This is a genomic window from Peribacillus sp. FSL M8-0224, from assembly GCF_038003055.1.
GTDB lineage: Bacteria > Bacillota > Bacilli > Bacillales > DSM-1321 > Peribacillus > Peribacillus frigoritolerans.
The window spans coordinates 1384120-1499462 of the sequence record NZ_JBBOOJ010000001.1 but is presented as its reverse complement, the minus strand read 5'-3'; the positions used below and the strand labels follow the sequence as shown (position 1 = coordinate 1499462).

General features: G+C 39.0%; 102 protein-coding genes and 8 pseudogenes (2 of these 110 only partly in view). 27 read left to right on the top strand and 83 right to left on the bottom strand.

Annotated elements, in window-relative coordinates; translation table 11 throughout:
* The 4 genes from menB to MKX49_RS07300 all read right to left on the bottom strand — a co-directional run.
* Positions 1-804, bottom strand: partial view of a 1,4-dihydroxy-2-naphthoyl-CoA synthase gene (menB, locus tag MKX49_RS07315; RefSeq protein ID WP_340875858.1) — the 5' portion only. It extends 15 nt beyond the left edge of the window; the window shows 804 of its 819 coding nt (coding positions 1-804); its start codon is at positions 802-804; its stop codon lies off the left edge, out of view.
* 89 nt (positions 805-893) lie between these two features.
* A complete protein-coding gene (locus MKX49_RS07310) occupies positions 894-1163 on the bottom strand; it encodes a DUF2798 domain-containing protein (RefSeq protein WP_340875856.1) in 270 nt (89 codons plus the stop codon).
* A gap of 43 nt (positions 1164-1206) precedes the next feature.
* A complete protein-coding gene (locus MKX49_RS07305; protein WP_340875855.1) occupies positions 1207-1533 on the bottom strand; it encodes an antibiotic biosynthesis monooxygenase in 327 nt (108 codons plus the stop codon).
* Between the two features lie 134 nt (positions 1534-1667).
* Positions 1668-2108, bottom strand: a complete 441-nt coding sequence (locus MKX49_RS07300; RefSeq protein WP_340875854.1) for a MarR family winged helix-turn-helix transcriptional regulator — start codon at positions 2106-2108, stop codon at positions 1668-1670.
* Between the two features lie 184 nt (positions 2109-2292).
* Between MKX49_RS07300 and MKX49_RS07295 the strand changes: the two genes are divergently transcribed.
* From MKX49_RS07295 to MKX49_RS07285, 3 genes are read left to right on the top strand one after another with little or no spacing between them, the layout of a single operon-like run.
* On the top strand, positions 2293-3744 hold the full coding sequence (locus tag MKX49_RS07295; protein ID WP_340875853.1) for a Mu transposase C-terminal domain-containing protein: 1452 nt from the start codon (positions 2293-2295) through the stop codon (positions 3742-3744).
* A complete protein-coding gene (locus MKX49_RS07290) occupies positions 3737-3883 on the top strand; it encodes a hypothetical protein (protein ID WP_340875851.1) in 147 nt (48 codons plus the stop codon). Before MKX49_RS07295 ends, MKX49_RS07290 begins: the two co-directional genes overlap by 8 nt.
* Positions 3884-3904: 21 nt before the next feature.
* Positions 3905-4546 carry an AAA family ATPase gene (locus tag MKX49_RS07285; RefSeq protein WP_340878491.1) on the top strand — a complete coding sequence of 214 codons (642 nt, stop codon included), beginning with the start codon at positions 3905-3907 and terminating at the stop codon, positions 4544-4546.
* 226 nt (positions 4547-4772) lie between these two features.
* Here MKX49_RS07285 and MKX49_RS07280 read toward each other — a convergent pair whose 3' ends face one another.
* On the bottom strand, positions 4773-5642 hold the full coding sequence (locus MKX49_RS07280; protein WP_340875850.1) for a phosphotransferase family protein: 870 nt from the start codon (positions 5640-5642) through the stop codon (positions 4773-4775).
* Between the two features lie 377 nt (positions 5643-6019).
* Between MKX49_RS07280 and MKX49_RS07275 the strand changes: the two are divergent.
* A pseudogene (locus MKX49_RS07275) lies at positions 6020-6403 on the top strand (AAA family ATPase); the annotation flags it as partial.
* Positions 6404-6702: 299 nt separating this feature from the next.
* The gene (locus MKX49_RS07270; protein WP_255294711.1) at positions 6703-6900 is read left to right on the top strand and encodes a recombinase family protein; all 198 of its coding nucleotides are present in this window, start codon (positions 6703-6705) and stop codon (positions 6898-6900) included.
* A 160-nt stretch (positions 6901-7060) separates the two neighbouring features.
* On the opposite strand, the gene MKX49_RS07265 is transcribed toward MKX49_RS07270, so the two are convergent.
* From MKX49_RS07265 to MKX49_RS07240, 6 genes and pseudogenes are all read right to left on the bottom strand, one after another.
* Entirely contained in the window at positions 7061-7258 is a 198-nt protein-coding gene (locus MKX49_RS07265; protein WP_048687036.1) for an IDEAL domain-containing protein, read from the bottom strand.
* Positions 7259-7397: 139 nt separating this feature from the next.
* Positions 7398-7643 (bottom strand): hypothetical protein, encoded by a 246-nt coding sequence (locus MKX49_RS07260; RefSeq protein WP_323599289.1) that lies wholly within the window; start codon positions 7641-7643, stop codon positions 7398-7400.
* Between the two features lie 493 nt (positions 7644-8136).
* Entirely contained in the window at positions 8137-8295 is a 159-nt protein-coding gene (locus tag MKX49_RS07255; RefSeq protein WP_065421195.1) for a DUF1540 domain-containing protein, read from the bottom strand.
* A 368-nt stretch (positions 8296-8663) separates the two neighbouring features.
* The gene (locus MKX49_RS07250; protein ID WP_340875849.1) at positions 8664-9866 is read right to left on the bottom strand and encodes an IS110 family transposase; all 1203 of its coding nucleotides are present in this window, start codon (positions 9864-9866) and stop codon (positions 8664-8666) included.
* Between the two features lie 505 nt (positions 9867-10371).
* Positions 10372-10668 (bottom strand): hypothetical protein, encoded by a 297-nt coding sequence (locus MKX49_RS07245; protein ID WP_340878490.1) that lies wholly within the window; start codon positions 10666-10668, stop codon positions 10372-10374.
* Between the two features lie 183 nt (positions 10669-10851).
* Positions 10852-11435: pseudogene (locus tag MKX49_RS07240) on the bottom strand (molybdopterin-dependent oxidoreductase); the annotation flags it as partial.
* A 1252-nt stretch (positions 11436-12687) separates the two neighbouring features.
* Between MKX49_RS07240 and MKX49_RS07230 the strand changes: the two are divergent.
* Entirely contained in the window at positions 12688-13140 is a 453-nt protein-coding gene (locus MKX49_RS07230; RefSeq protein ID WP_340875848.1) for a hypothetical protein, read from the top strand.
* A gap of 307 nt (positions 13141-13447) precedes the next feature.
* On the opposite strand, the gene MKX49_RS07225 is transcribed toward MKX49_RS07230, so the two are convergent.
* The 3 genes from MKX49_RS07225 to MKX49_RS07215 all read right to left on the bottom strand — a co-directional run bounded on the left by MKX49_RS07225 (position 13448) and on the right by MKX49_RS07215 (position 16796).
* On the bottom strand, positions 13448-13762 hold the full coding sequence (locus MKX49_RS07225) for an MTH1187 family thiamine-binding protein (RefSeq protein ID WP_340875847.1): 315 nt from the start codon (positions 13760-13762) through the stop codon (positions 13448-13450).
* A gap of 235 nt (positions 13763-13997) precedes the next feature.
* Complete coding sequence (locus MKX49_RS07220) at positions 13998-15167, bottom strand: MFS transporter (RefSeq protein ID WP_340875846.1); 1170 nt, start codon at positions 15165-15167, stop codon at positions 13998-14000.
* 252 nt (positions 15168-15419) lie between these two features.
* Positions 15420-16796 (bottom strand): aminotransferase-like domain-containing protein, encoded by a 1377-nt coding sequence (locus MKX49_RS07215; RefSeq protein ID WP_340875845.1) that lies wholly within the window; start codon positions 16794-16796, stop codon positions 15420-15422.
* A gap of 159 nt (positions 16797-16955) precedes the next feature.
* Between MKX49_RS07215 and MKX49_RS07210 the strand changes: the two genes are divergently transcribed.
* Positions 16956-17858 carry a DMT family transporter gene (locus MKX49_RS07210; protein ID WP_340875844.1) on the top strand — a complete coding sequence of 301 codons (903 nt, stop codon included), beginning with the start codon at positions 16956-16958 and terminating at the stop codon, positions 17856-17858.
* A gap of 455 nt (positions 17859-18313) precedes the next feature.
* Here the strand turns inward: MKX49_RS07210 and MKX49_RS07205 are convergent, their stop codons facing one another.
* The gene (locus MKX49_RS07205) at positions 18314-18526 is read right to left on the bottom strand and encodes a hypothetical protein (protein ID WP_098865036.1); all 213 of its coding nucleotides are present in this window, start codon (positions 18524-18526) and stop codon (positions 18314-18316) included.
* Positions 18527-18811: 285 nt separating this feature from the next.
* Positions 18812-19438 (bottom strand): GyrI-like domain-containing protein, encoded by a 627-nt coding sequence (locus MKX49_RS07200; protein WP_340875843.1) that lies wholly within the window; start codon positions 19436-19438, stop codon positions 18812-18814.
* Positions 19439-19919: 481 nt separating this feature from the next.
* Here MKX49_RS07200 and MKX49_RS07195 point away from each other — a divergent pair, with 481 nt between their 5' ends.
* Positions 19920-21011, top strand: a complete 1092-nt coding sequence (locus tag MKX49_RS07195) for a GerAB/ArcD/ProY family transporter (protein ID WP_323599301.1) — start codon at positions 19920-19922, stop codon at positions 21009-21011.
* A 254-nt stretch (positions 21012-21265) separates the two neighbouring features.
* On the opposite strand, the pseudogene MKX49_RS07190 reads toward MKX49_RS07195, so the two are convergent.
* Positions 21266-21531 (bottom strand): annotated as a pseudogene (locus MKX49_RS07190) (serine hydrolase domain-containing protein); the annotation flags it as partial.
* A 468-nt stretch (positions 21532-21999) separates the two neighbouring features.
* Between MKX49_RS07190 and MKX49_RS07185 the strand changes: the two are divergent.
* Positions 22000-22716: a vanadium-dependent haloperoxidase gene (locus MKX49_RS07185; protein ID WP_340875841.1), complete on the top strand. Its 717-nt coding sequence runs from the start codon at positions 22000-22002 to the stop codon at positions 22714-22716.
* A gap of 502 nt (positions 22717-23218) precedes the next feature.
* Here the strand turns inward: MKX49_RS07185 and MKX49_RS07180 are convergent.
* On the bottom strand, positions 23219-23620 hold the full coding sequence (locus MKX49_RS07180) for a hypothetical protein (RefSeq protein WP_340875840.1): 402 nt from the start codon (positions 23618-23620) through the stop codon (positions 23219-23221).
* Between the two features lie 371 nt (positions 23621-23991).
* Here MKX49_RS07180 and MKX49_RS07175 point away from each other — a divergent pair, with 371 nt between their 5' ends.
* Complete coding sequence (locus MKX49_RS07175) at positions 23992-24462, top strand: hypothetical protein (RefSeq protein WP_340875839.1); 471 nt, start codon at positions 23992-23994, stop codon at positions 24460-24462.
* 823 nt (positions 24463-25285) lie between these two features.
* The gene (locus tag MKX49_RS07170; protein WP_340875838.1) at positions 25286-25588 is read left to right on the top strand and encodes a hypothetical protein; all 303 of its coding nucleotides are present in this window, start codon (positions 25286-25288) and stop codon (positions 25586-25588) included.
* 379 nt (positions 25589-25967) lie between these two features.
* Here MKX49_RS07170 and MKX49_RS07165 read toward each other — a convergent pair.
* The 10 genes and pseudogenes from MKX49_RS07165 to hflX form a co-directional block, all read right to left on the bottom strand.
* Positions 25968-26111, bottom strand: a pseudogene (locus MKX49_RS07165) (iron chaperone); the annotation flags it as partial.
* A 537-nt stretch (positions 26112-26648) separates the two neighbouring features.
* Complete coding sequence (locus MKX49_RS07160; RefSeq protein ID WP_340875837.1) at positions 26649-28706, bottom strand: transglycosylase SLT domain-containing protein; 2058 nt, start codon at positions 28704-28706, stop codon at positions 26649-26651.
* A 381-nt stretch (positions 28707-29087) separates the two neighbouring features.
* A pseudogene (gene tnpC / locus MKX49_RS07155) lies at positions 29088-30677 on the bottom strand (IS66 family transposase).
* A gap of 41 nt (positions 30678-30718) precedes the next feature.
* Positions 30719-31057 carry an IS66 family insertion sequence element accessory protein TnpB gene (tnpB, locus tag MKX49_RS07150; protein ID WP_340875836.1) on the bottom strand — a complete coding sequence of 113 codons (339 nt, stop codon included), beginning with the start codon at positions 31055-31057 and terminating at the stop codon, positions 30719-30721.
* 15 nt (positions 31058-31072) lie between these two features.
* Complete coding sequence (gene tnpA, locus MKX49_RS07145; protein WP_057276191.1) at positions 31073-31393, bottom strand: IS66 family insertion sequence element accessory protein TnpA; 321 nt, start codon at positions 31391-31393, stop codon at positions 31073-31075.
* A gap of 608 nt (positions 31394-32001) precedes the next feature.
* The gene (locus tag MKX49_RS07140) at positions 32002-32583 is read right to left on the bottom strand and encodes a hypothetical protein (RefSeq protein WP_340875835.1); all 582 of its coding nucleotides are present in this window, start codon (positions 32581-32583) and stop codon (positions 32002-32004) included.
* A gap of 942 nt (positions 32584-33525) precedes the next feature.
* The gene (gene glnA / locus MKX49_RS07135) at positions 33526-34860 is read right to left on the bottom strand and encodes a type I glutamate--ammonia ligase (protein ID WP_034313424.1); all 1335 of its coding nucleotides are present in this window, start codon (positions 34858-34860) and stop codon (positions 33526-33528) included.
* Between the two features lie 36 nt (positions 34861-34896).
* Positions 34897-35301: a MerR family transcriptional regulator gene (locus MKX49_RS07130; protein WP_048680941.1), complete on the bottom strand. Its 405-nt coding sequence runs from the start codon at positions 35299-35301 to the stop codon at positions 34897-34899.
* A 197-nt stretch (positions 35302-35498) separates the two neighbouring features.
* Positions 35499-36767, bottom strand: coding sequence for a methionine gamma-lyase family protein (locus MKX49_RS07125; RefSeq protein WP_340875833.1), 1269 nt, complete (start codon positions 36765-36767; stop codon positions 35499-35501).
* A 12-nt stretch (positions 36768-36779) separates the two neighbouring features.
* Positions 36780-38033 (bottom strand): GTPase HflX, encoded by a 1254-nt coding sequence (gene hflX, locus MKX49_RS07120; RefSeq protein ID WP_048680932.1) that lies wholly within the window; start codon positions 38031-38033, stop codon positions 36780-36782.
* Positions 38034-38201: 168 nt separating this feature from the next.
* On the opposite strand from hflX, the gene MKX49_RS07115 reads away from it, so the two are divergent.
* The gene (locus MKX49_RS07115) at positions 38202-38810 is read left to right on the top strand and encodes a trimeric intracellular cation channel family protein (RefSeq protein ID WP_340875832.1); all 609 of its coding nucleotides are present in this window, start codon (positions 38202-38204) and stop codon (positions 38808-38810) included.
* A gap of 37 nt (positions 38811-38847) precedes the next feature.
* Here MKX49_RS07115 and spoVK read toward each other — a convergent pair whose 3' ends face one another.
* From spoVK to MKX49_RS07070, 9 genes are all read right to left on the bottom strand, one after another.
* Positions 38848-39804 carry a stage V sporulation protein K gene (gene spoVK, locus MKX49_RS07110; RefSeq protein WP_034313433.1) on the bottom strand — a complete coding sequence of 319 codons (957 nt, stop codon included), beginning with the start codon at positions 39802-39804 and terminating at the stop codon, positions 38848-38850.
* Between the two features lie 383 nt (positions 39805-40187).
* On the bottom strand, positions 40188-40421 hold the full coding sequence (gene hfq, locus MKX49_RS07105; protein ID WP_034313436.1) for an RNA chaperone Hfq: 234 nt from the start codon (positions 40419-40421) through the stop codon (positions 40188-40190).
* A 3-nt stretch (positions 40422-40424) separates the two neighbouring features.
* Complete coding sequence (gene miaA, locus MKX49_RS07100) at positions 40425-41345, bottom strand: tRNA (adenosine(37)-N6)-dimethylallyltransferase MiaA (RefSeq protein WP_048680990.1); 921 nt, start codon at positions 41343-41345, stop codon at positions 40425-40427.
* Between the two features lie 259 nt (positions 41346-41604).
* A complete protein-coding gene (locus tag MKX49_RS07095; RefSeq protein ID WP_340875829.1) occupies positions 41605-42927 on the bottom strand; it encodes a sensor histidine kinase in 1323 nt (440 codons plus the stop codon).
* Between the two features lie 547 nt (positions 42928-43474).
* Positions 43475-45412, bottom strand: a complete 1938-nt coding sequence (locus MKX49_RS07090; RefSeq protein WP_340875828.1) for an FtsX-like permease family protein — start codon at positions 45410-45412, stop codon at positions 43475-43477.
* Positions 45390-46166 carry an ABC transporter ATP-binding protein gene (locus MKX49_RS07085; RefSeq protein ID WP_340875826.1) on the bottom strand — a complete coding sequence of 259 codons (777 nt, stop codon included), beginning with the start codon at positions 46164-46166 and terminating at the stop codon, positions 45390-45392. Before MKX49_RS07085 ends, MKX49_RS07090 begins: the two co-directional genes overlap by 23 nt.
* Positions 46167-46264: 98 nt before the next feature.
* Positions 46265-47326, bottom strand: coding sequence for a sensor histidine kinase (locus MKX49_RS07080; RefSeq protein ID WP_340875825.1), 1062 nt, complete (start codon positions 47324-47326; stop codon positions 46265-46267).
* A complete protein-coding gene (locus MKX49_RS07075) occupies positions 47323-48030 on the bottom strand; it encodes a response regulator transcription factor (protein ID WP_251542513.1) in 708 nt (235 codons plus the stop codon). Before MKX49_RS07075 ends, MKX49_RS07080 begins: the two co-directional genes overlap by 4 nt.
* A gap of 72 nt (positions 48031-48102) precedes the next feature.
* Entirely contained in the window at positions 48103-48558 is a 456-nt protein-coding gene (locus MKX49_RS07070; RefSeq protein ID WP_241637916.1) for an SMI1/KNR4 family protein, read from the bottom strand.
* 1000 nt (positions 48559-49558) lie between these two features.
* Between MKX49_RS07070 and MKX49_RS07065 the strand changes: the two genes are divergently transcribed.
* A complete protein-coding gene (locus MKX49_RS07065; RefSeq protein ID WP_340875823.1) occupies positions 49559-49996 on the top strand; it encodes a DUF1641 domain-containing protein in 438 nt (145 codons plus the stop codon).
* Positions 49997-50035: 39 nt separating this feature from the next.
* Positions 50036-51217 (top strand): NAD(P)/FAD-dependent oxidoreductase, encoded by a 1182-nt coding sequence (locus MKX49_RS07060; RefSeq protein ID WP_072272746.1) that lies wholly within the window; start codon positions 50036-50038, stop codon positions 51215-51217.
* A 63-nt stretch (positions 51218-51280) separates the two neighbouring features.
* Here the strand turns inward: MKX49_RS07060 and chbG are convergent, their stop codons facing one another.
* Genes chbG through MKX49_RS07035 form a run of 5 tightly spaced genes read right to left on the bottom strand, consistent with a single transcriptional unit; the run spans position 51281 to position 55448 of the window.
* A complete protein-coding gene (gene chbG, locus MKX49_RS07055; RefSeq protein WP_063596220.1) occupies positions 51281-52012 on the bottom strand; it encodes a chitin disaccharide deacetylase in 732 nt (243 codons plus the stop codon).
* On the bottom strand, positions 52009-53352 hold the full coding sequence (locus MKX49_RS07050) for a 6-phospho-beta-glucosidase (RefSeq protein WP_048684678.1): 1344 nt from the start codon (positions 53350-53352) through the stop codon (positions 52009-52011). Before MKX49_RS07050 ends, chbG begins: the two co-directional genes overlap by 4 nt.
* Positions 53349-53696, bottom strand: coding sequence for a PTS lactose/cellobiose transporter subunit IIA (locus tag MKX49_RS07045; RefSeq protein ID WP_095678825.1), 348 nt, complete (start codon positions 53694-53696; stop codon positions 53349-53351). The genes MKX49_RS07050 and MKX49_RS07045 overlap by 4 nt, the downstream gene beginning before the upstream one ends.
* Before the next feature lie 17 nt (positions 53697-53713).
* Positions 53714-55063 carry a PTS sugar transporter subunit IIC gene (locus tag MKX49_RS07040; RefSeq protein ID WP_034313464.1) on the bottom strand — a complete coding sequence of 450 codons (1350 nt, stop codon included), beginning with the start codon at positions 55061-55063 and terminating at the stop codon, positions 53714-53716.
* Between the two features lie 4 nt (positions 55064-55067).
* Positions 55068-55448 (bottom strand): PTS sugar transporter subunit IIB, encoded by a 381-nt coding sequence (locus MKX49_RS07035; protein ID WP_311292774.1) that lies wholly within the window; start codon positions 55446-55448, stop codon positions 55068-55070.
* A gap of 209 nt (positions 55449-55657) precedes the next feature.
* On the opposite strand from MKX49_RS07035, the gene MKX49_RS07030 reads away from it, so the two are divergent.
* Entirely contained in the window at positions 55658-56374 is a 717-nt protein-coding gene (locus MKX49_RS07030) for a GntR family transcriptional regulator (protein WP_340878489.1), read from the top strand.
* Positions 56375-56658: 284 nt separating this feature from the next.
* Here the strand turns inward: MKX49_RS07030 and MKX49_RS07025 are convergent.
* Positions 56659-58015: pseudogene (locus tag MKX49_RS07025) on the bottom strand (IS1182 family transposase).
* 512 nt (positions 58016-58527) lie between these two features.
* Here MKX49_RS07025 and asnB point away from each other — a divergent pair.
* The 3 genes from asnB to MKX49_RS07010 all read left to right on the top strand — a co-directional run bounded on the left by asnB (position 58528) and on the right by MKX49_RS07010 (position 62135).
* Positions 58528-60411 carry an asparagine synthase (glutamine-hydrolyzing) gene (gene asnB, locus MKX49_RS07020; protein WP_340875820.1) on the top strand — a complete coding sequence of 628 codons (1884 nt, stop codon included), beginning with the start codon at positions 58528-58530 and terminating at the stop codon, positions 60409-60411.
* A gap of 380 nt (positions 60412-60791) precedes the next feature.
* Positions 60792-60929, top strand: coding sequence for a hypothetical protein (locus tag MKX49_RS07015; protein WP_340875819.1), 138 nt, complete (start codon positions 60792-60794; stop codon positions 60927-60929).
* A 354-nt stretch (positions 60930-61283) separates the two neighbouring features.
* A complete protein-coding gene (locus MKX49_RS07010) occupies positions 61284-62135 on the top strand; it encodes a TVP38/TMEM64 family protein (protein WP_340875817.1) in 852 nt (283 codons plus the stop codon).
* A 614-nt stretch (positions 62136-62749) separates the two neighbouring features.
* On the opposite strand, the gene MKX49_RS07005 is transcribed toward MKX49_RS07010, so the two are convergent.
* Complete coding sequence (locus MKX49_RS07005) at positions 62750-63484, bottom strand: alpha/beta fold hydrolase (protein WP_340875816.1); 735 nt, start codon at positions 63482-63484, stop codon at positions 62750-62752.
* Positions 63485-63973: 489 nt separating this feature from the next.
* Between MKX49_RS07005 and MKX49_RS07000 the strand changes: the two genes are divergently transcribed.
* A complete protein-coding gene (locus tag MKX49_RS07000; protein ID WP_340875815.1) occupies positions 63974-64630 on the top strand; it encodes a hypothetical protein in 657 nt (218 codons plus the stop codon).
* Between the two features lie 201 nt (positions 64631-64831).
* Here the strand turns inward: MKX49_RS07000 and MKX49_RS06995 are convergent, their stop codons facing one another.
* The 4 genes from MKX49_RS06995 to MKX49_RS06980 form a co-directional block, all read right to left on the bottom strand.
* Complete coding sequence (locus MKX49_RS06995) at positions 64832-65440, bottom strand: methyltransferase domain-containing protein (protein WP_340875814.1); 609 nt, start codon at positions 65438-65440, stop codon at positions 64832-64834.
* 110 nt (positions 65441-65550) lie between these two features.
* Positions 65551-66360 carry an SDR family NAD(P)-dependent oxidoreductase gene (locus MKX49_RS06990; RefSeq protein WP_340875813.1) on the bottom strand — a complete coding sequence of 270 codons (810 nt, stop codon included), beginning with the start codon at positions 66358-66360 and terminating at the stop codon, positions 65551-65553.
* Positions 66361-66553: 193 nt separating this feature from the next.
* Complete coding sequence (locus MKX49_RS06985) at positions 66554-66919, bottom strand: PqqD family protein (protein WP_340875812.1); 366 nt, start codon at positions 66917-66919, stop codon at positions 66554-66556.
* Positions 66909-68801: an OPT family oligopeptide transporter gene (locus MKX49_RS06980; RefSeq protein ID WP_340875811.1), complete on the bottom strand. Its 1893-nt coding sequence runs from the start codon at positions 68799-68801 to the stop codon at positions 66909-66911. Before MKX49_RS06980 ends, MKX49_RS06985 begins: the two co-directional genes overlap by 11 nt.
* Before the next feature lie 332 nt (positions 68802-69133).
* On the opposite strand from MKX49_RS06980, the gene MKX49_RS06975 reads away from it, so the two are divergent.
* From MKX49_RS06975 to MKX49_RS06970, 3 genes and pseudogenes are all read left to right on the top strand, one after another.
* Positions 69134-69787, top strand: a complete 654-nt coding sequence (locus MKX49_RS06975; protein WP_340875810.1) for a cupin domain-containing protein — start codon at positions 69134-69136, stop codon at positions 69785-69787.
* A 706-nt stretch (positions 69788-70493) separates the two neighbouring features.
* Positions 70494-70850, top strand: a pseudogene (locus MKX49_RS28370) (SMI1/KNR4 family protein); the annotation flags it as partial.
* 3 nt (positions 70851-70853) lie between these two features.
* Complete coding sequence (locus MKX49_RS06970) at positions 70854-71240, top strand: hypothetical protein (RefSeq protein ID WP_340875809.1); 387 nt, start codon at positions 70854-70856, stop codon at positions 71238-71240.
* Between the two features lie 190 nt (positions 71241-71430).
* Here the strand turns inward: MKX49_RS06970 and MKX49_RS06965 are convergent, their stop codons facing one another.
* The 3 genes from MKX49_RS06965 to MKX49_RS06955 are packed head-to-tail and all read right to left on the bottom strand — an operon-like array spanning position 71431 to position 74154.
* The gene (locus MKX49_RS06965) at positions 71431-72507 is read right to left on the bottom strand and encodes an NAD(P)H-dependent flavin oxidoreductase (RefSeq protein ID WP_340875808.1); all 1077 of its coding nucleotides are present in this window, start codon (positions 72505-72507) and stop codon (positions 71431-71433) included.
* A 36-nt stretch (positions 72508-72543) separates the two neighbouring features.
* The gene (locus tag MKX49_RS06960; RefSeq protein WP_340875806.1) at positions 72544-73746 is read right to left on the bottom strand and encodes a YbfB/YjiJ family MFS transporter; all 1203 of its coding nucleotides are present in this window, start codon (positions 73744-73746) and stop codon (positions 72544-72546) included.
* Between the two features lie 18 nt (positions 73747-73764).
* A complete protein-coding gene (locus MKX49_RS06955; protein ID WP_289349472.1) occupies positions 73765-74154 on the bottom strand; it encodes a tautomerase family protein in 390 nt (129 codons plus the stop codon).
* 164 nt (positions 74155-74318) lie between these two features.
* Between MKX49_RS06955 and MKX49_RS06950 the strand changes: the two genes are divergently transcribed.
* The 3 genes and pseudogenes from MKX49_RS06950 to MKX49_RS06940 all read left to right on the top strand — a co-directional run.
* The gene (locus tag MKX49_RS06950; RefSeq protein WP_340875804.1) at positions 74319-75203 is read left to right on the top strand and encodes a LysR family transcriptional regulator; all 885 of its coding nucleotides are present in this window, start codon (positions 74319-74321) and stop codon (positions 75201-75203) included.
* A 68-nt stretch (positions 75204-75271) separates the two neighbouring features.
* Entirely contained in the window at positions 75272-75439 is a 168-nt protein-coding gene (locus tag MKX49_RS06945; RefSeq protein WP_340875803.1) for a hypothetical protein, read from the top strand.
* A 411-nt stretch (positions 75440-75850) separates the two neighbouring features.
* Positions 75851-75952: pseudogene (locus tag MKX49_RS06940) on the top strand (tyrosine-type recombinase/integrase); the annotation flags it as partial.
* A 129-nt stretch (positions 75953-76081) separates the two neighbouring features.
* On the opposite strand, the gene mutL reads toward MKX49_RS06940, so the two are convergent.
* The 6 genes from mutL to tdh form a co-directional block, all read right to left on the bottom strand.
* Positions 76082-78022, bottom strand: coding sequence for a DNA mismatch repair endonuclease MutL (mutL, locus tag MKX49_RS06935; protein ID WP_340875802.1), 1941 nt, complete (start codon positions 78020-78022; stop codon positions 76082-76084).
* Positions 78023-78044: 22 nt separating this feature from the next.
* Positions 78045-80669 carry a DNA mismatch repair protein MutS gene (gene mutS / locus MKX49_RS06930; protein WP_340875801.1) on the bottom strand — a complete coding sequence of 875 codons (2625 nt, stop codon included), beginning with the start codon at positions 80667-80669 and terminating at the stop codon, positions 78045-78047.
* 206 nt (positions 80670-80875) lie between these two features.
* On the bottom strand, positions 80876-81415 hold the full coding sequence (locus MKX49_RS06925) for an outer spore coat protein CotE (protein ID WP_057278378.1): 540 nt from the start codon (positions 81413-81415) through the stop codon (positions 80876-80878).
* Positions 81416-81628: 213 nt separating this feature from the next.
* Complete coding sequence (locus tag MKX49_RS06920) at positions 81629-82057, bottom strand: RicAFT regulatory complex protein RicA family protein (protein ID WP_034313499.1); 429 nt, start codon at positions 82055-82057, stop codon at positions 81629-81631.
* Between the two features lies 1 nt (position 82058).
* The gene (gene miaB, locus MKX49_RS06915) at positions 82059-83603 is read right to left on the bottom strand and encodes a tRNA (N6-isopentenyl adenosine(37)-C2)-methylthiotransferase MiaB (RefSeq protein ID WP_048684706.1); all 1545 of its coding nucleotides are present in this window, start codon (positions 83601-83603) and stop codon (positions 82059-82061) included.
* 342 nt (positions 83604-83945) lie between these two features.
* Complete coding sequence (gene tdh / locus MKX49_RS06910) at positions 83946-84986, bottom strand: L-threonine 3-dehydrogenase (RefSeq protein WP_340878488.1); 1041 nt, start codon at positions 84984-84986, stop codon at positions 83946-83948.
* A gap of 234 nt (positions 84987-85220) precedes the next feature.
* On the opposite strand from tdh, the gene MKX49_RS06905 reads away from it, so the two are divergent.
* The gene (locus MKX49_RS06905; protein ID WP_340875800.1) at positions 85221-85526 is read left to right on the top strand and encodes a hypothetical protein; all 306 of its coding nucleotides are present in this window, start codon (positions 85221-85223) and stop codon (positions 85524-85526) included.
* A gap of 91 nt (positions 85527-85617) precedes the next feature.
* Here the strand turns inward: MKX49_RS06905 and MKX49_RS06900 are convergent, their stop codons facing one another.
* The 20 genes from MKX49_RS06900 to MKX49_RS06805 form a co-directional block, all read right to left on the bottom strand.
* On the bottom strand, positions 85618-86484 hold the full coding sequence (locus MKX49_RS06900) for a 2-oxoacid:ferredoxin oxidoreductase subunit beta (protein WP_096338178.1): 867 nt from the start codon (positions 86482-86484) through the stop codon (positions 85618-85620).
* A complete protein-coding gene (locus tag MKX49_RS06895; RefSeq protein ID WP_034313511.1) occupies positions 86471-88228 on the bottom strand; it encodes a 2-oxoacid:acceptor oxidoreductase subunit alpha in 1758 nt (585 codons plus the stop codon). The genes MKX49_RS06900 and MKX49_RS06895 overlap by 14 nt, the downstream gene beginning before the upstream one ends.
* A gap of 215 nt (positions 88229-88443) precedes the next feature.
* On the bottom strand, positions 88444-89376 hold the full coding sequence (locus tag MKX49_RS06890) for a dipeptidase (RefSeq protein ID WP_082196677.1): 933 nt from the start codon (positions 89374-89376) through the stop codon (positions 88444-88446).
* 133 nt (positions 89377-89509) lie between these two features.
* Positions 89510-89770: a stage V sporulation protein SpoVS gene (gene spoVS / locus MKX49_RS06885; RefSeq protein WP_029281188.1), complete on the bottom strand. Its 261-nt coding sequence runs from the start codon at positions 89768-89770 to the stop codon at positions 89510-89512.
* Between the two features lie 173 nt (positions 89771-89943).
* Positions 89944-90741: a TIGR00282 family metallophosphoesterase gene (locus MKX49_RS06880; protein WP_340875798.1), complete on the bottom strand. Its 798-nt coding sequence runs from the start codon at positions 90739-90741 to the stop codon at positions 89944-89946.
* 152 nt (positions 90742-90893) lie between these two features.
* The gene (rny, locus tag MKX49_RS06875) at positions 90894-92453 is read right to left on the bottom strand and encodes a ribonuclease Y (RefSeq protein ID WP_034313519.1); all 1560 of its coding nucleotides are present in this window, start codon (positions 92451-92453) and stop codon (positions 90894-90896) included.
* Positions 92454-92806: 353 nt separating this feature from the next.
* The gene (recA, locus tag MKX49_RS06870; protein WP_034313522.1) at positions 92807-93853 is read right to left on the bottom strand and encodes a recombinase RecA; all 1047 of its coding nucleotides are present in this window, start codon (positions 93851-93853) and stop codon (positions 92807-92809) included.
* A 348-nt stretch (positions 93854-94201) separates the two neighbouring features.
* The gene (locus MKX49_RS06865) at positions 94202-95434 is read right to left on the bottom strand and encodes a competence/damage-inducible protein A (RefSeq protein ID WP_340875797.1); all 1233 of its coding nucleotides are present in this window, start codon (positions 95432-95434) and stop codon (positions 94202-94204) included.
* Between the two features lie 22 nt (positions 95435-95456).
* Positions 95457-96041 carry a CDP-diacylglycerol--glycerol-3-phosphate 3-phosphatidyltransferase gene (pgsA, locus tag MKX49_RS06860; RefSeq protein ID WP_034313524.1) on the bottom strand — a complete coding sequence of 195 codons (585 nt, stop codon included), beginning with the start codon at positions 96039-96041 and terminating at the stop codon, positions 95457-95459.
* 165 nt (positions 96042-96206) lie between these two features.
* Complete coding sequence (locus MKX49_RS06855) at positions 96207-97115, bottom strand: helix-turn-helix domain-containing protein (protein ID WP_311292726.1); 909 nt, start codon at positions 97113-97115, stop codon at positions 96207-96209.
* Positions 97116-97123: 8 nt separating this feature from the next.
* Positions 97124-97915 (bottom strand): DUF3388 domain-containing protein, encoded by a 792-nt coding sequence (locus MKX49_RS06850; RefSeq protein WP_034313530.1) that lies wholly within the window; start codon positions 97913-97915, stop codon positions 97124-97126.
* A 242-nt stretch (positions 97916-98157) separates the two neighbouring features.
* Complete coding sequence (locus MKX49_RS06845) at positions 98158-98415, bottom strand: DUF3243 domain-containing protein (RefSeq protein ID WP_034313532.1); 258 nt, start codon at positions 98413-98415, stop codon at positions 98158-98160.
* An 81-nt stretch (positions 98416-98496) separates the two neighbouring features.
* Positions 98497-99222, bottom strand: a complete 726-nt coding sequence (gene ymfI / locus MKX49_RS06840) for an elongation factor P 5-aminopentanone reductase (RefSeq protein ID WP_048684725.1) — start codon at positions 99220-99222, stop codon at positions 98497-98499.
* Between the two features lie 19 nt (positions 99223-99241).
* Complete coding sequence (gene yfmH, locus MKX49_RS06835) at positions 99242-100528, bottom strand: EF-P 5-aminopentanol modification-associated protein YfmH (protein ID WP_340875793.1); 1287 nt, start codon at positions 100526-100528, stop codon at positions 99242-99244.
* A complete protein-coding gene (yfmF, locus tag MKX49_RS06830; RefSeq protein WP_340875792.1) occupies positions 100528-101808 on the bottom strand; it encodes an EF-P 5-aminopentanol modification-associated protein YfmF in 1281 nt (426 codons plus the stop codon). Before yfmF ends, yfmH begins: the two co-directional genes overlap by 1 nt.
* A gap of 210 nt (positions 101809-102018) precedes the next feature.
* Entirely contained in the window at positions 102019-102978 is a 960-nt protein-coding gene (locus MKX49_RS06825; RefSeq protein ID WP_094246576.1) for an ABC transporter permease, read from the bottom strand.
* Positions 102979-104022, bottom strand: coding sequence for an ABC transporter permease (locus MKX49_RS06820; RefSeq protein ID WP_048684732.1), 1044 nt, complete (start codon positions 104020-104022; stop codon positions 102979-102981). It abuts the gene before it with no gap.
* A complete protein-coding gene (locus MKX49_RS06815; protein ID WP_252269253.1) occupies positions 104015-105550 on the bottom strand; it encodes an ABC transporter ATP-binding protein in 1536 nt (511 codons plus the stop codon). The genes MKX49_RS06820 and MKX49_RS06815 overlap by 8 nt, the downstream gene beginning before the upstream one ends.
* Before the next feature lie 204 nt (positions 105551-105754).
* Positions 105755-106843, bottom strand: coding sequence for a BMP family lipoprotein (locus MKX49_RS06810; RefSeq protein WP_063596243.1), 1089 nt, complete (start codon positions 106841-106843; stop codon positions 105755-105757).
* 161 nt (positions 106844-107004) lie between these two features.
* On the bottom strand, positions 107005-107730 hold the full coding sequence (locus MKX49_RS06805) for a GntR family transcriptional regulator (protein WP_048684736.1): 726 nt from the start codon (positions 107728-107730) through the stop codon (positions 107005-107007).
* Positions 107731-108033: 303 nt separating this feature from the next.
* Between MKX49_RS06805 and MKX49_RS06800 the strand changes: the two genes are divergently transcribed.
* Positions 108034-108333 carry a DUF6509 family protein gene (locus MKX49_RS06800; protein WP_048684738.1) on the top strand — a complete coding sequence of 100 codons (300 nt, stop codon included), beginning with the start codon at positions 108034-108036 and terminating at the stop codon, positions 108331-108333.
* Positions 108334-108365: 32 nt separating this feature from the next.
* Here MKX49_RS06800 and MKX49_RS06795 read toward each other — a convergent pair whose 3' ends face one another.
* From MKX49_RS06795 to dapG, 6 genes are all read right to left on the bottom strand, one after another.
* Positions 108366-110693 (bottom strand): DNA translocase FtsK, encoded by a 2328-nt coding sequence (locus MKX49_RS06795; protein ID WP_340875787.1) that lies wholly within the window; start codon positions 110691-110693, stop codon positions 108366-108368.
* A 238-nt stretch (positions 110694-110931) separates the two neighbouring features.
* Positions 110932-111159: a YlzJ-like family protein gene (locus MKX49_RS06790; protein ID WP_340875786.1), complete on the bottom strand. Its 228-nt coding sequence runs from the start codon at positions 111157-111159 to the stop codon at positions 110932-110934.
* The gene (locus tag MKX49_RS06785; protein WP_034313566.1) at positions 111156-111902 is read right to left on the bottom strand and encodes a ClpP family protease; all 747 of its coding nucleotides are present in this window, start codon (positions 111900-111902) and stop codon (positions 111156-111158) included. The genes MKX49_RS06790 and MKX49_RS06785 overlap by 4 nt, the downstream gene beginning before the upstream one ends.
* Positions 111903-112024: 122 nt before the next feature.
* Positions 112025-113695, bottom strand: a complete 1671-nt coding sequence (locus MKX49_RS06780; RefSeq protein ID WP_034313569.1) for a ribonuclease J — start codon at positions 113693-113695, stop codon at positions 112025-112027.
* Positions 113696-113976: 281 nt separating this feature from the next.
* Positions 113977-114846: a 4-hydroxy-tetrahydrodipicolinate synthase gene (gene dapA / locus MKX49_RS06775; RefSeq protein ID WP_048684746.1), complete on the bottom strand. Its 870-nt coding sequence runs from the start codon at positions 114844-114846 to the stop codon at positions 113977-113979.
* Positions 114847-114893: 47 nt separating this feature from the next.
* A protein-coding gene (dapG, locus tag MKX49_RS06770; RefSeq protein ID WP_063596245.1) for an aspartate kinase crosses the window boundary here: on the bottom strand, positions 114894-115343 show its final stretch. The gene runs 777 nt beyond the window's last position; the window shows 450 of its 1227 coding nt (coding positions 778-1227); its start codon lies beyond the right edge, outside the window; its stop codon occupies positions 114894-114896.

Sequence of the window (115343 nt, the reverse complement as noted above, 5' to 3'; positions counted from 1 at the left end):
AAACTGTTTAAAGTCTGGGGTGCGTTTTTCTTTGAATGCATCCCGTCCCTCTTTAGCTTCATCAGTTGTATAAAAGAGAAGTGTAGAATCACCAGCGAGTTGCTGTAAACCAGCAAGCCCATCTGTATCAGCGTTAAAAGCTGCTTTTAAGAACCGAAGAGCAGTAGGACTTTTTTCTAATAGTTCCTCACACCATTTAATCGTTTCAGCTTCTAACTGTTCTAATGGAACGACTGTATTAACAAGTCCCATACTTAAAGCATCTTGTGCATTGTATTGACGGCATAGGTACCATATTTCTCGTGCCTTTTTATGCCCCACGATTCTAGCTAAATAATTTGCACCGTATCCTCCATCGAAACTACCTACTTTAGGACCGGTCTGACCAAAAAAGGCATTATCTGCTGCAATCGTCAAATCGCAAATCACCTGAAGTACGTGACCACCACCAATTGCATACCCAGAAACCATCGCAATAACCGGTTTAGGAATAAATCGTATCAAACGCTGTAAATCCAATACATTTAAACGAGGGATTTGATCATCTCCTATATAGCCACCATGCCCTCGTATTTTTTGATCACCACCTGAGCAAAATGCCTTATCACCCTCTCCTGTTAAGATAATAACACCAATATTTGCATCATCACGTGCAATAGAAAATGCATCAATTAATTCCATTACAGTTTTTGGTGTAAAGGCATTATGTACATGTGGACGATTAATGGAAATTTTTGCAATCCCTTTATAAGTTTGATAAATAACATCTTGATATTTTCGTTCAGACACCCAATTGACAGACATATTTAGCCCTCCTAATATCTTTGTGATAAAAAACACATATCACCTTAAAAACTAGCTGCTAATTAGCAGCTAAAAACAAAAACATTAATTTATAAAATAGCTTTATCACTATTGGAAGCTTCCGTCTTTTCATCCACAAAATTCACTTTCATAACAATCTTTTGTATAAACCTTGGGAAAAAGTATGCTCCAAAGTAAGCAATAATAAATGCCATCCCCCAATTTTTTAACCATGCCTGTAGAAAAATATTATTGTAACCAACGTTTATTGAAACCAAAATAAATGAAATAAGCATACTTATACTAAAAGCCATTAAGAAAGCAAAAATAGCTTGTTTATATTTTATATTAATTTTCATAACTTCCCCCTTTAATTTTAAAGTCTATACTCTCAAAACTTTTTTAAAGTTCAGTAACCTCTACTGCCTCGTATTGAAAAATGGTCTTTTTCAAAATTGGGTTTTCACTGATTCCTTGTTTCTTTTGTTTGTTCATTTCCTTATGCTCGTCAACATGTTCTTCTCTTGATAACCATGTAATAAATTCTTTTTTAGTTGTCCACTTTGTTACAATTACATATTCTACACGGTCATTACTTTCCTTCTTCCAGCATTCTAATGCTAACAATCCTTGAACATCTTTCGTTTGGTCTATAGTGTTTTTTATCTTTACTATGATTTTGTCCTCATTGAACTTGTCACCTTCGAAGTGTGCTTGGTTGATAAACATAAATTTTATCCCTCCTATATATTACTTAACAAGTATCTTATTTACTAAGATATTATTTATAAGTAAAACTAACATAGGATTATGTTATTAGTCAATGAGAATTTTTATCAATTATAAAGTATTGCGGTGTGTATTTATTTTATTTTCTTATTAAGCTTACGAAATACACTTAACATTTGATCGATTTCTGTTTCTTCCAAATCATGAAGAAGTTTAACAAATGCCGTTGCTCGGTTTTCGATAATTTGATCCACAATCTCCTTCCCATCAGTCGTTAACGATAGCTGAACCACTCTTCTGTCTTCTTCTAATCTAAGACGATTAATTAAATTATGTCTCAGTAATGTGTCAGTAAGAACCGTTCCTCCACCTGAAGTAATTCCTAAGTATTTGGTAATATCTGATGCTGTACATGTCTTTACTCTATAAAGATATGTGAGAATCAGTATGTGTCCATCACTAAGATTGTACTTTGTCTTCGGGAAAAAATTATGTTGAGTTTTAGTTTTACTAAATATATTTTCAAACAAATCTTGAAATTCCTTTAGCTTAATATATCGTTGATCCAACTCCACATTCTCCTCCATTTATTCTAATTTGAACAGATCTAGCCAATTCATTGTAGCATAAGATTATATACTTTTTAACTCATTGGCTATCTGTTACTTTCAGTTCATAAATAAGGTTCCATAAAACAGACATTTATACTGTTAAAAATAACTTTATCAGAAAAATTGTAACTCGGAAGGGTTGATGTTTATGCAGAATGAACTTCCTCCATTAACAGCTTATTCTGAAGAACAACGACAAACAGCGATGACGAAGTATCACGTCATTGCGCCGTACCTTCGCTCTGAGAAAACATTGGCTGTCATTACAGTAGACACCGGAATCGCAAAAAGAACGCTACAATACTTGATTCGGGACTATGAACAATTTGGGTTAAAAGGGTTAATTCGAAAAACAAGAAGTGATGCTGGCAAAATACATTTAGATCCGGAGATTGTCGTGGCGATTGAACAACTTATTTTGAAGTACAGAAGAAATTCGCTGACGTCTATTCATCGAATGATCTGTGCGCAATGTCAGAAACAAGGCTGGCAACTGCCGAGTTATTATCAAGTGTATAAGGTATCGCAGTCTCTTTCGCAAAGCTTGAAGACGTTAGCGCATGGTGGCCAAAAAGCATATGAAAAAAATCAGTATGATTTAATCCATCGAAGAGAAGCGAGCTACCCTAATGAAATTTGGCAAGCAGACCATACATTACTCGATATCCTTGTGCTGAATGAAAAGGGACAACCCGAACGACCTTGGTTGACGATTATTTTAGATGATTACAGCCGAGCAATCGCTGGCTATTATTTAACCTTCCAAGCGCCTTCTGCCATCCAAACAGCACTCGCTTTGCATCAAGCCATTTGGCATAAACGAAATCTAGATTGGACGATTTGCGGAACCCCTGAACAGTTTTATACCGATCATGGCAGTGATTTTACATCGAATCATTTAGAGCAAGTGGCCATTGATTTAAAAATAAATCTCGTATTTTCAGCTGTAGGTGTTCCAAGAGGACGAGGGAAAATCGAACGCTTCTTTTCAAGCATCAACCAATTATTTTTACAAGACTTACCCGGTTATGTAGGAAACCGTCCCAATGATCCTCTTTTAACATTAAAAAAGCTTGATGAAAAATTAGCCCATTTTATTATGTACCATTATCATCATCGCATTCATGGAACAACGAAAAAAGCGCCGATTCGTGCTTGGAATGATGCAGGGTTTTTACCGAATATGCCGGAGAGTTTAGAAAGCCTTGATTTGTTACTGCTTCATGTTGCCAAACCGAGAAAAGTACATTCGGACGGTATTCATTTCCAAGGACTACGATATATTGATACCACTCTTGCAGCGTACGTTGGGGAAACCGTCGTGATTCGTTACGACCCACGAGACCTTGCTGAAATACGTGTTTTTTACGAAAATCGCTATTTATGTACCGCCATTTCTCCTGAAATCGCCGGTTATACAGTGGATTTAAAAGAGATTGTGTCTGCTAGAAATAAACGAAAACGCGCGTTAAAAAACCAAATCATGTCAGAGAAAACAGTCTTTGAAGACATTGTTCAGTCCAAACAAAGCCAATTAGAAGAAGATTCAGAGAAACCTGAGCCAACCAAGTCAAAGTTGAAGAGGTATTTCAATGAATAACACACAAACATTTATTGAAACGAAGGAATATAAGCGATTTGCAGAGTTTTGCGATGCCTGTATCCAGTATCAATATATGGGCATTTGTTATGGTCTACCAGGTGTTGGGAAAACGTTGTCGGCTAGACAGTATGCCTAGTGGGATTATCTCGAGAAGCAAATCAACTATGAAAAAGCTGAATTGATGGGCGCTCATGCTGACGAAAAAATCTTAGATTATCATACGCTTTTTTATACTGCCCCACCTGTTAGTGCAACGAAATTGACCAGTGCCATTCATGTGATGGGGATGCGATTCAATATGGTGAAAGACGTCTATCGGGTGCGTATTGGTGAGAAGGAAATGAACACTTCTAACGCTTTTGAAGGGATTCACTTAATTATAGTGGATGAAATTGATCGTTTGAAACTGCAACACATGGAGCAACTTCGTGATATCTATGATAAACATGACTTAGCCATGATATTCATCGGGATGCCAGGGATTGAAAAACGGTTAGCACGTTACCCCCATCTATACTCCCGCATTGGTTTTGCACACGAATTTCAGAAGCTCAGTAAAGATGAGATGCACCATATTTTAGAATATAAATGGGATGAATTAGGTATCTCCATTAAACGAGAGGACTTTACCGATTACGAGGCGCTCACAAGCATCATGAAAGTCACAAACGGTAATTTTAGACTCATTCATCGGCTATTTACTCAAATTGAACGTATTCTCGAAATCAATCACCTTACATCCATTACTACCGAGGTAGTAGAAGCTGTACGAAATAGCTTAGTAATTGGACGTAAATAATGAAGAAACCCAGCTGATCTTCTAATTTGAAGGTAGCTGGGTTTTAAAATTGGATGTGCAAATTATCGGGCAAAGTGACAAGAATTTTATTGCTATTTTGATTTATCTCAAAAACCATCGTTTTTGAGTTAGATGGTATAAGAAAATGGCAGCCTTCAGATTTAATGAAAGTTGCCATTTTATTTTGAGAGACGAATCTTCAAGGAAGCCTCCAATTATATAACTTTTATAATACCTTTTTTAAAATCTCTAGGTTTTCTTTGATGAATTCTTGATGCTTTTCTGCCCCTCGTATCTCACTCCAACCAACAGAACAAAATGCATCATAAAAAGTATAGAACGGCAGGATTTTTTGCAGATTAATCATAGGACGAATCGAATTATAGCCTTGTATGTATGGTTCTTTTGTATTTAGATGTTTACACCAAATATCACGATTAATTTTTGTGAAATCATTTTCTGTTGAGCCTAAACGTGCACTTTCGAAATCAATAATTCCTTTCACGTTATTATCCTTTACTAAAATATTTCCGGGTCTAAAATCCATATGTATTAAAAAAGGACCATCTGGAGCTGGTAAAGAATAAAAATGTTTTTCGAAATAGTGGATACTCTTATCAAATAAACCTTTTGATAAAATCGCCTTTGCATACTCTGAAAAGTACTCAAATTTTTGTTGAATGAATGCTCTCCATTCTTCTGGCTGATATCTTTCAATAGTTTTACTTTTTTTAAAGAACGTTGCAGGTATGGAATGCAGCTTTGCGTGACTTACGCCTATCTCATAGGCTAATGCTTTATCGATTATCTTTGTAGATATTTCTCCATCTATTGCCTCTAATAACAATGCTCCAGGTATCACATCATTTCCTTCCCAAAAATCTAGTACTCTGGGCGTATTTAACTTATCTTGGAGTATTAGAAGAAATTCGTATTCTCGCATTAACTTAGTCTTTGAATAGGGGATTTTAACAAACACTTGTTGTTGATTGTTTAAAATTAATTTATAGACAGTTGAGCTATACGACTCTGGAACACTGTTAATTGATAAAACATTCAGTCGAAACTGCTGAATAACTTGTTGTAAAATTTCCACCAGATTTTATCCCTCCCTAATTGTCGTTCCTTCATTTTTTGCCCAAGTCTTAAATATTCGATAACGGAATCTCCTTACACTAATTTTATCTTAAACAGCGAAAGCCGACACTAAATAAGTGCTTTAGTATCGGCTCATATTCTTAAACAATTTTATTGTCAGTATACCTAGGCTATTTTCGAGTGGAGATATCTTTTTTATCAGACTTAAAATGTAAAATAGCGCTTAAAACAGGTGCAAAATAACGCCTAAAGTGACAACACATACCCATCAAGCTAACACCAATGAGTACTTAAAGTAGAGCCATTTTTACAAAACAATCGTTCATACCACTAAAGAAAGATCTGCCAAATAAGCCTTCGGTAGGTCATTTTGCTTTTGAAGGGATTCACTTAATTATAGTGGATGAAATCGATCGACTGATACTGCAACACTTAGAGCAACTTCGTGACATCTATGATCAACATGACTTAGCTATGATATTCATCGGGATGCCAGGGATTGAAAAAAATATCCCCAGCATTACTCCCGCATTGGTTTTGCTCATGAATTTCAGAAACTCATTAAAGACGAGATGCACCATATTTTAGAATATAAATGGGGTGAATTAGGTATCTCCATTAAACGAGAGGGCTTTTCCGATTACGAGGCGCTCACAACCATCATGAAAGTCATAAACGGTAACTTTACCGTCTATTTCTCAAATTGAACATATCCTCGAAATCAATCACCTTACATCCATTACCACCGAAGTAGTATAGGCTGCACGGAATAGCTTAGTGATTGGACATAATTAATGAAGAACCCCAGCTAAACTTCATATGAAGGTAGCTGGGGTTAAAAGTTGGATGTGCAAATTATCACTTAAAACACGCGCACAAAAGTTTACATATTCCTCTTTTTGTTCTTGTTTATGTCTAAAAGATAGTCTGTAATTAAAAGTATAGAAGATATAACTTTAGGCAAAAAAAGGGTATGAGCAAATGAAAGTTGGATATGCAAGGGTATCGACAGTTGGACAGTCGCTTGAAAGCCAAATTGAACAATTAATAGAATATATATGGAAAAAGAAAGTGGAAAGAAAACAGATCGCCAGGATTTAGACAATGCAAGAAAAGCATTAAGAAAAGGTGATAAATTAGTCGTTACTAAAATTGACCGCTTGGCCCGTTCTGTTAGGGACCTTCATAATATTGCTATTGAATTGGAAGCTGAAGGAGAAGGCAATAAAAAACGTCCTTTTCAAATCGAACAGTGATGTGTTCAAAAAAGGACGAGTTTTGGAACAAATAATAACTTATTTATAATATCGTGCTTAATCGATAAAAATCATAAACGCCAATCCATAGATATGGGTTGGCGTTTTGGCGTACTTCTTAAAGTTACAAATATGATTAGTTCATTTTATAAACAACATATTAAGAAATGTTTTTCAATTCCTCTGTTAATCGTAGGAATTCTTCTTTGTTTTGATCCTGTAATGACTGGTCAATCTCTTTTCGGATTTGCTCTTTTCGGAAATTAAGAAGGGCTTTGTTTAACACCATTTCAGCAAATTCAGAATCCTTAACGTTTATTTCAGGTTGTGGTGGTGTATTAGCCAAATTCTTTTCCATAGGAAACCAACTCCTTGACCTTTTTTCTATTATACCACCAATTTTCGGAATATTCAAATATTTATCAAAGTAGTTCCAATAATATATCTATTAGACAGATTGTTTTCTTCCATTTTTCTATTTTTGTTTATGTAAAAGCTTATTTTTCATAAACAATGGGGACTAATTCCATCCCCACCTTTTGGGCTGCAATATAGCGTCTGTAACCGTCCCTAAGGATCTTTGTATCCCTATTTATCATAATGGGTTCATCTAAGCAGCCTGTCCGTTTAGCATGATTTAAAACTTGTTGTGTTTTTTCGACACTCGGATTGGAATTTAAAAACTCTTCCGTTACAACAATCTGATTTAGTAAAATAAACTCTTCTGTTTCATCTGGTTTCATTTTTATTTTCACCCCTATCTGAAGTCTAATTATATTCTTTATTCACCTATTATAAGACCGATTTAATCAGCTATTCTCACTTTTTTCATCCTAAGGCCACCATTTGGCAACCCTCTTATGGCGCTAACGCATCCTATAGTGTAATTCATTTGTTCACATGTTAGTTCAAATAGAGGATAAATTAAAAAAGAGCAGATAATTTTTAGGTATCTGCCCTTCCTTTTTAACAGTTGGAATGACTATTGATTGCCTAGACTAAAACATTATCATTACGACCAAACGTTCAACATTATATCCCGCTAATACTTATCCATCAAATATATATAAATACTTGCTTTAATAAAATTATTTTGTTCATTAAATTAATAAAGTTTTTAAATTGATTTTCAAGGTATATCCCTCTTTCATAGTCGAGCTAAATAAAGGGGACTGATCCTATTTCTCGAAATAAAAAACCGGGCGGCATCAGCCGTCCGGCCCATTCTGTATTCCATTATTGTTTGCGATGTTCAAAGGTTTTACATGCCGTTTCCTCAACATTGTCAGCGTCATTGTTATCAAGGCCCACGACATAAATGGAGTCGGCAACACATTGATTCCCCTCGGCCCAGTACGTACAATTCTCTACGTTACACAAAACTTCGAGTTTCATAAAATGTCTCCTCCTCTTTATCGTTTAGTAACATATCCCCGTTTTTGTATATGGATAAACTCACATAAGCTTTTTCCTTCTTCTATGGAACTACCCAAATGTCTGTAAAACCAAGCTCACACTCGCCTTCTTTGCTGACCATAAGAGAGCAGATAGATTGGAATTCACCATGCCTTCAGCTGTTTCTGGAGGCAATTATCAAAAGTCTGACGAAGCAGCCATACCTACTTAATCTAAACCAGCTAATAGGATGTCAATATCTTTCTCTAAAATTTTCAATTCCCTTATGGTATACTATTTTTGTTCATGACAAATAACCCTCCAAAACCCTTTTGGAAGGATTTTTCTCTGTTTCACAAAATCGTTAATCAGGCTAAATCTAGGAATGCTTCTTTTCTCTTTAATAAAGCGTAAATCCAATGAAGCAACTTATTCATACAGGCAACGATTGACACTTTGGCCGGTTTTCCTTCTGATTTTTTCTTATCATGGAAGGCTTTAAGCTTTTTGTTCCTTGAACTTCTTATGCCACATAGTACGGCAAGATACAGAGAATGACGTAGTCTGCTCGAACCTCTTTTAGTAATACGATTAATGGTTGCCGTAAACTTACCCGATGAGTGAACACTTGGATCTACTCCAGCGAAGGCAACTAGTTTTTTCGGGTGATTAAACCGATCGATTTCACCAATTTCAGAGATAATCGTGGCTGCGATTTTTTCTCCGATACCGGGAATCGATTGGATGATCTTATATTCTTCCAGTTCATTTGCCAGGGCCACTATACGATCTTCCAACTCAGAGAGGTGTCCCTGGTAATGAAAAAGCAACTCAATATACATACTAATATTGATTACGTGACTTTGATACACGTTTATTTGAAATGGATTTCGAGACGCGGAGTCCATTATTTTTTTTGCTTTTTCCCATGCCCATTGACCCGATCTGCTAGGACAGAACTCTATAACACTCTGTGCTAGTTTACTTTCCCCGGCTGCTAATACCGCCTCTGAAGTGGGATATTCCTTTAATTTCAATAAAGAAACCCTTGAATATAGATCCCAAAAAACCTTTCGGTATTCAGGAAACACTTGATCTAAAATCGTGTGAAACTGAAGTTTAGCTTCCACATACATATTCGTTACGATTTCCCGTTGTCTGGACAAATTCCGAAGGTCTAATAGCTGAATTCCTCTAATTTTATGAGGTTCTAAATCCTCTTTGTAATACAGCACACACAACTGGTACGCATCGATAGCGTCCGTTTTCACCTTCCGTAAGCTGGACTTCTTTGCCTGATAAGAATTAATCGGATTTAGTAAGATATATGGAAACCCTTGTTCCTCCAGGTATTGAATAACAGGAGAATGGTAATGCCCTGTAGATTCTAAAATGACCATAGGCATTTGCCCTGTCACCTCTTCAATTTCTTTTAGAAATTCTAAAAAATGATCTAACGCCTCTTTGATATGCTTCATTGAAAAGCTCTTCCCATACGGTTTAGATTGATTTAAAAATGCCTGAACTTGGTTCTCTCCTTTTGCCACATCCAGACCAACAACTGGATTCATTGTTTTTTCCTCCTCTACTTACTAACCAGTACCCCTAGTCCTCCATGTAGTGTCATAGCTCCGCTTGTTATTCGAGATTTGCGTCCCAACCAGCCTCAAACATGTTTCTACAAGTAAGGGGCGGACAGTTTAGTTCACGGGATCAAGTCCCACGCACCCGTTAGTTCTATAACATATAGTTGAGTTGACACAAACTGTGAAATAAAAAAGTTACCTTTCAGAAACTTAGGAGTAGAAATCCATTATTATATTTAGGAAGCCAGTCAATTAATTGGTCATAGTTACTTGAGAAGATTGCGTTGTCTTTAGTATTAGACTGTTCAAGTGAATTAGAATATCCGTTTGTACAATTTGAATGTTGCCTCCAGCCACTCATCTCAACTTATCATCTAAATAGGGTGTCATCTCCTTATTCAGTTCTTTTTTTCTCTATATCACAAAACCGTTATTTGGCTAAATCCAAAAGTTTTTTCAGCCGTTTTCATTTCCTGAAATAAAATTTAAGTCATTCTACCTTAACCTTAATTTTATCAATGGCATTATATCCATAACCTTTCTTATTCCAAAAAGGTAAATTAGGTTGAATTTGACCAAATGAATCTGTTGCTCTGGATTTAATCGTGTACTCACCTTTTTCTGATATATTCCATTCGAATGACCAACTAACCCATCCATAACCAACATTCTTACCAGGTAATATATCGGCGCTACTCCATGTATAGCCATCATCCATACTAATTTCCACCTTGGTAATAACTCCTTTTCCTGTCCAAGCAATCCCTTTGATTAAATGCACACCCATATTAATTTTTTCCATATCGAGCGGTTTTTGGATAGTCGAATTGATATTTATTGCAGTGACCGGAAATGCATTTTGATCATTGTCTTTATTTGGATAATACATATAATCTATGGTTTGAAAAGGTCCAGTAAAAGTAGTATTAATAACACTTATCTGCTTTATCCACTTAACAGATGCCATTGCATACCACTGCGGAACGATTAATCTCAATGGATAACCATGTTTAAAGGGAATTGGCTGGTTATTATACTCATATGCAATGATTGTATCCTGATGCAGCGCCTTCTCGATAGGCAAACTCCTCGTGTAGGTGTAAACCTCATCCAGATCGGTCCTAAGGCCATAATCATACCCCTCCACGACAACTTCTTTCGCCCCTTCTCCTATTCCAGATATTTCAAGTAACGTCCGTAATGGTACACCTTCCACTTCCCTTGACTAATGGCCCCCTTTTCCCATTGTTCTCCAAATGTTTTAGGTTCGAAGAGATTACGCTTGTCTCCTGAGCATTCAAGGACAACCTCAACAGTTTTGGATGGAAATCGAAGAATGTCTTGCATGGACAGCAGTAATGGAGCTGATACCAACCCATTTATAGGAAGCCAATAGTTTGAATAAGAAAGTGTCGGATAAGTAAAATGGTTCCTTCTAAAAAATAATTGGTTTTCCACACTATCATTATTGATGAATTGAATGGGTGTCTCCTGATTTTCCGGCAGCAAACTACGCGTAGTTAAATAGGGTCTCACTTTTTGAGGTTTTGTCATGATTCCCTCCTAATTAATATGAATCATTATAGATGTATACGTTCATTACTGCCCATTTCATCCTACACACCATCCTGTTTAAATCCAGTTTGGCCGATCCCATTGATCCAGATGCCCTTAGGATATTAATCCAATTGCACTTTTTAGTACTTTCGGTGCCTTTTTAATTCCTTCCGTTCCAACAAAACTGCTCGCACTCGCTATTAAAATGCTTGAAGAAATGAATTTGACCACATAAAAAATTCCTGATCCAATAATTAGATCTAGGATTAAAAACCTTTTAATTGTTGAACCTTTTATTATATAAATAACGATTTGGTCGTTTTTCTTCATACTCAGAATGGTCACACCCTTATCTTTTTCTAAATGTTATGTCAAAGGGGGGTTGTCATATTCTTCTGCATCTTGTCTTTACTATTTAATAAGGACTGCTTTCTGTTAGCCTCGGGCATACCAAGCTTCTAAAAAACATATTTCTTTTGCTGTAATTTTGTGACGACTCCACATCAAAAGGTCGATATGAAAGTCTTTCATTCCACCAATCTAAAATCCTTTACGAACTGAATGGGTTCTCCAGATGGAATATTAACAAACTTGTCAAGGCGTTACAGGCAGGAATAATAACTGGCAAACAAAATAAAAGATATCGGATAACTTAGTGGGTACTAGTTGCTCTTACAGAGTTTTCACTGCCAGGAGTTTATACCCCTTCATCTATGACTGGATATGATGTTATTGATCTAATTTTATTTTTTATTATCAAAATGATTTTCAATCTATCTTTTAGTCGGTATTTATAAAAAGAGAGTGAGGAAAGAATTAGATTTCTTCTTGCCCTTTTTTGGCTTACTGATTCCACTGTTTTTACGTAACAGCTTATGGACCATACTTTAACTATCATTGGCTCAATTTACATTGTCTTATTTGCTCCTTATCATTCACTTGAGGAAACTAATATTATCGATGTAAGTATTCATGCTATAGTCGAAATTGTCATGAATATTATGTTTGTCCATTATTTTAAGAAGATATATAACTAGGAAGCACCTATTTTGGTACTTTTTTTAATTTGACTTCACACTTTCACTTCTTCCTGACAGCTTCATTCATGCCTTATAGGTATCACGTTTCACCCTATTAATTAAACAAACGAGAATCAAAAATGAAAAAAATTTCCCTCTTATCAGGTTCTTAGTACTAATCTCTTTTTCTCCTAATAAACTTAATAAACTAACTATTTAGGAGGGGTGCAATGTTTAATCAAAAACTGGATAATATTAGGCCGCTTATTTGTAAAATTAATGAAGTCACTTACCAAAAGTACCATCTATATAAGAAATCATATGAGCGGGAAGTTTTCGTCATAAAAGATTACGGTGAAGACCGCGGTATTACCAATAAAAGTATTGCATTATTCGAAGCAGTCAAGGATCATTTTGATCGTTTTAAAATTGCTAAAATTACTAAAGAGATTCATAAAGATAATATTTTTCTCGATAGCGATCTCATCCTTATAGACAAAAAAGGAAATGAGCTACACCTTTCTGGTTGTAGTTGCGGGTATGCTGGCACTGGTTCACAGGGGACAGTTGAAGTTTTGAATAAGGCTGGATTCGAGATAGATAGAAGGTTTGTGTTTTGTTCAAAAGGATTCACTCTTTTTCATCCAAATGAAGAAAAAGAACTTTATGGCGAACGTTTATAAATTATCCAGATAACGGTTTATATCTATCATTACCTAATCTACTCAGCAAGATAAAAATGGAAATGTATGAAATAAAAAATAAAAAAGCCTTGGGAACTGATAAATCAGTAATACCAAGGCTTTAAAGCTATTAATACATTGACATTAATTAAAAATCATTATCGAAACTCGGGATATAACTATGAAAGAACAGCATTATATCTCCGAAAAACTACAATATATCGACGAAATTCAGGATATATCTCCGAAAAACAGCAATATATCTCCGAAAACAGCATTATCTACCCACTGTTATTTACAAAGCCTGTTATTCCTCAAGCATGCCCTTCACTCGCTCTACTTTGTCTTCCATCCTGCGTTCTTTATCACGACGGTCATCGATTCGGATATTCGTACAAACTCTAGCAAGACCTTTTTCAAAAGGTAATTCGTGCATCGCTTGGATCACTTCAAACAACTTAGGCAGGTCGCCTTCAATGATTGTATTCATGGGTGTCAATTGAAAACGAATTTCTCCCTTATCTTCATATTGCTTTAATACCCTTTGAATATCCGCTACATAGCTGCTAACACTTGGAGTTTGTGTCCCCACAGGAATTACCGTTACATCAACTATTGCCATTCTTATTCACCAATCCTTTATATGTAATTCAATCAAGAAGCATCCATCCTATAGAAGACGGATGTTTTTTACTATTATAACTCAAACTTCGCACCTGGGAAATTTGATAGGAGCTTTGAAGTTTCCATTCGTGAAACAAAGCGCTTCTACTGGCAAGAAAATTACTATAAAATCGGCCAAATAAAAAAGAACCAGCAAACAAATCCACCTCTATTAAAATAGAGGTGGATTTGTTTTAAATCGATTTATTATGCATTATCTTTTCATTTATATAATCCTTATAGACCAACACAGCAACAACAATAAAACTTAGACTAACAATCCTGAAGATCATCTCTAAACTGATCCATTCTGCTAAAATACCTAATACAAACGCGCTAACTCCAACACCAAAGTCAAAACTGGAAAAAAAGGTAGCGTTGGCTGCTCCTCTTTTTTCTTCACATACCCTTTGAACAGTCCATGTTTGTAAACATGGCATAACCGTGCCATAACCTGCGCCAAATAAAATCGCCGCAACGATGAGTTGAGATTCATTTGTCATATATGACAGGATAACAAGTGAAAAGAATCCTAACACAGCTGCCATAATGATAATAGACCAAGGTCCTTTTTTGTCATACCATTTTCCGGTAAACGGACGTAGTAAAGTTGAGACAATTGCATTGATAAGGAAGAATAGAAAAATATGATCTACTTCCCTTTGCTTCCCAAAAAGAACCAAAAATGTGATAATAGCCCCAAAACCTAGTGTTGTAATAACCGTAAGTAACGCTTGGAACCATACGTCTTTTTCAAAAATCATATCCCAAAAGCGAAATGGCTTCTTCTCACGCTTTACAATAGTAGGTGAATAGACAAATTGAAGCGCAAGTACTGCCAATAAGCTCAATACTGCTGATGACCATATCAAAATATCGAAGGAAAAAGAGTCATAGATAAGGATACCTATACTCGGTGCAACGATAGCCCCGACCGTTGTGGATATAGAAAAATACCCTATTCCTTCTCCTAAGCGTGTCTTAGGAATAAAATCCACTACCATTGTACTGTTAGCTGTGGTTGATCCCCCCCAAGCTGCACCATGGAAAAGCCTTAACAATAGAAGAAGCCATATCATATTAAGAAACGGATATAGAATTGTAATGACCATTAAAGCTGCACTTGCACAAATGGCCAGACTTTTCCTCTGGCTATCCATTAAATAGTAACCTACAAAAGGTCTGATTAAAACAGCACCTATCGTAAATAATGATGTTACTAGACCAACTTGAATGGAAGATGCATTCATGCTTAACAAATAAGCAGGCAAAATAGGAAGCATCATTTCAAACCCAATAAAAACTAAAAAGTTGCTTATAAATAAAAAAAGAAATGATTTATTAAAGATTCTTTGATTTTTCATATAATTATTCCTCGCTTCTAAATTATTTTTCTAAGTTAGAAGCGTTTGGAACACCGAAACATTTTTCAATTGCCTAAGGTTTTTAGTCAATTGACTCACCCTCTCTTAACCCCTTAAAAAATTTATCAAACAATCATATCAGAACCTACCTTTATAAACAAGCAGTTCTTTTTTTAATAACTTTATAGGAAGGAATTAAGTGAGCGACAAGTTAAGATTATTTAGGTTGTGACCGGAAAAACCCGACACTTTCTAAATGAGTAAAAAGTTATTGGGAGTACTATGTTTTTTTCTACTGTCAAGTAAAGCAATACAGTGAGCCAATCGCTCTACCCCTAGTTTAATTTGACTCTCGTTCACTTGAGAGATGCATAAACGAACGAGATTTTCCTTTTTATATTCTGCTAAAAACATTCTGGAGGCATCATCAACATATATATGCTGCTCGTTTAGCATATGAACCACCTGTTTTGCTTTCACATGCTCGGGCAAACTGATGGAAAGATAGAAGCCGGAATTCGGTTTAGAAAAAGAAGTATTAGCCGGCAGCATTAATTCACATGCTTCTTGAAGGATTTGCATTTTAGTTCGGTATACCTCTTTTACTTTTTTGAGATGACTATTAAACATACCGCTTTTTAAATAGATTTCTAGCGCACCTTGAGAGAGTGCTGAACTATTAAAATCCGAACTGAATTTATACCGTAAAAAGTTGTTCATCATTAATGCAGGAAGAACGACAGTCCCAATCCTTAACCCTGGGAGAAAAATTTTCGAAAGGCTTTTGATATAAATCACTCTCCCAGAAGGATCAAAAGAAAATAAAGGATCGGATTTTGGATTTGGATCAAGGTCTCCTAAAATATCATCCTCCACTATGTATACATCGTATTTTTCAGCTAACTCAACGATTTTTTTCTTTTCGCCATTCGTGTAACTATGTCCAAGTGGATTGTGAAATCTCGGGATAATATAGAAAAATTTTATATCATTATTTCGAAAAATGTATTCCAGTCGATCAAGGTCTATTCCTTCCATTGATAATTCGATCCCAAAAGTAGTGGCTTGATGCAGATTGATGGACTCGATGAATCCAAAATAAGTAGGCTGTTCAATTAGAATATTGTTTTTCCCATTTGGAAATGGCATAGAAACTAATAAATGGAGGGCTTGCTGCGAGCCAGAGACAACGACTAATCTTTCTGGTTGGGTGAAAACCTGTAAATTTTGTAAATATTTAACCAACTGTACTCGCAGTGGGTAAAGCCCTTGTTGATCAGAGTATATAAAAAGCTCTTCTTTATAATGGTCAATTGCTTGATTCATACAATGTTGAAATTCTACATAGGGCATAACATTTTTATCTGGACCGGCAGACAAAAAATCAATCACCCCATTTTCTTCCGCCTCTTTTGGATAATCATTCACAACATAGTAGCCGCTTTTAGGAACAGAATAAATTAAATGCTCTTTTTCAAGTTCGTCGTATGCTTTAATGACCGTATTCTTGCTACATGAAAAATACTCAGATAACTGACGAACAGAAGGAAGTTTACTTCCTGCATTTAGCGAACCACCTGCTAGTCGAAGCTTAATTTCTTCCATTATCTTAATATATTTTGTGTTCATCACTTAATCCTCCTTAAACTGTACCAGGTCAGATGGGTAAAAAATGGGTTTATTTTTATTGTATGTACTCATAGTATGTTAATTATAGCAACTGTTTTTTATGATAAATAAACAATGGTACAGATGTGATACAAAATATAAAGATTGGGGTTGGGTAAGATGCAGGGAGTAACCAGGGAGAAATTAGGATTATTGTTGGGATTAGCAGGCGTCATTTGTTTTAGCTTAACGCTCCCCGCTACAAGTATTTCTGTAGAGTATTTTGGGACTACGGTCGTCGGTTTAGGAAGAACGGTTGTTGCTGCTATTTTAGTAGCGGTGGTATTGATCGTTCGAAAGGAAAAACTGCCTTCTCCAAATCAATTCAAAAGTCTACTTATTGTTGCTGTTGGTGCAGTTTTAGGATTTCCTCTCCTCACTTCTTGGGCAATGGAATCCTTGCCTGTTTCTCATGGAGCTGTGGAAGTAGCACTGTTACCGTTAGCAACAGCTGGATTTGCCATGTTTAGAGCAGGTGAAATCCCTTCAATCAAATTCTGGGTTTCAAGTATAATCGGCTCTTTAGCTGTCATTATGTATGCACTTCATCTTGGATTCGGCCAATTGCAATTAGCCGATTTAGCTTTACTGGCAGCTGTGATCATACTTGGACTTAGTTACGCAGAAGGGGGGAAATTAGCGAAAGAATTAGGCAGCTGGCAAGTGATTGCTTGGGCAATAATGATCGGTGCTCCATTTTTCATTATTCCAGTTGGACTAAACCTTACAACTGAAATGCTCCATGCCCCTATCCAAGCTTGGGTTAGCTTAATTTATCTCGCAGTGGTTAGTCAATTTCTAGCATATGTTGCTTGGTATAGCGGAATGGCTATGGGCGGAATAGCAAGGGTTAGTCAGATTCAATACTTACAACCATTTTTGATGATTCTATTTGCAACAGTATTTCTAGATGAATCCATCACATCTTTCACTTTTGTAACAGCAGTGATTGTTGTCTTTTCTGTCATATTAGGCAAAAATGCTCCCGTAACAAAAAAAGTAGCTGTATCAGGGAAAAGCTAACTGCATTTAGAACAACCGAATTCCAATAGATGAAAGAGACCGACAGTCATGAATATGGATTCAAAATAAAAATCAACTAAATAGAAGGGAAAGCTAAGTTATGTAAAAATCATCCATTGTAAAGACAAAAGTTAATCGTTGATCAACTGAAACGAATTCGAATACGGATGAGCAACAGATTTCATTATTAATGAAATCAAATCTAAAAAAATAACATGAATGCTACTGCACTAACAGGAGTGTTGATCAAATAAGGATTAACGCTCTTTCTTTTTTCACATTAGGCTTAAATCTCGTATTGTAAAATCCTTATATGTAAAAGCTTTCATATTCATTAGGTCTTCTAGATTCCACGACTTAGTTTCACTGGCTTCTTAACCGTTTTCTTTTCTTATCATGGTTCATCGTTCTCAACGTCATAAAAAAGCACCCAAATTATTGGATGCCTCCTCCTTTTATTCATCAATTTTGACTTCTTTCAGTAAATCATTTCTATACGAAATTGCATCTCGTTCAAAAACTTTTTTAAACCTGTTTTCGTACTCTTCACGGGTTATTAAACCTTTTTCTTCCAGTAATTCCACTATGGTTCTAACCCTTACTCTACTCGACACTAATTCGTTTGTCATATTGGACAATAAAATACTGATTTTCTCATCATCATTCATTCTCTCATCCCCTTTGTTTAACTAATTTGACAAAAGGGACCAATTCCCTGCAAAAAAAAACACCCAAAAGAATAGATGGTTTTCAATAGGTAAAATGAGGGTGGTGTTAGGTCCTCTTTTACACCTCATATAAACTATGAGCCATACCATAAAACCGTATTATGGAAAACTTTATAAGTACTACCTAATTGCATCCTATGGTATAATGCACCTTTTATCTATGTAAACTCCTTCAATCTTTGCTACATTAAATAATGAATGCATGTTAACTGCTAAGAGTTCATGCTATTCTATCGGCTTAACCTTATATCTCAAAACTGTTTTTAATTTTGAAGGTTCAACTTTCCTAAAATCTGAAAGATATATTTCTCTATGTTGTAATGACGTTTTTTCCAGATTATTATTTTTTATGAATTCATTCATTACTTTAAAACTTTGAGGTTCATCATCATATGGACCAACATGAAGCATTTGGACAGATAAACCATCTTGAAATGTACCGAACCTTACATTATTTAGAAATGGATGTGGTTTCTTTTTTTCAACATGTTCAAATGCTCTGTCCACTATTTCCTTTGTTACAAAATCTGGTTGTCTAATCATGATTGTATATAATAATTCATCTTTATTTAATGTATCTAGTTTCTTACCCTCTTCCGTTAAATCCCAAATTCCTTCTAATGGATATACGGTATATTCAAAATATCCAGCTGGAGTGCATCCTTGCTTCGGCATCATTCTGACCGCATAAGCCAATGAATAAAGAACACCTATCTTTTCAGCGAATTCGTTCTCATTTGGATTTCCTTTTCCCTTTATCAAAAAAAATTTCTGTTCTGGAATTGATACAAGTTCAGGTTTTTGTTTTGGGATATATAAATTCTTCTCTTGTTTTCTCCATTCGTATTTCATTAGTTTTGTTCCCTTCTGTATATTTTTTTCCATCCATCAAGAAATTAACAAACAGTTTGTCATGTTATTATCAAAGGACAATAGTTCCTCTAAACGTTCATCGTCAACCTTTTTATTAGCCGTGTCCGGAAAAGTATTAAGATCACTATTGCTTAATATTTCTTTTTATCACTCATCTATTATACCCCGCTGTTGTTCCAGAATAAGACTTTCTATCTTTCGGAAAAGGCCATCTCGGTTCTCTCCTTTTTTGTCCGCTCACGCTTGAACACATTGTAAGCCATACCCCTGCCGTCCACATGTTTCTGTTCCTTGCCTAATGCCTTACACAACCACTTTTCATTAAATGTCACTGAAGCTTTCAACTTACCGACAAGGATTATACAAAAATTCCATCCATAATTTAATCGATCTTTTTGAATAGATTTCACTTATAAAAGCCAGATTATTAATATATGAGTGATACAAATGAGGGTCCTACATGAATCAAGCTGGTGTCAATGAAAAATATAAGGTATCGCCATTTTATGTGTTTTTTTTAATGCATTCCATGCAAACTGGATTAGGCGTATTGAGTTTTCAAAGAGAGTTGGCTAAAGCGACGGGAACCGATGGCTGGTTATCCATACTCCTAGCTGGATTGATTGTTCATATATTAATTTGGTTAATCTATAAGATATTTAGGATTGTTCCTGGTGATATAATCTCCACTAATAATCATGCATTCGGTAAATGGATTGGTAATTTCTTCAGTCTTTTATTTATTCTTTACTTTTTTATCCTTGGAATGACAATCATAATTGGCTATATAAATGTCATTCATGTTTGGATGTTTGAAGAGGTACCTTCTTGGGCATTTGCTTTGGTTTTCCTTATTTTGATTTACTATATAAATACAGGAGGATTCCGAACCATTACGGGTATTGCCTTCTTAACTGTAATAGTTTCATACTGGCTTTTATTTGTACCTTTTTATGGTTTTAAATACTCTGATTTCACCGGTTTTCTTCCTATTTTCCATCATAATTTAGTCGAAATAATGGAAGGAACTAAAAGTTTTTCATTATCCATGCTTGGATTTGAAATGATACTGATGTATTATCCGTTCATCAAAAGTGCTGAAACATCGCAAAAGTATGCTCACGGAGGAGTTGTGCTCACTACGTTATTGAGCTTATTACTTTATTTTGTATCGATAGTCTTTTATTCACAGAAACATTTAACCCTTACTCTATGGCCAACACTAACATTGACCAGTATTATTGAGTTGCCCTTTATTCAACGGTTCGAATACATAACTGTTTCTTGGTGGACCATCGTTATCATACCCAATATGGTCATTCCTTTGTGGGCTGCCAGCAGGGGGGTCAAGCGCTTATTCAATGTCCAGCAAAAATATCCGTTATGGGGAATGTCCATAATCATACTACTTGTGAATATATTTTTTTATGATATCGATTCCTTATATATATTAAATAAAATAATCAATCCGTACAGCGTATGCTTCATTGTTATATATTTGCCTCTTCTTTTTGTTTTCATAAGCATTAAAAAATCGCGGAACCGGTTATGAAAAAGTTGGAAATTTCCAGTGAGATAATAGCTGCTGTTCTTATAACGAGCTCACTATCACAAATTGTCCCCATCAGATAAATATCAATTCTTTCACCAAATAAGTTCGGGCTAGGGAAACAAAAGGAAGACCACTTATTGTGGTCTTCCCAGACTGTAGACAAACTCGATGACAATCGAGTTTGTCTATTTTTATGGCTTGTACAATTTGGACGTTGATTGGAACGTAGGGCACTCGCTTTCCGCGGGCGGGCGGTCGGGCAGCCACTGATCTACTGGGTCATCCAGCCTCAGCCTGCACTCGTCGAGCAAGACTATCGCCCGCTGCCATCGTGACTGGCTTGGACGTCGAGGCAATCCAAAAGATCGTGTCCCGGCGCATCGGCGCACCACCGTCATGGCGCATCGTACCTATCACTTCGACATGATAACGTCTCACCGTACCGGCTGACCAGGGCGACGAGTCCAGGGATTTTTCCGGACTCGACATGCCGTGCCAGCACCTCACGCAGTCTACGCAGTCATGCTTCGCAGAAGCCGTTGTTGCTTATCTTTTTCATTTGGGTTCCCTCTCTTGACCTTTTTATCAGCCCAATTGCTCTACAAAATCGCTTTTGATAGAGCCATATGTTCATCGGACGTTTATTCTCGGTTTTATCTTTTCCGTAAGTAATCTTCTTTGACAACTGTTGTCTTGCCTCCTAATTGGAGCCGAGCAGAGCGAAAATACTGCCCTTATCCATTTAAGCTCCTACCTTCACAACACCTAAATATGTATATTCTAGAAGTTAAATATACATTCCTTCTTCAACTAACCGCCCCGATAGATGAAAATTCTGCCTCAGCATCCAGGGAATTGAAGTAAAACACATCTTAATCTAAGTGTATAACTCTTTCTCCTCTGATAAGGAATCAAAAAGTTATATGGTCATACTTCATTACACTTAATCATAAGGAACAAGGAGAACATTAATTAGGGGGTGGTCTTTATGAGAACAAGTTATAGAAGATGGACAGAGTTTCCTTACCCAGGGGAAAGTCTCCCACCTAAAGGTTCTCCAGAGGCAGGAAATTGGCCAATGTTTTTTATTTCAAGGGGAAGAGACAATGATTTCCTGGACCCCTTTCATCAACGAATCATTTGGCGAGTTAAAAATCCACTTGATATTGATTGGGAAACAGAGTTATTCATTGTAGAAGAGACATTAAAGTCATTGACTTCCCAGCAAATACGCATCGCACAATATTGGGGAACAGGTGAATTAACGGCGAAAATTACCACTCTAATTTTCAATTTAGCTGAAAAATATATGCTGGGGTCACCGAGTGTTGCAAGGGTTCAGAGTTATTTCCACGCGGCTATGAATGATACCTTTGTTGTCACGTGGTTTTTAAAATATCATTGGGATGTTGCACGTCCAAATCAATATGGCAGAAATCTGTCTACTGTGCTGTTTACCCCTCGTTTTCCAGCTTACCCTTCTGCACACGCAACAGTTGCAGGCTGTGCAGAGACAGTATTAAGTTATTTCTTCCCTCAAGAGTCTTCAGAATTAATAAAAATAATGGAAGAAAGTGCTCAATCTCGTTTGTACGCTGGGGTACATTTTAATGTGGATAATACGGAAGGTTTAAGTTTAGGCAGACAAATTGGAGAGCTAGTTGTAAGCTTTTTAAGGGCACAAAATCTAAATACGCTTCAATAATATTTTGGGTTCAGGTTGTGCTAACCTGAACCTTTAGTTAAATAAAGAAAGAGCTGCATAAAGTCAGCCCCGATCTTCAGCTAAAGCACCTGTTAGTGGACCAAGTCTATATACTTTTCCATAGCTAACCAATCTTTCATCCACTTTGTTCTTGGAAAATTGGTCTTTCTATTAGTAATGTTTATAGCTTTTACCTTGGACAAAAGGCAATGTTCCCGCAACTGCATCTAAGGGAAAAAGAGTGAATGAAGTAAAAATATAAAACGTAAAAGATTTTTATCTTTTTTTGAAGTTATGAAAAAATAAGTTAAACCCTCGTCGTAGAGGTCATGAAATACTTATATGACTAGTTTTTTTATCAACACCACTATTCATGAAAGATTTTAACAATATAATATTACTAGCTATTTGTAAACACAAAGAGCTTTACCCCTTTTGGCTAACGCTCTAAATCTATTAATAATACCTTACCAACTCATATATGAACCTTTCCGACTATGTGTTAAGCGTAAATATCACTCTCTTCTTTCTCTTCTTTCTCTCCATCATATAAATCGTGACCACCAACATAAATAGGACCGTTTGCATGATCAATTCTTATTGGCCATTCATACGGAACAGATATGCGTCTTGCTACACCTCTCCAAAAATTACACGAATCGGCTTCAAAGTCTTGAAACTCTTTTAATAGTTCTTTATAAGATGCACCGTCAAATTGTATATTCATATCCTGCAACCTCATGAAAGCCATATGTCTAATTTCAAGCTCGGCTGCCTTTTCCATTTCTTCATCAGTTGCCTCATCAATAATGGTTCCTGGCGGGGGTAAAATAGCGTAGATATTATCTACTTCTTCTGCCGTTTCTTGTGTGGGAATCAATTTATTTCGGATCCGATTAAGCATAAAGTCAACTCCTAATGGTTTTTTTCTAGTATATATTACCTATCAAACTAAGTAAACTAAATAGTCTTAATTTTGAATAAATAAAACTGTTAATCGTGTATAAGCTTAGTTGAACATGTCTTATCTCGTTCCATACACGTGACCTAAAACCTTCTTCTGCTGCTCATCTGTCCTGTACTCTGCCAAGCTAAGCAACAACTCCTAGTCATTCGCTCGTAAACCGTTTCATTTACTTATAGAACTTCTTAGCTTGTCAGGCTGTTTTTGTTATTGTGGGACCCTAGACCTTTCCTACTATCTTAATAAAGATGGCTTTTGAGTAAATCCTAACCTATAATTAGTCTGATACTGTACTACATAAGGGGACAACAATGTATTTCTGGAATATTAACAAACTCGTCAAAGCTTTACAGGAAGGAACAATAACCAACAAACAAAAGAAAAGATACCGTATATTCTTCTGGGGAATATTTACTCTTTCAGTACTTGCATATCCTGTAGTTTATAACCCTTCAACCATGAATGGATATGATGTTATAGATTTAATTTTGACTTCAATTATCGATGTAATTGCAGTCTATCTGTTAATCGTTATTTATAAAAAGAGAAGTAGAAAAGATTTAGATTTTTTCTTACCATTCTTTAGCTTAACGATTCCTCTATTCTTGCATACCTTCGTATGGTCAATACCTTTATTTATCATTGCTTATACATATATTGAACTTTTCGCTCCTTATCATTCTATGGATGAAACTAATCTAATTGATATAATTATGTTTACGATAATCGGAATTGCTATTAACATAGTGAATATTCATTACTTTAAAAAGATATTTAACTGAGCACCTGCACCTTATTGGTGCTTTTTTATTCCTCCTCACAGACCCACCAACTGGTTTAATTCTTCTTTTTCTTGGCTTGGAATCAGATTACTCGGATTGCTGAAATAGTTTTAGCAAGATGGGTGATAAAAGCGCAAAGCCACAAAACCAATAAAGCGACTACTACACAGGCATTATGTTGAAGACACGCGCGTTTAAGAAATTTGACATGAAGTTGAAGAGCGGAGTAAATATGATAAAGTACCATTTGCATACTTCAATGGAATTGGGAATTGTGAAAAAGTTATTGGACAAGTTATATTTTGATATGGGACTTATTACTAATTGAATAACCACAAAAACTAACATTTTAGGATAATATATGATAATTTAACCTTGATATGTTTACATATAAAAAGGAGGGTGAATCTATGAAAAAAATAATTAGTATCGTAACACTTATAGTTTTATACTGGATTGTTTTATTAACGTATAGCGATAACTTAGAATATGATTCAATATTTTATTTAGCAAGTTCCTTATTCATTTTATCTTTAATTTTTATATGTTTCTTAAAAATTAAAGATAAGATAAATATATTTATTTTAATTGCGCTTTTAAATATCTCGGCAATTTATTTAACTGTTAATTTTCTTATAGGCATAATACTTTTTTTAGCTTTCATCGTGATTTTATGTTTTTCTATTTATTCATATATAAGTAAATAGTAACATGATAATAGAAAAAAGCAGAAATACTCTGAATATTTATTCCTATTCCCCTTTTTTTATGGTAGGTTTATATATGTACATGTACATATATTTAAAAGGAAGGAATGAAGGCGATGAATTTTAAAAAAGGTACTGCATTTTTCATGAGTTTTATATTATTACTTGGTACAGTATTAGTCGCCCTACCAAGTAAAACTTCAGCCAATTCTGAAATACATGTATTAGAAGAATCTTTAACAATAATTAAAGAAACCGATAAGAAGTTCGATTATATTTTATCAATCGATGGCAACCAAATCCGGTATATTGAAATAACGGAGGTTATGGATGATGGATCTAAAGTTATCCATACAAAATCTTATAACGAAGAGACAAATGAATTATTACAAGATTTTAAAACAATTATTAAAGATTAAAAAATAACTGATCAAGAAATCTATAAAAATGAAGAAATGCCTGAGCCTAATATAGAATACAGGCCCATTTTTTGTACCCTTTGCTACAGCAAGTAACAAATCATTAGTTTCTGTTTTAAACATGAGCTATAAAAAGAACTATTCTACCAAACTTTCACAAAAACGCCTATTTATTAGCATTCACTAAAATTCATTTATCATAATAACTCAAGAATTATCGGGCATTTATCGGGTGATTTTTTGGCAGTATTTTTTACTATACTTTTCACTTTTATAAATTTAAAAACCAAAAAAGTATAACGAGTTTAAGTCGTGTTGTTAAACCGTCCGACTACAGGATAGGCTAATACTTGCTTTACTCTTTTCATGTACTTTATACGTGATCGGAAAACAATGGCGTATTCCACTTGATTTGTGATTCCAAATTGGGGAATTTATTAGCAACCCACGCCAAAATTTCCTCTGTTCGTTCGCAGTGCTCGGGGTTATCGATACCCGCTAAATATTTCGCAAAAACTTCCATGTTGTTCCCTCCTAAAATAAAAATTAGGTCGTTCAGAGAAATTCCTCAAACCATTCGTTTGTAACTTTTTAAACTTCTACAAATAATACACAAACTCCTTCTTCCATAAAACTTCCTTTTACTCGAATAAGAAAAAGCGATCCTTCATTATTGGGAATCGCACCCGTTAGACATAACAATTCATATTAAATACAGCTTTGTAAATCCATTACAATAAACATAAGAAGGCAACTCCCATAAGGGTTAGTTGCCTTATTTTAAAATGAGCTGCGAGACACATTCAACATGTGCGGACTGCTGATTGTAGAAAAAATAATAAAGTGATGATGTAGCTTTGTTCACCTTACTATAAGCGTATTTTTACGCTTTTGAAATGGCATTTTTTAGATTATCAACCTCTCAAGGAAGATGTAACGGAACTAAAAGTAATGGTACACCTTAATTGATAAATTGTCCGTGAAAAGAAAATAGCCCCCTCCTGTATGAAGTGGGGGCTTTGATTTTGTCAGCTTTTTATACATATTCAGGTAATAATAATTAAGGTTTGGCACTAATTATTGTTGTCCAACCACTGTATACCTTTGTTGTGCCAACCGTTCTATATGCTCTTAATTTATAATAATATGTCTTTCCTGTTGTTAAACTACTATTTGTATAATATAAGGAAGTTGTGCTTTTTAGTAGATTATATGTTCCTGAGAATGATGTAGACCTGTAAAGTTCATAGCCACTTGCTCCAGATACAGAGACCCATGTCAGCTTTAAGCTGGTTGAACTTATTCTGGTTGCCTTAAAATTAGTTGGAACAGTTGGTACTGGTTTTGCAGTAACTACAGTTGAATAATTACTATATACCTTCATACTTCCTACGGTCCTGTAAGCTCTAATTTTGTAATAATATGGTTTATTCGTTGTAAGTCCTGTATTAGTATAACTTGTTGAGGTTGTTGATCCTGCAAGAGAATAAGTCCCTGTGCTTGATGTGGCCCGATATACTTCATACCCACTTGCTCCACTTACTGCGGTCCAACTAGTTCTTACACTATTATAGGAAGAAGATGCGGCTTTAACTGAACTTGGTACAGCTGGTAATGGTTTTGCCGTAACAATAGCTGAATAATTACTATAAACTCTGGTACTTCCAACCGTTCGGTAAGCTCTCATTTTGTAATAATACGATTGATTGGTTGTCAGGCCGCTATTCATAAAACTTGTAGATGTCGTCGTTCCAACCTTAGAATACGTACCTGCGCTTGATGTCGATCGATAAATCTCATACCCTGATGCACCGCTTACTGCCGCCCAGCTAGTTTTAATACTATTATAGGAAGAAGATGCGGCTTTAACTGAACTTGGTACAGCTGGTAACGGTTTTGCCGTAACAATAGCTGAATAATTACTATAATCTCTGGTACTTCCAACCGTTTGGTATGCTCTCATTTTGTAATAATACGATTGATTGGTTGTCAGGCCGCTATTCATAAAACTTGTGGATGTCGTCGTTCCAACCTTAGAATACGTACCTGTGCTTGATGTCGATCGATAAATCTCATACCCTGATGCACCGCTTACTGCCGCCCAGCTAGTTTTAATACTATTATAGGAAGAAGATGCGGCTTTAAACGCGACTTGTTTCTCGATATAAGCCGATGAAACGTATCCACTATACTGTCCATCGAGTGTTTTTGCTGGAAACCAGACAAATTGATTTTGACTGATTTCAGACTCATCAAATTCAAATGTGCCTTCAATTAGTAAGGGTGTATTGATCGGCAACCTTTTATAATCCGGTGACCCTGGTTTTTTTCGTAATTTAACGTCATACTCAGTTGTCAGTACTCGGTCCCCTGCTTTTAATTTGATCGTTGTCTCATGAACACCCTGTACGATATATTCGGGCTTTAGGAATTCAATGGGCTTATCACTTTCTCTGTCGTATTTGAAATACTTTATGTCAAATGGATACCTTGCTAAGATGGTATCGCCCCTGTAACTTTCTTCTTCGATTTTTCCGAAACTGTCTTTTTCGATTTTTCTGAAAACTAATTCTTGATAGGCCTCATGATTAATTTCTCCTGTTTCTTGGTATAGAGGGCTATTCACTGGCACGACCCCATTGTATGCCATGACAGGAAAATACCAATTTTCAATGATGTCTCGTCCTGCTCCTTTGATGCTCGGAAGCGTAGTCAAACTGGCCTTGCTATTGAGAATACGTACGCCTGTTTCGATATTGTAAAGAATATCATTCTTTAAGCGCTCTTGCTGTTCCTCTGGTAAGGTTGTATCTGTGATTTGCATAATCCCAATTCCCCCGTCCTTCGAGATGAACGGCTTACCATCGACGAATTGTCTCCAGTATGATTCTCTTGTGGCAATCCCTTTTACGACTTCAGGCGGAATATCCGCTTGGATTGCAGCGTTTGTCAACAAACAATTGATATGTTGGTAAGTTGGGTTTTCATTTGGTTTAATGTCACCATATTGTTCACAATTCAATGACCATTCTGTTTCCGATTCTGCTGTCGCTTTCCCATGAAACAAACTGACCATACATGCCACTAGTAACCCTGTTTTTACTAAAAAAGATTTCATGACTCCATCTTCCCCACTCTATTTGTTTATGTAGTTACCATTCTATTTATTTATGTAGTTATCAATTTATTTTAACATACTTAGTCCAGATTAAGTGTTTCACATTGTTGAAGTAAAAGTTTCAATGAAGCACTTTTTTTAAAAATTATTTAAATCAATCTTCGATAGCAAATACTTCCTCAAAGAAATTTCGATATTAGATGGGTAGCATCACTCTTGATGTAACCCAACGGATTATGAAAATGGAAGGTTTTATTCTATACGTCTTTAACCCACCTACCTCCTTACTCCATTATAAACTGCAATATTGCAGCTAGCCCTTCCAGTTAATCGTAAACGTTAAGTAGCCCCCAAATACTACATGGATGGTGTATTTCGGGACTATGTTTTGTTTGCTTCACTTTTTATCGGTACTCTGCATGCAGAGGGTAAACTAGATGACCACGGCAAGACTTTATCTATTTCTTTTTTATTCGTTAGATCCATATTTGGTAGCGTTTCAAACAAATAGCGAAGATAATGATAGGGACTCAAATCGTTCTCTTTTGCCGTTTCAACCACACTATACATGATGGCACTCCCTCTAGCACCTCGCGGTGTATTAGAAAACATCCAATTTTTTCTCCCAATCACAAACGGCTTAATGGAACGTTCACTTCTGTTGTTGTCGATTTCTAAATGTCCGTCCAATAAAAAAGCTTCAAGATGATTCCATTGATTCAAACAATAAGTGATGGCTTTTCCTAGCGCGCTTTTTGGTAGAACGAGATCTTTTTGTTCATAAAGCCATGCTGAAAAAAGGTCCAGAATGGGCCTGCTTTTTTCCAGTCGCTGCTCATATCGTTCTGTAGAGTCGACATGTTTTAGCTTTCTTTCGATAGAATACAGTTGATTACAGAAATACAACCCTTCGCTCGCCTTCACCTTTTTTCCCTGCTGTGAATCAGGTAAAGCCTTTAAGGATTCATCAAACTTACGTCTGGCATGCGCCCAACATCCCACAAGGGTGACATCCGGTACTTGATTGTAACCACTATATCCATCCACTTGTAAATAACCTTGATAACCCGTTAAAAAACGTTTCGGGTGTTCGCCTGCTCTTGTTGGTTGATAGTCATAGAGAACAATGGGGATATCATCTCGCCCTGTGCGATATAACCACAGATAGGACTTGGTAGTTGCGGCACGACCAGGTTCACGTAAGACTTGGAAGGTTGTTTCATCCGCATGAAGGATGGTTCGAGCAAGTAGATGCTCATGCATCCTTTTATACAATATCACTAACCATTGATCAGCCCCGTATAATAACCAATTTCCCATCGTTTGACGCGATAAGTAGATTCCCATTCGTTCAAAATGCTTTTCCTGACGATAAAGAGGCAATCCTTCTACATATTTTTGAGTCATGATATACGCCATAATGGACGGGGAAGCTATACTTTTGGGAAAGGCAGGAGCTGGCATATTCGCAGTCACGATCGGTGTGGAAACCTCATCTAGTTCACACTTGCGGCAAGCATATACGTATCTCTTATGTTCTGTCACCTTTACTTCTGCAGGAACAATCGTCAGTTCCTTACGGACTTCTACACTCATCTTATGTAGAGCACCACCACAGCATGAACAAACCTGTTCCTCGTCAGCCAAACGATATTCAATCGTTTCGATAGGAAGGTTTTGGACGGACTCATCCCTATGACCGCGTTTCTTTTTACGACGATAGGTGATGGTTTCAACAGCTGGTTCGGGTACTTCGGTGTCACTTTCTTTCTCAGCTTCATTAAACAGTTCTAGAGCGAGTTGATTTTCCGTTGTTTTTTCGCTAGACGTACCAAACCGTTTTTGTTAGCTAAGACGAAATTGTTCTTCATACCATCTCACTTTTGCCGTGAGTTCTTCTACTTGAGCTTGAAGAGATTCAATTGTAGGTTGATTTTGATGAGAGGATGTTGTTTTCATAGATGAATCCATTCGACAAAATGAATCAAATCCCTTCTAAATATATGAATTTCTCACACGATTGTTCTCGCATATACAGCTTGATGCCCTTGTTTTTGTTCAAATGGAAATCCATCAAGAAGCCATCTCAGTTGCCTTCTTGATATGGTAAGTGGCACATTTGGATGTTGAGTTGGCCAGTCAAACTTTCCTTTTTCCAATCTGCGATAATGCAACCAAAAACCATTATGTTTCCACACGAGAATCTTTAGTTTATCGCGTAAGCGATTGCAAAAGACAAATAAACAAGAAGAAAAGGGATCTAAATCAAACTCTTCCTTTACAATGGCTGCCAGTCCATCAATAGCTTTACGTAAGTCTTGTAGCTCCTTGTGCGATACATACCCTTTCAATGGCTGTTTCTGGTATCATAGCTGTTTTACCGTCTGCATCACTTGTAAAAGCACTTGTGGAGTAAAAGGTGCATCTATTTCAATTGTAGCTTCTTTAAAATGAATGCGGATGGTGGTATGTATTTTTTCTTCTATTGGAGGGATATTCACAGATACCCATTTTGTACGTTTACTTTCAGTTGGACTATCAGCTTGAGGAGATAATTTCTTGAGCCAATAATATAGCCGATGAACCGGCAGGTTCTGTTTTTGACACCAAGCAGCTTTTGATAATCCACTTTCTTTAAAATCTTGGATGTGAGCTTCCCATTCTTTCTTTATAAGGCGTTTTTTCATAAAAAAACCTCCACATGTATGATGTAAGGAGATTATCTCATGAGCTATTTACAAGTAGTAGGTGGGGAATATTTGACGCTTACCTTTATACCTTGCTTATAGTTAAAAGCAACTATTTGCTTACATTTGGCAAACTGTGGCTCTTTTGTTTCCAAAGAGGAGGCATAGGTTTTTTGGAAGGTTTTTATCTCGGATTTTTATATAAAATATCTGCCAAGGAGGTATTACTATAAATTAAGCTTTTATAAATTTTATTATCTTATAAATTCCAAAACCTATTGCGACCAATATAAGTAAGACTATAAGCATGTTTAGAAAATTAATATCTGACATAATTTGAGCTCCCCTTTGATAATGACAATTTAACTAAAATTAACATAATTTTTTGGAAATGAAATACTAAATTACTAATAATCCCTATATAATCATATAGGATTGTATAACAGTATATTCTTAACAGTAACTAGGAATTTAAGCTTTACCTGAATAATGGGCATGTAAAAAAAGTCCATTATTCAGGAATTTTTATATGTCCTTTTTTCCTCAGTCTAAGAACACGGTCAAACATAATATGACTTGACACCCTTCTATTGCACTATTTTATGGGGCTACAGTGATTTGTGTACCATCTGAGAAATTACTGTAGATTTTGCAAATGTATTTGCATATACAGGAATGCCACTATAAGTTTTAAGATTATCAAATGTGCATTTCTTCAGATTTGAACAAGATCTGTTTATGCTCCCTTTATAAAGTACAAAAAGACTTTTTGAAGCCCTCAAACCATAAGATGTGTGTGAAATTGAACTTTTTAGTGATTTTGCATTTGTTTTAGTAGTGATGGTAGTAGTGAAATCCCCATCAAAGGATCCAGAAGTTGCCTTTAAATTTGAATAATATGTTCCTGCAACTTTCGTCGTGTGCCTGCCTTTTGATTTTGTTTTATTAAAACCTTTAGTTTTTTTTGATAGAATATTTGCCTTTTCAAGATTCCCAGCGATAAACATGGCATCTTCGGTGCTAAGCTGAGCCCCTATTGGATATTTAGCGCTAATGCTTTCAAGCTTAGTTTGGACAGCAACAGAGTATTCTTCTGCCTTTGTAGCGGTTGAAAAACCCAATGATAGAGTAATAGCTATAGCACCAAGTGTAATAAATTTTCCTAACTCTTCTTTTTCATAATTTAACACTCCTTTTTTATGAATCGCTACAATAGTACCACGAAAAATTACAAAGTAACACTAATTTAGAAATTATTGTCATAATGGTTATTTTTTATGAGCACAATTACCCTTTAAAGTCATTAAAATTAATATGGTTTAGTAATTAAAAAGCCCTTCTCAAAATTAGAAGGATTTTTTAATTTTCTACAATTACATCAATAATTTCATCAAACTGTACTTTCTCAAAAGAACTGCCTTTCTTCTGGATTCTTATCTCTTTCGTAACAGAATGAATTTACATGCAGATCAATTGGGTTTCCCTCGTTATGTAATCTAAATCTTATCGGTAAATGATATTCCATTGAATAAAAAATGTGTTGTTGATGTTTCAATAGAAATAACAAATAAGTTCAAATATTCAATTGGCTTTCATTCCAAAATAGGCGCATTTCTCAATGAAAAGTGCTTATGGATGTACTCTATCCCTTTTAGGAGTTTTTTTTGGGAAGCTTGGCCTTATTTTTGAGCCCTTTGCTGAGTCCGGACTAAGGCGGCGAGAAGGCCCTAATATTCCGTAAGCTTGGGAAAGTCTATAACTGATATTAGTATAATATTTGCGAAGAACTGTGATGATGCCAAAGGAAGAATCAATTGAAATTAACACCTTATAAGTAATAGGTTTTAACGTTCTTCCAAAAAAGTCTCATGCTTCAAGCAACCTGGAAGAGTAGTAAGTAGTGGGTAGTTCACACCAAAAAAGACGAAGCCCTTGGACTTATCCCTCTCAAGTAGACAAGGGTAAGTCCAAGGGCTTTTCTTTGAATGGATTATCATTGGGGATACATGGATTATGCCCATTTGAATAAAATAGTTTGAAATGTGGTCAGCTAGCCCGTTCCCTTTCATTTTATAAAAATAAAAAAAGCCTTGGCAACTGAGAAACTCAGTAATACCAAGGCTTTAAAGCTATTAATACATTGACATATATTGTTCGCGTTCCCATGGGTGAACTTGAGTACGGAACATATCCCACTCGATTTCTTTTGCTTCGACGAAGTGTTCAAGTAAATGTTCACCTAATGCTTCTTTGATGACTTCATCAGATTTTAATGTTTCCAATGCAGCATATAAAGTAGCTGGTAGATCAACGATACCTACTTCTTCACGTTCTTCTTTATTCATTACATAGATGTTGCGATCAACTGGAGCTGGAGGAGTCAAGTCGTTCTTGATACCGTCAAGACCAGCTTTTAGCAGAACGGCAAGTGCCAAGTATGGGTTTGCTGCTGGATCGACACTACGTACCTCTACGCGAGTACTTACTCCGCGTGAAGCTGGGATACGGATTAGCGGGCTACGGTTTTTAGCAGACCATGCAACATAACAAGGAGCTTCGTAACCAGGAACTAGACGTTTGTATGAGTTAACAGTCGGGTTTGTTACCGCAGTGAAGCTTGGAGCATGCTTAATGATACCTGCGATGAATTGCTCAGCTGTTTTGCTTAATTCCAATTTACCTTCTTTATCATAAAATGCGTTTTCGTTGCCTTTGAATAGAGAAACGTTACAATGCATTCCAGATCCGTTAACACCGAACAATGGTTTTGGCATGAATGTTGCGTGTAAACCATGTTTGCGGGCAATCGTTTTAACAACCAATTTAAATGTTTGGATGTTATCACAAGCTGAAATCGCATCTGCATATTTAAAGTCAATTTCATGTTGTCCTGGAGCTACTTCATGGTGGGATGCTTCGATTTCAAATCCCATTTCTTCAAGCTCAAGAACGATATCACGACGGCAGTTTTCTCCTAGGTCAGTAGGTGCAAGGTCAAAGTATCCGCCTTTATCGTTCAATTCCAGCGTCGGCTCGCCTGCTGCATCCAGTTTGAATAGGAAGAATTCAGGTTCAGGTCCAAGATTGAAATCTGTGAAGCCCATTTCTCTTGCTTCTGCAAGAACACGTTTTAGGTTTGCACGTGGATCTCCATCAAAAGGAGTTCCATCCGTATTGTAAATATCACAGATCAAACGTGCCACTTTACCTTTTTCGGAAGTCCAAGGGAAGATAACCCATGTATTTAGATCAGGATATAGGTACATATCAGACTCTTCGATACGAACGAAGCCTTCAATGGAAGATCCATCAAACATCATTTTATTATCAAGTGCTTTTTCTAATTGACTGACTGGGATTTCAACGTTTTTAATTGTCCCTAAAATGTCAGTGAATTGTAAACGAATGTACTTAACATTTTCTTCTTTCGCTAAACGAGTGATGTCTTCACGTGTGAACTTTGCCAATTTCTATTCCCCCTAATAATTCATAAATCATATTTTTTATTGGAAAAAACGGGACATATCCCCTTGTCTAAGAGATGTTCGATGCTTGCTTCCTTGTAAAAGCTCGGCACGCAGAAGCTTGCGAAGCTCCTCGTCACTAAGGTCATGCCTTATTTTTTCCGCTTGTTCTAATTCTTGAGTTTTAGGTAAATTCTGTTCCTTTACAGTGAAAATCTTTTTAATGCCGGCCAGATTGACTCCTTGTTCGATTAAATCTTTAATCTCAAGCAGTCGATCGATGTCATTTAATGAAAAGACCCGACGATTTCCATCTGTTCTCATAGGAGTAATAAGTTGATGCTCTTCGTAATACCGAATTTGGCGTGCAGACAACTCAGTTAACTGCATGACGATTCCGATGGAAAAAAGAGGCATCGAACGCCGAATGTTGTTGCCGCTCATTCTTAGCATCCTCCTTTTGTTTATCTTAAAATAATCTTATATCATGTTATTAAACTTGTCAATATGATGTTACATTTTATGACGTGATTTTATCAGAAAAATTAAATGATTTGTTACTACACAAATATTATGACTATTATTCTTACTGGAATCCAATTGTATCTGGATTCCCATAACATAACTTATTTAATTTCAAATTACAATTGAATCAGCTTTTTGTCCATTAGCGCATTCACAGCAGACAATACAGCCATTTTAACATGGGCGTATGTCAATCCGCCTTGAACATAAGCAACATATGGAGCCCTTGTCGGACCATCTGCCGTCAGTTCAATGCTGGCCCCCTGTATAAAGGTGCCTGCAGCCATGATTACATCGTCCTCATATCCTGGCATATAGGCAGGATATGGTGTCACATGTGAATTGATTGGTGATGCATATTGGATGGCCTGACAGAAGGCAACCATCTTATCCCGTTCATCAAATTGAACGGATTGAATCAAGTCAGTTCGCTTCGCATCCCATTTTGGGGATGTATTCATACCGAGCTTTTCTAAAAAGGCCGCTGTGAACATCGCTCCTTTAACAGCTTGGCCCACGACATGCGGTGCCAGGAAGAATCCTTGGTACATTTCCAGCAGACTATAAAGCGAAGCACCTGCTTCAGCCCCTATTCCTGGTGATGTTAACCGGTAAGAGCAAGCTTCAACCAGGTCCTTTTTACCAACAATGTATCCACCGGTTTTCACTATCCCGCCGCCAGGATTTTTAATGAGTGAACCAGCCATTAAATCCGCTCCGACATGACATGGTTCTTGTGTCTCAACAAACTCTCCATAACAATTATCCACGAACACGACGATTTCCGGGTTAATGCCTTTAACAAAGGCAATCATTTCCTTTATTTCATCGATCGTAAAGGAAGGACGTGTAGCATACCCTTTTGATCGTTGTATACCGATCATCTTCGTATTCGGTTGAATGGCATGTTTGACGGCTTCGAAATCAACGGTTCCAGTTTCCGCCAACGGAACGGCCTTATAGCTGATCTGAAAATCACGTAAAGATCCAATACCCGTCCCCCGGATACCGACGATTTCTTCCAAAGTATCATACGGCTTTCCAGTTATGTATAACAATTCATCCCCTGGGCGCAATATGCCGAAAAGAGCGGTGGAGATGGCGTGTGTGCCTGATATAATTTGGGGGCGCACCAATCCAGCTTCCGCTCCGAAAACATCTGCGTATATCAATTCCAGCGTATCGCGGCCCATATCATCGTATCCATACCCAGTAGTCGGGATGAAGTGGGAATCACTCACTTTATGTGCTTGATAACTTTGTAATACGCGAAATTGATTTTCTTCGATTCGTTCGTCCACTTGCTTATGTAATGGAGAAATCATTGCTTCCACTTCCTGGGCAATGTTTTTCAACACTTCTCCATTTGTTAACTGCTGATACATCAAAATTCCCCTTTATAATGAATATTTCTCCAGCTGCCCGGTTATTGGATGATCAGCTAGACAAAAACCTTTGCATTCATATCTTTCCGATTCTTCATTAAAGGAGAGAGTGCGCAATATGGTTTCATTTTTCAGCTGTGATAATAGTTTACCCTCACTCGATGGCAGGAAAACATGATACGGGATCATTTCTTCAATCACGTACTTTTCAATTTCTTCCATGATTTCATTCAGATCCGATTGTTCATAGGCACTGATCATTAATGAAGCACGACTGGCTGATCTCACAAAATCAGCGTGAACCTTATCTTTCTTATTATACAACGTTAGCTGTGGAATGGAAGGGACATCTAAGTCATTTAGCAAATCCTGCACCGTTTTCTGATGATTAAAGTAATCGGTACTTGAGGAATCGACCACATGTAACAGCAGATCCGCTTCTTTCACCTCTTCCAAGGTAGAGCGGAATGCGGCAATTAAAGATGTCGGCAAATCTTGTATGAATCCAACCGTATCCGTCAGCAGCACGGTAAATCCGCTAGGAAGAATCGCCTTTCGTGTCATGGGATCCAGCGTAGCGAATAATTGGTTCTCTTCATATGAATCCGCCTCCGTCAAACGGTTGAACAGCGTTGATTTACCTGCATTCGTGTATCCCACAAGTGCTATTTGAAAGGTCTTATTACGTTTCCTTCTATCACGATAGCGTTCACGATGCTTCACTATTCCACTTAATTGCTGTTTTATTTCATCTATTTTTCCACGAATGTGGCGGCGGTCGCTTTCCAGCTTCGTCTCCCCTGGTCCCCTTGTGCCGATTCCGCCTCCTAGCCTGGACATTGCCGTCCCCTGTCCAACCAAACGCGGCAATAAATATTGGAGCTGAGCAAGTTCAACCTGCAGCTTCCCTTCCCTGGATCGAGCCCGCTGAGCAAATATATCCAATATTAGCTGTGTCCGGTCTATGACCCTTGCCTCCAATTGTTTCGAAAGGTTCCGAATCTGGCTCGGGGATAATTCATCATTAAAGATAAATAAATCCGGCTCCAGTTCCTCTTCCAGATTCCGGAGTTCTTCCACTTTTCCTTTTCCTATATATGTAGCCGGATCGACGCTTTCCCTTTTCTGGGAGATGGTCATTAAAACCTCAGCATTCGCAGTCTTCGCCAAAGAAGCCAGTTCATCGAGTGAATATTCAAAATGTTCACTGGTCTCAGTTGTTTGACACCCAATCAAGACAGCCGTTTCCTTTATTGCTTCTTCCAAATCACATGCACCACCTTCTGGTAGATTTCAGTTAATCATAACAAAAAAATTGAATATATAAAAATTTCCTCAAAACGAAGCTTTTAACCGTTTTAAAAATTGCGATACCATGCTAAAATCAAATTTGGCTTTACCATCAAAATCGAAAAGACATAGAGGGACATTCATATGACATGGGAAGTATTAAGCTTCATAGGTACGATTGCATTCGCTATAAACGGAACCATCATCGCCATGGAAGAAGAGTATGATATTTTAGGAGTTTATATTTTAGGAATCATAACCGCCTTTGGCGGCGGGGCAATCCGCAATCTGTTGATCGGCGTCCCCGTTTCAGCTTTATGGGATCAAAGTTTCTATTTTGTCATCGCTTTAGTATCCATCACCATCGTTTTTGTTTTTCCTACAAACCTATCAAAGCACTGGGACAGATGGGGAAATCTCAGTGATGCCATTGGCCTCTCAGCCTTTGCCATCCAAGGGGCGATGTATGCCGTGGAACTTAATCATCCAATAAGCGCCATTATAGTATCAGCTGCATTAACCGGATGCGGCGGCGGGATACTCCGTGACGTGCTGGCCGGAAGAAAGCCATTGGTCTTCAGAAAAGAAATCTACGCAGTATGGGCCATCATTGCAGGCTTGGCTTTAGGCAGTGGTGTTTTATCCCAATCATGGCAGCTTTATTTGCTCTTTGCCGTCATCACGATATTGCGAGTCCTTTCTTACACCAATAATTGGCATCTTCCTAATAAAAAATGGGTGCCTAAAACATAAATTTGAAAAGCCCGCCATCTTGGTGGGCTTTTCCATGTCATTCTTTCTCTTCATCCTCGAAAATCAAATCTTGGCTGGTAAGCGTCAATAAATCGGATTTTTCAAATGAATCTTCCAGTAAAAGCCGCATCGCCTGCGCCCTAATTGACTTTTCTATTATATTGCGGATATAACGACCGTTAGAGAATGAAATAGGTCCCCGGAATGAACGTAATATGATTAAATGTTCCCTTAATTTCCTTTCGGCATCCCGATTCATAAGATACTCCTTTTCCTGCAGCATCCGATCGGCTATTTCCATTAACTGTTCAATCGTATAATCCGGAAAATCAATAACGAGCGGGAACCTGGAATGAAGGCCAGGATTAAGACTTAGGAAATATTCCATTTCCCTCGAATATCCAGCAAGGATCAAAATGAATTCATGCTGCCGATCCTCCATATGCTTGACAAGGGTATCTATGGCTTCTTTTCCAAAATCCTTTTCGCCGCCTCTTCCCAAGGAATAGGCTTCATCAATAAATAAGATTCCGCCAATGGCCTTCTTAATTAAATCCCTGGTTTTTTGGGCAGTATGACCAATGTATTCCCCGACTAAATCTGCCCTCTCCGCTTCAATTAAATGCCCTTTCGAAAGTACATTCATTTTTTGAAACAACTTCCCGATTAAACGTGCAACCGTTGTTTTCCCTGTTCCCGGATTTCCTTTAAACATCATATGCAGCGCTTGCCGGCCAGTCTTCAGCCCCTTTGCCTCACGTTGTTTATTGATGTAAATCCAGGCATATATCTCTTTTATCATCCGTTTCATTTCTTCCATTCCAACCAGCGATTTCAGTTCATCTTCAATCTCTTTCAATGCCACATGCTGGTGGGGGATTTCCTGCACCAAAATTTCTTTTATCGGCAGATCCTTTTGTAGCGCTTTTCTGTTTTCCGCATTAAACACAATATTGATTTGCCCGTTATTTTTCATACGGATCGGTTGTTCCATTTCATTCACCTCTCCATCTTGGACCCTGACTCTAACACCACAATTTTTTATGATGGCATGGCAAATGCTGCATAGCCAAAATTATCCCATCGGAAAATTCGTTTATTCCTTTCGTGATTAAGCCCCATTCCCTTCTTGAAAAGCGACTTATTCTGACAGGATTTTTTCATTGGAGGATTTATTACGACAAATCCCATTCCCATTCACCAATATATTAGGGGTAATGTCATTTCCTGCGGTTTCCCGGAAAATAATCCGTCCCTTGATATATATTCAAATAAGGTACGTAAAATTATCGATTCTTTGAAAAAGGACAGAGAAGGGCATGCAAAAAAAAACAGGTCGCTATAAGCTAAACCTGTTTTTTACATTCATATATATGATTATTCCTTCACTTCGTAATCGATCTGAACATTACGTTGTGGAGCAAATGTAGAAATCGCATGTTTATAGACTAATTGCTGCTTGCCCTCCGATTCAAATAAAACGGTAAAATTATCGAACCCTTTCACTTGTCCTCTAATCTGGAACCCGTTTAATAAAAATACCGTCACATACGTACCATCTTTACGTAATTGATTAAGAAACTGATCTTGAATATTTACTGATTGTTTCATGTATTAGTCCTCCTCTTTTCTCTCTAAATTTATGTATTCGCCTTCACTGAAAAGCTTTCCTGCTATAAATCCAGATATTTCATGTATTTTTTTTGGAAAACCTTCGAGATCGGTCATATCAAACCAAATTACATCCATTTTATTCCGGAACCAGGTCAATTGCCTTTTTGCGTATCGACGGGAGTTTTGCTTTAATGTCTCAACGGCTTCATCCAATGAAGCCCTTCCATCAAAATAATCATAGATTTCTTTATAGCCTATAGCCTGGATCGATTGGCAATCCCTCAAACCTTTTTCATGAAATGACTCCACCTCTTGAATCAGCCCTTGTTCTACCATGACATCAACACGTTGATCGATGCGTTGATATAACTTTTCACGTTCCATTGTCAATCCAATGATGCACGTATCATATTTCAATTCTGTAGGCTGTTCATTTAGCTGCTCACTCATGGTTTTACCAGTACAATGAAAAATCTCAAGTGCCCTGATCACCCTTCTTACATTATTCGGGTGAATCCGATTCGCGCTTTCAGGGTCAACGCTGCGTAATTGTTCAAAAACAGGATCGATTCCTGACTCCCTTACCTGTTTTTCAAGTCCCTCCCTATAAACAGGGTCGGATGGAGCCTCCGAAAATTGATAATCATAGATGACTGATTGTATGTATAATCCTGTTCCGCCGACGATAATGGGAAGTTTACCTCTGCTTTGGATATCCTCGATACAAGCATTGGCTCGCTCCTGGAACTCTGCTGCACTAAATGGTTCATCAGGTTCTTTAATATCAAGTAAATAATGAGGGATTCCTTCTGTTTCTTCCCTCTTGATTTTTGCAGTACCAATATCCATCCCCTTATAAACCTGCATGGAGTCTCCGCTAATAATTTCACCATTAAATAACTTTGCCATCTCAATGCTCATCTTTGTCTTCCCAACAGCAGTCGGTCCAATGATAACGAGAAGTTTTCCTTTTTGTTGTTTCACAATCTCACTGCCTTATATGATTTTTTCCCTATCTTATCATAATCTCGTTGAGAGCAGCTAAACATCTACCCATTATGTCCAATTGAGGTACTTTTATTCAATTTTTCACTTGTAATAATCGTCACCTTTATATAAAAAAGGTATGATCCCTTTGAGGGATATACCTTCTTATCAAATGTGTTTCCTTTGGATCAATTTAGCCCATTTTTCCATTTACGGGAATGATCATCGTAACGGTTGTTTCTTTTTCAGAGGATTGTACATAAATCTCTCCATCATATCTGTTCACTAAGTCTTTGACGATGAACAATCCTTGTCCGCGAACTTTGCCCTTTTGTGCCTTTTTGGTTGAAAAACCGCTGGCGAATATATTCTCCAGATCTAATTCCGAAATCATTGGTCCTGTGTTCGTGACCATAAACGTATACTTTTCATCATCAGCTTTGCAGGCAATATTCATTCGGCGTTCTTGCTCTGGCAATTCAATTGTTGCCTCAATAGCATTGTCGATAACATTTGATAATAATTTTATCAAATCGATTGTTTTGATCCGATTGAAGGATTTGGGTGAAACATCAATTTCAATATCGATATTATAATTCTGTGCCGAGAGCCTTTTGGTCTCCAACAGGACAGATAAGCCCGGATGAATCACATCCAATTTCATTGATTCAATTGAATGCACTTCTTTTGAAAGCCCTGTTAAGTATTCGAGTGCTTTTGCGTTCTCCTCTAATTTAAGCAGTCCATGTATCACCTGAATATGATTGGAAAAATCATGCCTTAATGAGCGGACTGAAGCAAATAGAGATTGAAATTCCGATTGATACGTATCTTCCGTATCCCCCACTTCACGTGTCAGTTCCTTTTGATACCATTTTTGAATGACAAAAAAGGTAACCAACAGCATGATGACAAATCCACCATTATAAACAAGAATGGCAATGCTGCTTTTCAATACCTTGCCGTTAATGGCATTAATATCTTCCGCGCTCACATCAATGCCCAAAAAACCAATAATGTCGCCTTCTTGATTTTTCATTGGCACTCCCACAGTCAAATACTCACCATACTCCGGATCTTCTAGAATCCCGGTAATGAAGCTTTTGCCTTCATACCCCTGTTTGACCTGCTCCGGCGGAACAGTACATGCACCACCGATAGGAAAATCCCCTTTATGATCTTTAGAAAATCCAGTAATCATGCACTTGGATACTGTGGGATTATCAATCATGATGGTATAAACATATAATGCTCCTATTTTTTCACGGGCATCCTCTAAGTAAGCTTTTATATCCTTATAATCCCGGCTCTTTACTTGGTTATTGAGAAATCGCTGATAGGCCTCCATATCCATCGAGTCGGCTATAGATCTAGCAGCTACCAAGTTTTGATTAGCAACGGATTTTTGCACAGAATTTTTAATGCTTAAATATGTTGAAAACATATTTAGAAGAATGAAAACTATCAATAAAAGTATGGTCAAATAAAGAAGTGCCCTTAACTTTTTATTTTTCATAGGATTAAACTTACCTCATCTCTAGCAGCTAAAAGTTAACGAACCTATTCTGAGTTTACTATATTAAGGGATAAAGAAATAGGGAAAAATCTAATATTCTCTATAACCCCAGGCATATAATACTATAATAAATCAAGTAATTGACAGATCACCCACTATTTTTTTGATCATATGACCTTTTATGTTTTAATCTAAACCACGTCTATTATTAATCATTTCCAATAAATTATTTTATTTCCTCAAAATAATTATTTTAGTATAATTATGTATGCGAAAATGGTAAAAATAAATGATGCGGGGTTCGATATTCTTGCTTAAAGTAAATAATTTTACCCTTTATATGAAAATATTACAAGATAGTAAAAGATTCACCTGTAAAATCACACCATAATTCATATGGTTTGTGCAATAGCAGATTACTCCTCTTTCAATAGTGCATATTAACTAATTTATCATCAATGAAAATGCCGTTTCAATGAGAAGACCTCCTGAAAAAGAAAATGGAATCGAGGACTGATTCCCTGATTCCATTTACATATGATAGCTTCTATTTAATCGAATTGATGACTGCCCGCCCATACATCTTTTTAGTTACTTGATAGTACAGCAGTTGAAAAAGAAAATACGTTGCGATGACCATGGCCGAGTAGACAAACAAATTCGATCCCAATAAATTGCTTAATGCCACGTAGGCGACTATGGCATGAATCACCCCTATCAGAAAAGGAGCGAAAAAGAGGATGCGTATTTCGGCACTTAAAATTTGCCGTATTTCTTTTTTTGTCAACCCCAATCGATGAAGGGCATGGATTTGGATTTTTTTATCTTCTAAATTCGTAAAAACTCGCAGATACATCATGCTCCCTTGGACGATAAAGAATAATAGACTGACAAACAAGCCTATAAAAAGAATCAATATGCTACCCTGTTTCATTTCTTGATAAATCGGAGCTCTTGTTTGCAGTTGATTATGATTAGGATTATTAGACATTTGTTCGATTTCACTAGATGTTTCCATTGATTCTTCCCAATCTTTAACTTCATACCCCCGTACTCTTGCCATCTCTTTTAATGGCACATCAGCAGTGATTTCATGATACAGATGATCATCAACCACCATCAGTGTCGTTGCCGCTTTTATGGGTGCGACTATCGATTGATTGCGCTGACCAATCATTGTTACCTGAATGGTTCGATCGCCAAAGTGCAGCTCCTTTTGTTCTCCCTTATGGACGAATTGATAGTCCAGTCCTCCATAAGGAAAAATGTATAATGCTTCTTTTCCAGATAACTTTGCTGGTTCAATTTTTCGTAATGCAGCCGTATTGTTATAATCACTTTCCGAGATTAATAATGACCTATTTTCACTGGATTCTCCCGTTCTCATATGGGGTAGCATGTGGGTGATGGGCACTCCAGTCATATTTACTTCGTAAAGGATCTTGAATCCATCTTCCTTTAATATTTTCTCCACTGCGGATGGTTCAATAACTGAATAAACGGAGGCATCATTTTCAATCCAGCCAATTGATTGCGGAATGTTATCCATCCCTTGCTTTTTTAAATCTGCACTGAACATGAAAAGTGTTCCTGCAGCTGTCAAAATCACGGCTGTAATGATCGAGGTCAAAAAGAATAACCTGGAATAGTCCTTAATATTAAAGATCAGGTTTGTTTGAGTAATTAAATTCGTTCCGCCATATAAGCTTTTCTTCTTCCGGTAAAGCCTGCTGCATAGAGCGACAATGCTTTGGCTGAATAAAAAATAGGTGCCGATCAGTACGAAGAATACTATGGGCAATACTCTATAAGAATTGTTCAACGACATCGTGCCTGCCAAATAATAAGAAATGCTTAAGCAAACTGCTGATAATGCAATTAACCACTTTGAAACGAAGGGAGTCTTTTTGGGTTTTTGTTTATCTTTTAGTAAATCGACTACCTCCGCATTTCCTATTTGGAACAATGATAGGAGCGATAATAGCTGAAATAGTAAAACGAAACCAACAATTGTATAAACAAAGGCCTCAGGAACAAAGACAAATGATATTGGTTGCTCTACAGCCAATAACCAAGAAACTGCCATTAAGAATAACTTTGAGAACAAAAACCCTAAGCCTACTCCAATCATGATAGATATGAGGGAAACCATCGTTTGCTCCAGGTAAATCAGTTTTCTAAGTTGGGATTTGGACATTCCAAGCAGTGTCAGCAGCCCAAACTCTTTTTTTCGCGGCTGTATAAATGCTGCATTCGAATAAGCGATAAAAAAAACTGAAAATATGATGATCACTATTTCAGCTGCAATGAGTCCCTTACTAATTAACTGTCCCCCTGGAATATTCGCATGGACCACATCAGGATGAAAGATAAACGATGCGTAAATAAAAAAGATTGAGACGGAAAGGACAATACTAAAAAAATAAGCAAGATAACGTTGTGCATTTCCTTGAATATTCCTCTTAGCGAGAAGTCGGATGTTCATGATAGACTCCTCCCAAAACGCTTAACGTATCTAAAATCCTTTGATGGAAGCTCTGCCTTTCCCCTCCGCTGTGAACCTCCGAAAAGAACCTGCCATCCTTTATGAATAGAATCCGGTCACAGAAGCTGGCGGCAGTCGGGTCATGAGTGACCATAAGGATGGTTGCTCCCTTTTTCTCCTGAAGTGTCGTGAGGGTATCCATTACCTGCTTGGCAGATTTGGAATCCAAATTACCAGTAGGTTCATCCGCTAAAATAATGGAAGGCTCATGAATCATCGCTCTTGCACAAGCCGTTCGTTGCTGCTGACCTCCAGAAATTTCAAAAGTCCTCTTTTCTAAAATCCCTTCTATACCAAGAATGCTTGCCAACTGATTTACCCTATATTCCATTTCCTGCAGTTTATAATGATCTAACGCTAGAGGAAGTAGGATATTTTCACGAACGGTAAGTGTATCAAGAAGGTTGAAGTCCTGAAAAACAAATCCAATTTCCCTCCTGCGAAACAATGCCAGGTCCTGATTGTTTAATTCATTGGGATTTTGATCATTTAGAATGACTTTACCTGTGGTGGGCTTATCAATCGTTGCCATTAAGTTAAGCAGAGTGGTTTTCCCGCTGCCAGATGGACCCATCACTCCGACAAATTCCCCTTTCTGTACATTCATGGTGAAATTATGTAACGCCTTATGAATTAAATTCCCCTGCTTTTGAAAATAAGTTTTGGATAGTTGTTCCGCTTTTAAAATCGACATCCGAAAATACCTCCCTTTCTTACCGTAAGTATAATGAATAAAGCGGGAGGCTCCCATCGAAGTTTATTACATAATCGTTCAGCACCCTTACAATTCTGTCACCTTTCATGTAAGATATTTGTCTTAAAGAGAAACTCCACAGTAGTCCCTTCGGATACAGTCGATTGGATGGTAACAACATGCCCAAGTCTGTTAACGATTTCCTTCACTAGATATAGTCCCATTCCGGTTGATTCTTGTTTGACTCGCCCGTTCTCACCAGTAAAAAATGGATCAAACACCCGTTTTACATCTTGTGGGACTATTCCAATTCCCTGATCTGTTATCCTAAGGAAAATCTCCGACTCTTTTTCAATGATATTGAACGTTATGCTGTCATGCTCTTCCTGCCTTGAATACTTCAGTGCATTAAAGACAACCTGACTAATGGCGAAGTGGAGCCACTTACGATCCGAATGCACATATACATTCTCAAGCTCCGTTTCAAGCCTGGGATATATGAACCGTTTGATGAACTGTTTTTTTTCCTCGTTAATTACTTGCTTGACCAGATTAATTAAGTCAACCCGCTCCGATTTTACATCCTCCGAAAAACGCTGCAGCCTTGCTCCATGCAATATAATTTCCAGCCCTCTGCGAAATCGATCATTCTCTTCTTCTATCTCTTTAAGATAATCCTTCATCGGCTCATTCGAAAATGTCCTTTTGCCTTCTTGAATCAGTAAGGAAATAACTGAAACAGGTGTCTTCATTTGATGAACCCATTGATGAATCAACAGCTCATATTGTTCCTTCTGTTTGATTTGTTCTTGTAACTGCCCAATAGTTACCTTGTTCATTTGTTGAAAAAGTTCCATCCACAACTTTTGTTCATTTGTCAAAGGTTCCCTAAAGGCTTCGACATATTCAAAAGACAAGCTCGGTTCTTGCTTCATCCTTGCTAATTGATTAAGGAAACGGTATTGCCTTATGTAATCGGCCGCTAAAAATATAAGCATCATAAACAACGCGAGAATAATTAAATAGATGATATTTGAAATCGATATGTGATTCCCCGCTTCCAGAACGGCTAATGCATAAGCAATGATAAGCAGGCTTACCAGTAGAACGGTATAAAATATAAAATAAAGACGGTCTTTTATAAAGGATTTCAGATTCACATTTCTTCACCTTGCACTATTTTTAGTCGATATCCTTTTCCCCTGCTAGTTGTTATGGCATGCTTGACGCCAATATCCTCAAGTTTTCTCCGTACCCTTGTGACATTGACGGTCAATGTATTGTCATCAACAAATGAATCATCATTCCATAATGCCTCAAGTAATTCTTCACGAGAGACAATGGTGTCATACTGTCGTAGTAAACAACTCAATAATTTCAACTCATTTTGAGTTAAATTTATCTGATTGTCTTGATATTCGATCATCGCTTTTTCCGTATAAAGCGTTAATCCCTCCATTTCCTTTACTTGTTGGTGGAATGAAGATATATCCGCATATTCACCATACACCCTACGTAGGACACTCTTTATTTTCGCTAACACCACTTCCAAATGAAACGGTTTTGTTAAATAGTCATCTCCCCCGTATTCAATGGCCATGACTTGGTTCATTTCATCTGTCCTTGCAGAGATGAATATGACAGGAACCTTCGAAACCGTCCTTATTAGCCGACACCAATGGAACCCATCATAATAGGGCAGGTTAATATCCAATAAAACCAAATCTGGCTTTATATCTTGGAACTCCGCAAAAACTTGGTCCAGTTGCTTCACTTCAAAAACCTCATACCCGTACCTTTTTAAATAATTGACCAAGATTCCTGCTATTTTGAGATCGTCTTCAACCAATAATATTTTATACATTTTTATCTCCTCATTAACATGACAATAAAAACCCTTGAATGGCATGAGCCAATCAAGGGGATTACAATAAAATTAGATTTCCTCCGGGACTTTCAATCCCTCAATGAAGGATTTAAAACTCGATGCAACTTTATAAATGTTTTCATCCTGGCTTGATGGATCCGAATACCAACCCTGATCCCAGAAGTAAACTCCCTTTTCTTCTTCATTATTTATCAGCAAAATTTTACCTGCACATGTATCATTACCTATTATAATACAATTCTTATGTAAGTCTTCTCTGTTTTCTTCATGCCATTTCTGTAAATCCAGTTCTTTATCTAGAAGCTCTAATCCATAAAGTGCATGTAAGCATACAAGTGTGTCTAATCCATCCACATAAAACTTACAGTTTTGAACCGTAGTTGTGCCGCCATTATGCTTAAGGAGAAATTGTTTATAATCTTCAGGAATTTCAAAACCCACAAATTCCTGAAAATTATTCACCGCTTCTTCTCTCGCTTTCCCATATCCAGTAATACTCACCATTGTATCGACTCCATTTCATTTTATTGTAGTAAAATCAATTGAACTAATTGCTGTTTATAAATACCTTTTCTTAATGGAGATCCTTTAAATATAAATTATTCATTATTACTTTAGAAAATAATACTTTTTTTAAATATATTAACATAATTTTACTATCCTTTTCAGTATTTTCTGATATATTTTTTGACAATTTCGTTGCTTTTCACTAAGAAAATAGCTTTTTTTAATCGAAGTTTTGTCGAAAAATCGATAAATCGTATACTTTCGCAGATAAATCAGAAGTTTTCGATGATATATCTCCATTTTCGAAGATATATTCCCGATTTCGCAGATAAAAATATTATTCTATAAAAAGGCGCCCACTTCATCTTCAAGATTGGGCGCCTTTTCTCTATTTATCAAACAATTTTATAGTCTTCATACGTAATTAATAACCTGCTCATAGAAACTGTCTCAGCACGAAGTTTATTCTTGTCACGACAATAAGCAATGATGGAACTATTAGGAACTTTAGCTGTACAATTCCATTTACTATATTTTTCATTATACCTAGAGGATATTTCGATAATCCCACCACGTACCTTTAACATCCTTCGTTCTACCAAGGGCATCAACTCCAATTCCGATAATAGTATATACCCTAAATCAGATAAAATATTCTCGAGGCCCATTCCGTCAAAGATTATGGACATTATAGCAAAACAAACATACAAGCAAAATAAAAAGGTTTCTGCTATAGGTCTATTATTATAGGAATGACAAGGTAGAATGTCTCTAATACCCCTCTTTATTTAAGGTATTATAACCAGAATAATCTTAATATTCTTTTGGAATATTAAGATAAATCAAAAAAACCACCAAATAACTCTTAATTATTACGATAAAATTATATTCGTATCACAAAAGAAATATTTGAAATTAAGAGATTAGAGTCGTATGATTAGTAGTATCGGCGGAAAAAACATAAATCAAAATAATTAAGTTTAAAGGGGAATTAGATATGGTAGATGTAATCTCAAAACCTGAACATGAAACACTTAATATTTCTGCAAACCAAGAGCAATTGGATATCCTAGATCAGCTTTTAAAGCCTGAGGTTCAGGAATCATTGAACACTTTAGTCGAGCAGTTACCAAAACTGACTGAGTTAGTGAATATTTTAACAAAGTCTTATGATTTCGCTCAATCGGTTGCGACTGATGATGTGTTGAAAAATGATACGGTCAGCGCCATTTCGGAGATCGCGACACCTGTGGTCCATTCAGTGAAAGGGCTTGCGGCAAATGCCATCGAAGCTAAGGATCGTGCAGAAGCGAATAATGATGTGATCGGTCTTTTTGGTCTGTTAAGGATGATGAAAGATCCGGAAGCACAAAAGCTTTTCCGTTTCGCCCAAGCTTTTCTTGAAGTCTCTTCAGAACGTAAAAACCAAAAATAATTTGATAAACTTTCAATCAGTAAGGACGGGGGATTAACTATGTCAAAACAAATCGTCATCTTAGGTGCAGGTTACGCAGGATTACTATCTGCCTTATCCGTACGTGAATATTACAATAAAGATGAAGTGCAGGTTACAGTGGTGAACCAATTTCCAACGCACCAAATCATCACCGAATTGCACCGTCTTGCAGGCGGATCCATTTCTGAACAAGCCGTTTCCATTCCGTTGGAAAAGCTTTTCAAAGGAAAAGATATCGACCTTGTCATTTCCAAAGTGGAGTCATTCTCGGTTGATAATAAAGAAGTGAAACTTGCCAATGGTTCCACATTATCCTATGATGCCCTGGTTGTTGCTTTGGGAAGCCAAACAGGATTCTTCGGCATTCCGGGACTTGAGGAAAACAGCATGGTCTTGAAATCCGTAAATGATGCTAACAAGATTTACAAACATATCGAAGATCGCATCCGCGAATATTCTCAAACGAATAATGAAGCGGACGCAACCATCGTGATCGGCGGCGGCGGATTGACGGGCGTTGAGTTAATCGGTGAAATCGTGGATCATTTCCCTAAAATCGCCAAAAAGTTCGGAGTGGACTTCAAGGACTTGAAAATCAAGCTTGTGGAAGCTGGTCCAAAAATCCTTCCGGTCCTGCCTGATCACTTAATCGAACGTGCCATGACAAGCTTGGAAGCACGCGGCGTTGAATTCTTGACAGGTCTGCCTGTAACGGGTGTTAAAGGAAATCAAATCGAATTGAAAGACGGACAAACGATAACGGCCAATACGCTTGTTTGGACAGGCGGAGTTGCGGCTCTTCCTATCGTAGGCGAATCAGGCCTTGAAGTGGATCGCGGCAAAGCAACCGTCAATGAGTATTTGCAATCCAAATCCCATAATGACGTATTCGTTGTCGGCGACAGTGCCGTTGCGTTCCCTCCAGAAGGCGGCCGTCCATACGCTCCTACTGCACAAAATGCTTGGCAAATGGGTGAGCTTGTTGGATACAACCTATATGCAGCCTTTGAAGGCAAGAAACTTGAAGTATTCTCACCTGTAAACTCAGGTACACTTGCGAGCCTAGGCCGTAAGGATGCGGTGGCAACCGTTGGGGCCAATAACACGTCCCTTAAAGGCCTGCCGGCTACATTGATGAAAGAAGCAAGTAATGTTCGCTACCTATCACACATCAAAGCCCTATTCAGCCTGGCTTATTAATTCTAAGATAAAGCACAATAAAAGAGGACCATTCATCTTTTGATGAATGGTCCTCTTTTGAAATCAAATCTTTACTTGGTTGATGCTGAATCTAAGTGAAAATCCCTCAGGTAATTTAGCCTTTGTCAAAATCCTGGTTTCTTTCAAGCGTATATCATTATAAGAGGAGACTTCCATCAATTCTTCATCCATATAAGCAGGATGGGTCATTATCTCCACACTCTCCCCATCCATTATCCTCCCTTTCAAGTTTTGAAAGTAATCTTCAACCACCATTTCTCCATAAAAATCATCCAGGAATACATCTGTAACGGTTTGAATCCCTGCAAGGTGCCTTCCGGCATTACGCACTGGCAATCCATATTTATCTGACAGCTTTTTAATAACCGGTAGAAATGCTTTGATCCCGTGTACATGATGATGGCTGTCGAAATGAGTCGGGAATAGGCCAAATTCCAAGAATCTTTCGATTTGTGCTGACCACTCCCTCTCCAATTCGCTCAAGGAAATGCCGGCAGGATCCCCATATACCGTACCTTGCTTCTTAAAGAAACCAGATTCGTCAACCAAACTCGGAACATCACTCAACAAAGGTTTCCCCCATGTCAGGACTAAGTGAATACCTACCTTCAACGATGGTGTTTTCTTGGCGATTTCAATCGCATGCTCCGTTGCTTTCGCATTCATCATGATCGTTGCCGAATTGACAATTCCATATTTGTGGCTATCCAAAATCCCATAATTCACCGCTTTAGTTAACCCGAAATCATCTGCATTTACAAGGACTTCTATCATGATAAATTATCCTGCAACTCCTTTTTTTCAAAAAACTGCGGCAAATAATCTTTATGTGCCTCCAGCATTTCATCCAAGATAAGTTTTGCAACCCGGTCGCTTGGAACGAGTGGATTGATCGTCATGGCAAGTAACGCAGTATCATAGTCCCCCGAAATTGCAGCTTCGATGGCTACCCTTTCAAAGGATTTGATTTGCTGAATTAATCCGCGGACAGCGACAGGAAGCTCTCCTACATTGATTGGTTTAGGACCATCCTTAGTTATCACGCAACTGGTTTCAATCGCCGATCCGTACGGGATGCCTTCAATCGCACCATGGTTGACCGTATTCACCGCTTGAATATCTCGCTTATCCGTATGCATCGAGCAAATCAACCGCACAGCCGCATCACTGTAGTAGGCACCTCCGCGCTCTTCAAGCTGCGGCGGCTTGATAGCCAGATCCTGGTCTTTGTATAGCTCGAATAAGCCTGCTTCAAGTCTTTGAACGACCTCTGCACGTGTTTCCCCTTTTTCCGCATCCTTCAATTCTTGGGCCAGCACATCACCCGTTTTATAATAGTAGTTGTGGTATGGACACGGAAACAGGTTCAACGCTCTAAGGAATTCCGGCTCCCAGCCCATTGCATGGATATTCTTCATCGTGACAGCTTTAGCTGGATCCGTAATCAACTGGATGATTTGATCTTTGACACTCTCGCCATCAACGAATACATCCAAGCCGTAAACCATATGGTTCAACCCAGCAAAGTCGATACGGACCCTTGATGGCTCTACATCCATCAAATCCGCAACACCTCGTTCCATCCCAATCGGCACATTGCAGAGTCCGATGATTTTGGAAATATTACTGTGACGCAGAACTGCTTCCGTTACCATTCCTGCAGGATTCGTGAAGTTAATCAGCCATGCTTCCGGACATAATTCCTCCATCTCATGAGCAATATCCAGAATGACGGGAATCGTTCTAAAGGCCTTGAAAAGCCCGCCTGGTCCATTCGTCTCCTGTCCGATCACTCCGTGTTTCAATGGAATCTTTTCATCAAGAGCCCTGGCTGCGAGCTGGCCAACCCGCAGCTGGGTTGTTACATAATCAGCGCCTTTAAGCGCTTTCTTTCTATCCAGCGTGAGATGGACTTCAATATTCACACCAGCCTTTTCAATCATCCTTCTTGCCAAATTCCCGACAATTTCAAGCTTTTCCTTTCCCGCTTCGATGTCCACGAGCCAAATTTCACTCACAGGAAGTTCTTCATGATATTTGATGAAACCTTCGATCAGTTCAGGCGTATAGCTCGAACCTCCGCCAATCGTGACGATCTTCAACCCCTTGCTCATTCGGCAGTCCTCTCCTTCACAGCATCTGCATGTAAGAATTCTTCGCGTAGATCGATCATTTCAATTGCAAGATCCTTCATAGTCATCGCTGTCATTAAATGATCTTGTGCATGCACCAGGATAATGGGAAGATCAAAAGAGTCCCCGCCTGCCTCAGCATGGATTAATTGGGTTTGGTATTTATGGGCTTGCAGTAATTCCGTTTCCGCCTCGGCGATTTTCAAACGGGCAGAATCAAAATCCTTCTTCTTTGCCTCCTGCAACGCTTCCATTGCAAAGCTTCTCGCATTCCCGCTATATAAAATCAATTGAAAGGATAGCTGGTATAATTCTTCTTTTTCCATTTTTCATCACTACTTTCTTAAAGGCTTAGCGTTTCTGAATCTTTTGTAAGCTTTGTTTCATTTTTGGTGTCTATCTTCACTTGAGCATAAACGAATGGTAAATAAATAGCTGTTGAAATGACTAGATTGATTGCAGCCAGGACCGCTCCAGATACATGTCCGCCTGTGGCCAGGAATCCACCCACAATCGGCGGGGTAACCCATGGAATCTTAGCGACGATCGGGAAAACCATTCCGCTGCTTACCGCGATATAAGAGATCACCGTTGTAATTACTGGGCCGAGAACAAATGGGATGAACCACATTGGATTCAGAACGATAGGCAATCCGAAAAGAATGGGTTCGTTAATCTGGAACACTCCTGGTGCCCCTCCGAGTGCAATCATCTGTTTATACCGTTTCCGGCCGGCAATGATCATTGCAATGATGAGGCCCAGTGTTGCACCAGATCCGCCTAAATATACAAATGCATCCAGGAAAGAACCCGCCAATACGCCGTATTGGTCCATGTCTTTGACACCTTTTGCATATAAATCGATATTTTTCACTCCCGAACTTTCAAAGAGCGGTGTCGTTATCCCGCCAAGGATATTGGGTCCATGCAAACCGATCATCCATAATAAATGAACAAGAAATACTAGTAAAATAGCGAATGGCAATGAATCTACTGCACTTTGTAATGGAGATACGATCACTTTACTCAACCAGTCATTCAATACCTGCCCATCCGTAGCTTTACGGAACAGCAGTCCGAATATACCAGCGATAAAGATCGTTGCCATTCCCGGCACTAACTTTGCAAATGAACGGGCAACCGCAGGAGGAACTCCATCAGGAAGCTTGATGACTAAGTATTTTACCCGGGAAAGTCTCACAAATATTTCAGTGGCTATCAAGGCAACGACAATTCCTGTAAAGAGGGCTGTAGCATTAAAATAGTTTACGCTTACAAAACCCCATGCCCCGCCAGTAACATCCTTATCATCGATGGTTAAAGTGACATTTCCGATTTGAGGCAATAGTAAGAAGAAACAGGCTGCGGATACCAGCATCGCTTCAAAACCATCGTCACCGTATGATCGTGCCAATTTATAAGAAATGCCGAATACAGCGAATACCGTCATGAATGCAAATGTTCCAAACCAAATATCACCGCCGAGCGTATTCCATGCAGGACCGAAGATGGCCTCCATCATTCTTCCGTAAGGCTTGATGACTTGCCCTAGATTATTAAACAGGACGGCGAATGACCCGATCATTGTAATCGCTATCATTCCAATCAATGCGTCACGAATTGCAAGTAAATGCCGGTTATTTCCTACCTTTACCGCCCCAGGCATAATATACTTATCAATAAAAGTCATCATATCCTTATTCTCCTTTTATTAAAGTAGTGGCTTGTTTTAGCACTTCTTCACCATTACATAGTCCATAGAACATCGGATTGATGGTTGCGACAGGAATTCCCTTTTCTTTCCCCGCTTCCTGTAACTTGGAAAGAAGGTATCTAACCTGCGGACCTAATAAAATCACATCAGCTTTATCTATTTCATTATTCACTTCTGTAGAACCGACAGCCCATATATGACATTCTACCCCTTGTTTTTTAGCGCTTTCCTCCATCTTGGTAACTAATAAACTAGTAGACATCCCTGCAGAACAACATAATAATATATTCATTGAAATTACCCCCCTTTTTAATGATTGATTATTCAGTATTTTCAAGTGAGTTGAAACCGCTTTCTTATAAATAACCGATGTTACTTTTTTATCACTTCCCCTTGAGTGAAATGGGTATTATTGCCTCCATACCTACATTGTAGTTACAAATTGAGAAAATATCAACACAATTTTTAATTTGTTACTACAAATTTGTGAATTAAAGTTGATTATTGAACTTATCCGAGATAATCTATATGTATATATTGGGAATGAACATAGGAGGAATCACTGTGGAGACCATGAATAAAGAAGCGGCATTACATTCCATAGTCAAGGAATCGATTATCGATCTCATAAAAAATGGCGAATATCAAACAAATACAAAATTACCGACTGAGGCAGAATTTTGTAAAATATACGGAGTAAGCAGGACAACAGTTCGCACGGCCTTACAGCAATTGAACGTCGAAGGCTACATCTACCGTGTTCAGGGCAAAGGGACTTTCGTTTCGGAAAATAAAGTGAAGCAATTTCTTTCAAGCACGGTTGAAAAGTTCTCTGAGCAAGTCACGATGCAAGGAAAAAACCCTTCGACAAAGGTCATTAGCTTAAAGGTGATTGAAGCAAACGCTACCCTTGCCAAGCTTTTCAAACAAAATATTGGAGACCCCGTAAATAAACTGGAACGGATACGTTACGTAAACGATATCCCCCTTCAATATGAAATTGCCTTTCTCCCTTGGTATAAAACACCCGGACTTAATATCGAAGCCTGCGAAAAATCACTCTTTAAAGTACTTGAGACACAATTCAATTTAAAAGTAAAAAAAACGGTCGAACACTTGGAGTTTTCACTTGCCGACGATTCCATTTCTGACAAATTGGACGTACCGAACGGCTCACCTTGTTTTTCATTGGAAACTTACACATATGAGAATGACGGATCGGTCATTGAATACTCTAAAACTCTCTTTAGAGGCGATCGTGCTCACTTTGTCATCGAGCGGAACTATTGAAATAAGACGGATGCCTAATTAATTAAGGCATCATAGTCTGTAGACAAACTCGATTTTTTTTAGTGTTTGTAAGATTGGAACGTTGAATTCCCTCCAATCAACTGGAACGTTTTTTTAATAAAAACTGCATGCAAACTTATTTTTCTTTTAGAGGCAATCATAACGATTGCCTCTCAGTTTGTAGACAAAAGGGGTTCGGAATTAAAAAATTCCGAACCCCTTTTTGAAATTCCTTTGAAATTTTGACCAAAGGTTAAGAGATTTGGGCTCTTCGAGCCACTATGTTAAGCCATTTTAGGACCTTGCCATGTCCAAGTGGCCATCTTCTTTAAATTAATGGCAGCGAAAGTAAGCATCGCTTGCATCGACAATTTTTTAAGTCCCCTTAAAGTAGTCCAACGCATACCATGCTTTTCTTTTGCATTTGCGAATACACGCTCAATCGTTTCTTTGCGTTTCGCATATATAGGTTTTACCTCTTGATGATGACGCAGATGATCTGCTTCTTCCACATATGCTTGCCAGATATGCCGTGTCACTACTTTTTGATGTTCTTTGCTTTCAGTACACCGTGATAAAAATGAGCATGTTGCACAAATTTGTTTGGCGATTTGTACTCGCGATAGCCCTCTTTATTTGTTGTTGAGTACTTTAAAGTTTCTCCCGAAGGGCAAAGGTAACAATCAAAGTGTTCATCGTAAACATAGTCATGTATACGAAAGAATCCTTCTTTTGTACGAGGACATGTATAGGGTAAAGCAGGTGTGATTTCTTTGTTAATAAGGTATCTTGTAATCGCTGGTGTTTTATAAGCTGCATCTGCGGCAACTGCTTCTGGTTTTCCAACTTTCTCAATCACTTGCTCAACAAGTGGCTCCAAAATATGACTGTCATGTGTATTACCAGGTGTTACAATCGTTCCCCATACAAAACCGTTGCGGTCTGCGGCCGCATGGAATGAATAGGCAAATTGTTTTGTTCGTTCATCTTTCACATAGTAGCCACTCTCAGGCTCCGTAGTACTTTCTTTAATTGCTTTGGTTTCTTCCTTATCAAATTTATCTGGTGTAAAAGGCTTCTTTCCATGGTTTTCACGATCTTGTTTTATTTCATCTTGAAGACGTCCTTGATATGCTCGTGTTTCTTTGTGTACGATTTTCTTTTCAAATTTGCGCTTATTCGCATTGGCTTTCACATGTGTGGAATCGACGAATACGTGTTCAGCACTAATTAACTTTCTATCAGTAGCTGTCATTAAGATGCAATAGAAAATCTGTTCAAACAGATCTGTATCTTTAAAGCGTCGTTCATAATTTTTCCCGAACGTGGAGTAGAAGGTACTTTATCATGGAAACCATAGCCTAAGAACCAACGGTAAGCCATATTTGTTTCAACTTCTTCAATCGTTTTACGCATGGAACGAATACCGAAGGTATGTTGAATGAATGTCAGTTTAACTAAAATAACTGGATCAATACTTGGGCGTCCTACCTCTGAATACATATCTATCACCAAATCATAAATGAAAGTGAAGTCAATGGAAGCCTCCATTTTACGAACCAAATGATTCGCCGGCACTAGTTGATCTAAAGTAATCATTTCAAGTTGATCTCGCTGAATAGAATGATGTTTCGAAAGCATCCTCATCACCTCAAGTTTTAATAGTTCTATTTTAAAACAAAAAAGACTGTAGGCAATAGGAGTTCCCATCTAAAATTTTAAACATAGTTGATTGGAGCGGGTGTGCGAGACTCCTGCGGGAATAGCGAGTCTAAGGGAGACCCCACAGGCGCAATTGCGCCGAGGAGGCTCCCGGACCGCCCGCGGAAAGCGAGTGCCTGAAGTGGAAATCAACGTCCAAATTTGTACAAGCCAAAAAAATGTAGACAAACTCGATTTTCATCGAGTTTGTCTACAGTCTGAGAGGCAATCATAACGATTGCCTCTTTTTGTTGTGTAGCTGATACAGATTTACATAATTACAAAAACATTCATTTTATGAGTAAAATTGACAAATATATCATAATAACCTAACCTTGTAGACTAGGGATATACTATTTCTTTGATTGATACTCAACTTTATACCTATTTCATCTCTCAATAAAAGTTACTAGGAAATCTCTTACTATTAATTAATTAGGCAGGTGGATTTTATGTGCGGTTTTGTTGGATGTATTCACGAATATCCGAAAGCCATAAATTCAAATATGAAAGAAACGATTCAAAAGATGAACACGATCATTACCCATAGGGGACCGGATGATGAAGGATATTTCTTTGATGAGTTTGTGAATTTTGGATTTAGGAGATTAAGCATAATCGATATAGATAATGGTAACCAACCCCTTTCATATGAAAATGAAAGATATTGGATCATTTTCAATGGCGAAATCTATAATTATATTGAACTAAGAAAAGAACTCATTGATGAAGGATATGAGTTTACGACAGATTCTGATACGGAAGTAATATTGGCCCTCTTTAGTAGCCAAAAAGAGCAAACTGTCCAGAAATTGCGAGGCATGTTCTCTTTTGTCATTTGGGATAAAATCGGGCTAAAGCTTTTTGGTGCAAGGGACCACTTTGGAATCAAGCCTTTTTTCTATTGTGAGCAAGATGATGTTACTTATTTTGCATCAGAAAAAAAGAGTATTTTGACAGCCATGAATGAAGAGCTGGATATGAATTCATTACAGCATTTTCTTAGTTTTCAATATGTTCCAGAACCATCGACCCTATCCAAGAATATTGAAAAATTATTACCTGGGCATTACTTCACTAAAGAACCTGGAAAGAAAATGGATATAAAAAGGTTCTGGAAACCTATTTTTCACCCTTCCAATATAGACGATTCAAAGGTCATAAATGAAATACAAGACACTCTGATGGATTCCGTAAACGTCCATATGAGAAGTGATGTTCCAGTTGGATCATTTTTATCGGGCGGGATTGATTCATCATTTATCTGCTCCATCGCAAAAGAGATTAACCCTAAGATCAAAACTTTTTCTGTTGGGTTCGAAAGAGATGGATATAGTGAAATAAACGTTGCACAGGAAACAGCAGCCGCACTGAATGTAGAAAATATAAGTTATATTATAAGTCCTGAAGAATTTTTGGCGGAACTTCCAAAGATCATCTGGCATATGGATGACCCTTTAGCGGACCCTGCTGCCGTTCCACTATATATTGTCGCCCGGGAAGCTAAAAAACACGTCAAGGTCGCCTTGTCCGGTGAGGGGGCAGATGAATTATTCGGCGGATATAATATATACCGGGAGCCCCATTCCCTGCGCATGTTTTCCTATTTTCCAACACCATTGAACAAAGTGTTGAAGGCGATTTCCTCTGTTTTGCCAGAAGGTGTTAGAGGAAAGAGTTTTATAGAGCGTGGAGTGACACCTTTAGAAAACCGATATATCGGGAACGCAAACATATTCGGCGAGAAAGAGAAAAAACTAATACTTGTGAATTATCTCAACGGACTAGAAAATGAGAAAGTGACAAATCCCATCTATTCAAGTTCTTTGGGGTATGATCCTATAACCCAAATGCAAAACATTGATATTCAAACTTGGCTAAAAGGTGATATTTTATTGAAGGCTGATAAAATGTCCATGGCGAATTCTTTAGAGGTGAGAGTTCCCTTTTTGGATAAATGCGTTTTCAATACGGCATCAAAACTTAATATGGATCAAAAGGTTAGAAATGGAACGACCAAATACATGCTCCGAAAAGCTGCCCGCGGGATAGTGCCGGAACATGTATGGAGCAGAAAAAAGCTAGGCTTTCCTGTTCCGATACGACATTGGTTGAAGGATGAATTATACGATTGGGCAATAAGGTTAATCCAGGAAAGCCCGACTGACTATCTTTTTAACAAAGCGCAAATTATGAAATTACTTGAAAACCATGTAAATAATAAAACGGACAACAGCCGGAAGCTCTGGACCATTTTGACGTTTATGACTTGGCATCAAATTTATATAGAAAAACAATATGAGCCCCAAAAGAATTCACAATATGTTGTAAATTAAACATCCATTAAAAAAGGGAATATTGCTTAAGTGCTTATTACTCATAAAATAAACTTAATCCCGAAGGACTTTTGCGATAAACTGAACCCCGTCATACAAGAACGGGGGGGGCAGACTGTAGACAAACTCGATGAAAATCGAGTTTGTCTATTTTTATGGATTGTACAATTTGGACGTTGATTGGAACGTAGGGCACCCGCTTTCCGCGGGCGGTCGGGGAGCCTCCTCGGCTTTCGCCTGAGGGGTCTCCCCTAGACGAGCTTTTCCCGCAGGAGTCTCGTACCTTCCGTTCCAATCAACTTCGGCTTACCTAGATAGAACACTTTTGCCTAGAGTCTTTTTGCTTTAAAATAGAAGCATTAAAACTTGAGGTGATGAGAATGCTTTCTAAACAGGATTCCATTCAACGAGATCAACTTGAAGTGATTACTTTAGATCAACTGGTTCCACCGAACCATTTGGTTCGTAAAATGAAGGCTTCCATTAATTTAAAGAAGATAGCCAATTGGACATGGTGAGATGCAAAAATGGCCTAACATAGTGGGCGCGTAGAGCCCAATCCCTTAACTTTAGGCGAAAATTCAAAGGGGATTTCATACGAATTTCATACAAGTACGGGGTTTCTTCCGTTTTTTTTGGTTATATCATATTTATAGCATCCTTAATCTCAATAACACTCTTAATAAAAAAGGGCAAATGATTAATCGGAGATCTTGCAAAGCAGGTTGCTGCATTTAGATTTTTGGCAGATCCACAAGAAATCTAAGCCTCAGGTCTTACTATTCGTTAAATCCCAGGTCCGTTTTCTAAAGATGGCTTAGCCAGTACACTTAATCACACAAAGGAAATTCACCTAAAGGAGAAAGAATTCTGTGATTCTTGAAAAGAAACTGCCTGAATTGTGGACGCATTTATTGATGGTCGCTTTTGCAGCTGTGTGCGTGTATGTGTTATTGCCATCGTTGCTGATAATTTATAAAATTATAGTTACAGTCATTTTAATAGTCATTCTGTCTATTGATCTTGTCTTGATAATTAGGAAAAAAGTAAACTATTTAAAACTTACGAGGCTCGCCTTAGTGAACTTGAGCATATTACTGATTATAGTCTGTTTGATCTTTTATACAACGAAGTTTTTGCTGCTGACAGATGCAAACAGCTTGAAGAGCGTCTTAGGAGGAAGTACCCTAATGGGCAAGCTCCTTTTCCTCCTTATTTGTTTCCTTCAGCCAATCGTGCTGCCCTTGCCTGAAGCTGTGACGATTCCTGCTGGCAGTGCAGTATTAGGCTCATTTAACGCAGCATACCTAGGCTATTCCGGAACTATTTCCGGAATAGCAACCATGTTCCTTTTAGCTAGAATTGGAGGGCAAAAGCTTGCTTTAAAATTAGTTAAAGAAAAGCACTTGCAAAGCTATCAGGAGTATGTGAAAAAAAATGAAACCGCCATCCTATTCCTTCTGTTCATTATCCCGATTCTACCAGATGAAATCATTTGCCTCGGTGCGGGGATAGGCGGCGTTTCTTTCAGAAGATTTATCCTGATAGCTTCCCTATCAAAATTACTGACAGTCTCATCACTTTCATATTCAGTAGATTTGGCGAAAGCCCTCTCCCTTACAGGGCAGGAAGTAATATCGGCCGTGTCACTTACTGCTGGTGGATTGTTTACTTTATCAATATTAGTAAAATGGTTTTTAAAGAAAAGAAAAAAAATGGAATAGGAGCATTTTATGGAAACACGCTGGTTATATCAGTAGGCATCTCTGGAACTCTCTCGAAAACTTTATTTCCCCTTGAAGTTATTTGGTTTGGAATGAATGGTAATGGCCTATGCCAACCGTCTACCATAGTACTCAATCGCCATCTTCTAATTGCTATATTAATGTATCCTTACCTCTGAAGGCTAACTGACAAAAAATGTTTAAACGATATTCGGATATGAAAAGAAAGCATGCTTTGAGTTAGACTACTAAAAGGGGATAAATAAATGTAGATTCAGGTGATGTTTATCTTTCCTGAAATTAAAAAAGAAGGATGCCCAATTGGACATGGCAAGATTCAAAAATGGCACATGACTGGCCAAAGAACCCATATCTTAACGAAGAGAAGCTTCTGCCACCTCAGCTGATTGCGGCAGCCACAATCCTTATAATCACTCAAAAAAACTATAGACAAAAATTTCATTTTTTTTGAGTTTGTTTACAGTTTGGTATGATTGCTTCGCTCTTTGTATCCCCAGAATCCATCCGTTTCTTTTGTCTTTCTTTCCAAGTCAAAATATATTTCGGTATTAAAATGCCCTCAATTTTAATTCATTGAGGGCATTTAATAAGGCTTACTCCCCATTCTGATCAAGCCATTTTTTTGTGACAGCTATCATCTCTTCTTGTTGTTTCTTAGCTGAGATAGTCGCTTCATTATCTCCCTTTTGCTTTCCGTATACACCAAATTGACCGTGGTTTCCCCCGGCTATCTTATGCATGTTTGCCTCTTTAGATAGTAAGTGCTTTGTCTTCATAATCTTCTCTACTGTAGATAGCCCATCATATTCTGCATATAACGATAGCATAGGAACTTTCATTTTTGAAAAGTCATTCGAGTCACTGGGATATGAACCGAGGAGGATAATCCCTTCCACCTCTTTTGGATTTTCATAAGCATATGCAGTGGCAGCCACTCCTCCTAACGAGTGTCCAGCAACGTACCATTTCTCCACTGCTGGATATGCATCTTTAGCTTCCGTCGCTTTATTTTTATCAAACAAAGCGAAATTGAACCTTACATCCGGGATAACGACTGTATATCCCTCTTTCGCTAATTCTTTTGCATAATAACCGTATGCTTCGGGCTCAACCTTAGCACCTGGATACAGGACAATGCCCACTTTCTTGTTTTTTGTTGGTTCGAATGTGACAAACCCATTTTCCTTTTTTATATCCCCCTTTCCAACTAACGCATACAATTCATCTGATGGTTTGTATGTTTGTTCTGACCATATATAAAAGCCGCCGAAAGCGATAATTATTAATAGAATTATACTAATGAGAATATATTTCATAACTTTTTTCATTTTATACCTCACTATCCCTAAAATTTATTTCTAAGTACTTTTACTAACGCACATAGATACTAGTATTGCTCTTCATTTCCTTATGGGCTATATAGAACGAACATTACGTCTGACTTCCTTCTCTTTTGAATATCTTATGTCTTTTTCCTCATGTAGACGGATAAGTCATCTCTACTTAATCTAAAAAAGAATCAAGGCGCGAAAGAAGCTGGTTAACACGTATTTCAATGACTGCTTAACAGTAATATCGCTATTTATGGGTATTTTTGATGCAATGCTTCCATCCTTGTTTAAATATAAAGTTTCTTATGTAGCCCCTTGATACTTATAAAAAGCACATATAAAGCCTACCCATTATATTCTCTGATATAGGTATTTACAATCTTTCCTGAATATGAATTTCACAATAAACTAAAATTATATTTAAAAGGGCACTTTTATGTTTTGTTCTATTATAGTACGGAAAAAACCATATAGGGGGTGATGTAGTTGGATACTATTTTATATTTTTGTTATTCAATCGTTTATATGATTCTTTTTATCATGGGAATGGTGTTACTTCGACAGGACAGCAAACTCTTTTCGTATTCAGGCTTTCTTCTTCTAGTTACTTTCGGGCTTATCGTGGATAACTTAATTATTGCCTCGGGAAAGTTCATTGGTGATGGCCCTTTGTTAAAGTCATTAAATGCTTTACGTTTCTGGAGTCATGGATTTATCACTCCCACATTGATCTTGTTTGGATGGGGAATGGCAAAAAGGATACATATTCCTTTTACAAAAAAAACGATAGCACCCTACTTTTTCCTTTTCCTTACAGCTGGGCTTATCATCTATGAATTTATTGAAAATATGCATAAGACATTTGTACCAATCTACGAGTATGGAGTTTTAAGATATGTTAGTGAGGAATCTTCTGGCCCACCTTTAATGGTGCTTATTGTCACCTTTATATTATTGGTGATTAGCATCTACATATTTATAAGAACACGTTGGATTTGGATGCTTTTAGGGGTTATAGTCATGATAGTTGGAAGTGCCATTCCTATTCCCATAGAAAGTTCGGCTGTTACCAATGCATTTGAATTAATTTTTTTATGTTCACTATGGCTTACAAACTATAAACTAGAACCTCGCTCTTCATAGACAAAGTGATTCATCCTTGGAAATGGAAGGGCATAAAATTAAAGTGATAAAAAATGAAATAGGAGCATGCAAAAAGAAAAAAAGTAATAAGGATTTTACAATCCGCTTTAAATTAAGCGCCTTTATTGGCTTCACTCTTTGCACCCAAGCATCCATGAGAGATTGCTTGGGTGTTTTTAACATCGAAAAACCAATATCCATTCAATATAACAATTGGTATATGACGAATTTCTCAAAAGGATTAGATTCAGTCAAGCCAGGTAACATCACTTCGTTTTTCAGCTCGAAAGCGGTTTGATTTTCGAGGAAAAAAATATAATCCTGTGAAGCATAATATAATATCAGTTCGATTTTTCGCGGTTCTTCTTCAAAGGAAAGTAAAATGTTATGGATGATTTTCATGAAAATCTGTACCGAGAACGGATTAAAGAAATAAAAATGATTGTCTTGCGTATCAATATCATATTCTTCTGCCAAGCAACAGTGGAATTCTATATTGTTATTGTCGTTTTTCCTTTTTTTCATGTAGCCATTCAGATTCTCGATCGCTTCTTTATAGAAATTTTCATTCATTTCCACGCCAACCACAGATGATTGATAGAAGTGATGGATCAAAAAATTCAAGCGTCCTTTACCGCATCCAAAATCCACAATGCGATCATTTCTTTTCAGTGGATATTCTTTGAATAAATGTTCTAATGCGCTGTATGGCGTAGGTTCATATCGATGATAATGCAAAGAATCATTGAAATTTTTTTGTTCACCTTCCGTCCTGATGTTCAGCATTTCATCATAATTTTTTACTTCCATTATTATATGCACCTGCTTCATGTTTTTTAATAAAGGGCTTCCTAACTAAAAACCCCGGAAAGTGTTGATCTTATCCAGGGTAAGGTTTTGTTATATGAATGTCCAGACAATTAATTGGATTTTGCTTTCGTTACATAATCATTAAAATCAGAGATGCTTGGGTTGGCTATATAATGACCGCCTTCCACTTGGATCGTCTGACCTGTAATGAATTTGGACTCGTCAGATGCAAGGAATAGTACGGTATAACCGATATCATCCGCTTCACCATGATATGGCAATGCATTGAATTTGCCAAAAATATCGAGTACGGCCTGAGGCATATTATTTTTCGCTGCAGGAGTTAAAATGAGACCTGGTGCCAATCCATTACAACGAATATGATCTTTACCATACTGTGCAGCGATATAACGAGTCAAATTCACTACCCCCGTTTTGGACGCACCATATGCGGATCGTACGGAGTCACCTGTAAATCCAGCCATGGAGGCCGTATTGATAATCGAACCAGCTCCCGCTTTAATCATGTGAGGAATCGCAAACCTGCTTCCCAATAGCACACTTTTTAAATTCACGTCCATAAGTCGATCCCATTCTTCCAAATCTAAGTTCACGACATCCAGATCTTTATGCAGGTTAGTTAAACCCACATTATTAACGAGTACCGTAACCGTTCCATATTGTTCAATGGTAAAGTCGACTGCTGCCTGGATGGAGTCTGCTTGTCCAGCATCCAAAAATACTCCAGCTGCTTCCCCACCTTGTTTTTTAATGTTTTCGGCCGCTTCTTTTGCTCCTGCTTCATTAAAATCAGCAATCACGACTTTTGCGCCTTCTTTAGCCATTAGTGTCGATATGGATAACCCAATACCTGAAGCTCCACCTGTCACTAATGCTACTTTACCTTGTACTCTTCCCATGATAACCCACCTGCTCTTCAAAATGTGAATAGTTTTGCTTTATTAGTCATGACTAACAGTACAAGAATACAACGCATATAAAGTTATTACAAATAATTATACCTTTAGTCTATTTTCTTAAATTGCATGTGTGGTAAATTTTGTACCAAAACAGTAAAAAGCTGAAGCACCCAGAAGTGCTTCAGCTTTTTTTTCATTTTTCTTCTTCATCATCCCATATGATCCAATCATGAACCTCTAGAATTTCCAGGAATTTCATCAACCTCGGTAAGGCTGGTTCTGCTTCCTCGCCAAAATGTTCACTCATCGCTTCAGAGATCTGATTTACATTCCTTTGAAACTCCATCTGTTTAATGGCATATGCTCCAAACTTATCAAGCTTGATTTTACGGACTGATGGCTGTTTTAAGAAACGAATGGTCATTCGTTCCACAAAATTGGTCCTTTGAATGATCAAAAAAGTTGCTTCCGAAGATTCTTGCACCATAGTGACGCGTCTTTCCAAAAGGGGAACCATGGTTAACAGGTTCCTCTTTTTTGATTGGCGTTTACGAAGCATCTTCTTTTTTCCCTTTGCTGGATACGAACCAAAGCAATCCAGCTAGAGCAAGGAATAATAAGAATGGTAGCAAATTGCTGGCTAATTTAGCCGCAGCCGGAACTTGGATACCTGCTGCGATCAATATGGCAATAAGAACACCAATCAATGATTCACCCGCTATTAAACCAGAGGCAAATAATACACCTCTGTCAACCCGTGCTTTAAGCGCTTCTTTTGTTTTCGAGAAGAACTCAACGAAGAATCGAATAAATCCACCGATCATGATTGGGGCACTGGTATGAACCGGCAAGTAAATGCCCACTGCAACAACAAGTGAATTCAAACCGAAAAACTCTAATGTAATGGAAATAGCCGCACCGATAAAGATCAGAGTCCAAGGTAAATCTCCCCCTAGAACACCTTCGGCAAGTATTTTCATAAGTGCCGCTTTAGGTGCAGGCAGTTCTGCAGACCCCATCGTATATGCGTTATCCATAAGAACCAGGATAAAACCAATGACAGAAGCCGACGCAACAACACCGATCATCATGGCAACTTGTTGTTTCCATGGTGTTCCGCCGACGATATATCCTGTTTTTAGATCTTGAGAAACATCACCTGAAACCGCAAGCGCTGTACAAATGATCGCAGCGACGGTTAAAGCGGCTACCATTCCAGTCGTACCAGTAAAACCAGTTGCCTTATAGACAATCGCTACAATCAATAGAGTAGCGATCGTCATTCCAGAAACAGGGGAAGAAGAACTTCCGACGATTCCAACAACCCTTGAAGCCACTGTCACGAATAAAAATCCAAAAATCGCGATTGCAATCGCACCGATGATTCCTACATCTGTTATAGGTGTGAAAGCAATGATTAAAATTACGATGATCGTACCCAACCAAACGTATTTAGCCGGTATGTCTTGTTCTGTACGGATAGAACCCGATTTTAGTTGTCCTTTATTGGCTTTTACGCCTTTAAGAGTATCAATAACTGAACTGAAAAGTATTGGTAATGTTTTGATCAAAGTGATCAATCCGCCCGTTGCAACGGCACCAGCACCAATATAGCGAATATAATTATCCCAAATTCCCCATGCATCCAATTCACCGATCGGTACATCAGAAGGGAAAATGGCTGTCCCATTGTTTCCGCCAAAAAAGCTGATGGCCGGTATTAAAACGACCCAGGCTAATAAACCCCCACCTAGCATTTGCCCTGCAACTCGCGGTCCAATAATGTACCCTACACCCAAAAGGGAAGGAAAGGCATCAAGACCAACCACTGCATTTTTAAAATTCGTGATCCCTGTTTCAACCTCTGTCTTGAAAAGCTTAAATCCATCTCCAAGCCCTTTAACAACACCGCCAATTACCAAACCGGCTCCGATTAGCTTGGCGCTTGTACCACCCTTTTCTCCTGACTTCAGGACCTCGGCACATGCCGTACCTTCTGGATAAGGTAATGTTTCATGCTCCCTTACAATCAAAAGCTGGCGAAGGGGAACCATCATGAAGACCCCTAAAAATCCCCCAGTTAATACCACGAAAATGATGAATGCTTGACTCACGTCCATGTCCCACATGAATAATGCCGGAATGGTAAATACAGCACCGGCACCAATAGCCTCACCTGCCGTGGTCATCGTTTGCACAATATTGTTTTCTAATATTGAATCCCTGCGAAAAACCCCTCTTAATATGGCCATTGAAATTACCGCCGCGGGTATTGAAGCAGAGACAGTTAAACCAATAAGTAGGCCTAAGTATGCATTTGCCGCCCCGAATACGATTGCAAGAATGATCCCTAGAATGATTGCAGTTGCAGTCAATTCCGGTAGAGATTTAGATGCAGAGACGTACGGGACGAATTTACTCTCTTTTGAATTGTTCGACAATTTAGCCACTTCCTATGTTAAACTTTAAAATCACAGAGAACATTATATCACTGTAATTTAAAGTCACGCAATGGGAAAATTATGTTCATCAAAAGTTTGATTATATTAAAAATTCAGTTTAGTAGTTTCAGTTTTAAAAAATATAAATAATATTGATATAATAACTACAACTAATTCGTTACACGAAGTCACGGCCTATCATTCATTTAATCACAGCATCATCAGCACCCCTTACCAGCTCCATTGGAAATAACGCACTGGGTTATTGCACATTAAAATAAAATATAACATATCTTGAAAAATCAAGTCTTAAAAAAAGGAATGATAAATTCATGGTCTCCTATATGGACTATACTTCACCATCCACACAATTCTTTTTCGATATCAATAAAAGCAATTTCATGAAAAAAGACAATCAAAACTATATTAATGTATTAGGTGTCAAACAATTGAACACCCTCGAAAATGTTTCATTATTAGATATCTACCTCAGCACAGACAATGTCGTAGAACCGCATTATCACCAAAATGCAGCCGAGCTAGTGTATTGCATTTCTGGAGCGGCAACCGTTTCATTACTGAATCCATTCACAAAGCAAATTCAAAATTATCCCATTAAACCCGGTCAAGTAGCCAACGTCCCACAAGGTTGGTGGCATTATGAAGTGGCTAATGCGGATAATACACATCTGCTCGCCATTTTTAATGCACCAACACCTGAGGTGATCCTCGGTTCAGATATCTTGAAATTGACGCCTGCAAATATTATGGCCCATACTTATTGCATGGATGAAAACCAATGGAAAAAAGCAATTGCACCAGTTCAGCCATCAACATTCATCGGTCCGCCAGCCAACTGCCATCGAGCGGCCGAAGAAGACATGCAGCAATATCCTCAATTTATTAATCACTATGATAACCAAATGTATACTGCTCCGGCTTACAACTATCAATATCAGCTCAATCCCCCGTATTATTATTATTGAAGATAGATATTGGGAGCATGATTACCCCTGTTCGAGGGCCTTTACAACTAATAAATCGGAATCGAAAAAAGCAATGGAGAACTCCATACATAAGGGTTCTCCATTGCTTATAATTACATGATCTGTTTTTTTCACTTCGCCACATCTTATATTATGGTAGTCACCTAATGTGATTTATGGCCATTCATGATACGCTTGGTTACAATTATCAGTTATACTTCTCTATTTATTCTACCGAGTTTCTTCTTATAATATAAGAAATCCTCAAATTGCTCCTCCCAATACAGCACAGATTATTCACTTCAATTTTGCGGTCAGAACTCCTCCTATCTTTAAAGGAACCTACCCTTATCAAAGTGCTCAACTAGTTCTATTAAATTTAATCATCCGTAGTTTAATAGTGCATCAAAGGTCTCATCTAAAAGGCTTATTGGAATTTTATCAATACTAATTAATAAAAACATTTTCTTGGATAAATATGGGGAATTACCCTACAATTGAAAAGCCTATAAACAGTTGAGATTTTACTTTTGGATGATTTATTTGAAAAGAAAAAAACTAAGAGTGATGAAATCTTTAAATTACTGAAAGCAATAATATTAATTACTAAGTAATATGGAGAGTGAGATACTTGGAATCTATTTTTGAAGAATTCGAAGATATGGATTTTGATGAATACAAACTAAATGAATGAACAGCAGGAGATATCCTTGATGCTGAAGCAAATTTAAACATTAATCTCCCAAAAGAATATATTGAACTATTAAAAATCCAAAATGGGGGATATTTAAAATACAATGCTTTACCAGTTAGTTTTAAAAATTCCTACGCTGATGATCATATTGTTGTAGACTTTCTGTTTGGAATTAAAGAGAATGAAGGAATTTATAAATCAAAATACCTTCTTAATGACTGGGGAATTAAAGAAAAAGATTTTGTAACAATCTCCGGAGAAGGACACACTTGGCTTGTATTAGATTATAGAAAAAATAAAGATGAACCAGAAATCACTTTTATAGACACTGAAGAGAACAAAACTTCCGTTATCTTTAAGACTTTTAATGAAATGATTGAAAATTTATATGAACCGCCAACAGAAGATTTGTCCATATACATCGGTGGATATGAGTTATCCGTTGAACGTGCAAAAGAGTTGTGTAAAAGTAAAGATACTGAGGAGACTTTAGATGGTATAAGCATATGGGGATGTAGTTATAAAGATTTGACAGAACTCGCATCTACACTAATTATGATTCTTGAAACTAACTCAGATAAATATATTCAAGAAAGCGCTTCTCAAAATTTAGTTCAGTTAATTACCGGTGAGTTTGTTACTGATGAAATCATAATAAAAAAAGCGTTGCTTATTTTAGGCTCTGTAGAAGATAGTGAAATAAATAGTGATATAAAGTATTCACACAAGTTATTACTTGACTTTATAAACAGGAACTAACTCAGTTACTCGATATACAGGACTCCACTGCAGAAAACTTTTCAAGAGCTCTAGGAAAAAAGAGCATGGCCCAATAAATGTGGTCATTTAACTAAAAAAGCAATGAAGAACCCTATTTAATAAGGGTTCTCCGTTGCTTTTAATTACATGATCCGCTTAAAAAGCCGAATTCTTTTAACCTCGTAACATCTCATAATAGATTTATGTTTTTTGCTTCTGTAATAATATTTTTCATTAATGATACAACAGATTGATTTTTAGCTAATCTTGGGCTCTGGCCAGACCAGAGTGACATGAAGTCTTGATTATTCTGTCTACTGCACGTTTTTCTAATTTCTTGAGTTAATAGGTTTTGAACAGGAAAATCGGGTACAAGCAATTCATGCTCCGACATATCTGCAATAAATTTGTTTTTAATACCTCTTGCCCATTTACCAGAAAAGGCACGGGTAAAGGTTGTCTGGTCTTCATCAGCATTTAATATGGCTTCTTTATGTACCTTGTGTGCCCCACTTTCTATACAAGTCAAGAAAGCTGTGCCCATTTGTACACCTTGTGCTCCTAAGAAGAGTGAAGCCATTAATCCTCTTCCATCCATAATTCCTCCTGCAGCGATAACAGGTATGCTTACATTGTCAACAACTTGCGGAATAAGTGACATTAAACCTACTAGGCTCTCTTGATGACCATCAATAAAGTTCCCGCGATGCCCGCCAGCTTCACTGCCTTGCATAACAACCATATCCATTCCCGCTTTTTCATTTGCAACGGCTTCCCTAACCGTTGTAGCTGTTCCTATAAGAGTGATGTTATGCTGTTTTAATTCAGCCATCAATTCCTTAGGAGGAATACCAAATGTAAAGGAACAAATAGATACATTCTCTTCAATGACTACCTTAACTTGTTCAGTGAAACTTTCATAGATTTTTTCATACTCAGGAATGTCAAAGCTGTCTGTTTGTTCTAAATGTAATTGCTTACGAATCGTGTGTAAACGCTGGTTAGCTGATTGGACTGCGTAAGGCGTAATGTTAAATTCGTTTGGCACGAATAGATTGATGCCAAAAGGGTTTGACGTTAACTGCTTGATTTCTCTAATCTGCTCTCTTGATTGTATGGGTGTCTGATAGCCTGCTCCGATCATTCCAAGTCCCCCGGCATTGGATACCTCGGCTACTAAATCCGAAGTGGTGATCCCGCCAGCCATAGGAGCTTGTATAATAGGATTCTTAATCTTCAAACGCTTCATCATTTCATTATTTAACATCAATGACTCCCCCAATTTTGTATGTTTAAATCCTTATTAATTCTCTTCTGTTTTTTTAATATTGGATGGCTGAACGTTAGGGGTGATCTCGAAATGAATCCCGCTTGAAAGCAAAATTGCCCCAAAGAAGACAACACTTGCTGCTCCAATAAAAGCAACATTAAAATCATGTGTGAGTGATGATAAGACTCCAGCAAGGGTTGGTCCTATCAACTGTCCAATAGCATAAATAGCGGTAAGCATGCCAATAGTCCGATTGCTATCAGAAGGATTCATTTCCCTTCCCAATGTTGTAGCCAGGGTGGTGATACCCATAAACGTGGCTCCAAATAATAAAGCACTTATGACAAAACTTGTTTTTGACATCCAAAAGGCTGGCATCGCAATACCCAAGGATTGCAGAGCCATTGCAAGCACTAAAGATTTAATGAATCCCCATTTTTTAGCTAGTAAAGACCAGATGAGACAGGATGGAGTCGCAGCCAAACCCACCAGCATCCAAACTAAGGTGGCACCATTATGAAAGTATGAGGTCTTTTCAGCGATAGCTACGATAAACGTTCCTGTAACAATGTAACCCAATCCTTCTAAACCATACGCAATAATCAGCCATATAAGCCATTTAGCGGGGGGCACTTTTCCAATAATATCTCTTTTATTTTTCTTCTCGACAACGTTAGGGGTTTCATCGAGCCAGATCCATACAAAGATAGCAAGGATTCCACTCACAACAGCTAGTCCTAACCATGTTCCTTCCCACCGAAATAAATGGTTTAAACTCGGAATCATTAGACTTGATAAAAAGATTCCCAAACCTACTCCCCCATAAAACATCCCCGACCAACTTGTTTTTCTTATAGTTGAAAGTTTATCTAACACGATACCAGAGGCTAAGACCAATACAAAAGCACTGGCAAATCCTGATAGGAAGCGAAGTCCATTCCAAAGTGAATTAGAGTATGAGAGACCCATTACGGCAGTGGTTAAGATACTGATGATTAGAATTATTCTTAACAAAATGGTTCTATACTTCTTAAAAGGAATGGCACCTGCTAAAATTGCTCCAAGCAAATATCCTGCGTAATTACTGGTTGCTATATAACCAGCAGCTGTATTTGATAAAGAAAGTTCTTTTTGCATAAGAGGAAGAATGGGAGTATATGCAAATCTTCCAATCCCCATAGCAATGATTAATGAAAATATTCCCCCTATTAAAAAATGATAAGTTTGATTCTTCAAATATTCTCCTCCAATTAACTATAATGAACCTGTTAGAAACTGTGCTTCCCCTCGTCCAAAACTCCAGTCAGCATCGCTGTTTTCTGTTATAGAAACCATCAAGTCCTGTGGAGAAATCCCACAGTCCGATTCAAGTTTATGAGCAAGAAGTGAGTATAAGGTTTCTTTCTGTTTTACAGTTCTTTTTTTACTTACAATACTAATAATTACTAGGTCTCTGCTTCTTTTAAACCCCAGTCCGGTATCCTCGATTATTAGCTCATGCGGCGGGTGCTGATGAACTATTTGATAACGATCACTTTCAGGCACTTGGAAAGCTTCCACCATCGCATGGTGAGCCGAATCCAATAATTTTTTTAAAGTTTCTTCGTTTCTTCCTTCTACTAAATCAAAACGTAATAATGGCATCTTGTATCTCCCCTCAAAATAAATAATGGTTTTAGAGTGTCCAACTGAAATGTAGGATATTATAAGCATATCTTCTTTTTGCTATATGGTATAATACTTAAAATCGATATTTGGCATCACTCATAATGATGGCTAAAAGATATATCAACCAAGGAGAGATTATTTTGGATTTGCACTCATTAAAAATTTTCCACAGTGTTGCTAAAATGGGAAGCATTTCTCAAGCAGCAAGAGAACTTCAATATGCACAGTCAAATATCACGATGAAAATAAAGCAGTTGGAATCGGATCTTCAAACAACTCTTTTTTATAGACATAATCGTGGCACTGCATTAACTGACAAAGGAAGCATGTTGCTAACATATACAGAAAAAATATTCGATCTTATAGAAGAGACCAAAAATATGATGAATGATGATCAAACACCCAGAGGTCCGTTAATTATTGGTTCAATGGAAACAACCGCAGCAGTTCGCTTACCAGTCTTGTTTTCAAAGTATCACAAAGATTTTCCAGAGGTTGATTTAACTTTAAAAACAGGCTCCACTGAACAAAATATTCAAGCAGTCCTTCAGAATGAACTTGATGGAGCATTTGTGGCTGGACCCATTAATCATCCAGATCTCATTCAGAAAGAAGTATTCGAAGAAGAACTAATGCTCATTACAGATACAGTTCATCCTCCTATATCTTCTATCAAAGATATTCAAACAAGGAAGCTGCTTGTATTTCATGCAGGATGTGCTTATCGGGAAAAGTTTGAACTATGGCTACAACAAGAGAAGATGATACCCAATAAGATAATGGAATTTGGCACTATAGATGGGATCATCGGTTGTGTCGCAGCTGGTCTAGGTATAAGTATGCTTCCGCAAAGTGTTGTTTCAAAACAGGTACAAGAGGGAATCATTCGACAACACTCAATTCCGAATGGAAAAGTTAAGACAGTTTTCATTTATCGAAAAGATAAGTATGTACCTGCATCCTTAATAAAATTTATAAATATGTTGAGTGAAGAGGAGGAACTAATTAATAAAATAGAGGGGTAACCTAGATTATATTTTCGATAAGGAAGAATAAAATAATTTCGTTTAATGTGTCATTGAGGTGTTGGAAGTTGAACATTATTATCAAAGCTTACTTCCATTCGAAGGAAACAAAGTTCTTACAAAGTGGCAGCTTCCCTGTTCCTAGTTCAGATTTAAAAAAAGGATCTAGATTGTCAGCTGCCATTGCGGCATACGAGTGGATTCAGAAGATTAAAAAACGCTACAACGAGATATAATGTGCCAATAATTACTCCATTTAAAAAAGGGAAATATTCATCTTTTGGAAGATTTATTAAACTATCAATTGAAACACCCAGAAATGATGACAATGGAGCTGCAAGAAGTATAGAAATAGGGATCAGATATAATTTTTATTAAATATTACCATTTCATAAAGAGTGGTAGCAAATTGTATTGTATTGCAATTAATTCACATTACGAATAAATTACGCTTCTTCCACTAAACTGCCCCGATAGTTCCATAAGCAAAAAGCTGCCTTAAAGACAGCTCCGATATTCAGATAACGCACCCGTTAGTTCATCAAGAAAATCAGCAACATCCTTAACATAGCCTTCTAATAAAAAAGAGCAGGCATAGCCCACTCTTAAATTTCTTTAATGACTGGTTTACCCAGCTTGTTCTCAGACGATTTCACGATTTACGCCATACACATGCAACTATAATGTTGGAGATCGGAGAAAATGCTAAAGTGGTATCAGAAAGATTAGCACATTCAAAATCAGGACTCTTCAGCAGAAAACTTTACAAAAGCTCTAGGAAAAAAGAGCATGGACCAATAAATGTGGTCAATTTGTGGTCATTTAACTAAAAAAGCAATGGAGAACCCTATTACATAAGGGTTCTCCATCGCTTTTAATTACATGATCCGTTTGAACATTTTTTCCATTTCATATATGGAATATGAGATGATGATAGGTCTTCCATGAGGGCATGTGAAGGGGTCTGTTGTCCGCCTCAGTTCATCCAATAGTGCTTGGATTTCATCATTGCGCAGATGACGGTTTGCCTTTATGGAGGCTTTACAGCTCATCATGATGGCTGCTTCTTCGCGCAATTTTTTGATATCTACCTTTTTCATCGATAGCAATTGTTCTATCATTTCCTCAAGGATTTCCTGTTCAATTCCTTTAGGGAACCATTGTGGATGCGATCGGACAATATAGGCGTTATAGCCAAACTCCTCTAAAAAGACGCCGACTTTTTCCAACTCATTCCGATATTCATTTATCCGGATACATTGATCTGTCGAAAATTCAAGGGTGATGGGGACCAGCATATCCTGTAGCTCGTTTTCAACTCGACCGACTTTTTCTTTAAAGTATTCGTATTTGATCCGTTCCTGAGCAGCATGCTGGTCTATGATATACAAGCCCTTTTCGTTTTGGGCGAAAATATATGTTCCATGCATTTGCCCAATCGGGTACATCGGAGGGATGCGGCTTTCCGGTTCATTCGCCTCGATTTCCTCCTCTTGTTCGACAGTGTAGGTTGTAAACTTTTCAGCTGACTCGAAATATGGTTTGCCTTCATCATCTTGTAAGACCGGTACATAGACATCTTCCATTTGCTGCTGTTCAGTGCTATAGATTATTTCCTTTATTGGTTCAAGATTGAAATCTTCATTATGATCGACGTAATTCTTTTGTTCCTGCTTTTCTCGTATCAAGGTATCCTTCAAGAGGGAAGCTTCTTTCTTGGCTTCTTCCAGGACTCGCTTGCCGCTTTCCACAACATGGTCCAATTCCAGAGTGGTTTGCTCACTTTTCACCTGTTCCGGCTTTGCTGCTGGTGTATATCCACTTGGTATTAGAGACATCTTTTTAAACGAAGATTTAATCGTTTCCGATACAAGACTGTACAATTCCTGTTCCTTGCTGAGCCTTACCTCCATTTTGGATGGATGTACATTGACATCGACAAGAATCGGATCCATTTCGATATTCAGCAAAGCGATTGGAAAACGTCCAATTGGAAGAAGTGTATGATACCCATCCAGGATTGCTTTCACGAGCGCATAGTTTTTAATGAAGCGCCCGTTTATCATGGTTGAAATGTAATTCCTTGAAGCCCGGGTGATCTCGGGCATGACGATATATCCGGATAATTTGAAATCCAAGGAGCTTGCCTGAACCGGAATCATCTTTTTGGCAATATTCGTACCATAGATTGCCGCCAGCACCTGCCTGACATCACCGTTACCATTCGTATGGAGGATACGCTTCTCATTGTGTGTTAACCGTATGGAAACATCGGGATGTGAAAGTGCGAGCCTGTTAGCGACATCCGTAATATTTCCTAGCTCGGTATGAATGGTTTTCATATATTTCAACCTTGCAGGGGTATTAAAAAACAAGTCGGAAACCAGGATATCCGTTCCTTTACGGCTGGATGAAGCCTCAAGTTCCTTAACCATGCCTCCTTCAAGAAGTATGCGCGTTCCTACCCCTTCGCCAGTGCTGCTTTTCATTTCAAAACGGGAAACTGAAGCAATACTGGGCATTGCTTCACCGCGAAAGCCAAGTGTTCGGATTCGGAAGAGATCATTTTCATCTTTTATTTTACTAGTGGCGTGACGTTTAAATGCCGCTTCTATGTCATCAGGTAAAATCCCATCGCCATTATCCACGATCCGAATGGAACCAAGTCCAGCCTCCACCAATTCAATCTCTATAATGGTACTGTTTGCATCTATTGCGTTTTCCACAAGTTCCTTAACGACTGAGGCTGGGCGTTCAACAACTTCGCCAGCTGCGATTTTATTAGATAAAGCCTCGTCAAGCTGTATGATTTTTCCCATTTTTATCGCCTCGCTTTAATTCTCATTTAAGTTTCTTTTGTAATTTATAAAGGGTATTCATTGCCTCAAGCGGCGTCATTTCAAGGATATCCAGTGATTTTATGTCATCCAGCACCTTTTTTTCCTTTGGTGAAGAATTCACCCTTCCTTTAGGAGCTTCTTCCCCAAAGAAGGAAAGCTGTGCCTCATTGACGGATGACACAGGGGCAGCTTCGGCAATAGGTGCTTTTTCAGCAGCAGGCTGTTCAGGACTCGCCTTTGCCTGTCCATTTTCATTCTCTAGCTGGGCTAAAATAGCAGCTGCCCGATCTATTAACTGCTCCGGTAAATCAGCAAGCTTAGCCACATGAATTCCATAGCTTTTATCTGCTGGCCCTTCTTTAATTTTATGAAGGAAAACGACATTTCCATTTTGCTCAATGGCACTTACATGGATATTTTTCAATTTTGGGAGTTCCGTTGCCAATACAGTCAATTCGTGATAATGAGTCGAAAAGAGTGTCTTTGCCCCAATTTCCTCATGAATATATTCAATGATGGCCTGAGCAAGCGCCATCCCATCATAAGTTGATGTTCCCCGGCCTATTTCATCAAATAATATCAAACTGTTTTCTGTCGCATTCATGATGGCATTTCTTGCTTCAAGCATCTCGACCATGAATGTACTTTGACCGGAAATCAAATCATCTGCCGCGCCAATCCTGGTAAATACCTTATCAAAAATAGGTAATTCAGCTATACTTGCGGATACGAAGCATCCAATTTGCGCTAAAATCGATGTTAGCGCTATTTGACGCATATACGTACTTTTACCCGACATATTGGGCCCTGTGATCAAGAGTAACTCCCGATCTCCATCCATAAAGCAGTCATTGGGGACATATTCCTGTGATTGAAGGACTTTCTCGACCACTGGATGCCTGCCTTCCTTCAGTACGATTCTTCGGTCATCGGAAAAGACAGGCTTCACATAATGGCGTTCTTCACTAATCGTCGCAAAGCACTGCAGGACATCCAGTTCACTGACGCCTTTCGCCAAATCCTGTAAGCGAGGGATATAGCTTTTGACCTCTTCACGAAGATTGAGGAATAAGTCATACTCCAAACTGATGCTTTTTTCTTCTGCTTGTAAAATCAAAGCTTCCTTTTCTTTCAATTCAGGTGTGATATAACGTTCGGCATTCGTTAAAGTCTGCTTCCGTTCATAACGGCCTTCTTCAAGCAGATGCAAATTTGCTCGTGTGACTTCAATGTAATAGCCAAATACACGATTATATCCGATTTTCAAGGATTTGATCCCGGTGCGTTCCCGCTCTTCGCGTTCAAGCTGTGCAATCCAAGTTTTCCCGTTTCTGCTGGCATCCCTGTATGTATCCAGCTCCTTATGGAAACCATCCTGAATGATATTCCCTTCCTTCACGGACAATGGAGGGTTTTCTACAAGCGCCGTTTCAAGTAAATCCGTCACTTCTTCACAAGGATCCAATTTATCGGCCAGGATTGAAATATCCTGATTGGAAGCCATTGACTTCACGATTTCACGAATGACCGGCACCTGTTGCAAGGAACGTTTCAGTTGAATCAAGTCCCGAGCGTTTACATTCCCGAAGGCCACCCTTCCGGCAAGCCGCTCCAAGTCGTACACTTCCTTCAGGCGTTCACGTAAGTCCTGCCGTTCGAAGTATTGATTTTTCAGGGTTTCAACAAGGCTTTGTCTCCGCTCGATCTGTTTTTTATTAATGAGCGGTCTATCAATCCATTGCTTCAACATCCTTCCGCCCATGGCTGTTTTTGTTTCATCAAGCAGCCATAGTAATGAGCCTTTTTTACCTTTGGAACGAATGGTTTCAGTTAATTCCAAATTACGTTTGCTATAATAATCAATTTTCATATATTGTGATGTTTCATATGCAAGCACTGGCTGTAAATGATCCAGGCTGCGTTTTTGGGTACGGTATAGATAATTCAATAAACGTGAGGTCGTTGTCGCCAGTTTCTGGTCTTTTAACAAATGAAGCAATGGAGCGAATGACTCGCTTTGAACCAAATTACTCTCTAGGGATAGAGCGGCTGCGCCCCGTTCTTGAAGCATTTTTTTCCATTCTTCATTGAAATCCTCGGCAATGACCACTTCACTCGCACCAAGGATGGCAAATTCATTCAGAACTTCCTCGAAACTCTCAATCAATGTAACCTTATTTTCCCCTGTCGATAAATCATTGTATCCAAAGCCAAACTGACCATCCGTAAAATAAGTGATGGTGGCAATATAATTATTTTCCTTTTCACGAAGACCCTTACTATCCATTTTCGTTCCCGGGGTAATCAGCTGGACAACTTCCCTGCGTACCACACCTTTGGCTTGCTTCGGATCTTCGGTTTGTTCACAAATAGCTACTTTAAAACCTTTTTCTATCAATATATCAATATAATTAGCAGCCGAGTGATACGGAATGCCGCACATCGGAATTCGCTCTTCACTACCACCTTCTCGGCTCGTTAATGTGATTTCGAGCTCTTGTGATGCATTCAGTGCATCGTCAAAAAACATTTCATAAAAATCGCCTAAACGAAAAAATAAAAAGGCATCCTGATACTCTGCCTTAATTTTTAAATATTGCTGTATCATCGGAGTATATCCAGCCATTCCTTCAAAACCTTTCCAAACTAAAATCTATTACACATTTATGTCCTTCATTATAACATACGAAAATGCAACATGGCCTGTATTCGAAATTGCATGGTAAATCAATTTGTAAGCTAGCTGTATCTGCAAAGCCATAGGGACTTGTCCCGCTTCAAATTAAATAAAACCGGATGAAGGGAATGTCATCCGGTATTAATTTCTATATTCTATTCGTCTTCGAATTCATCAAGGAAATCCGGATCTAAATCTTCGAAATCCTCATCATCGAAATCAGAGCCCCAGTCATCCTCACAGCGGCCATCTGGACTTACAGCGACACAAATTTTCGTTTCGCCGACGACTTCCACAAAGAATTCCCTTTCCACATGGACAATGATTTTTTGTCCACATGGGGAGATGCATGCTTCTAAACAATTCGGCTGTTGGACAGCTTTTGCAGCGATTTCATGGTCATCAAGATAATCGGGATCACGGTATTTCAGCGAAATAACGTCGGTATATTGCACTTTTTCAGTTACAACTTCCGTCTTCGAATTATGGTTATAAGAATACCAGACGTTGATTTCGTAGCTGCCGTGAATTTCTACCTTTTTGCCGACTTTCTTTGCATCGTATTTATGGTTGATGATCCAACAACCTAGAATGCTAGAAGGATGATGAGCCGGGCAAATGGTGTGAGAGGACTTTGTGAATTTACGTCCTTTTGCCACCACCGCTTTAGTAATTATCTCTCTATATTGTGACATGCTAGCGAACCCTCCTCATACAGTTTCCATTCATCCTATGCGTGGTAAAAGTCTATTGTGCGTAGAATTTTAATTGTTTGAAAACTGCTGTAATGTTTTAAACCTAGGTTATTTTATGCGCATGTTTTGGGATATGTGTCACGAATGGGCACTGTATAAGGATTTCCGCATATTAAAAAAGTCCTTCTGAAACCAGAAGGGCTTTTTTACTATTCATGAACAGCTTCCGCCGCCTGCTTGTACCTGTGAACCTGTCTCACCGCGAAGGACATCGCCTTCGGTCGATTCAATAATCAGGTCCGTCACCTTATTCGATACCTGTGAAGAGACCATTTGTAAAAGATCATTTACATCCACTTGGGATTGTTTGAATTCTTGCACGATCGGAAGTTCATCCAATTGTTTTTCCAGTGCATCAATTTTGGCCTGCACTTGACTGTATGCTTTCTCTTTGCCGTAATGTTGGAAGTTTACAGCCTGTTTTTGCAAACTCTTGATGCTGGCGATCATTTCACGGATTTTTTGATTTTCATTGATGTGAGCTTCTGCCCGTTTAAAGAAATCGACTTCTTCCGTGCTGGCGATCATTTCAGCAAGCTCGGCCGCTTTGTTCAGAATGTCATCTTTAGTATATTTAGTCATATTACTCCACCTCAATCGCCGTTGCTTCTTCAACCATATCCCCATTTAATGACCATGTTTTCGTTCCGGTGATTTTCACTTTTACGATTTTGCCAATAGCGGATTTTGGTCCTTTGAAGTTCACGAGCTTATTTTTCGTTGTATAACCTGCTAATACTTCCGCATTCTTCTTGCTTTCGCCTTCAACGAGCACTTCAACAATCTGTCCATCATACTCTTTCATTTTCAATGCGCACGTTTCATTTACAAGGGCATTCAAGCGTTGCAGACGTTCCTTTTTCACTTCCATCGGTACATTATCCTGCATTTTCGCAGCCGGTGTTCCCTCACGTGGTGAGTAGATGTAAGTATATGCTGCATCGAAACCAACTTCACGGTATAATGACATCGTTTCTTCAAAGTGCTCTTCCGTTTCATTCGGATAGCCTACAATGATGTCCGTGGTTAGCGATGCACTTGGGATAGCTTCCTTGATTTTTTTAACTAGCTCTAAATATTGTTCGCGTGTATACTTACGGGCCATGATTTTAAGTGTTTCCGTACTTCCCGATTGAACTGGAAGATGGATATGGTCAACGAGATTTCCGCCTTTAGCCAGTACTTCAATCAAATGATCATCAAAATCACGGGGATGGCTTGTCGTAAAACGAATGCGCGGAATGTCGATTTTGCGGATTTCATCCATCAAATCGCCGAAACGATAATCGATATCCGTAAAATCTTTTCCGTAAGCATTCACATTCTGTCCAAGCAGGGTTATTTCCTTGTAACCCTGTGCCGCTAAATGACGGACTTCCTGGATGATATCTCCAGGCCTGCGGCTTCTTTCTTTCCCTCTCGTATACGGTACGATGCAGTATGTACAAAACTTATCGCAGCCATACATGATATTGACCCATGCCTTGGTTTTTCCTTTACGCACTTTCGGAAGGTTCTCGATTACATCACCTTCTTTAGACCAAACCTCAATGACCATTTCCTTGGAAAGATACGCTTCATTAAGGATTTGCGGCAGGCGGTGGATGTTATGCGTTCCGAAAATCATATCTACAAAATGGTGCTTCTCTAGAATCCGCTTTACAACTGTCTCCTCTTGTGACATACAGCCGCAAACCCCAAGCAGTAGATCCGGCTTTTCCAATTTCAATGATTTCAAATGCCCCAATTCACCGAACACTTTATTCTCTGCGCCTTCCCGAATCGCACAAGTGTTAAGTAAAATGACGTTAGCATCATCCACCGAGTCTGTCGCCTGATAACCAAGTGCCATAAAGATGCCCGCCATGACTTCTGTATCATGTTCGTTCATTTGACAGCCAAAAGTACGAATGTAAAACTTTTTACCTTCTCCCATTCCGCGGAAACCTTCAGGAATGGCAAAGTCATCATGATATTCTACTTCTTCTTTTCCCCGCTTTTTCGCATCCTTTAAGGAAGGCGGAATATAAACGGCTTGAAAGTACTTACTGAAGTCCTTTTCGGATTTTTTGTCCGCTGGATTCTCAGCCTGTACTTGTTGTGATTCTAATCGTTGTTTCTCGTTCATAGTTAATCTCCTTTCAAAATAGTTAGTTTATTTCTTTCACCAACTATTCCAAGACCTATCTTCAAATGGATTTATACGGATTCCTTTTTAAGAATTTCCAGTAAATATTAGCTATTAAGTGTGATATATCCACATTATCATAGTATAAAGCTTTTAACAGCAAGAAACAATCATTCTGTCGTGGCTTCTTCAATTGTAAGAAATTTTTCACAAATATTGAAAATAAGAACATGAAAGAAGAGGCTATGACGAATTTAGCCTCTTCTTATCATTCTTGGATGACGCTTTCCCCTTTCAAGATTTTTCAAATGCAGACCATGCAATTTCCACCTTTTCAGGTATTCAAGGCATAAGGAGAACCTTACCACATTGACCTTTGATCATCAGTTCAAATCCCTTTTCAAAATCACTGAGTGAGAACCGATGGGTAATCATTGGTTTTACATCAACCTTGCCACTTTCAAGCAGACTTGAAACCTGTTGCCAAGTTGAAAACATCTTCCTTCCAGTTATCCCTTGGACAGTAAGACCCTTGAATACGATATCCTCTGTTATATTAATCGTGACGGGCTTAGAAGGCAGACTTAGAATGGATATTCTTCCACCATTGGTCGCCATCTTGAACCCTTGTTGGATAGCTGCTGGATTCCCGCTCATTTCACAAACAACATCCACCCCGTCCCCACTTGTAATGCTTTTCGTGATTTCCACTGGATCCTGATTCATTGAATGAATGAGGTGTGTGGCACCCATCTTTTTGGCTAGCTGAAGTCGATAATCATTAATATCAAGAGCGATTACTTTATCAGCACCTGCGGCCTTTGCTACAGCAATCGCCATAAGCCCAATTGGACCACAACCGATTATTGCCACCGTTTTACCCAGCACCTCGCCAGCTAGCACTGAATGGACGGCATTCCCCATCGGTTCTTGGATGGTAGCTATATCGAGTGGCATATCACTTGGATTTTTCCATAAGTTCTTGGCTGGCAGAGCTATGTACTCTGCAAAGCACCCTTGTTTATCCACACCGATAATGTTTGTTTTTTTACAGATATGGAATTGTCCGGTTAAGCATTGCCTGCATGTACCGCAAACTATATGTGTTTCGGCAGATACACAATCACCAACTGAAACATTACTGACACTTGCTCCTATCTCGATTACTTCCCCTGCAAATTCGTGCCCAAATACGTATGGCGGGCTCACCCTTCCTTGTGACCATTCATCCCAGGTGAAAATATGAATATCCGTTCCGCAGATCGAGGCCATCTTCACTCGAATCAAGACCTCGTCATCACGAATGTCCGGTATATCGACAACTTGTAATTGTGCCCCATAACCTCGGTGATGTTTGACGATCGCTTTCATTTTACCTCTCAACATGTACATTCCCCCTGAAATAGGGCTGTGCTTTTTCATCTACCTTAATATGTAAAGATATGAAAAATCAATCACAAAAATACCATAATCACTTTTGTACCGGCCTTTTCACATTAATAATGATGATTTTTAGGCATTCGTACATTTTTGTTAAATGGGTCATGTTTCTATAGCATCTTGTCCGCTCTCGAATAAGATATCTTGTACAACAAAAACAATGAAGGAGTGACTTATATGTCATGTGGATGCAATAATCATGATCGGGACCGCGATCGGGATAGAGATAACGATAGAATCGCAGACGATTTTTGTCGTGCTGTAAGGGGCTGTAATAGGCGCGATCGGGACCATGATCGGGACCGCGATTGGGATCGGGACCGCGATCGGGACAGAGATAACGATAGAATCGCAGACAATTTTTGTCGTGCTGTGAGGGGCTGTAATAGGCGCGATCGGGACCGGGACCGGGACCGTGACCGTGACCGTGACCGCGACCACCATTGTCGTAGAAGGAATCGTTGCAATTTCTTCGGATTCTAATTTAGAGAGTATAGTGACTCTCTCTACTTGAGCTTTCCAATTAGTCATAAAAAAAGGTTCACCCCGTCTTAAGGGGTGAACCTTTTAACTTTTACATAAATTCAGCAACAAGCTTATCAAAGTGCGCTTGATCCAGTGTCAAATCTGATTTGTTTAGCGCTTTTTCAGCATACCCTGGCACTAATTCCTGGTACGAAGGGCGTGAAGAGTCTTGATAAATGATCCCTGTCACAAGGCTGTCATGCTGCATCAAAGTCTGCATGGCCTGTTCTTTATTTGATGAATCATAGCCTTCAATTGTGTTCAATTTAGTTAAGTTTTGTTTAAACCAATCATACGTATTGATCTTATTGTATGTTACGCAAGGAGAGAAAACATTGATAAAGGAGAATCCTTTATGGTTTATCCCTGCTTCAATGATCGCAGTAAGATCTTTCAAGTCAGTGGAAAAGCTTTGGGCGACAAACGTAGCGCCAGCTGACAATGCTAATTCCATAGGTGAAACAGCCTGTTCTATTGATCCTTCAGGAGTGGATTTCGTTTTAAATCCAGCAGCGGATCTAGGAGAAGTCTGGCCTTTTGTCAATCCATAAATTTGGTTATCCATGACAATATACGTAATGTCGATATTACGGCGGATCGCATGGATGGTGTGTCCCATCCCGATTGCAAAACCATCTCCGTCACCGCCTGAAGCTATAACGGTCAATTCACGGTTGGCCATTTTTACTCCTTGGGCAATTGGCAGTGAGCGGCCATGGATGCCGTGGAAACCATATGACTTGATGTAACCGGATATACGCCCTGAACAGCCGATACCGGAAACAACGGCCAAATTCTCCGGCTCCAATCCCACATTGGCAGCCGCACGCTGCATGGCAGCCTGAACGGAGAAATCTCCGCAGCCAGGACACCAGTTTGGTTTTACATCATTCCGAAAATCTTTAAACGTTGCCATATTCGAACATCTCCTTGCATTGTGTGTGAATTTCATGCGGGAGGAATGGGTTGCCATCATATTTTAGGATGCTTTTTATTTTATTAACATGTCCGACATTCATCTTGATAATATTAGCCAATTGTCCAGTCGCATTATTTTCAATAACTACTACTTTCTTAGCACTTTGCACCAATGAAAGGACTTCATCAGCTGGGAAAGGATGAATCAAACGGATTTGCGCATGATTCACTTTCATTCCATCCGTTTCTAAACGGCCGATCGCTTCATCAATCGTCCCGCGTGTTGAGTTAAAACCAAGAATTAATAAATCCGCTTCTTCATGCGGTGTGTTTTTGTATACTGGTGTTTGGAATGTGTTAGTTAAATTATTCAGCTTACGCATCCGTTTATCCATTTGCAATTTGCGATTCAAGGCCGTCTCGGAAGGTCTGCCCGTTTCATCATGTTCAACACCCGTAACATGGTGAATTCCATTTTTCATACCAGGCACTACCCGTGGTGAGACTCCATCTTCCGTTACTTCATAACGCTTGAAGTAAGATTTGTTTTCAGGCTCTTCAATTTCAAAGTCAACCAATTTTCCGCGTCTTATCTCCACTTTGCCGTAATCAAGCGGCTGAACCGTCTGTTTACCTAATGATAGCTGTAAGTCGGATAAAACGATAACCGGACATTGATATTCCTCTGCAAGGTTGAATGCTTCTGCCGTATCATAAAAAGCTTCCTCAACAGTACTCGGAGCCATGACGATTTTAGGTATTTCACCATGTGTACCATAAATCATGGCCATTAAATCGGATTGCTCCTGTTTTGTAGGAAGTCCCGTAGATGGACCTCCACGTTGAGTATCGACGATGACAATTGGCGTTTCGGTAATGCCCGCTAAACCAATCGCCTCCATTTTCAAGGAAAGCCCAGGTCCAGCTGAAGCTGTGATGGCACGTACACCGCCATAGTTCGCACCGATTGCCATTGTGGCTGCCGCGATTTCATCTTCAGTCTGTATGACCGTCCCGCCAAATTGAGGAAGTTTCTTAATTAAGTATTCCATGATTTCCGAAGCCGGAGTAATCGGGTAAGCTGCCATGAAGCGGCAACCGCCTGCAACTGCGCCTAAAGCGATAGCATCGTTTCCGATCATGAACATTCGTTTTTGGCCGTCTGCCTTTTCCAGCTCCATCGCGCCCAGTTTTTCTCCAAGCAACACTTCCATTGCCTTATATCCGGCAGTAATGGCATCCATATTCTTCTTAACGATTTCTTCACCTTTACGGCCGAATATTTCATCAACCACATCGTTGAATACGGAAATTTCCATTCCGAGAACAGCACATGTCGCACCGATGGCGACCATATTTTTCATTAATGATGTTCCTAATTCGGCTGCTATTTCCGTAAAAGGAACAATATATAATTCTGCCTTTGTATCTTCTGGGCAGACAGGTTTGAATTTTGCATCTGCAATTATGATGCCACCCTCATGTAATTCTTTATAATTGACGTCAATTGTTTCTTGGTCAAAAGCAACTAAGATGTCTAAATCATCAGAGATAGCACGAGTTTCCGTAGTACTTACACGAATTTTGTTATTCGTGTGTCCACCCTTGATTCGGGATGAGAAATGACGGTAGCCATACAAGTAATAACCTAAGCGATTGAGGGCAATACAGAATATTTCTCCTGTACTTTCAATACCTTCACCTTGTTGTCCGCCAACTTTCCATGAAAGTTGATTGATCATGTCTTACACTCCTTTAGGACGTTCGTATATAAATGCATTTAACCGCACCTCTCTTAGAACATTCAACTATGTATAATTATCGTTCTAATTTAGGAAAGGTGTACTAAACGCTTTCAATTCTATCGGTTAAATCATCAAATTGCAACCTTTTTGCTTTTATTTTTTATATTTTCAGAATATTTATTCATATCTATATAGTAAGAATTGAAAATCACTTAAGATATTTCCTTTTCAAGCGGAAAATTACGAGTGAAATTATCAAAAAGGAGACCTTTTACAAACTCACTGGAATAATGCCTGTTCAATTCATTTATTAAGTTATGATAATCCTTATATGACGTTAAATTCTCTACCATATGATCGATTCCATCGAAGTCGGACCCTAATCCAATTTGTCTTTCCCCGCCCAAACTGCATATATGCTCTATATGTTTCAAGATATCCTTTATCGTAACCGGGCCATTTGCTAGAAATTGCGGGACAAAGGTTACGCCGATCACCCCATTTTTCTGTAAAAGGGCTTTTATCTGCCCATCCTTTAAATTTCGCGGATGCGGACAAAGATGATAAGCATTCGAATGGGAGGCGATCGGGAATTTCGCCAACTTTAGGGTGTCCCAAAATCCAGCTTCAGATAAATGGGATAAATCACACCAAATTGACTTCTCGTTCAGTAGCGCGACCACCTCCGTTCCAAATCCTGTCAAGCCGCCCCCTCTTGTTTCCAATGCCCCATCCGCTACCAAGTTAGCGTAATTCCAAGTCAGACCTACAGAGGATACTCCAAGATGAATAAGGGTTTTCAGTTTCAACAAATCATTCCCAATGCAATCGCACCCCTCCAAAGTTAGCATTGCACCGATTTCCTTTTCTTTTAAAGATTCGATGTCTGCCTTGGTCTTTATAAATTTCAATTCCGGCTCCGACAAAATCTTTTCATGAAAAATATCCACCATCGCCAAAGCCGCTTGAAATCTCATATCAGGGTGGACTTTTTCAGGAATATATATGGCAAAACATTGGACTTTTCCCCCTTCGTCCAATAAACCCCGCTTTGTTATATGTAATTTATCACTATTTGTAAAAGAAATATCCGGATCGATGAACATCTTCATCAGCACATCACAATGTGCATCAAAAATCTCCAATGTAATCCCCCTTCCTGTACTTTTTTATGATTATATATACCATTATAAAGCGACACGGACCTTTCGTCATTTGGAAGTCACGACAAAAAAGTGCCTGCTCGCCATCCGACAAACAGGACACCCAAACATGCAATTATCTTGGTTCAATGATTAGTTTTATTGCCGTTCTCTCTTCGCCATCAATAAGTATATCTGTAAAGGCAGGAATACAAATCAAGTCAACTCCACTAGGTGCGACAAACCCTCTTGCGATTGCTACTGCCTTGACGGCTTGATTTAACGCACCTGCACCGATTGCTTGAATTTCGGCTGCTCCTCTTTCCCTGAGCACTCCCGCTAGTGCGCCTGCTACAGAATTAGGATTAGATTTTGCTGAAACTTTTAATATTTCCATTCCTAGTCCTCCTTGTTTTCCCTGCCGATTCTAACTTGGCTCAATAGTTATAACACTTTCCACTGCTACTATATTCATCAAGTAAAACTTGTATGACAAAGAAAACCGGGATTGTACACCATTTATTAAAGAATGGAAAAACGGATGGCAGTTTGACTGTCCATCCGTTCGAATCAATGGTAAAAGGGATGATCTTCGTTAATCAGGAGCCTTTCTATCTTCTTTGCCTTGCCAGTTTTCTCATCAATTTCAAGGAGAACCCCACTTAATAGGGTCCGTCCCTCTTTTGGGACTTCGAAACGAACTGGCAGGCTGGTCAGGAACCGATGGATGACTGCCTCTCTTTCCATACCAAGGATGGCATCATATGGTCCTGTCATACCTACATCTGATATGTAAGCGGTGCCTGCAGGTAATATACGGTTATCGGCTGTCTGGACGTGTGTGTGTGTACCAACGACGGCTGTAACCTTACCATCCAGGAACCACCCCATGGCTTGCTTTTCACTTGTCGCTTCACCATGAAAATCGACAAAGATGATCGGTGTCTTTTTTCGAGCCTCCGCCACTAGTTCTTCCGCCTTTTTGAACGGACAGTCCAAATCCGGCATGAACGTTCTCGCTTGCAAATTGATGACCGCTATTTCATGCTGGTTCAATTTTAAAAATTTCATACCTTCTCCGGGTACCCCGTCTGGAAAGTTTGCTGGACGGACAAGATATTTCGCTTCATCAATAAAATTGAAAATATCACGATTATCCCATGTATGGTTTCCCATGGTCACTGCCTGCGCTCCCCACTCTAAAAAACTGCGGTAAATCTTTTCTGTAATCCCCCGGCCACTTGCTGCATTCTCGCCATTGATGACCGTGATATGCGGACGATACTTTTCTTTTAACTTAGGAAGGTATTCTTGGATCATGTCACGACCTGGAGATCCCACTACATCCCCTATAAATAGCAATTTCATTGTAAAACCCTTTCTGGATTCACCTAATTATATGAATTATTCAAGTATGTATTGTAACATAATTTGGGGTAATTATAAGAATTACGCTTAACGATTCATATCGGAAAAAGAAAAGACGAAGTGGTTTGCACCACTTCGTCTTTCACTAACAATTATTTGGCATATTCAACTGCTCTTGTTTCACGGATAACCGTGACTTTTATATGACCTGGGTAATCGAGCTCTTCTTCAATCCTTTTCCGGATATCACGTGCGAGTCGATGTGCCGAAAGATCATCGATTTGTTCTGGTTTCACTAGAATCCGCACTTCTCGTCCGGCTTGAATCGCAAAAGATTTTTCCACTCCATCATAGGACTCGGAAATTTCCTCAAGCTTTTCAAGTCTTCTAATGTAATTTTCAAGCGTTTCACTTCTTGCTCCCGGTCTTGCAGCTGATAATGCATCAGCGGCAGCCACAAGCACTGAAATGATGGAAGTTGGTTCCGTATCGCCATGATGTGAAGCGATGCTGTTAATGACAGTTGGATGCTCTTTATATTTGGTTGCTAATTCAACGCCAATTTCAACGTGACTGCCTTCCACTTCATGATCGATCGCTTTCCCAATATCATGCAATAAACCTGCACGGCGGGCAAGAACTTCATCCTCACCAAGCTCAGCGGCCAGTAAACCTGAAAGCTGGGCCACTTCAATTGAATGTTTAAGTACGTTTTGCCCATAACTGGTACGGAATTTCAAACGTCCTAGTATTTTGATGAGATCTGGATGGAGACCGTGAACTCCAACTTCAAAAGTAGTCTGTTCACCAATTTCACGAATATGTTCATCTACCTCACGTCTTGCTTTGTCAACCATTTCTTCAATGCGAGCCGGATGGATCCGTCCGTCCTGAACAAGTTTCTCAAGAGCCAAGCGTGCCGTTTCCCGTCTAATTGGATCGAATCCAGATAAAATGACAGCTTCAGGAGTATCATCAATAATAAGGTCAATACCTGTTAGCGTTTCTAACGTCCGGATATTTCGTCCTTCACGTCCGATTATCCGTCCTTTCATTTCATCGTTTGGAAGATTTACTACAGAAACGGTGGTCTCTGCAACATGATCAGCCGCACAACGCTGAATGGCAAGAGAAAGGACTTCTTTTGCTTTTTTATCAGCTTCTTCTTTGGCACGGGTATCACTTTCTTTAATCATAAGCGCTACATCGTGAGCAAGCTCGTTTTCCATTCGGTCTATAATGATTGCTTTAGCCTCTTCACGAGTTAAACCGGAAACACGTTCAAGCTCTGTTTGCTGCTTACGAACCATCTCTTCCACTTTGCTTTCCATCTCTTCAATATGCTGTTGTCTTTGGTTTAGAGAATCATCTTTTTTCTCCAAAAGGCTCTCACGTTTGTCTAACGTTTCATCCTTACGGTCCAGATTCTCTTCTCTTTGCAATAACCGATTTTCTTGTTTTTGTAATTCGTTCCTTCTTTCACGGGCTTCCCGATCCGAATCGGCACGAACTTTATGAATTTCATCTTTTGCTTCCAACAAGGCTTCTTTCTTAAGTGCTTCCGCTTCACGTTTTGCATCCTCAAGGATGTGTTCTGCAGAGCCCTTTGCCCCTGCTATTCTACTCTCAAATTTTGATTTGTGAATAAAATAACCAACAACTGCACCGACGATTAGGCCAAGCAAAGTGAAGATGATTGTCATGGGTTCCATCGTTTCACCTCCCCTTGCTATGAACTTTTTACATAAAATGTTGAACTGTCGGCAAGTACATTGCACATAAATTCAATATACAGCACTTAATTTTCAAAATTTTAGTTTGAAAAATTGTAAAATATACATATTAATTGTATAGTTGAGAATTTTTATTGTCAAGCGTTTGTCCCTTATGTATCAATGATTATTCAAGTTTTCTTAATATTAACCATCATAATGTACAGCATTCATTATGGAAGAAGTCTGTAAATCTGATTACAATGCCATTTAATCCGCTGGAAATTTCGCATTTTTCTTAAAATATACAGAAAAGGCCTAAGCGAATAAGCTTAGGCCTTTTCCAAATATCATTAATCAAGCAATTCAAAATGCTCTTCTGTTTCATTTTCTTCTGGTGGTAATTCATGCTCTCCATCAAGATTATAGTGATCTCTGATTTTCTGAGAAATTTCCTGAGCGATATCCTGATTTTCTTTCAGGAACAGCTTCGCATTTTCACGGCCTTGTCCGACACGCTCTTCATTGTATGAATACCATGAGCCGCTTTTAAGGACGATATCAAGGTCTGCACCCATATCGATGATTTCACCTTCCTGTGAAATCCCTTGACCATACATGATGTCAACTTCTGCTTGGCGGAATGGTGGAGCAACCTTGTTTTTTACAACTTTGATTTTCGTTTTATTACCCACGATTTCATTACCTTGTTTTAATTGCTCCGCACGGCGCACTTCCAGACGAACAGTTGAATAGAACTTCAATGCCCGGCCTCCCGGAGTCGTTTCTGGATTCCCAAACATAACACCGATTTTTTCACGGACTTGGTTAATGAAAATGGCAATGGTATTTGATTTATTAATGGAACCAGACAGTTTTCTAAGTGCCTGAGACATCATCCGGGCTTGGAGACCCATATGGGAATCTCCCATTTCGCCTTCGATTTCAGCTTTAGGAACAAGTGCTGCCACCGAGTCAATGACAATGATATCTACCGCTCCGCTTCGAACTAACGCTTCAGCAATCTCTAAGGCTTGTTCACCCGTATCAGGCTGTGAAAGCAGTAACTCATCGATATTCACACCAAGTTTTTCTGAATATGCTGGATCTAAAGCATGCTCGGCATCAATAAATGCAGCCGTCCCGCCAGTCTTTTGTACCTCTGCAATGGCATGTAATGCTACAGTCGTTTTACCGGAGCTTTCAGGTCCATATATCTCAATGACCCGGCCTCTTGGATATCCGCCCACTCCCAACGCTACGTCCAATGCTAAAGAACCGCTTGAGATCGTTGAAATCCTACGATCAGTCTGTTCCCCAAGTTTCATAATCGAACCTTTACCAAATTGTTTCTCAATTTGTTTTAACGCCATATCTAAAGCCGCTTGACGATCACTCACTCAATTTCCTCCTCTATATTCAACTAATCGGCTGTCCGATTAAAGGTGTACTTACGTTAGCAATTATTCGAGATCAAGGTTTGTAACCTGTCTCAAAACCTATCTTTACTATATACTCTTTTTACTATTTTGCCAAGCAAAAAGTCGAACATTCATTCGTTTTTTTCTTTCGGGATATTCTTTGTAAAAAAGCGTTTTAGCATAAGGAAATCTCCATTTCGCTTCACTTACTCCCTAAAAAAAACATTTTCATTGAATTAACTTTTTTCTTTTTTCCCTATTTTTCAAGAAACAAACTTCTAAAACCAAATAAAAAGCAGAGCTGTAAAAAAGCTCTGCTTATGGCGTTTATAAATCCCTTAATAGGTAATGACAGCCGTACTTCACACTCCGAATACGGTTTTGCGCCCTGCTTCCGGAAAGATTCAACTCCTTGAAGTGAGTGTTTCCATCCCGATAGGAAATGCCAATAAATACTGTACCTACAGGCTTGCCTTCTTGTTCGTCCGGCCCCGCAACACCCGTAAAGCTTATGCCTACATCCGCATCGAGCTTACTCCGGACATTAGAGGCCATTTCCATTGCACACTCACCGCTGACCACCCCATACTCAGATATGGTATCATTACTGACGCCGAGGACATTGGACTTCGCATCATTCGTATAGCAGACCATTCCGCCCTTAAAGACTTTACCGGCGCCCGGGATGGTTGTCAGCTGTTCTTGGAACATCCCCCCGGTCAAGCTTTCAGCTGCCGCGATTGAAAGCTTGCGGACCGTTAATTCTTTTACAAGTTCCTTTATTAGAGAAGTATTATCACTTCCATAATGGAACTTTCCGACCCGGCTAAGAATTTCTTTTTCCGTTTCTAAAATAAGTTCTTCGCATTTTTCTTTAGAAGGGCCTTTGGCGGTGATCCTTAACGTCACTTCCCCTTCGGCTGCAAGCGGAGCGATTGTCGGATTCGTTTGATTGACAAGGAGATCTTCAATCACCGTTTCCAGTTCGGCTTCACCTATACCGTAGAACCGAAGAACCTTGGAATCGATCCGTTCATGCTTTTCCAATTTATTCATGATTTTTTCATAACCATAACTTAAAAACATCGGCTCCATTTCACTTGGTGGACCAGGCAGGAGCATATATGTAATCCCAGATTTGGACAAAACCATTCCCGGGGCCATGCCATGATCGTTTGCCAACACTTCACTGCCTTCCAAGACAAGGGCCTGCTTTTTGTTGTTTTCCGTCATCGGCCGTTCCCGTTTTTGGAAGTAAGCTTCAATGGATTGCAAAGCTTCATCATTAAAAACGAGCTTTTTCCCGATATGGCGAGCAATCGTTTCTTTCGTTAAGTCATCTTTGGTAGGACCAAGCCCACCGGTAAAAACAATCAAGTTCGCCCTCGATTCAGCGATTTCTATAGCTTGTTGTAATCGGCGGTCGTTATCTCCGACCACAGTATGGTAAAAAACGTTGATTCCCATTTCCGCAAACTGCTGCGATAAGAATCTTCCATTAGTGTTATTGATTTGACCTAAAAGAAGCTCTGAGCCCACTGCAATGATTTCTGCATCCATCTTTTCAAAACCACCATTCGTTTTACTTTGAATTAACAAATACTTCTTTGTTTTTTATAAAATAATCCAAACCTGACCAGATTGTAAAGATTAATGCAATCCATAATGCGATATTGGCAAATGGAAGTGAAATGAGGGCAAATGGAAGGTTATGCAGCAATAAAGCCGAAATAGAAACAATTTGTGCCCATGTTTTAATTTTACCTAGCTGGTTCGCTGCAACCACTTCCCCTGTACCCGCTAACACCAAACGCAATCCAGTGACTGCAAACTCGCGACTTATGATCACGATGGCAATCCAAGATTGACCGTACATTAAATCTAGATCAACCAAAACGATTAAGGCAGCCGAAACCAGAAGTTTATCTGCCAATGGATCTAAAAATTTCCCTAAATCAGTAATCATATTATATTTTCTGGCAAAATGGCCATCGATCCAATCCGTAGTGGAAGCGATTATAAAGAGGATGGCTCCAGCCAGGTGTGCCACAGGCAAACTGTATTCTCCCCAAGTCAGTGTCCCCCATGAAAAAGGAACGAGCATGATGATTAAAAATACTGGTATTAAACAGATTCTTGCTACTGTAATCTTATTAGGCAGATTCAAAACTTTTACCTCCAAAATTTACGCCTGCCATTTGGGCAATGCGTCTTAGATCTAAAATAATGCTTATATGTATAATTTAACTCAAAATCCAATCTTATATGCCGGGTGAACCATTTCCCGCCGCCTTACTATTATATAGAGCAAAAATAGTCATCTATAAGATGACTATTCGGCTTTCGTAAATTGTATCGTAACCAATTGCGTATTCACTTCAGTCGGTGAAATGGAATACTCCAGCTTCTCATCATTCACATAAATCTCAGTTTCATATGCCCTGCCTATATTGATGACAGCTTCTTTTTCATTGGTAAAATCAATTTCCTGGCTTTTGTCCTTTTCGATAGTGCCCTGGAAAAGTAATTTACCTTCACCATTTTTTATGCCGACCCATGGTGAGCCTTTGGAGGTCACCTTTAATTTAAAAGTATCGGTATTTTTTAATTCATACGTACTATTTTTACCGCTGGAACTTGTGACGGCAAGATTTTGCTCTTTCTTTTCATCTTTGACAACAGCATCATCTTCATTCTTCTCGTCAGATGACTCAGATTTTTCTTCATCCTGTTTTTTGTCTGCATTCTCTTTTTCTTCGTTAAACCCATCACTTTTATTGTAGCCCACAGCTTCATTCTCTTTAGCGTTCTTTTTATCATCATTATCTGGGTTACTCATATAATTCGATACCAGTACCCATATCAAAACGGCCGCACCAATGACTAAAACGACAGCCAGGATCCTCGGTAACATTTCCACAACCTTTGAATCTCCTGCCGGAATGGTTTTCCGGGATTGGACCCGTGAAAGCTGTTCTGGCAATTCCTCACTATAGACCGATGGTATTTCATTCTTATATTGTTCGAAAATCTCTTCTGAATCCAGTCCGACCGCTTCACAATATTGCTTTATGAATGCCCGTACATAGAACTTTCCAGGCATCATACTGTAATTTCCCTCTTCAATGCCAATGAGGTAACGCTTTTGGATCTTTGTTAATTCCTGCAAATCTTCTAGGCTAAGACCTTTGGCTTCCCTAGCTTCCTTTAATCGATTACCCAATTCAGTCAAATAAAACACCTGCCATTTTAAAAGTCAAAGGAACCAAAATCGGACCCTGAAAACTGGTCTTTTTGGTCGACAACTTCATATGTTATTTCTTCTTCAGGATTGTTTCTCAATTCAATAATATAATCAAAGTCTTCGAGGGTATACTCCGTATTTTGGACAAAAACATCCGGATGTTCGATTACTTTGACAGCATCAAGCCTCATTATTTCACGAATCAACTGCCAATGACGCTCATTTGCACGGCGAGTGGAAACAATTCCATCTAAAATGAACAAATTATCATTATTATATTCATCCTCAATAAGCTGGCTGCGGATAGTCTGCTTTAAAAGGGTCGATGACACAAACAACCATCTCTTATTAGCACAAACACTCGATGCTACGATAGATTCAGTTTTTCCGACACGGGGCATCCCTCGGATCCCGATCAATTTATGACCTTCCTGTTTAAATAGCTCGGCCAGGAAATCGACAAGCAAGCCTAGTTCATCACGAACAAACCTAAAGGTGTTTTTCTCATCGGCATCGCGCTGAATATAGCGTCCATGCCTGACTGCGAGGCGATCACGTAATTTAGGTTCCCTAAGCTTAATGACCTTTATCGTATCCATCGTACGGAGAATTGACTCGAATCTTTCTATATTACGGCTGTCTTTGGCCAACAAAAGTAACCCACGCCTGCCTTCATCTACCCCGTTAATGGTGATGATATTAATGGAAAGCATACCCAGAAGGGATGAAATATCCCCTAATAAACCAGGACGGTTGACTTGAATTTCATATTCAAAATACCATTCTTTATTATCCACGATAACACTCCTTAAGCCTAAAAGCTTTTGCCCTAATCATGGGCAAAAAACTTATCCATCGTAAATTTCAAGGTCTGAACACTTTAATATTAATTGTCTAGCTTCTATAATATAGCATTTCGTGATAAGTTAAAAGGAAAAACCCTATAAAAGTATTCATTTTTATATAAGAGGACAAATAGTCATCCCCCTAGAATCCAAAAGGCCCTGTTAATTAATAACAGGGCCTTTGGATTGATATTTTACTTCGTTCCATTGTTCTCGACTAACTTGACCATGACACTTGCCATGGCATGTTTTTCTTGATCGCTTGCGACTGACCAAAGATCAGCAAGCACTTTCTCTTGATCATTCTGGGGCTCAACCTGATTAGCTAGGTAATCACCGATTTCGTAAGCCAAGTTGTTAACAGCGCCTTCTGACAAGCCTTGTTGTTCACCTTGATGTAATCTGTCGCCTAAGAAGTTTTTCCATTGATCCCAATTGTCCAGTACAGACATGAATGGTCACCCTTTCCTTCAAAATAGTACAAAGATATTTTGTGAAGGAACCGAGGAAATTATACATGTCTTTTAAAAAAATCATGTGTACCATCCGCCATTTACGCCTAAAATCTGCCCGGTTATATAGGACGACTTGTCGGAAAGCAAATAGTATACGGCCTCCGCGACTTCTTTGGAATGCCCCATCCTTCCCATCGGGATATCGCCTTTGATGATTTCCAGATCTTCTGCACTGAAAGATTCGAGCATGGAAGTGGAAATCGCACCGGGGGCAACGGCATTCACCCGGATTCCATTAAGCGATACTTCTTTGCTAAGCGCCTTGATAAAAGCATTTTGGCTGCCTTTGACCATTGAATATAATACTTCACAAGATGCACCTGTCTGCCCCCAAATCGATGTGACGGCAACGATGGCAGCCTGTTCTTGGTACATTAGCTTTGGAAGCAGTTCCTTTGTTAATTGGAAAGGGCTCGTTACGTGCAGCTGAACCATTTCAGTAACGATAGTCTCATCCATGTCAGATATAAGCCCGTAATAGCTATTGCCACTATTAAGGACGATTGCATGGAGGGCAAAAATATTTTCCGCCAATTTCTTGTAGCCGTCCGGTGCAGCCAAATCCGCTTGTATCGGAATAAGTTCGACTTGATGAGGCTTCAGTTCTTCAATCAGGGCAAGTATCGCTTCTTCATTGCTGTTATAATGTAAATAAAGTGAGTAATTCTCCTCGGCGAGCTTTATAGCGATTTCCCTGCCGATTCCTCCACTGGCTCCTGTAATAAGGGCAAAACGTTTCCCCACTTTCACGCCCCCCTTTATATTATTTCGGAAGTACCTGACAGACTGTCATCCGTTCATCGGATATTAAATCCTTGGCGACCTCCCTGATATCCTCGATGGTTAGTTTTTCCAATACCGATACAACATCGAACAAATTCATATCATTGAATGCATATCTGGTGAATTGATTCGCTATATATTCCGGCGAATTCAAGGAACGGAGGAAAGAACCGATTTTTTTCTTGATTGTCCTTTGCAGGCTTTCTTCATTCAGGCCGGTTCCGGCTTTTGATTTTTGCAGGATACCGAATATAGACTCCGTCAACTCATCAGGTTTGGCACTGTCCCCGCCAATTAACGCAAATCCAAAACCTTGTTCCTGTGTATAATCATATGAGAAGCTTTGATCGATCAACCCTTCCTCATACAGCTCCTCATGCAAAGGCGAACTCTTGCCAAACAGCATTTCCAAATAAATATTGGTCGCCAATTCCCTTTCCAAAAGCTGTAAACCGGATTGGTTTACATTGATGGCCTTGATGCCCAGCATCACTTTTGGTGTCTGGACATTCATCCTTAAGACTTCCTTATCCTTGGCAACGATTTCCGGCTCTTCGTCAAATTTACGTTCCACTGCTGGTTGTTCGTTGTACCCTTTATCATTTTGGTTATCCCGAATCAGTTTCATGGTACTTTCGACATCTACCGGTCCTACAACGAATAGGAGCATGTTGCTAGGATGGTAAAACGTATTATAACATTCATAAAGCATATCTTTCGTAATACCTGCAATCGATTCCACAGTACCGGCAATATCGATTTTCACTGGATGCTGATGATACATATTGGCAATCGTCCCGAAATATAACCGCCAGTCTGAATTATCATCATACATGTTGATTTCCTGCCCAATGATTCCTTTTTCCTTCTCTACCGTCTTTTCCGAAAAGTAAGGATCCTGGACAAAGTCAATTAAGGTAGTTAGATTCCTCTCGAAATCCGACGTGCTGGAAAATAAATAAGCTGTACGGGTGAAAGAGGTAAAGGCATTTGCAGATGCTCCCTGCTTTGAAAATTGCTGAAAAACATCACCATCTTCCTTTTCAAATAGCTTATGTTCAAGAAAATGGGCAATCCCATCTGGTACTTTTGAGAATTCCGTTTCATTCAATGGTTTGAAATGGTTGTCGATTGAACCATAATTCGTCGTGAAAGTCGCAAATGATTTATTGAACCCGCTTTTCGGAAGAATATATACTTCGAGACCATTATCCATTTTTTCATGGAAAAGCTCTTCTTTCAATTGAGTGAATGCTATTTTTTCCATTACCCTTGCACCTCCGCTTCCGTTAGGAAATAAATCTTATCAAGCTGGATCTTTTGACCAACTGCAATGATTTCTTCCTTTGTCGTCCGCTCTGTTTTTGCAAACCACTCGTCGAGTGATATATCCTGCCCGGAAATCACATTATGATATAAAATTTCCACAAGCCCTCTCGAAACGTCAATGGTTTCAAGGAGCTGGTTCTTAACGACCGCCTTTGTCTGTGCCAGTTCTTCATCGGAAAAGTTCCCTTGCTTCATTTCCTTCATTTGTGCATGAATGATATCCAATGCCTGCTTGTAGTTGGCATTTTCAATGCCGGCCATGACCATCAATAGTCCTTTATGACTTTCAAGCCTTGAAGCTGCATAATAAGCAAGGCTGGCTTTCTCCCTGACATTAATGAAAAGTTTGGAATGTGAAAAGCCGCCAAAAATCCCATTGAATAGCTGAAGAGCATAATAATCCGGATCACCATATGCAACTTGGGTTCGATAACCGATATTCAACTTCCCTTGTTTCACATCCGAATTCTCGATGATTTCTTTTTCCTTCTCCACTGCCTTGCCCGTCTCCCTTGGCAGTCTAACAGGCTCACGTTCTTGCAACGACACATACTTGTCAGCCAGTGCCTCCACTTCCGATCCATCGATGTCGCCGATTACATATAAATCGATTTCATCTTCCGACAGCATTTTTTTATAGTAGGCGAATAGGGATTCTGGAGTTATCGTTTCCAAGTCTTGAAGATTACCGCTCGCTTCTAAAGCATATGGTTCATTTTTGCACATTTCCTCTACTAGACGTGTAGCTGAATATCGCATTTTGTCATCGGAAATGGATTGAATCCGCTGTTTTAAAGAACGGATTTCATTGGAAACCGTTTTAGAGTCAAAGGCTTCGCCGTTTTTCTTCGGATTGAAGATCACCTCTGATAATAGCCCAAAAGCCTTTTCGAGAAGCGGGGTTGAATCACTAAGGAATTTTTCATTTACGATATCGATCGTAAAACTTATGATTTGATATTCTCCTTTTTTGGCTACATCGACATAAAACCCTGCTCCATATAAATCATCAAGATAAGATCGAAGCTCGGGTGTTGTAGGATATTTACTTGTATTGCTTTGTAACACATATGGCAGCAATGCACGATATGTAACGTCCTCTTTTGTCAACGGGGCTTTCATCTTCAGCACGAGAGTATTCGTTTTATATTTATCCGTCCGGACCACATGAAGCTTGTAGCCGCTTTTTTCCGTAATTGTATCGGAAGCAATAGACATGAATAATCCTCCTCATTATATAAATCACCTTTATTAGCTTATTGTTTGTAGATTGGAACCCTTTTAAACATCTACTTAAAATATACATGTGAAAGGAAAAATCATGCAAGTTACAGCTACTTTTTTTGGTTTTTCACCTGCTCACCATCACTTATGGCCCAATCTCTAAAGAAAAAACCGGCCAGCACAGTTTGCTGACCGGTTAGACACTTATCTTTTCCCTTTGATGTATGGCTGTCCGGATGCTTTTGGAGCATCAGCACGTCCAATGAAACCAGTTAGCGCAATGATCGTCAGAACATATGGAGCGATCAAGAGGTAAACTGATGGAATATCCTTGAAGAAGGGAAGGCTCGAGCCAACGATACTTAAACTTTGGGCCAAACCAAAGAATAAAGCTGCTCCCATTGCCCCGATCGGGTGCCACTTACCAAAAATCATGGCGGCAATGGCCATGAAACCTTGACCATTAATTGTCGCATGATTGAATTCATTTGAAAAGATGGTAGCATAAATCGCTCCGCCGATACCTCCAAAAGCACCTGATAATAAAACGGCGGCATATCGGATTTTCGTAACATTGACACCCATCGTATCAGCAGCCATTGGGTGCTCACCCACTGCACGGATCCTTAACCCGAATGGTGTTTTATAAAGTACATACCAAACGACAAAAGATATGAGAATCGCTATATATACGATGTAATAGCCATTTGCGAAAAAGATGGGTCCAATAAATGGAATATCACTTAGTAACGGAACATCAATCCTTGGGAATGTTTCTGTGATTCTATCAGTTTGACCTTTGTCAAAAATCAACTTCACCAAAAACATGGTCAGACCAACTGCCAACAAGTTGATGGCTACCCCACTAACCGTTTGGTCCGCCCTGAACGTAATGCATGCCACAGCGTGCAGAATGGAAAACAGCAAGCCGGCAATCATAGCCGCTAAGACTGCAAGCCAAGGAGTCCATTCACCAAATACATCAGCAAACATTAAGTTAAAAACAATCCCTGTAAAGGCACCAATGACCATCAAACCTTCTAAACCGATGTTTATGACACCAGCCCGTTCAGAAAACACTCCTCCGAGTGAAGTAAAAATAAGTGGAGCAGCTAGAGCTATCATTGATGGAATAATAATTTGTAATACTTGGTAAAAATCCACTTATTTCACCCCTTTCTTAAATCGAGCGGCAATCCAACGAATAAAATAACTGGAAGCGACGAAGAAAATGATCAATGCTATGACAATATCCACAATTTCACTAGGTATTCCGGTTTCCAGCGGCATATTTAAGGCCCCGGCTTTCAGTCCCCCAAATAATAAGGCTGCAAGCACAACGCCAATAGCTGTATTCGCCCCTAATAAGGCTACTGCAATCCCATCAAAGCCCATACCTGTGAACCCGCCTTTGACTGCGGCATAACCGAAAGTTCCAAGGCCTTCCATCGCACCAGCAAGTCCTGCAAAAGCACCTGAAATAACCATGGAAAGTATGATGTTCTTATTGACACTCATCCCTGCATACTCGGACGCGTGCTGATTGAAACCTACCGCTTTCAGTTCAAAGCCGGTTTTGGTCCTTTCAAGCAGGAACCACATGATGATTACGCAAATAATCGCTACCACTATTCCCCAATGCATCCGGGAAAAATCCGTAATGCTTTCAAAAAAAGGAGACCGCAGTGATGCTGTATCAGCAATTCTTTCTGTTTTATCCAGCTTGTCAGTCATTACATTCCTAATTAAATAATTCGTCACATATAAAGCTGTATAATTCAACATGATAGAAACGATTACTTCATGTACACGGAACTTAGCTTTTAAATAACCAGGGATAAAAGCCCACAATGCCCCAGCAGCTGCACCAACTAAGATGGCCAATGGCAAATGGATGATCCTTGGAAGATCAAAAGCGATTCCGACCCAAACTGCCGCCAGCCAGCCTACAATTAATTGCCCTTCTACACCGATATTGAAAAGGCCCGTGCGAAAAGCAAAAGCCACTGCCAAACCGGCAAGGATATAAGGAATGATTGTCCTGACGGATTCCCCTACATAATAAGAATCCCCAATAATTCCATTTACCATGGAGCCATAGCCGGCAACTGGGTCATAGCCGCTTACTAACATGATTATGGCCCCAACGACTAAGCCGAGGATAACTGCTATTAACGGACTCGTTAATTTAGATAAATACTTAGACATTTTGTTTTCCACCTGCTTCCGTCCGTTTACTGCCGGCCATTAGAAGGCCAAGCTCCTGTTCAGTCGTTTCTTTCGGATCGACAATTGCGACGATTTCCCCTTCGTATATAACGGCAATCCTATCACTCACATTCATGATTTCTTCCAATTCAAATGATATGAGAAGTACCGCTTTTCCTGCATCACGCTGTTCAATCAGCCGTTTATGGATAAACTCGATCGCTCCTACATCAAGCCCGCGAGTTGGCTGTGCGGCAATCAATAAATCCGGGTTCCTATCAACTTCCCGTCCGATGATCGCTTTTTGCTGATTCCCGCCAGAAAGAGCCCTTGCCGGGGTATATTCACTCGGAGTCCGAACATCATAGCTTTTGATCAATGAACGGGCTTTTTCAAATATTTTCTTTGAGTTCAAGATACCGGCTTTTGAGAAAGGCCTTTGATAGTAGGTTTGCAAGACAATATTTTCCCCAATGCTGTAATCGAGAACCAAACCATGCTTATGCCTGTCTTCTGGAATATGGCCGACACCTGCTTCAGTGATTTTACGCGGCTTCAGATTCCTGATCTCTTTTCCATTTAGCTTTATCGAACCAGCTGTTGTCTTCCTTAGGCCAGCCAATGCCTCAATCAGTTCGGATTGACCGTTTCCATCTACACCGGCAATACCGACAATTTCTCCTGCACGGACTGTTAAATCCAAGTTCCGAACAGCTGAAACGCCCCGGGAATCCTTGACTTCCAGTTCCTGAACCTCGAGAACTACATCCGAAGGAGTAGCGGCCGTTTTTTCCGTCTTGAATAGAACTTCCCTACCGACCATCAAGCTCGCCAATTCGTTAGGATTCGTTTCGTTGACGTTCACTGTACCAATTCCTTGCCCTTTGCGTATAACCGTTACCCGGTCACAAACCTCCATGATTTCCTTAAGTTTGTGTGTGATTAAAATGATAGATTTCCCCTCTTTGATAAGGGCTTTCATAATATAAATCAATTCCTTGATTTCTTGAGGAGTCAATACAGCGGTCGGTTCATCAAAAATCAATATTTCGGCTCCGCGGTAAAGCGTCTTAAGAATCTCGACACGCTGCTGCATCCCTATTGAAATATCGGCAATTTTCGCATAGGGGTCAACACGAAGCTGATATTGTTCTGATAGTTTCCTAACTTCCTCGCTCGCTTCCTTTAAATCGATCTTACCCGCTTTGGATGGTTCTTTTCCTAAAATGATATTTTCCGTTACTGTAAAAGGGTCAACGAGCATAAAATGCTGATGGACCATCCCAATCCCTAAATCATTGGCAATGTTGGGACTGGTAATCTTGACTGGCTTGCCATTCACACGGATTTCTCCCTGCTCTGGCTGGTATAAGCCGAATAAAACATTCATCAAAGTGGATTTACCCGCGCCATTTTCACCTAATAATGCGTGAATCTCCCCTTTTTTAACCTGAAGTGTAACGTTATCATTTGCGACGATGCCGGGGAATTCCTTACGGATATTAAGCATCTCAATTACATATTCCACGTATTATCAACTCCTAAAATGAGTGTAAATATTCTTAAATCATTTAATTGCTTTTACTAGCTTATTGATTTTTTTAAAAAAACCAAATGAAAAACTACGATTCTTTCATAGTTTTTCATTCGATATTTTTCAGTTGCATAGCGTGATTGGGAAAAGAAAGAATAGAGGGCAATTCTGCCTCCCTATTCTTTCTGGCATTACAGCTTATAAATCAAGTTTTTTGAATTCTTCATCTGTACCCGGAACTACGAATTCACCTGATTTAATTTTTTCTGTCCATTCTTCGACCGCTTTTAATGATTCTTCTGTTACGTTATCTTTTGTTTCGGAAATGCCTACACCATTTTCTTCGATACCGTACTCAATTACTTTTCCGCCTGGGAAGTTTCCTTCTTTCGCTTTCTCGGAAAGGTCTTTAACTGCCACGTCAACACGTTTTAGCATGGAAGTCAGAGTGATGTTGTCGTCAGTTCCAGGAACTGCACCCAATTTAGCTTGGTCGCTATCTACACCGATAACATAGATTTCTCTCTTAGGATCTTTTTGCTTTTGCTCTACTGCTTCAGTGAATACACCTTTTCCAGTTCCACCAGCAGCATGATAAATGATATCGATACCTGAAGAATACATGGAGCCTGCAGTTGATTTACCGATATCAGCTTTATTGAAATCCCCGGCATATTTAACTTCAACTTTTGCATCCGGATTTACAGATAAAACCCCAGCCTTAAAGCCAACTTCGAATTTCTTGATTAACTCAGATTCAACTCCGCCGATAAAACCGACTTTGTTTGTTTTCGTTTGCATTCCGGCAATTACACCTACTAGGAATGAACCTTGCTGCTCTTTAAAATTAATGCTGGCTACATTCTTTTTGTCTACAACTGTATCCACGATGGCAAAGTGTGAATCCGGACGTTGGTCAGCCACTTCACCAACAGCTTCCGCTAAAAGGAAACCGATGCCATAGATTAGTTGGTAATCTTCACGTACAAGCGTATTCAGGTTCTTAGCGTAATCGGCATCAGATTTAGATTGCAGGTAGTTGTAGCCATCTTTACCTTTTTCCAGACCATTATCCTTACCGAATTCCTGAATGCCCTTCCAAGCGGATTGGTTGAACGACTCGTCATCCACGCCGCCAGTATCAGTTACCATCGCAACAGTGAAGTTATCTTTGTTTTTCCCATTTGAAGATTCTTTATCATCATTCTCTGAATTACCACATGCTCCCAGTAGCGTACCGGCTGCAAGAACAAGTGAAAGAGCTAGTCCTAATTTGCGCTTTTTCAATTTTTATCCCCCTAATTTACAAAGTTTTTTGAGCAGGAATGTTCTGAAAAGTCATTTATGTTTGCGTTTTCACTTCTCGTTAATTTTTTTTGCATACGTTTGATCGACCTTTTTCGGAATCGAAACAATCGCTTGCATTCATCCGTATGCAGAGTCAAGGCCTACACACGTTTACGAAGAACATGAAAGCTGAACATATTGGCTTTAAAGTAGTTAACAGAATACAGGATAGGCTGGTCCCAATCATCCAGATGCATCTGCTTTAAAACGAGTAGCGCGGCTTCTGGCGAGCATTTAAGGATAGGAGAAACTTTCTCATGATATCCAATAGGCTCAATCTCCGCTACGGCATGCGTAATTTTCCGATGCGCATCTCTTTCCAAAATATCTAAAAGAGACTCATCATTACGGTCAAAATTTTCTGAAAGAATAGATTCAGGAATTTTGTCAATACAGTAGACGACTGGCTCCCCATTCGCTGTCCTTACTCGTTCGATGCTGACGATGCGTTCGTCTGTTGAACAAGAAAACCTGCGTATATCCTCTTCTGTAGGTTCTTGGGCCGTCGAGCTTAAGAAAATCGTACCCGGCTTCATCCCTGCCTCTTCAATCATGTTCGTGACACTTTTTAATTGCTCGATACCTGAAGTGAACCGAGGTTTCGGATTGACGAAAGTCCCAACTCCATGGCGGCGAATGATGATGTTTTCTTCTTCCAAAATTCGCAGCGCTTCTCGAAGTGTCGCCCTACTAACTCCCAATTTTTTCGCAAGATCGAATTCTGAAGGGAATTTTTCATTTTCCTGATAGACTCCAGCTTCAATATCCTGCTTCAGGTAATCAATGACCTGCAAATATAAATGTCGACTATCTGATTTTATTGACATACAGTTTCCCCCAGCTAATTTCTTAAGACATCAGACCTCTGATGTTGAATCATTCCTACTAATCGAAAATAATATAACATTTTTTTTGATATAAATAAATAGTGTTTTACTATTTACTTTAAAAGAATTTAGGAGAAATTACCCTTCCCTGTGTCTTTCAATCTAGATGTGGCCGCGGAATTTGTACGATTATTCTCCTAAATCAGATAAATTTTTAAAAAAATGCATGATGAATGCAACTATGTTCAAGATGCTGTTTTCCTGTATAATAGGATTTATCTTCTTTGAAGGGATGTACACAAGATGTTAAAGATTACAGAATACACAATCGAAAAATTAAATGATCCATTTGGTATTTTGTCCGGGGAACGTTACGAGTTGTTCTTGGATATTGAAGTGCCTGAAGAGGATGAACTCTTTTCAGAAGATGGTTTATATATCCGGGTGCTTTTTGCTGTGGAAGAACAAAAAGGCAAATTGATTAAATATGATATTTTTGAAAAAGGGAACGAAGGCGCACTCGAATTCGATTTAGAAGAAGATGAAGAAGCGATGATTACCGACTTCTGCCTTAAACATTTAGACGAGGCGATGAATAATTAAAAAACCGGGCAGCTGCCCGGTTTTTTCTTTACCTATGATGAATGTGCTTCATCTTGTTCATCTTTTGTAACCAATACATTTCGTGGTTTACTGCCTTCATATGGACCGACAATTCCCCTCGCTTCCATTTCATCAATCAATCTGGCTGCCCGGGTATAGCCGATCCGGAAACGGCGCTGCAGCATGGAAACAGATGCAGTCTGCATTTCTACGATCAACGATACCGCATCCCCATATAAATCATCTTCGACTTCACCATTTGAGGTTTCTGCAATTTCATCGGGTATCATTTCTTCGTTGTATTGTGCTTTTTGCTGTGAAATGACATATGTGACAACTTCCTCGACTTCATTGTCGGATAAAAAGGCCCCTTGGACGCGGACCGGTTTTGAAGCTCCTGAAGGCAGGAAGAGCATGTCACCCCGGCCTAACAGTTTTTCGGCCCCGCCCATGTCGAGGATCGTTCTCGAATCGGTCATTGATGAGACACTAAAAGCTATCCGAGATGGGATGTTCGCTTTAATGACCCCTGTAATTACATCTACGGATGGCCGCTGAGTGGCAATTATCAAGTGGATGCCAGCAGCACGAGCCATTTGTGCAAGCCTTGTGATGGCATCCTCTACATCGTTAGAAGCGACCATCATCAAATCTGCCAGCTCATCGACAATGACTACGATATAAGGCAAGAGCGGTTGTTTGGCGTCTTCTTCAATGTTATACCGGTTAATGTAATCATTGTAACCTTCAATATTTCGCGTACCGGAATGAGAAAATAGCTCGTAGCGCCTTTCCATTTCACTGACCACTTTTTGCAAAGCCTGTGCGGCTTTCTTTGGATTGGTCACTACAGGTGCAAGTAAGTGGGGAATTCCATTATAGACATTCAACTCGACCATTTTTGGATCGATCATCATCATTTTCACTTCATGCGGTTTTGCCCGCATCAGAATACTCGTGATAATCCCATTGATACAAACGGATTTCCCGCTGCCCGTAGCACCAGCCACTAGTAAATGCGGCATTTTATTGAGCTCCGCCTTAACCGCTTCACCGGAAATATTCCGCCCTAAGCCTATTTGCAGTTTTGCGTCAGGCTTGTCAACTTCTTTGGCCTCTAAAACTTCCCTTAATGAGACCATCGCCACTTCGGAGTTAGGCACTTCTATTCCGATTGCCGATTTTCCGGGAATCGGCGCTTCGATCCTAATATCCTTTGCGGCAAGTGCAAGGGCCAAGTCATCGGATAGGCTGACAATTTTACTTACCTTCACACCTACATCCGGATGTACTTCGTATTTGGTTACGGCTGGGCCTAAATGAACTTGAGTGACTCTCGCTTTCACTCCAAAGCTATGAAAGGTGCGCTCAAGTTTTGCCGCATTTTCATGAATCAATTGGTACTCTCCGCTTTGGTCGGTTTTTTTAGGCTGCAATAACAAGGAAAGAGGCGGTAAAAGATATTCTTTATTCTCCACTTCCGTAAAATTCATAGGCGGAACGGCATCATCCTGGTCCTCTGCATTTTCAGCTGCAGGTTCCGTAACAACGGGAATTACTTCGTTTTCGTCGCTATATGCTTTATCAGCAAAGCTGGAAATGATCCGTTCCGTCGCCATTTCCTGTGTTTCCTCTTCTAGAGGGGTCTGATCCGTTTCTTCCACCGGTTCGTTTTGCCGTTTCTTCTTTTTCACGGGATTCTTTTTCTTTTCTTTTTTGTCTTCATTCCACGTTTTCACATCATCTCTGAATGCGGACCATTGCTTTTTGAAAAAGCCGCCAAGACCCCTGAAAAACTTCCCGAGGGTTTCACCTAACGTTTTCCCGGTCAATAGGACGGCACCTACAATGATAAAGAGGAATGAAACGATTTTCGATCCAGCTTCGTCGAATAGAAAGTAAGAAGCTGCAAATAATATCGCTCCAATCATACCGCCCCCAAGGTCCTTTGAGCTGGCCTTGCCGGTCACTTCCATCCAAAATAGTTCCCATGTATTCGAAATGACGCTGGGCTTCGTAAATGGTCCTCCATCTGCAAGCATGTTAAACAGGGTCACATGACTTAGCAGGAGCATGCTCGCAACAAGGAAGTACATCCCGACCAATTGCCGTTTCAACAGGTACGGGACCTCTCTCTTTATCATCAAATAGAACCCAGCTGCAATTGCTCCCAACAAAAAGAGGATATACCATTCCCCCATGAAGAAGCGGATTAAAAAGACCGTCCCGTTTCCAACTGCTCCAAGCTTGGCAATGGCAATGATGGCCAAACCTATTATAGTGAGGCCAATCAATTCATATTTAAGCGTTAGTTTTAACTTCTCTGTACTATTCTTTTTTCTGCGTTTCTTCTTTGCCATAATATCACCTGATTCTTCATGAAACTATTCTAACTTTCCTATTCAACATCACTACATGATTTCCCTTCACGAAACAAACGTTCGCTACTGATTATACCAAATAAATATGGCCGTGTCCTTGATATATATACCATTCATTCTTTAGGCGGACATTTTTCCCATATAATGAATAAAGCAGCCAAGCGGCTGCTGATTTTCATTCCAGTATATCATAATTTACCTCAGTTAGTCGTTTTTACTAATGGTTCATATGTTCGAACACATTTATGACAGCTCCCGGCTGAATGTGTACATTCATATAATCTACAGGATCGGTGCTGACGATTCGATCAATGCGAAACGTACGGCCACCGTCATGTTCAACCATCACATGTACACCATTGTAGATCATTTCTATTAAATTTGCCGTCTTCTCATGGTGATGAGGGAAAATTATTTCTTCAGGAACGATCGTGTAAAGCGTCATTGCAGAAGCCCCTCCTCTTCCCCGGCAATTTTTGGCCTTCTTTCTTCCATGAAGCTATTTAGTTTTCTCATGGCCTGGCCCACTCCTCCTACATCATCGATCATACCGATTTCAACTGCCTCGGCCCCGATAACATTCGTACCGATATCACGGGTCAAGTTTCCTTTGGCAAACATTAAATCCTTAAAACTTTCTTCCGTAACGTTGGAGTGGCGCGTAACAAATTTAATGACTCTTTCCTGCATCTTATCCAAGTATTCAAAGGTTTGAGGCACGCCAATGACTAGCCCTGTCAAACGAATTGGATGAATCGTCATCGTTGCTGTTTCTGCTATATAGCTATGGTCACACGAAACCGCAATCGGCACACCGATCGAGTGCCCTCCCCCAAGTACAATCGAGACGGATGGCTTTGATAGGGAAGCCAGCATTTCTGCGATTGCCAGTCCCGCTTCGACATCTCCTCCGACTGTATTTAATATGACAAGCAGCCCCTCTATATTGGGATTTTGTTCAATTGCCACAATTTGCGGAATAACATGTTCATATTTGGTCGTTTTATTTTGAGGCGGCAGCTGCATATGTCCTTCAATTTGTCCAATGATCGTCAAACAATGGATTTTTGAGTCTTGAGATAGTTGCGGAACATTAGTAGCCCCCAGCTGCTGGATCTTTTCGATTAAAGTTGAATTCTTACCTTCCTGCTTGCCTTCATTTTCATTTGGTAATGGTGCATTATCCACTATGCCAACCCCTTTCTCTTTTAGCCTATAGCTTTATTATGTCTCGAGTCTCGGACTTCATTCTTCAAGATATAAGAGTCAGAAAAAAGAACCCCTGACTGTTCAAATCAGGGGTTCCTTTCTTAATATTCCATTATGATCGGTAAAATCATTGGGCGGCGTTTCGTTTTTTCATAGAAGAATTGGTTTAACGCATCACGCATTTCCTGCTTCAGCGTGGACCAATCAAAAGGCTGGCGCGACCCATTTTTCTTTACGATTTCACTTACTATTTCAGTTGCTTCCGCAATCATTTTTTCTGATTCGCGAACATATACGAAGCCCCTTGAAATGATTTCAGGGCCTGCTGCAATGCTTTTATCCTGACGGTTCAACGTGACGACTACAATCAAAATGCCATCTTGGGATAACAAGCGACGATCACGAAGAACGATATTACCTACATCTCCAACACCGCTGCCATCTATCAGGATATTTCCTGCAGAGACTTTGCCGGAAAGCCCCATTTTATTGCCCTTTAGTTCGATGACATCCCCTTTTTCGGCAATTATGATGTTTTCACGCTTAATTCCCGCAGCAACCCCAACTTTTTGATGGGCATATAAATGGCGGTATTCCCCATGTACAGGGATTAAGAATTTAGGATTCATCAAATTGATCATCATTTTAAGCTCTTCCTGGCTGCCATGCCCTGTTACGTGCACTTTATATTTATTGGCAGATACCACTTCAGCACCTACCCTGTATAGCAAATCGACGGTTTTGGATAAAATAAGTTCACCGCCCTGCAGGGGTGATGCACTGATCAAAACGGTGTCTCCCTTTTTGATCGTTACCTGCTTGTGGGTCTGCTTTGCCATTTTTTGAAGTGCTGCAATGGGTTCGCCCTGATGACCTGTCGATAACACCACGATTTCACGGTCTTCATACTGGCCAATTTCATTAATCGGGATTATCAGCTCTTCTTCGACCTTTAAGTAGCCAAGATTCAAGGCTGTTTCATAAACTCGTTGCAGGCTTTTTCCTACAACTGCCACTTTTCTGCGACTTGCTGCCGCTGCATTGAAAACATGTTGAATCCGGTTGATGTTCGAAGCGAAGCACGCAACGATGATCCTGCCGGAGGCAGCATGGAAAGCCTCTGTAATATCTTTGGCCACAACTGCTTCTGAAGTCGTATAACCTGGCCTCTCGGCACCGGTACTATCCGAAAGCAGGCATAGGACACCTTCTTCACCGATACTGGCCATCTTACCGATTTCCGGTTTATATAGATCCGTTGCTGCCTGGTCGAATTTGAAATCCCCTGTATAAACGATTGCACCTTCACGAGTGTGGATCACGACTCCGACGGAATCGGGAATACTATGGTTAGTCCTGAAAAAGGACACGGCTGCTTGAGGGAAACTTAAAAGGGAATCCGAATCGATTTCAGTGAAAGTTGCCCTACCGTTAAAGCCATCTTCCTTTAATTTCGTTTTGATTAAAGCAAGTGTAAGCTTAGTTCCATAAACAGGAGCTGGTAAATATTTCAAGACATAAGCAAGCGCTCCCATATGGTCTTCATGACCATGGGTAATGAATATCCCCTGCACCCGTTCCTTATTATCCATCAAATAAGAAATATCTGGGATAACCGCATCGATTCCGAGCATTTCGTCTTCCGGCAGCATTAATCCTGCATCAAGAAGATAGATGTCCTCGTTCACCTCAACGACGTACATATTTTTACCAAGCTCCCCTTGTCCTCCAAGAGAAATCACTTTTATTCCATTATTTTTATCTTTACCCAATCGAATATCCTCCTTAAAAAATCCCGTTCATAATTTCCCAATGATTTCATTATAACCGATGTTCAAAAAACATGACAACACTTACCATTTTCAGAGGGACTTTTTCATATAATTCAAAAAAACAACCTATTATGTAAGAGATCCTTTGTACTTTTACCAGTTTCGATTGATCATAATAAAATCCAATATTTTCATCCCGAAATCGGAAAGTATATCCCGTTCATATACATCATTATGTAAAAACAAGCCAATCTTCAACGATCAGCTTGTTCCGTGTCTTTTTATTTTTTTAATACCTTGGTTAATGCCAGGCGTTCCTGCTCCGTCAATGGCACGATTGGAAGTCTCACCGATCCAACGTCAATTCCATATAACTGAAGCGCTGTTTTGACAGGTGCAGGGCTTGGCGCTGCAAACAAACCTTTTATAAGCGGTAACAGTTCCTGATGCAGCCGGGCTGCCTCTTTCAAGTTCCCACTGATGAAGGCCTCCACTATTTTCTGCAACTCCTTGCCAGCAACATGTGAAGCAACCGATACTACACCCACACCGCCAATCGCCAATACCGGTAGTGTTAAAGCATCGTCCCCGCTATATAATGCAAAATCTTCATCCGTGCCGGCTATGATTTGGGTCATAGCGTTTAAATCCCCGCTCGCTTCCTTAACGGCTACGATATTAGGAATTTTCGAAAGCCGGATGATCGTTTCCGGTTCAATGTTAACTGAAGCGCGCCCAGGGATATTATATACCATAACAGGGAGCGTCGTACTGGCTGCAATAGCCTTAAAATGCTGGTACAGCCCTTCTTGATTCGTTTTACTATAATACGGGGCAACCAGCATAATCGCATCGGCGCCATTTTGTTCCGCCTTTTTTGTCAACTCGATGGAAGCATACGTATTGTTGCTTCCTGTACCCATGATGATGGGCACACGTTTTTCAACAACCTTAGAAACATGACGCAATAACGCGATTTTCTCCTCCGAAGATAAAGTTGGAGATTCCCCTGTCGTTCCCGACAGCACAAGCGAATCGGTTCCATTCGTTAATAAGTAATTAACCAATGAAGTCGTCTTTTGAAAATCAATATTTCCCTTGCTATCGAAAGGGGTGACCATCGCGGTTGATACTCTACCAAATATCATCATCTAACACCTCTTTAATTTTTAAAACATTTACTTAATAAAAACCCTGATTATTGGACTTCCCCTTCATGCAATTGAAATGCATAGTGCAGGGAATTAACGGCTTCTATTAAATCTTCTTCTTTTACGAGTACCCAAATTGTCGTATGGCTGTCCGCTGACTGGAGAATGGCAATTTCCTTTTCGGAAAGCGCTGTGACAATCTTCGCTGCAACACCCGGTACTCCATTGATGCCTGCACCGACTACCGATACTTTGGCACAATTCCTTTCAATGACCGGTTCATGACCAAGCTCGGCCAAAATCGAGAGGGCAAGTTCTGTCATCTCTTCCGATACGGTATAAACTACACCACTTGGATATATATTTATAAAGTCAACTGAAATGGAGGCATTGGCCATCGCTTTGAAAACTTCAGCCTGTAGATTATATTGATCCTTTTTCGCACGGACCTTGATTTGAGTGATCTTTGGTACATGGGCAATCCCGGTCACAAGCCT

Bases quoted from the DNA above. Each gene is read 5' to 3' on its own strand.
- hfq (WP_034313436.1), bottom strand. From the start codon at position 40,421: ATGAAACAATCAGTAAATATTCAAGATCAGTTTCTTAATCAATTACGT.
- MKX49_RS07185 (WP_340875841.1), top strand. From the start codon at position 22,000: ATGAGAACAAGTTATAGAAGATGGACAGAGTTTCCTTACCCAGGGGAA.
- MKX49_RS07090 (WP_340875828.1), bottom strand. From the start codon at position 45,412: ATGAACATCCGACTTCTCGCTAAGAGGAATATTCAAGGAAATGCACAA.
- MKX49_RS07115 (WP_340875832.1), top strand. From the start codon at position 38,202: ATGACATGGGAAGTATTAAGCTTCATAGGTACGATTGCATTCGCTATA.
- MKX49_RS07295 (WP_340875853.1), top strand. From the start codon at position 2,293: ATGCAGAATGAACTTCCTCCATTAACAGCTTATTCTGAAGAACAACGA.
- MKX49_RS07180 (WP_340875840.1), bottom strand. From the start codon at position 23,620: ATGCTTAATCGGATCCGAAATAAATTGATTCCCACACAAGAAACGGCA.
- MKX49_RS07060 (WP_072272746.1), top strand. From the start codon at position 50,036: ATGTCAAAACAAATCGTCATCTTAGGTGCAGGTTACGCAGGATTACTA.
- MKX49_RS07160 (WP_340875837.1), bottom strand. From the start codon at position 28,706: ATGAAATCTTTTTTAGTAAAAACAGGGTTACTAGTGGCATGTATGGTC.
- MKX49_RS07045 (WP_095678825.1), bottom strand. From the start codon at position 53,696: ATGGAAAAAGAAGAATTATACCAGCTATCCTTTCAATTGATTTTATAT.
- mutS (WP_340875801.1), bottom strand. From the start codon at position 80,669: ATGGCTGGATATACTCCGATGATACAGCAATATTTAAAAATTAAGGCA.
- MKX49_RS07210 (WP_340875844.1), top strand. From the start codon at position 16,956: ATGCAGGGAGTAACCAGGGAGAAATTAGGATTATTGTTGGGATTAGCA.
- MKX49_RS07220 (WP_340875846.1), bottom strand. From the start codon at position 15,167: ATGAAAAATCAAAGAATCTTTAATAAATCATTTCTTTTTTTATTTATA.
- yfmF (WP_340875792.1), bottom strand. From the start codon at position 101,808: ATGTCTATTGCTTCCGATACAATTACGGAAAAAAGCGGCTACAAGCTT.
- MKX49_RS07065 (WP_340875823.1), top strand. From the start codon at position 49,559: ATGGTAGATGTAATCTCAAAACCTGAACATGAAACACTTAATATTTCT.
- yfmH (WP_340875793.1), bottom strand. From the start codon at position 100,528: ATGGAAAAAATAGCATTCACTCAATTGAAAGAAGAGCTTTTCCATGAA.
- MKX49_RS06985 (WP_340875812.1), bottom strand. From the start codon at position 66,919: ATGCTTCGTAAACGCCAATCAAAAAAGAGGAACCTGTTAACCATGGTT.
- MKX49_RS07125 (WP_340875833.1), bottom strand. From the start codon at position 36,767: ATGTATCAGCAGTTAACAAATGGAGAAGTGTTGAAAAACATTGCCCAG.
- MKX49_RS06800 (WP_048684738.1), top strand. From the start codon at position 108,034: ATGTTAAAGATTACAGAATACACAATCGAAAAATTAAATGATCCATTT.
- MKX49_RS06820 (WP_048684732.1), bottom strand. From the start codon at position 104,022: ATGTCTAAGTATTTATCTAAATTAACGAGTCCGTTAATAGCAGTTATC.
- mutL (WP_340875802.1), bottom strand. From the start codon at position 78,022: ATGGGAAAAATCATACAGCTTGACGAGGCTTTATCTAATAAAATCGCA.
- rny (WP_034313519.1), bottom strand. From the start codon at position 92,453: ATGGAACCCATGACAATCATCTTCACTTTGCTTGGCCTAATCGTCGGT.
- MKX49_RS07260 (WP_323599289.1), bottom strand. From the start codon at position 7,643: ATGAAACCAGATGAAACAGAAGAGTTTATTTTACTAAATCAGATTGTT.
- MKX49_RS07265 (WP_048687036.1), bottom strand. From the start codon at position 7,258: ATGGAAAAGAATTTGGCTAATACACCACCACAACCTGAAATAAACGTT.
- MKX49_RS07070 (WP_241637916.1), bottom strand. From the start codon at position 48,558: ATGGTGAGTATTACTGGATATGGGAAAGCGAGAGAAGAAGCGGTGAAT.
- MKX49_RS07130 (WP_048680941.1), bottom strand. From the start codon at position 35,301: ATGAGCGGCAACAACATTCGGCGTTCGATGCCTCTTTTTTCCATCGGA.
- MKX49_RS06865 (WP_340875797.1), bottom strand. From the start codon at position 95,434: ATGGATGCAGAAATCATTGCAGTGGGCTCAGAGCTTCTTTTAGGTCAA.
- MKX49_RS07005 (WP_340875816.1), bottom strand. From the start codon at position 63,484: ATGAAAAAAGTTATGAAATATATTCTCATTAGTATAATTCTATTAATA.
- MKX49_RS06795 (WP_340875787.1), bottom strand. From the start codon at position 110,693: ATGGCAAAGAAGAAACGCAGAAAAAAGAATAGTACAGAGAAGTTAAAA.
- MKX49_RS07230 (WP_340875848.1), top strand. From the start codon at position 12,688: ATGTTTAATCAAAAACTGGATAATATTAGGCCGCTTATTTGTAAAATT.
- MKX49_RS07205 (WP_098865036.1), bottom strand. From the start codon at position 18,526: ATGAATGATGATGAGAAAATCAGTATTTTATTGTCCAATATGACAAAC.
- chbG (WP_063596220.1), bottom strand. From the start codon at position 52,012: ATGATAGAAGTCCTTGTAAATGCAGATGATTTCGGGTTAACTAAAGCG.
- MKX49_RS06975 (WP_340875810.1), top strand. From the start codon at position 69,134: ATGGTCTCCTATATGGACTATACTTCACCATCCACACAATTCTTTTTC.
- MKX49_RS07255 (WP_065421195.1), bottom strand. From the start codon at position 8,295: ATGAAACTCGAAGTTTTGTGTAACGTAGAGAATTGTACGTACTGGGCC.
- MKX49_RS06970 (WP_340875809.1), top strand. From the start codon at position 70,854: ATGATTGAAAATTTATATGAACCGCCAACAGAAGATTTGTCCATATAC.
- MKX49_RS07175 (WP_340875839.1), top strand. From the start codon at position 23,992: ATGTATTTCTGGAATATTAACAAACTCGTCAAAGCTTTACAGGAAGGA.
- MKX49_RS07050 (WP_048684678.1), bottom strand. From the start codon at position 53,352: ATGAGCAAGGGGTTGAAGATCGTCACGATTGGCGGAGGTTCGAGCTAT.
- MKX49_RS07195 (WP_323599301.1), top strand. From the start codon at position 19,920: ATGAATCAAGCTGGTGTCAATGAAAAATATAAGGTATCGCCATTTTAT.
- miaB (WP_048684706.1), bottom strand. From the start codon at position 83,603: ATGAACGAGAAACAACGATTAGAATCACAACAAGTACAGGCTGAGAAT.
- MKX49_RS07250 (WP_340875849.1), bottom strand. From the start codon at position 9,866: ATGAATCCAGTTGTTGGTCTGGATGTGGCAAAAGGAGAGAACCAAGTT.
- dapA (WP_048684746.1), bottom strand. From the start codon at position 114,846: ATGATGATATTTGGTAGAGTATCAACCGCGATGGTCACCCCTTTCGAT.
- miaA (WP_048680990.1), bottom strand. From the start codon at position 41,345: ATGAGCATTGAGATGGCAAAGTTATTTAATGGTGAAATTATTAGCGGA.
- MKX49_RS07270 (WP_255294711.1), top strand. From the start codon at position 6,703: ATGGAAAAAGAAAGTGGAAAGAAAACAGATCGCCAGGATTTAGACAAT.
- MKX49_RS07215 (WP_340875845.1), bottom strand. From the start codon at position 16,796: ATGAACACAAAATATATTAAGATAATGGAAGAAATTAAGCTTCGACTA.
- asnB (WP_340875820.1), top strand. From the start codon at position 58,528: ATGTGCGGTTTTGTTGGATGTATTCACGAATATCCGAAAGCCATAAAT.
- MKX49_RS06925 (WP_057278378.1), bottom strand. From the start codon at position 81,415: ATGTCACAATATAGAGAGATAATTACTAAAGCGGTGGTGGCAAAAGGA.
- MKX49_RS07290 (WP_340875851.1), top strand. From the start codon at position 3,737: ATGAATAACACACAAACATTTATTGAAACGAAGGAATATAAGCGATTT.
- MKX49_RS07040 (WP_034313464.1), bottom strand. From the start codon at position 55,063: ATGATGACTTTTATTGATAAGTATATTATGCCTGGGGCGGTAAAGGTA.
- MKX49_RS06965 (WP_340875808.1), bottom strand. From the start codon at position 72,507: ATGTTAAATAATGAAATGATGAAGCGTTTGAAGATTAAGAATCCTATT.
- MKX49_RS07225 (WP_340875847.1), bottom strand. From the start codon at position 13,762: ATGGCAATAGTTGATGTAACGGTAATTCCTGTGGGGACACAAACTCCA.
- MKX49_RS07085 (WP_340875826.1), bottom strand. From the start codon at position 46,166: ATGTCGATTTTAAAAGCGGAACAACTATCCAAAACTTATTTTCAAAAG.
- MKX49_RS07015 (WP_340875819.1), top strand. From the start codon at position 60,792: ATGCTTTCTAAACAGGATTCCATTCAACGAGATCAACTTGAAGTGATT.
- MKX49_RS06845 (WP_034313532.1), bottom strand. From the start codon at position 98,415: ATGTCTGTACTGGACAATTGGGATCAATGGAAAAACTTCTTAGGCGAC.
- MKX49_RS07305 (WP_340875855.1), bottom strand. From the start codon at position 1,533: ATGTTTATCAACCAAGCACACTTCGAAGGTGACAAGTTCAATGAGGAC.
- MKX49_RS06905 (WP_340875800.1), top strand. From the start codon at position 85,221: ATGTCATGTGGATGCAATAATCATGATCGGGACCGCGATCGGGATAGA.
- MKX49_RS07075 (WP_251542513.1), bottom strand. From the start codon at position 48,030: ATGTATAAAATATTATTGGTTGAAGACGATCTCAAAATAGCAGGAATC.
- MKX49_RS06955 (WP_289349472.1), bottom strand. From the start codon at position 74,154: ATGCCATTATTACGTTTTGATTTAGTAGAAGGAAGAAACGAAGAAACT.
- MKX49_RS07310 (WP_340875856.1), bottom strand. From the start codon at position 1,163: ATGAAAATTAATATAAAATATAAACAAGCTATTTTTGCTTTCTTAATG.
- MKX49_RS06895 (WP_034313511.1), bottom strand. From the start codon at position 88,228: ATGATCAATCAACTTTCATGGAAAGTTGGCGGACAACAAGGTGAAGGT.
- MKX49_RS06880 (WP_340875798.1), bottom strand. From the start codon at position 90,741: ATGAAATTGCTATTTATAGGGGATGTAGTGGGATCTCCAGGTCGTGAC.
- MKX49_RS06995 (WP_340875814.1), bottom strand. From the start codon at position 65,440: ATGGAAGTAAAAAATTATGATGAAATGCTGAACATCAGGACGGAAGGT.
- MKX49_RS06900 (WP_096338178.1), bottom strand. From the start codon at position 86,484: ATGGCAACGTTTAAAGATTTTCGGAATGATGTAAAACCAAACTGGTGT.
- spoVK (WP_034313433.1), bottom strand. From the start codon at position 39,804: ATGGAACAACCGATCCGTATGAAAAATAACGGGCAAATCAATATTGTG.
- MKX49_RS06805 (WP_048684736.1), bottom strand. From the start codon at position 107,730: ATGTCAATAAAATCAGATAGTCGACATTTATATTTGCAGGTCATTGAT.
- MKX49_RS07170 (WP_340875838.1), top strand. From the start codon at position 25,286: ATGAATTTTAAAAAAGGTACTGCATTTTTCATGAGTTTTATATTATTA.
- MKX49_RS07200 (WP_340875843.1), bottom strand. From the start codon at position 19,438: ATGAAATACGAATGGAGAAAACAAGAGAAGAATTTATATATCCCAAAA.
- MKX49_RS06790 (WP_340875786.1), bottom strand. From the start codon at position 111,159: ATGACGCTTTACACGATCGTTCCTGAAGAAATAATTTTCCCTCATCAC.
- spoVS (WP_029281188.1), bottom strand. From the start codon at position 89,770: ATGGAAATATTAAAAGTTTCAGCAAAATCTAATCCTAATTCTGTAGCA.
- MKX49_RS07095 (WP_340875829.1), bottom strand. From the start codon at position 42,927: ATGAAAAATAAAAAGTTAAGGGCACTTCTTTATTTGACCATACTTTTA.
- tnpA (WP_057276191.1), bottom strand. From the start codon at position 31,393: ATGAAAAAACGCCTTATAAAGAAAGAATGGGAAGCTCACATCCAAGAT.
- MKX49_RS06920 (WP_034313499.1), bottom strand. From the start codon at position 82,057: ATGACTAAATATACTAAAGATGACATTCTGAACAAAGCGGCCGAGCTT.
- MKX49_RS06990 (WP_340875813.1), bottom strand. From the start codon at position 66,360: ATGGGAAGAGTACAAGGTAAAGTAGCATTAGTGACAGGTGGAGCTTCA.
- MKX49_RS07030 (WP_340878489.1), top strand. From the start codon at position 55,658: ATGAATAAAGAAGCGGCATTACATTCCATAGTCAAGGAATCGATTATC.
- MKX49_RS07245 (WP_340878490.1), bottom strand. From the start codon at position 10,668: ATGGGTGTGCATTTAATCAAAGGGATTGCTTGGACAGGAAAAGGAGTT.